This is a genomic window from Sorangium sp. So ce394, from assembly GCF_051474665.1.
In the GTDB taxonomy this organism is placed as follows: domain Bacteria; phylum Myxococcota_A; class Polyangia; order Polyangiales; family Polyangiaceae; genus Sorangium; species Sorangium cellulosum_D.
The window spans coordinates 115,343-230,685 of record NZ_CP150339.1 but is presented as its reverse complement, the minus strand read 5'-3'; the positions used below and the strand labels follow the sequence as shown (position 1 = coordinate 230,685).

Genomic DNA, 115,343 nt, shown 5'->3' with positions numbered 1-115,343 from the left:
CGCGCCCGGCTACGCCCACTGGTTCGGCAAGCCCGACGGCATGTCCTACGGCGAGCTCTTCGCCCAGCTCGCGCCGGTCCTGGACCAGGCGGGCGCCGGCCTGTGGATGCGCCAGATGGTGCTCGGGCCTGGCCGGGAGTTCTGCGTGCACGCGGGGGCCCCCGTGTCGCTGCCCGCTCCGTTCGACGCGCTCGTCCTCCCGCTCCGGCCGGCGTGGCCGGCGCTCGACGACGAGGACACCGAGCCGGCGCGCTGAGGCGCGCGCCCTCGCGGCGCCTCTCCGTTGCTCCGGACGCGACCCATGACCCCGGGCAACATCGTGGCATTGCTCGGCACCACGCTCGTGCTGGCCATCGTCCCGGGCCCCAGCGACATCGCGGTGGTCGCGAGGTCCGTCGCCTCCGGATTCACGAGCGCGCTCTTCATGATCGTCGGGATCGTCGCCACGTGCTGCTCCGCGGATAGCGCAGGTCTGGCCATGCAGGCCGGTGTCGCGCGACGCACCACAGACGCGCCGAGGCGGTGTCCTGCCGATTTGCCACCTCAGCCTGTACGCTGAGCCCTTGCTGCGGTATAGACTCGATATTTCGCCGGAGCGCGCCGTCGTCCTTTGTAGCGCACGACACGTCGAGCGCTGGTGAATCGTGGAACGAGGACCTGACATCGGTCCGCTGAGGGAGAACGAATGAACGGAGAGGTGGTTCATGGTGACGCGTCCACCTCCGACCTCGCCGCGGCGCGCCAGCAGATAGGCGCGCTGGAGAGCGCGCTGGCCGAGGCGCAGGCCGCGCTGGCAGCGGCGCGGGCGGCGCTGGACGAGGCGCGGGCGGGGTACCAGGGCCTGGTCGAGGTGCTGAACCAGTCGCCGGCGCCCACCGCCATGTGGCAGGGCGACGACTTCACGTATACCTTCGTGAACCCGGCCTACTGCGCCGCCCTGCCGGGCCGCGAGTTCCTGGGCAGGCCGCTCGTCGAGGTCGCGCCGGAGGCCAAGGAGCAGGGGCTCCTCGACCTCTTCAACCATGTCTATCGCACGGGCAATCCCTTCATCGCCAGCGAGCTCCCGGTGGCGGTCCGCGACCCAACGACCGGCCGCGACGAGCAACGTTGGTTCAACGTCGTGTACGCGCCTGTTCGCGACGGGGCGGGCGCGATCGTCGGGGTGTGCCATTTCAGCGTCGAGCTGACCGAGCAGGTGCGGGCGCGTCAGGCCGCCGAGGCCAGGGCCGCAGAGCTGCGGCGGAGCGCCGAGCTCATCGCGGCGCAGCAGGAGACGATCCGCGCCCTCGGCACGCCGCTCCTGCCCCTCGCGCCCGGCGTGCTCGCCATGCCCCTCGTCGGGCCCATCGACACCCGGCGCTCCGAGCAGATCATGGAAGGGCTACTCCACGGGGTCGCGAAGGAAGGCGCCTCCACGGTGATCCTGGACGTCACCGGCGTGGAGACGATCGACACGCAGGCGGCGAACGCGATGATCCGCGCCGCGCAGTCCGTGCGACTGCTCGGGGCCCGCGTGCTGATCACCGGGATTCAGCCGGCCATGGCCCAAGTCCTCGTGCAGCTCGGCATCGATCTGCGCGGCATCGCCACCTTCAGCACCCTGCGCTCCGGCATCGCGGCGGCCCTGGGCGCGAGGTAGCATCGCGACGCACAACCGTTCGATCTCGTTGGTTATTCTGCGTTCATCCCGCGCCGCCCGCGCTCCGGCAACCGTGGAGTCGTCGCGGCGCCGCGCCCGCCGGCGGGCGGGCCGGACGGCGTCCGCGTTCCGTGTACAATGCGCGCCATGAACCGCTTCCTCATGATCAGCCTGCTGACTCTGGCCGTCGCGTGTGCCCCCGAGCCTCGAGAATTCACGCCGGATGGCTCCTCTGCCACGAGCGCGGGGACCTCCGGCGGGGGTGGGAGCGGCGGGGTCGACCTGCCCGGCTGCGACGAGGGTGAGGTCTCCTGCTCCGGTCTCTGCGTGGATTTGCGCTCCGATCCGGAGCACTGCGGCGCTTGCGACCACTACTGCCTCGGAGAGGCGTGCGCGCAGGGGCGCTGCGAGCCGCTCCTCCTGGCGTCGGGCGGAACCGAGCCGGTGGACATCGCGGTCGACGACACCAACGCTTACTGGGCCGATGCCGTCGCTCGCACGGTGATGATGGTGCCGGCCGGCGGCGGCAATGCCTCCGTCTTCGTCTCGGGGGATCCCCCCTTCTCTCCCCGGAGCGTCGCGGTCCACGGCGGCACGGTCTACTTCTCGGACTCCGGCACAGAGATCATCATGAAGTCGTCGCTCGAGGGCGATCTCGAGATCCTCGCCGATGGGCAGACGTACCCCATGGGCATCGCGGCCGACGCCGCGAACGTCTACTGGACGAGCGCCGACCAGGGCACCGTCATGAAGGTGTCGGTCCAGGGCGGCGACGCCGTCGCGCTCGCGACAGCGCAGGAGTCGCCCCTCGGCGTCGCGGTGGACGCGACCCACGTCTACTGGGTGAACGAAGGGGGCACCGTGATGAAGGTGCCGATCGAGGGCGGCGACGTCGTCACGCTGGCAGAAGGGCAGGCGAAGCCCAAGGACATCGCCGTGGACGCCGCCTTCGTCTACTGGACCAACGACGGAGGCACCGTCATGAAGGCCACGCTCGATGGTGGCGGCCCCTTCGCGCTCGCGGAGGGGCAGCGCAACCCGCGGAAGCTCGCGATCGACGCCGAGAGCGTCTACTGGACGAACGATGACGGGACCGTGAAGAAGGTGCCTGTCGGAGGCGGCGACATCACGACGCTCGCGACAGGGCAAGATCATCCGCTCGGCATCGCGGTGGACGCCACGAGCGTCTACTGGACGAACAGCGCCGCCGGCACGGTGATGAAGCTCCCGAAATGAGCCCTCGCGGGCCGTCAGGAGCGTGCTCTTGCCGAGCCCGCTTGCCATGCGGGCCGTTCGGGCGCGACGATCCGGGTCTCCATGAAGCGAGCCGCCCTCCTGCTGCCGATCGCCCTCGTCGCCGCGTGCGCCGGCGCTCCGGCTCCCCAGCACGGCCCCGTCGCGCCGCTGCCTCCGGCGCCGCCCCCGGCGCGCGCCGCGCCCGCCCTCGCGGCGGCGCAGCCCGCGACCGCGCCGGAGGGGCTCTCCTCCGTGCTGCGGATCGCCGACCCGCAGCGGACCTGGAGCCACCTCACGCGGTTTCTGGCGAGCACGCCGCTCGGCCCGCTCCTGTGGAGCGCGGGCACGATGAGGCCCGAGATGCTGCTCGAGTACGCGCTGGGTCCCGCGCTCGCCGAGGTGGTCGATCTGGACAGGCCGATCGACGTCGCCTGGTTCGGCATCACGGAGACGGAGTCGCGCGTCGTGGTCTCCCTGCCGGTCGCGGAGCAGGAGGTGCTGCGGCTGCACGAGCGCTTCGTGCTCAAGGAGCACCGGGGCATCCTGCGCGTCGAGCGCGCGCGCGACGCCGACCCCGACGAGGAGACGCCGCCCCACACCTGCGCCTTCGAGCCCGGCGCGCGCAGGGGCAGCGCGCGCCTGCTCTGCGCCCAGGACGCGAAGGACATCGACGCGGCCGCGCGTTACCTCGTGGAGGTCGTCGGCCCGCAGCCGGTCGACGCCGACGCGCGGATCGAGGTGCTGGAGTGGGCGATCCGCGAGGTGATGAAGAGCGAGGACGGCGCCGATGACGACGGCCACACGGGGGCGCTGGGCCGGGAGCTCGGCGACGCGCTCATGCGCGACCTCGAGAGCATGAGCATCGACCTCCGGTGGGGCCACGCGGAGGTCGACGTCGGCGTCAGCCTGCGCTTCGCGAGCCGGCGCTCGCCGCTCACGCTGGCCCTCGCGCCGGCCGTGGCGCCGGACGCCGCCCCCCCGCCGGCCTTCCTGCGCCTGCCGAGCGACACGGCCGTCGCGTTCTACACCCAGGGCGCGTCGCGCGCGGAGCTCACCCCGCTGCGCGAGGCCCTCTTCCGGGCGGTGCGCGACGACTCGGTGGACGACGGCTACGACGCGGCGGTGCTCGATCGGTTGCTCCAGCGCTTCGACACGATGGTGCTCACGGGAGGCTCCTTGGTGATGGGCGCGGGCGGAGATCGCGCGGGGGCGGAGCGGGCGCTCGCGGCTTACCAGAGCGGCAAGGGCGCGGCGCGCTCGCAGAAGGCCGCGCGCCGCGCGCTGCAGCCGTGGATCTTGGTCGCGGTCGAGGAGCCGGCCCAGACCTGGATCCCGGGAGTGAAAGAGCTGCTGCTGCTCAGCGAGGAGCTGGACAAGCTCAAGGCGAGCGCGAAGGCAGCGGGGGGCGCAGGCGCGCCGGGCGCCGCGGGCGCGCCGGAGGCCCGCGCGAGCAAGGACGAGGACAAGGAGCGCACCACGTCCGTGATCGTCCGAGCGCCCGCCACGCTGCCCGCGGGGACGCTGCACGTCGAGCTGCGCTCCACGCCGCTCGCGAAGGGCGCTCCGCCCGCGCACGCCCCGCGCACGACGCACCTCTACGTCGTGCCCGCCGGCCAGCGGACGTGGTTCGGGATCGGCGATGAGGACGCCGCCGTGGTGGCCCGGCTGCGCGCCGCGACCGACCCGGGGCGCGACGAGCGCACGCTCGGCGCGGCGCCGGGCCTGGAGGCGCTGCGACAGCCCGGGGCGCTGGCCGGCGGGCTCTTCTCGCTGGCGGGCCTCACGTTGCTGGGGGCGACCGGCGACACGAAGGAGGCGCTGGATGAAGCCGCCGAGCAGCTCGCCGGGCTCGCGACGCTGCCGGCGCGCGGCGAGGTCGCGATCCCGGTCGCGGTCACCTCCGAGGTGCTCGGCTCCGGCGCGGCCCGCGTCACCGCCCGCGTGCGGCTGCCCATGGCCGCGATCCAGGACGCGATCGCGCTCGGCTCGCGCTGACGCCAGGCCGCCTCGGGCGAAGCCCGCGCAGCGCTCGCCGCGGGCTCACATCGACACGTTGATCGTCGGCGTCTGGTCGGTCGTCCAGCCGTCGGGGCTTGGGAAGTAGGTCGTCTCCTCGTCGCCGCCCCGGGTCGTGTGGATCTGGTACCGGCGATTCGTTCCGCAGTTGAAGAGCGCCCCATAGACGATCGATTTCGTCTCACCGGGGTCGACCTGCTCGGACGAGCTCTTCGCGAGCTTGTCCCACGTGCCGCCTCTCGCCTTCACCTTGCTCTCGTCCCAGTCGACCGCGAACGACTGGCTGCCGGAGTTGTGCACGCGCACCGTGATCTGGCACCCGGCCACGGCGTCTTTCGGCACGCTCGCGGCGACCGCGGCGGCGATGGGCAACACGGCGGCGGCGGCGATCAAGGTCCGGCGGATGAGCACACGTCGATCGAGCTTCATGGTGAGTCCTCCTCTGGTTGCGGCCGTCGATTCACCGCGACGGCGCGCTCGCGGGGGCAGGCTCAGCAACCGGCAGGCCAGGCGAGGGATCGCGCCGATCCCCGGAGATCGAGCCGTCTCGCGGCCGCGCGCCGCCTGCCTCGGAGGCGCCGAGACGCCCGCGCTCCGCACGGTCGGCTCGCCGATGCGCCCTCTCCGCGGATCTCTGCGGGTGACACACTGTCACAGGGGTGTCCGGTGACACCCTGTGACAGGAGACGCTACGCCCGCTTCGGCGGGATCGGGTACATCGCGGCGAGGTCGTCGTTCCGCCGGAACCCGAGCGCCTCCCGGTGCACGCGCAGCTCCCAGAGCGCCTGCGCGGCCACCTCCCGCTGCCGGTTGTAGGCGGCGATCATCGCCGCCCGCCCCCGCGCGTCGGCGCCCTGGCCGCGGGCGAGCTCATCGAGCGCCTTGCCCTGCAGCTCGAGCTCGAGCAGCGCGACGTTGATCTTGTCCTCGGACCTCCCGAGCGCCGAGGCCATCTCCCTGAGGATCTCGCCGGCGAGATCCGACGGGGCCGCCGCGGGCAGGCGCTGCCGGAGGCGGTCGAGGTACGGGCTTTTGTGCCCCTGGTCCTTGAGCTGATCGACGAGCTTCTTCCACGCGGGCTCGGACATGCCCCTTCAGCGTAGCAGCGCCCCGGGATCGCACCGCCTCGCCGCGGGCGCGCGGCGTCGCCGGGGCCGGCCGAGCTCGCCCGCGCCGTTGGCCGCGCGCGGCCCGGCGCGCCGCGCGGTCAGCCCCACCCCTCCAGCACGACCTTCCCCACGGTCTGCCCCGACTCCAGGCGCGCGTGCGCGGCGCGCAGGTTCGCCGCGTCGATCCGGCCGAGGTGCTCGCGGCGCGTCGAGCGGAGGCGCCCCGCGTCCACCCACGCCGCCACGCGCGTGAGGATCTCCCGCTGCGCGACCATGTCCGGGGTGCCGTGGAGCGACCGCGTGAACATCAGCTCCCACGAGAAGCTCGCGCTCTTCGACATCAGCTTGCCGAGGTCGACCGGCCCCGACGTCTCGACGATGCCGACGATGCGCCCGAGCGGCGCCACGACGTCCGCCATCGTGTCCCACCACGCCTCGGTGCTCTGCGTGTTGAAGATCAGCTCCACGCCCTTCATGCCCGCGGCCTCGAGCTGCGGGCGGAGCGGCGCGCGGTGGTCGACGAGGACGTCGGCGCCGAGGAGCGCCGCCCACGCCCGGCTCTCCTCGCGCGACGCGGTGGCGACCACGCGCAGCCCGGCGGCCTTCGCGAGCTGCACCACCATCGAGCCCACGCCGCCGGCGCCGCCGATGACGAGCACCGTGCGCCCGGCGTCGCGGCCGTCGGGCTCGACGCCGAGGCGCTCGAACAGCCCCTCCCACGCGGTCAGCGCGGTGAGCGGCAGCGCCGCCGCGTCGGCGAACCCGAGCGTCCGCGGCATCGGCCCGGCGATGCGCTCGTCGACGAGGTGCACCTCGGCGTTGCTGCCGGGCCGCGCGATGCTCCCCGCGTAGTACACGCGGTCCCCGGGGTGGAAGGCGGTGACCTCCGCGCCGACCGCCTCGACGACGCCGGCGGCGTCCCAGCCGAGCACGCGCGGCGCGTCCTCGACCCGGGGCTTCGGCGAGCGGACCTTCACGTCGACCGGGTTCACGGCGACCGCGCGCACCCGCACGCGCAGGTCGCGCGGCCCGGGCTCCGGCTCCGGAAGCTCGACGTCGAGCAGGCTCTCGGGGTGATCGATCGGGAGGTAACGGTGGAGTCCTACGGCGCGCATGGCTTCTCCTCGCGGGGACCGGCAGAGGTCCCCGTCACGCGTCGCAAGGTGCACCCGGCGGCCGCGGCGCACAATCGGCCCGCGGAGACGAAGATCTGTGAATGCAGTTCATCAATGACGCCGACGCGACGGCCGAGCTCACCCCGCGGCCGTCGCCGCGCCGTCGCCGCGCCGTCGCCGCGCCGTCGCCGCGCCGTCGGCGGCCGTCAGCGCGCCCGGAGCGCCTCGTCGAGATCGGTCCAGAGGTCGTCGAGCGACTCGAGGCCGATCGAGAGCCGGAGCAGGTTCGGGGGCGCCAGCGTCCGCGGGCCCTCCACGGTCGCCCGGTGCTCGATCAGGCTCTCGACGCCGCCGAGGGAGGTCGCGCGGAGAAAGACCTTCACGCGGCCGGCGACGCGGAGCGCGTCCTCGGCGCCGCCGCGCACGAGGATGGAGAGCATCGACCCGAACCCGCCCTGCATCTGCCGCGCTGCCGCCGCGTGACCGGGGTGGGACTCGAGCCCCGGGTACAGCACCCGCTCGACGCCGGCGTGGGCCGCGAGACGGCGGGCGAGCTCCAAGGCGGTGGCGCTCGCCCGGCCGACGCGCACGAAGAGCGTCCGCATGCCCCGCAGGAGGAGCCACGCCTCGAACGGGCCGGGGACCGCGCCCTGCACGTGGCGGAGGTGGCGGACGCGCTGCCACGCCTCGTCGTCGCGCGCGGCCACGAGCGCGCCCGCGAGGACGTCGCTGTGGCCGTTGAGCGCCTTGGTGGCGGCGTGCATCACGAGGTCGGCGCCGAGGGCGAGCGGCTGCGTGTGGACGGGCGTGGCGACGGTCGAGTCGACGGCGAGCCGCGCGCCGCGCGCGCGGGCGATCTCGGCCGCGGCCGCGATGTCGACGACGTCCCAGGTGGGGTTCGCGGGCGTCTCGATCCAGACGAGGGAGGTCGGGCCGCGGTGCACGGCGGCGCGGAGGGCGTCGAGGTCGGTCGCGTCGACGAGCTCGAGATCGACGTTCCACGTCGCGCACCACTCGGTCATCCAGAGGCGGAGGCCGTGGTACATCGCGCGCGAGGCGACGAGGCGCGCGCCGGGCCGCACGAGCGCCTGCACGGCCGTGGTCGCGGCGGCCATGCCCGACGCGAACAGGCGCGCGTCGGCGCCGCGCTCGAGGGCGGCGAGCAGCGCCTCGGGCGCGCGGTACGTCGGGTTGTCGTCGCGCGTGTACTCGTGGGCGGCGGGCAGGCGATAGCCCTCGTCGCGCGCGTACGTCGTGCTCGCGTGGAGCGGCGGCACGACCGCGCCGGTCGCGTCGTCGATGAAGTGGCGCGCCTGCGCGGCGAGCGTCTCGGGAGAGGTCATGGGGCCGAGGATAGCGCGGGCGCCGGCGCTCGCGCCCGCGCCGGTCGATGGCCTCGCGGCGCATCGCCGCGGCGGGCCATGGACTGCGAGGCGCTCCGACTCAGTCCACGCGCACGACCGCGACCTGCGCGATCTTCCCGGGAGGCTCGACGTCCACCGTGACGAAGTGTCGCCCGATGCCGTCGAGCCGCTCGGGGATCGCGCCGCCGCCGCCCGAGATGTACGCCGGGATCCCCGCGTTCTCGAACGCATAGAACGAATGGATGTGGCCGTAGAACGTGAGATCGACGCGCCCGTCCGCGAGCATCGTGAGCAGCTTGTTCGCCTCGGCGCGGCTCGCGAACGCGCCGTTGCGCGAGCCCACCGGGTCGAGGGGCGCGAGGTGCATCGTGACCACGTGCAAGCGCTCCCGCCCCTCGGCGAGCCAGCCGTCGAGCCACCCGTACGCGAGCGGATCGATCGTCGCGCTCGCCGAGTCGAGCATCGTGAACTGCACGCCCCGGAACGCGAAGCTGAAGTTCCCCCGGCCGAACCACTCGTGATACAGGTCGTCCCGCGTGCCGAGCTCGTGATTGCCGAGCGTCGCGTAGCACGGGAAACGCAGCGTCTTCATCTCGCGCTGGAACCGCTCGAGCTGCTCGGGCGAGCCGCGCGAGGTGAGATCGCCGCTGATGAGCGCGAAGCGGACCCCCTCCGCCTCGTTCATCTTCGCGTAGATGTCCTGAACGCTGTCGATCTTCTCCTGGACGTCGGCGAACACCGCGAACCGCCACGGCTCGAGCCGCGCCTCGTCCGGCGGGCGCAGCGAGAGCGCCGCCTCGGCGCCGGGCGGCAGGGAGAGGCGGAAGGTGCGCTGGGTCGGATGCGGCGCCTCGACGAGCTCCACGGGCACGCGCTCGTCGCCGACGCGGGCCGAGAGCTCGGCGTCGGCGAGCATGTTCTCGATCGTGATCGTCCACGGCCCGCCCGCCTCGTCGGTGAGCCGCACCGAGAGCGCGGGCGCGCTGGCCCAGAGCGAGAGCGCGCCCGGCTCGAGGCGGCGGATCGCCGCGAGCCCCTCGTCCACGGCGACGCGCGCCTGGCCCCGCGAGGCCTTCCCCACCTCCTGGTCGCGGCGCGCGCGGCCCTCGGCGACGTCGAGGCAAGAGAGGGTGAGCGGCGCGGTGAGGGCGAGCAGCGCGAGGAGAGCGTGTCTCGGGATCATGGCGAGTCTCCAGGGCGGAAGAGCAGCGACAGGCGCCCGACGTACGCGGACCCGGCCTCCACGTCGGCGAGCAGGCCCCAGCGCGGCGAGGCGTAGAGCCGGCCCTCGAGGCCGAGGTGGCCCGGGACGCCGCTGCCGAGGCCGGGGATCTTCGCGCCGCCGGCATACCCGTCGTGCCGGTGGTCGTAAACCACCTTGGCCTCGCCGCGCGGATATCCGGCGTGCCCGAGGTACATGCCGAAGGCGAAATGGGGAATCAAGAGTTCGTTCCCCTCGAGCGGGCGGCGGCCGTAGCGGTAGCCCTCGACCGCGATCCCCCACCCCATCTCCGCGAACGAGCCCCGGAGCGTGCGCCCGATGTGGGCGAGGTCGAGCCGGCCCTGGAGGGTAACCTCGCCGGTGGTGATCGAGAAGTCGTCGGAGGTGTAGCGATGATGGGTGATCGCGCCCTCGAGCTCGAGGAACGAGCCGTCGGCCGCGCGCGGGCTTTCCGGCGTGCGGGGGCCGAGGAAGCGGTACGCGGCCTCGGCGCGCAGGCGCGCATTGTCGTCGTTCAGGGAAAACCAGCCTGAGCCCGAGAGGCGGAGCGAGCTCAGGCGCAGATCCATGCCCGGCACGAGGAACGTGCGGTAGGCGAACGTGGGGTCGTACACGTAGGCCACGCCGAGCTGCGTCTCGACCCAGGGCAGCGACCGAGGAGGGCTGCCGGTGCCGCCCTCCGGGGCGAGCACGCCATAGAGGTCCGCGAGGAGGGAGATCCCGAACAGGCCTGCGCCCGTCACGGTGGTGAGCACGATGGGGGCGATGACGCGCCGTGAGGCCCCGGAGACCGCCGCGCCCGCGAGGCCGCCCACGGCGAGCCCGGCCCCTGCGCCCTCGAGCCCCAGGAGGATCCAGCCCGTGCGCGCCTCGCCCAGGAGGAAGTGCCCGGTGCCGTGCGCGACGACCCCGGGGACCACCGCGCCGGCCGCGGCGAGGGCGCGCCGCCCGGTGGAGACGTGTTCCCTCGCCGGCGCGGCGGCCGCAGGCGCTCCGCTCGGCGCGGCGGCCGCAGGCGCTCCGCTCGGCGCTGGCGTGGCTGGGGAGCCCGGCGCGCCCTTGCCCTCCCCGGCCTGGGCCGGCGCGGCGACGAGGAGGAGCAACAGGGCGAGGAGGTGGCCTGTCGTACGCGGGGTCCTCAGCATCGAGCTCTGCGCGGCGGAGGCCTACCGTGGCACGGTCGCTCGGACTTTGCACGCGTCGACAGCACCCCGGCCACGACGTCGCTCCTCGGCCAGGGTCGGCCGCGCGTCCTCAGGACCACGAGCACATCGGGCTGCTCGCGCCCGCGGAGCGGACGGCGGGGCATCACCGACTCTTCGCCGAGCACGACGCGCAGCGCCCGTATCGCATACGAGCCCTGCGTGCGCGGTTATAGATTCAAGTTGACAACCACGTCGTCCGCGCCTCCGGCGGACCGCTCACAGCGCCGGTGAGACCGGCGGCGCCGTGGCGAGGCGCGCGACCGAAATCGGGACCGGTTCAGCCGAGATCCGGGAACCAGCTCCCGTGGATCCCGAAGGGAACGCGCCTGGGCAGCGCGACGGTGGCGAGCGCGGGCGCCGCGAAGTCGGCCGCATCGAGCACGACGAGGTCGCTCGCGTTCCGTCTGCGATCGTAGACATAGCCGATGGCATAGCCGTCGTCCTCGTCGGAGCCCGTCGTCCTGGGGACGAAGACGCACTCGCCGGGGAAGCGATCGGGCCCGAAGTCATGGACCGTGGAGCGGCCGGTGGCGACATCGTACTTGCGGAGCGCAGTATGGGTCGGGATGCCGTTCACCAGGTTGCGGAGCTCGAGGGCGTACACGTACCGGTGCGCCGACCCCGTGCGGCGCTCGTCGATGCGCGGGAACTCGGCGTGCAGCGCGTCGAGCGCGGCCTCATGGACGACGCCCTCCTCGAGGTCCACGGTGTAGCGATGGAGCCGTGAGGGCGCGTCCAGCGTCGAGGCGCGCATGACGTCGAGCACGATCGTCCCGCCTTCCTCGTAGGCGTTGGCGGTGTGAACGACGCTGCAAGGCGCGATCGGGAACCAGCGCACCTGGTCGCCCCGGCCGTCGCGCGGCAGCACGCCGATGCGCGCGCCGTAGTCGTCGCTCCACTGGATCGGCACGGGAGTACGCCAGCCATGGAACAGCACGGGGAGATCGAGGAAGACCGCGTAACGTCGCGTGATCGCGAAGTCGTGCATGTAGGTGGGGCTCCCGACCTCGATCGGCTCCGATTGCACCAGCTCACCGGACGCATTCGCGCGGTAGTACGTGACGAACGGCGCCTGCAGGCCGTAGGCGAAGAACAGCAGCTCTCCGGTCGAGGGGCAGATCTTCGGATGCGCGGTCATGCCGCGGGTCAGGCCGCCCGCGAAGTCGAGCGCGCCGACGGTCGCGAGCTCGCGGGTGACGACGACCGGAGGCGCCGTCTCGACCAGGGCCAGCAGCCTTCCCGCGTGACGGACGATGTTCGTGTTCGACGTCGTGGGCGCGTCGATCCAGCGGTTCCGGTACCAGCGGGCCCGACCGTCCTCGATGCGAACCCCGTGCAACATGCCCTGGCCGAGAAACCAGGTGGGCGAGGGGCCGTTCCTCGGGTTGGGCCCATTGCGGACGTAGGTGCCCGCCAGCTCCGGCGGCAGCGTCCCCGTCACGTCGAGGTCGTGAACGGCGATCTCGTCGGGCACCGGGGCGAAGTTGCCGGTCAGGTGAAAGGGCAGGGTCTCGGGCGAACTGGGTCCAGTCATGCGCTCTCCTCGTCGTGGCCGTACCCGCTCCCCTCGGCCGGAGGACATCGCAATGGGACACCCGCGTTCGTCGCGCGTGCAGGGTGAAGGCTTCTTCTCGGCGGGATGGGCGCCCCTGCGCACCCGCGGACCACGGTAGCAGCCACGAGGCGGGGCGCAACCGGCGCTCGACGAGTCCCACGCACCAGGAGCCCGCGGCGGGATCCGGAAAGAGAGCTCAACGCAAAGGCGCAAAGGACACATTATGCCTTTTCGCCTCTTTGCGCTCTTGGCGTCTTGGCGTTGAACTCTCTATTCGCTCGCGCTCGGGAGGCCGATCCCTGGCGGGATGGCTGGCGCGCGGAACTAGGCCCCTCGCTGCCGCTCGAGCCGCTCCCGCATCACGTTCGGGATCCTCCCCGCCGCCTCGATCGCCCGCTCGAGCGCCGCCTTCGCCTGCTCGTGGAGGCCGCGCCGCGAGCGCGCCCGCGCGCGCGCCTCGATGACCTCGATCTGCTCCTGCCCCACCGAGTGGCGGGCCGACCGCTCCTCGAGCTCGTCCCACGCCTCGTCGCTCGCGTCCCGCGTCGCCAGGTCGATCATCGACCAGAGCACCTCTTCCGCGGGCGCCATCGCCGCGTCCTCGCGCCCCGCCGCCGCGGCCTTCGCCTGCTGCGCCCGGATCGCCTCGATGATCTCGCGCGCCCTGCTCTCCTCGCCGCGATGGAGGAGCAGCCTCGCCTGGAGGAGGTGCACCACCGCCCGCGCCTCGTCCCCGCGCTGCTGGCGCTCCAGCGCCACGGTCCGCTCCACGTGGGGCGTAGCCGCGTCCAGATCGCCCATCAGGTAAAGGTACTCGCCCAGGTTGAACTCGCTCACGAGCTCCAGCATCCCGAGGCCCAGCTGGCGCGCGATGGTGAGCAGGCGGCACAGGTCCGCGATCATCGCCGCGCTGTCCCCCTGGCAGGCCCTGAGCAGCGCCCGGCCGTTGATCGCCGGCCCGAGGTGCAGCAGATCGCCGCGCTCCTCGCACATGCGGATCGCCCGCTCCAGCGCCGCGCCCGCCTCGTCCAGCTTCCCCAGCCCCGGATAGATGAAGCCGAGGAGGAGCAAGGACACCACCAGCGTCTCGTATCCCTCGTCGCCCAGCCCTTCGGCCTGCGCCGCCGCGCGCTCGAACTGCTGCGCCGACTCCTCCTCCCGGCTATCGCGGTGGAGCGAGCGCGCCACCGCCATCGACAGGCGCGCCGCGAGCGCCGGCGGCAAATCGCCCGGAGCGAGCGCCCCCGCCTCCTCCACCCGCTGCTTCGACCGCCCGTAGTCATCCATCCAGTCGAGCGCCGTGGCCTCGTCGAGCAGGATCTCGACCTGCTCGGTCACGTCGCCCTCCTCGACCGCCATCGCGCGCGCGCGATCGAGATCCCCGAGCGCGTCGTGGTAGCGGCCCAGCCGGTAGCGCATGAGCCCGCGGCCCCGGTACGCCGCCCTCCGCCGCGCCCCGCGCTCCGGGGCCGGCTGCGCGAGCGCCCGGCTGTAGTAGAGCTCCGCCTCCACGTAGGCGTGGCGCGCCCGCGCCCGCTCGGCGAGCTCCAGGTAGACCTCCTCCGCGACCGTGGCGAGCCCCGCCTCGGCCGCGTGGTGCGCGATCTTGTGCCGCCGCTGGTCCCGGCCCTCGTGCGCCGCCTCGCGGTGGTGCTCGTACGCGGCCAGGTGGATCCGCCGCCGCTCGGCCTCGGCGACGTCCTGCGCGACGGCCTCCCGCACCATCGCGTGCCGGAAGCGCAGCCGGCCCTTCCGCTCGTCGACCAGCACGCCCGCCCTGAGCAGCCGCTCGGTCCCGACGCGCGCGTCGAGCGGGAACGCCGCGCCGTCGCCGCGGAGATCCAGCTGGCGCAGCACGCCCGCGATCTCGTCGATCGACACGTCGGCGCCCAGCAGCGAGACGAGCCGCGCGTGCGACCCGAGCGCCGGCCCGAGCGCCTCGATCTCCGCCTGCGCCAGCGGATCGAGCTCCGGCAAGGCAGGCAGGCTGTCGAGTTCGTCCGTCGCCAGGTACCACGCGTCGCCCCGCCGGTGCCGGCGCAGGATCCCCTCGCGCTTGAGCCCGTGCACGAGCTCCACGAGGATCAGCGGCACCCGCTGCGAGCGCTCGAGCAGGCGATCGATCGCCGGCTCCGGCACGTCCCGCGCGGGCAGGAGCAGCCGCCGGCACAGCGCCCGCGCGCTCTCGTCGTCCAGCGGCTCGAGCCGCAGCGCCTCGCGCCGGGCGGCGCGCTCGCCCCAGGAAGGGTTCGCCTCGGCGAACGCCGGGCGCCCCATCGCGCAGATCCACAGCGGCGTAGCCTCGTCCGCGAGCGCCGCGTACTCGAGCGCCGCGAGCGTCGCGTCGCGGGCGTAGTGCGCGTCGTCGAGGACGACGAGCACGGGCGCCGCGGCCGCGCTCCGGCGCAGGCACTCGCCCGCGGCCCGCACGCGCGCCGAGTGCAGCGCGCCCGGCGCGGCCCGGAGCGCCTCGAGCTCCGGGAAGATCTCGACGCCCGTCTGCTCGTCCACCCACCCGAGCGCCATCGCGAGCCCCGAGCAGAGCTCCTCGCCGACCGCGGGGCCGAGCCGCTCGGCGAGCGCCGCGCGGACGCCGCTCTCCGGGGGCTCCTCGGGCACGCCGAGCGCCTCGCGCACGAGCTCGTGGAGCGTCGCGTCCGAGGCGGCGCTCGTCGGCTCGTGCCCCCGGAGATCGATGATGTGGGCGTGCGGCAGGCGCTCCCGGAGCCGCCTGACGAGCTCGGCGAAGAGGCTGCTCTTGCCGTGGCCGGGCCCGCCCGTCAGGGAGACGACCGTGGGCTGCCGCAGGCGGAGCGCCTCCTCGGCGCTCAGCAGCAGCTGATCGAGGATGTCGCGGCGGCCGACGAACGCGTCGGGCCGCGTCGCCTCCCGCGACTGGTCCTCGATGCCCGGCGGCAGCTCGTCGGCCGCCGGGGCGTGAGGCGCCTCCGGGAGCGTGGCCGACGCCTCGGGCGTGAGGAACGGCCCGGTCGGCGCGGAGGCGGAGGGCCACCGCTCGGCGCGCGAGAAGAGCGGGCTCAGGAGACGCCGCGTCCCGTCCGCGCGCCCCTGGATCGACACCGGCGCGAGATCGATGAGCACCCGCGCGCACACCCCGCGCCGCAGCAGCTCGTCGGCCGCGCGCCGCGCGCGGCGGGCAGGGCTGGCCGCGCCCTCCTGGGCGAAGACGCCCACGTAACGCGCGCCCGAGGCGTGCGCGAGCTCGCCGCCGAGCGCCCGGAGCCGGCGCTGCACGGCGACGCGATCGGACGCGCTCTCGAAGAACAGGAGCCCCATCACGCGGCGCTCGATGCCGGCCACGGAGCGCGGCGCCTCGCGCTCGCCCGCCGTGCGCTCGTCCCGGAGCGCGCGCTCCAGCGCCACGCGGAGCTCGGTCGCGCTCGCGAACCGCTCGCTCCGTTCCTTCGCCAGGCAGCGGTGCACCACCTCCTCGACCGCCCGCGGCACGGCCGCGCTGGCCGACAGGCGCGGCGGCCTGCGGCTCCGGTGGTCCTCCAGCACCGCCGCGCGCGGCCCCCAGAACGGGGGCCGGCCCGCGAAGAGCTCGTAGAGGATGACGCCCATCGCGTAGATGTCGGCGCGCGCGTCGAGGTCGGCCCACCCGGCGGACTGCTCCGGCGCCATGTACTCGGCCGTGCCGACGGCCAGGTCCTCGCCCTGCCCGTCGTAGCGCCGCCCCACGACGCGGGCGATGCCGAAGTCGATGAGGGTCGCCTTGTGCTGATCGACGAGGATGTTCTCGGGCTTGAGGTCGCAGTGCACGTAGCCGCGCGCGTGCACGGCCTCGAGGGTCGCGAGGGTCGCGAGCCCGAGCCGGGCGGCCTCCTCGAGCTGCGGCGCGGGGCGCGCCGCGAGCCGGACGGCGAGCGTGGGCGCGGCGATGTGCTCGATCACCGCGTAGGGCGAGCCGTCGTCCAGCGCCCCCCACGCGTGCACGGCCGGCACGTGGGGGGCACCGACGGACGAGAGCGCCTCGATTTCAGCCCGGAGGCGCTGGGCCGCGTCGCGCCGGTCCGCGCGCGCCAGCTTGATGGCCACGCGCGGACCGCCCCCCTCGGGCTCGGCCTCGACGACGAGGCCGAAGCCGCCCTGCCCCAGCGTCCTCCGGGTCCAGTAGCCGGGGAAGCGAGGCAAGGAGACGGGGACGACCTCCGTGATGTCCGGAGGGATGCTCGACTGGCCGGACGGCGGCCGCTCGGACGGCGCGCACTCGGGGCACGCGCCCTGGTTCCGGTGCCCGCAAGCCGGACAGCGCCGCGCTTCGTGGGGCGGGCGTTCCGGCTCCTGGCCTCGCAGGGCTTCCGAGCGCATTCACGCTCCTAGGGGGCGGGCGGCAAGAACGTGGTCATCACGACGTCCGTGCGCTCCCATGGCGAGACCGAAGGATTCTTGAGACATCCCCTGTAGAAGCCGCTCGTGTAGTCCGTCCCGTTGCACACCGTATCGCAGGATCCCACGATCTGCATGGCACCACACTGCTGAACGGTTGTGGCCCCGGTCACCGGGTCGACGTTGATGTGACCTGCCGCACATTCGCGTTGCAATTGGCGCGCGCGCGCGACGCCTCCTGGTGAGTAGCAGGCCCGCAGGTAGGGCGCCTCCATCGTGGAGAGCACGTTGCCCCAGAACGCGCCCTCCCTCACCGGAAAGGCCGCGCGCTCCTCCGGCGTCGAGTTCATCTCGTTGTTGCGCAGGGAGATCCTCACCGAGACACCGTACCAGTTCATCCGCGCGGCGAGGCAGGCCGTGATCTGGCCCTGAACATAGGTGTTGTTGGAGGTGGGGGTGCCGAGGGGGGTGGTCGTCCACCAGGCCGCGTACCCGAGCTCGCCGCGGTAGACCTCCGGGTGGACGACCCCGTTGGCGTCGGTCCATGAGAACGAGAACGTCTGGTCGGGGCGCAGCGCACAGCTCACGACGTAGCGCAGGAGCTCCCTCGACAGGGCGCCGCCCGCCCCCGGATTCTTTATGGCTGACAGCGCGTTCGGGCTCAGCGCGTTCGGGCTCAGCGCGTTCGGGCTCAGCGCGTTCGGGCTCAGCGCGTTCGGGCTCAACGCGTTCGGGCTCAACGCGTTCGGGAGTTGGCCGTTGTCCGCCTCGAGCGCGCTCTCGGCTTCGTCGAGCAGCGCGTCCGCTTCAGCATCGAGCTCGGCGCCGATGCAGGCGGTGGTGACCAGAGGTACGACGAGGAGTGCTGCGAGACGCGTACAGTAAAGTTCCATGACGGTCTCTCCCTTTCATCGCTGAGTTTTTGAAACGAGGTCGAGCTATGGGAAAGTTTAAGTTACCATTTGGAAACGCTCCTGTATATGCCTTGATAAAACTTCATAAAAACTCTCACCCGATCAAAAAACTATCGCTCAGCTGAACTCGCGCCACTCACGCGATCCACTCGGCGCACGCGGCGCACGCAACACGCGCGCAGGTGGTAAGATATCGACGCACCACGCGAAGAGGCGACATGACCGACGAAGATGACGAGACCAGGACGTTGTTGTATGCTGAAAGGCTTATCGCGCACAGCGAGCTCCCGCCGGGCACGATCGCCGGTGAGTACGTCCTCGAGGAGTTCATCGCCAAGGGCGGCTGCGGGGCCGTGTTTTCGGCGCGGCACCTCCACACGGGGAAGCGCGCCGCTGTCAAGGTGCTGAACGAGGCAGTGGCCCACTCCACCCGCGTGCTCGACCGGTTCGCGCGCGAGATCGAGGCCCTGCGCAGGATTTCCCACCCGAACATCGTCGAGATCTACGAGGTCGGCGAGATCGACGATCACCGGCCCTTCTACGCGATGGAGCACCTCGAGGGCCAGACGCTCGACGCGCTCATCAAGGCCGAGAAGCGGCTCGGGCTCCGCGACGTGCTGGAGCTGATGGAGCCGGTATGCGCCGCGCTCGGGGCGGCGCACGCTGCAGGGATCATCCACCGGGATGTCAAGGCGAGCAACATCTTCATCGGCTCGGGCCAGCCGCGCACCGTGAAGCTGCTCGACTTCGGCATCGCCAAGATGATGGCCCCCGAGGAGAGCTCGACCTGGCTCACCACCGCCGGACGTATGCCCGGGACGCCATCGATCATGGCGCCTGAGCAGATCCTGGGCGGCCCCATCGATGCGCGGGTCGATATCTATGCGCTCGGGGTACTTCTCCATCGCATGCTGGTAGGTAGATTACCATTCCACACAACCGACACGGACGAGATGGTGCGAAAACACCTGGAGGAGACGCCGCTGCCCCCGAGCGTGCGGGTCCCGCTGCCTCCCGAGCTCGACGCGGTGGTGCTGCGGTGCATGGAGAAGATGCGTGAGCGGCGTTACAGCTCGGTCGAAGAGCTGATGAGCGCGCTCCGGGACGCCATCGGCGGGCCGGCATCGGTCTCGCCGGGCGGCCCTGATCCGACGCACTCGGCGGTGGCGGTTTACCTGGAGGTGCGGACGCGCGGCGGCGCCGACGAGCTCGACGAGGCGCTGGCCGCCGATATCGGGCAGGTGCTCGACCTCGCGGAGGCGCGGCTCTCGCGCGCGGGCTTCATCCTGGCGTCGCTCACCAGCAACGAGGTGCTCGGGGTGCGCCTCCTCCCGGCCACCGCGGCCGAGGAGCGGCGGGCGCGGCGGATGGCGCTCGACGCCGCCGCGTCGCTCCACGAGGCGCTGGCCCAGCGCCCCGACGCGGACCCGCGCGTGCACGTCAACGTGTGCGTCCACGCGGACGAGGTGCAGGCGCGCCCCGGGCCGCCGCCCGAGATCACGGGGGGCGCGCTGATGAACGCTGGTCAGTGGGCGCCGGCGGACGAGGTGCACGGCGTGTTCGCGACGCCGAGCGCGACCGCGGGCATGACGAGCAACGACCCGGCGGAGCCCACGCCCGTACGATGACCGCGCGATGACCCGCGATGACCGCGCCGCGCTTGCGTCCCCGTCCCGGTCCTCTGTACCTCTCCATCGGAGGAGGATCCCATGACAAAGGCCGCTGTTCTCCAGTTCTTCCCCGACTGGATCCACGCGCAGCAGGGCGAGATCGAGCGCCGAGGAGCGCTCAGGATCGAATACGACATGAGCCGCCTATCGCGCTGCTTCACGACCTGGCGCGGCGCCAAGATCGGCGACATCGTCGCCTACGTCCGCTTCCACCCCCGCGGCGAGATCGTGCAGGGGAGCGTCGTCGAGGAGGTGCGGGCCGAGGGGAGGCCGCCCGGGCCGGTGGTCGCGCACCGGGCCGCGCCGCTGGAGCTCGCGGTGCCCGACGACGCCACGGGCGTGGAGCTGTGGTTTCACCATTTCTCCCAGACCAGCCGTCGCTGCGACGCGTGGGACAGCCGCTTCGGGGAGAACTACTGGTTCGACGTCGGCGGCCCGCCGCCGCGGAGCCCGGCGCAGCCGGTCGTCTACCGCGCGGGGGCGCAGGCGCGGGCCGACATCGCGAACGTGCAGACCGCCCAGGTCTCGAAGATCAACGCGTTCCCGAGGCCCGCCGACGGGCCGAGCGTCGGGAAGGACATCCAGACGAACCTCAACCTCGTCGCGTGGGTCAGCCACACGGCCTGGGGCGCCAACGCGTGGATCGATGTCCACGTGTTCGACGGCGGCGACGCGCTCATCCACGCCGAGACGTTCCCGCTGGCCTATGCCGGGTTCGGCCCGGTCCAGCAGTATATCTTCACGGGCAAGATCTTCCAGGGATCCACGGCGACGCCAGGGTCGGTGTCCCCGCGGCCGGACGCGCGCAAGGTGCAGTTTCGCTTGTACTATGAAGTCGACGGCCAGGTGTTCACCGATGCCATCCTGCACCAGGCGGAGCTCCCCGAAGACGCGCTGATCTGAGAGGCGCCCTGCGCGCGCGCAGCGAGCGCTACGCGCCACGGCGCAGGCCGCCGTGGGGCCCTCCCGCGCCTCGATGAGGGGCCCTCTGGCTCCTCGAACGCCCCCCGGGCGCGCCGCTCCTTCGAGGGCCCGCGCGCCCCGCACGTCCGCGCCGCGGCGCGCCGCTCGCCGCCTCGCCGCGGGGGAGCGCCCCATGGTAAGAGAGCGCTCCCATGGCGAGCCGCTTCTACGTCACGACGCCCATCTATTACATCAACGACGTCCCGCACCTCGGCACCGCCTACACGACGATCGCCGCGGACGTGCTGTGCCGCTACCACCGGATGCGCGGCCACGAGAGCCGCATGCTCACCGGCACGGACGAGCACGGCCTCAAGATCCAGCGCGCCGCCGAGGCGCGCGGCCTCGCGCCGGGCGTCCACGCCGACGAGATCTCCGCGGCCTTCCGCGCCACGTGGCCCAAGCTCGGCTGCGCTCCGGACGACTTCATCCGCACGAGCGAGCCTCGCCACAAGAAGGCCGTGCAGGAGCTGTGGCGCCGCATCCAGGCGCGCGGGGACATCTACCTCGGCCACTACGAGGGGCTCTACTGCGTCGGGTGCGAGGCCTATTATACCGAGAAGGACCTGAAGCAGCCCGGCAACGTCTGCCCGCTGCACCACCGGCCCGTCGAGAGCGTCAAGGAAGAGAGCTACTTCTTCCGCCTCTCCAAGTATGGAGACGCGCTGCTCGACTACTACCGGCAGAACCCCACCTTCGTGCAGCCGGCGAGCCGCCTGAACGAGGTGACGAGCTTCGTGCGCGAGGGGCTCCAGGATCTGTCGGTCTCCCGCACCACGTTCCAGTGGGGCATCCCCGTCCCCGGCGACCCGAAGCACGTCATGTACGTGTGGTTCGACGCGCTGGCGAACTACCTCACCGCGCTCAAGGAGCCCGAGGACAACACGCGCTTCTGGCCGGCCGACGTGCACCTCGTCGGCAAGGACATCCTCCGCTTCCACGCCGTCTACTGGCCCGCGTTCCTGCTCTCGGCCGGCTACGGCGAGGCCGAGCTGCCGCGCCAGGTGTTCGCCCACGGGTTCCTCACCTACAGCGGCCAGAAGATGTCGAAGACGCTCCGCAACACCATCAGCCCCGTCGAGGTGGCGGAGGCCCTCTCCGAGGCGGCGGCGGCGGCCCTCCCCGGCGGCGCGGGCGCCGCGGCCGGCGCGCCGCCGGTCGGGGTGGACGTGGTGCGCTATTGCCTCATGCGCGCGATCTCGTTCGGTCAGGACGGCGATTTCAGCATCCAGGACCTCCTGGCCCGGTACGGCTCGGAGCTCGGCAACGCGCTCGGCAACCTGCTGAACCGGGTGCTCCCGTTCGCCGACGAGGTCCCCGAGAAGGGGGAGCTCGGCCCGCTCGAGGAGGAGCTCCTCGCCGCGCAGCAGCAGGCCTCGGCCGCCGCGGCGGCGGCGTTCGACGCGCACCAGCCGACGCGCGCGCTCGACGCGATCTGGACGGTGATCGCGGCGGCGAACCTCTACATCGACAAGGCCGCTCCGTGGGTGGCCAAGAAGACCGATCCGCGGCGCCTCGGGACGATCGTCGCGACCCTGGTCGAGCAGCTCGGCGCGATCAGCGTGATGATCTCGCCCGTGATGCCGGTGGTGGCGGCCAGGATGCGCGATCAGCTCGGGCTACGGCCGCTCGCGCCCGAGCCGGGCAACGACCAGTGGCCGCTGCTCCCCGCCGCGAGAGCGCCCGGCGAGAAGCTCCGCAAGGGCTCGCCGATCTTCCCGCGCCTCGAGAAGGAGAAAGAGGCCGAGCTGCTCGCCCGGTTCGCCCCGCCGCCGGCGGACGCCGAGGCGACAAAGGCCGCGCCCGGGGCCAAGGCCGCGCCCGAGGCGAAGGCGACGCCGGAGGCGAAGGCCGCGCCCGAGGCGAACGGCGGCGCCGGGGCCGCTGCCCAGCCGGCGCGCCAGGGCAAGGGCCCCGTGCCGTTCGACGACTTCGCCCGGCTGGACCTCCGGATCGGCGTGGTCGCGAGCGCCGAGCGCGTGAAGAAGAAGGACCGATTGCTCGATCTGCGGGTCGATACCGGCGACGGCGCGCCCCGGCGCATCATCTCGGGCATCGCCGCGAGCTACGCCCCGGAAGAGCTGGTCGGAAAGCGGGTCGTCGTGCTCTGCAACCTGCCGCCGCGCGACTTCGGCAAAGGGCTCGTGTCCGAGGGCATGCTCCTCACCGCCGAGGTCGACGGGCGAGTATGCACCATCACGGTCGAGGACGCGGCGCCGGGCACGCCGGTGCTCTGAAGCCACGATCCAATTTGTGACATTTACTGCATTACCGGCACACGGCAAACGCCCCGGCGCCACCGCCGCGGCGTTCCGACCAGCCCGCACCCGTCCGTTCCAAACAGATACCCCCGGCGCGCTGTGCCGTGTTATGGGTCTTTTCCGATGATTCCCAGTCGGCTCGTCGAGATCGGCTCGCCGGGATCGCCGTTGGGGAGGGAGACGGAGGGTTCGATGCGCTTCCTTGGTGGCCTGACGAGGTCTCGTGGGCGGATGTCGAGGACGGCGGCCCTGCTCGCCTGCACAGGGCTCCTGGGGGGCTGCGACGACGGGAGTCCGCAGAAGAACGATGTCGCGCCGCCGGCGGAGCAGGCCAAGAACGGCCAGGCCAAGGTCGATGAGGGCAAGGCCTATCCGGCGAAGGGCGACACCATCAAGATCGGCGTGATCGCCACGATGACGGGCCCGCTGGCCTCGCTCGGCGAGGAGGCGATGCGGGGGGTCGACCTGGCGTTCGACGAGCTCGGCGGCGCGATCCCCGGCAAGAAGATCGTCCTCGTGAAGGAGAGCTCGGACGCGACCCCGAACGTCGCCCGGGACGCCGCCCGCAAGCTCATCGAGCAGGAGAAGGTCGACTTCATCGTGGGCCCGCTGTCGGGGGACGAGGGGCTCGCCGTCCGCGATCTCGCGAAGAGCCACCCGGAGCGGGTGTTCGTCAACGGCAGCGCCGCGGCGCAGGACATCACGCTCCGCGACCAGGCGCCGAACTTCTATCGGTTCTCGCCCGACGGCGCGCAGTGGATGACCGGCGTCGGGAGCTACGCCTTCAAGGAGAAGGGCTACAAGCGGGTCGCGACCCTCGCCGAGGATTACTCGTACCCGTACACCCTGGTGGGCGGGTTCATGGCCGAGTTCTGCCACGTGGGCGGGCGCGTGCCGAAGAAGCTGTGGGTGCCGCTCGGGACCAAGGACTATAGCTCCGTGATCTCGTCGCTGCCGAAGGACATCGACGCCATCTACGTGGCGCTCGGCGGCGCCGACGCCCTGACGTTCCTCAAGCAATACAAGCAGTTCGGCGGGAAGGCGCCGCTCATCGGCGGCTCGAGCACGGTCGACCAGATGGTCCTCGACTCGAAGGGGGACATCGCCGAGCACCTCGTCGGGACCATCTCCGGGGTGCCGATCGCGGACGACAACCCGAGCGAGGGGTGGCAGGCGTTCGTGAAGGCGTACCGGGCCAAGTTCCCCGACGCCTACAAGTTCCCCTCGGGCACCCTCCACTCGTATTACACGAACATGAAGGCGGCCCTGCTCGCCCTGAAGCAGGCCGGCGGCGACCTCTCGAACGGCCAGCAGAAGCTCAAGGACGCGCTGGGCAAGCTCGAGTTCGAGGCGCCGAGCGGCAAGGTGAAGCTCGACAAGAACCGCAACGCCATCTCCGACTCGTACCTGACCGTGGTCGAGAAGAAGGCGGACGGGACGCTCTTCAAGCGCCTGCTCCAGGTCGTCCCCGAGGTGAACCAGACCATGAAGCTGCCCGAGGACGAGTTCCTCAAGCTGGGCTCGTTCAACCGCGACAATCCCAGCTGCCCGTGACGCGGGCGCCGCTCCGCCGCGCGGTGGGGCGCCGAAGCGCGCCGCGGCGGCGGGCGGACCGGACGCCAGGCAGATGACCCAGCTCATCCTCGTCACGCTGAACGGGCTGACCCGCGGCGCGCTCATTTTCCTCGTCGCGAGCGGGTTCACGCTCGTCTTCGGCGTGATGCGGCTCGTCAACCTCGCCCACGGCGCGCTCTGCCTGATCGGCGCTTACGCCGCCCACTCCATCCTCGAGGCGACCGGGAGCTGGGCGCTCGCGGTGCTCCTCGCGCCGCTCGTCACGGTCGTCGCGGGGCTCGCCCTCGAGCGGACGCTCCTCCGGCCGACGAAGGGCTCGGACATGCGCCAGGCGCTCGTGACGATCGGCGCCGGGATCGTCATCGCCGATCAGCTCCTCGCGCAGTACGGCGGTCACACCGTCGACGTGACCCCGCCGCCCGCGATCGACGGCAGCATCAGCGTCGCCGGCGTCGTCTACCCGACCCTCCGGCTCGCCACGATGGGCGCCGCGGTCCTCGTCGGGGTCGCGCTCTGGCTCGTGATCCAGCGGACGCGGCTCGGGCGCCTCGTCCGCGCCGGGATCGACGACCGGGACATGGTCGCCGCGCTCGGCATCGACGTCGACGCCGTCCTCCTGGTCGTCTTCGCGCTCGGGGCCTTCCTGGCGGGGCTCGCGGGCGCGATCGGCGGCACCAACCTCTCGATCTCCCCCGGCGACGACGGGAGCTACCTCCTCTCCTCGCTCGTCGTCGTGATCGTCGGCGGGCTCGGGAGCATCGGCGGCGCGGCGCTGGGCGCGCTCCTCGTGGGGCTCATCGAGCAGGTCGGCCTCGCGTACTTCCCGACGTACTCGGTGATCGTCACCTACCTCTTGATGATCGCCGTCCTCGCCTTCCGCCCCCAGGGGCTCCTCGGGAGGTCCGGGTGACGGCCGAGGAGCCCAGGAGCGCCGCCGGCCCGAGCGGCCCCGCGGCGCTCGCGATCCTCGCGCTGCTCGCGGCGTGCCCGCTGCTGCTGCCCGACTTCTTCGTGGTGCAGATCGGGGCGCAATCGCTGTTCCTCGGGACGGTCGCGCTCAGCGTGGTGTTCCTGTCGCGGTTCGCCGGGATGTTCTCCCTGGCGCAGATCGCGATCTACGGGGTGAGCGGCTACACGGTCGCGATCCTCACCGCGACGCACCGGCTGCCGTGGTACGCCGGGGTGATCGCGGCGCTCGCGATCGCGAGCGCGGTGGCGTTCGTGTTCGGGCTCGTCGCCTGCCGGACGCAGGGCATCTATTTCTTCATGATCACGCTCGCCCAGGCGATGCTGCTCTACCGGTTCGTCGACCAGGATCACGCCCTCGCCAACGGCCACACGGGCATCAACGGCGTGCGGGCGCCGTCGTTCGGCGCGATCTCGCTGTCGAGCCCGGGCGCGTTCTACGGCGTGAGCCTCGCCGCGGCCGCGGCGATGTACTGGCTCGTGCGCCGCGTCGTCCGGACGCCGTTCGGCCTGACGCTCCAGGGGATCCGCGACAACCCGCGCCGGATGCGGACGCTCGGCTTCAACGTCGCCGCGTACCGGGTGGCCGCGTTCACCCTGGCCGGCTTCGTGGCGGCGGTCGCGGGCGTGCTCGGGGTCTGGTACAACGGCTCGATTTCTCCCGGGGCGATCGACATGTCCCGGACCGAGGCCATGGTGGTGATCGCGGTCGCCGGCGGCCTCGCGCACCTGGAGGGCGCGTACCTCGGAGCGCTGTTGTTCACGCTGGTCACCAACTTCGCCAGCTCGTACACGGACCGCTTCAACACGCTCATCGGGCTGATCTTCCTCGGGGTCACCCTGTTCCTCCCCGAGGGGCTGGCGGGCGTCGCGCGTCGGGCCGCGCGCCCCCTCGGGCGGCTCCTCCGCCCCGTCGATGCCCGACTTCTCCGGCGAGGGGGCCGCCGTGATCGCGGGCCGTGATCGCGCGCCGGCGCTGGAGGTCTTGGGGCTCGGGCGTCTCTTCGGGGGATTCCACGCGCTGCGGGGCGTCTCGCTCCGCGTCGAGCGCGGCGAGCGCCGCGCGATCCTGGGGCCCAACGGGGCCGGGAAGACGACGCTGTTCAACCTCCTCTCCGGGGAGCTCGAGCCCACCGAGGGCGCGATCCTGCTGTTCGGCGAGGACGTCACGCGGCTCTCCCCGCACGAGCGGGCGCGCCGGGGGCTCGGCCGGACGTACCAGACGGCCCACCTGTTCGCCGAGCTGACCGTGCGCGAGCACCTCTTCCTGGCCGCGCGCGGGAGCGGCCAGCGCCGGACGAGCCTCTTCGCGGCGCTGGCCGAGCGGCCCGACTGGGCGCGCGCCGACGCGATGGCGGAGCGGGTCGGGCTGAGCGCGGAGCGCGGCACGCCCGCGGCGGCGCTCTCGCACGGCCAGCAGCGGCAGCTCGAGATCGGGATGGCGCTCGCCGGCGGGCCGCGGCAGCTGCTCCTCGACGAGCCGGCCGCCGGCCTCTCCCCAGGGGAGCGGGGCCGGCTCCTGGATCTGCTGTCGGAGCTCGAGCCGGACATGACGGTCCTGCTCATCGAGCACGACATGGATATCGCGCTCGAGTTCGCGAGCGTGGTGACGATCCTGCACCAGGGGCAGACGGTCGTGACGGGGAGCCCGGAGGAGATCCAGGCGAGCGAGGAGGTGCACGCGCTCTACCTCGGAGTGGTCCATGGGTGACCTCGGAGCGGTCCATGGGTGACGCGCTCCTCTCGATCTCGGGGCTGCACGCGTATCACGGGCAGGCGCACGTGCTCACGGGGGTGGATCTCGAGATCGGCCCGGAGCCGCTCTCGCTCGTGGGCCGCAACGGGATGGGGAAGACGACGCTCTGCAACACGCTGATGGGGCTCGTCCCGCGCGCGGAGGGGCAGGTGCGGTTCGGCGGGGTGGAGATCCTCGGGGAGAGGCCGGATCGGATCGCGAACCTCGGGATCGGGTATGTGCCGCAGGGGCGGCGGATCTTCCCGTCGCTCACGGTGGAGGAGCACCTCCAGATGATGGCGGAGCGCGGCGGCGAGCCGGGCGCGGGCTGGACGCGCGAGCGCGTCCACGCGCTGTTTCCGCGGCTCCTCGACCGCCGGCGCGTCCTCGCCGGCGCGCTCTCCGGGGGAGAGCAGCAGGCGCTCGCCATCGCGCGGGCGCTGATGATCGGGCCGCGCTTCCTTATTTTGGACGAGATCTCGGAGGGGCTGGCGCCGCTCGTGGTGGAGCAGCTCGTCGAGGCGCTGCGATCGCTGTCGCAGGAGGGCATCGGGATGCTCGTGGTGGAGCAGCGGCTCGCCGTGGCGGCGGCGCTCTCGCGCCGGCTCGCGGTCATGGTCGGCGGGCGGATCGCGCTCGAGACGACGTCGGCCGCGATGATGGCGAGCGCGGAGGATCAGCAGCGGTACCTCGGGGTGAAGGGCCGTCGAGGGCAGAGGGCGCGGTGAGGGGCTGAAGGCAGGGCGCGCGGCTTCGTAAGAGGTTTTACATATCCAGCCGATGACGTCGCCACCGGCGGATGCCGGTCTCTGCAGCCGCCGGCAGCCTCCGGCGTGGCCACCGCCGCAATCGTGCTTTTCGCGGCGGCGGGCCGGGGACACCCGGGGAGGCCGGTCCGCGCGCCGGGGGACATGCTAGCCTCGCTCGATGCGTAGTCGCCTTGCATCGAGGAGGCGGTGAGCATCTCGTTGCGGGGACGCGAGGCCGTGGCCCTGGCCATGGCGGTCGCGGCGCACCTCGCGATCCTCGCGGCGCCGACGCCCGAGCGGCCCCCCGAGGTCCCGGCCGGGCCGCAGGCGGCCGTCGACGGCATCGACATCGAGCTCGAGCCGCCGGCGCCGCGGGGCGCCGCGGCGGCGCCGGCCGGAGGCGAGGCGGTCGCGAGCGCGCCGGAAGAGGCCGGCGAGGTCGGCAAGGCCGCTCCGGCCGAGAAGACGCCGGCGCAGGCGCCGGGCGCCGCGGCCGCCAAGGTCGCCTCGACCGAGCGCGCGAGGGCGGTGCCGGCCGCGCCCGCCGCCGCGCCGAAGGAGGCGCCGGAGGCCGCGGCGCCCGCCGCCGAGGCCGCCGCGCCTGGGGCTGAGCCGCCCGGGCCCGTGGCCGAGTCGCCGGCGGCCGCCGAGGCGCCCGGACCCGTGGCTGAGGCGCCGGGCCCTCCGGCGGCGGCGCCGCCCGGCGGCGAGTACGGCGGCCCGCCCCCGGCGGCGGGCGGGGGCGTCGCGCTCGCGCCCGGGATCGGGACGCCCCTCTGGAGCGTGCCGGGCCTCCTCCCCGGCCCCGACGCGCCGCGCGCGGCGCCGACGGCCGCCCCGCGCGCCCAGCCCCTGGATCCGGCGATCGCGGGCAAGGTGCTGAACGAGACGCTGCACAGCAAGGACAAGAGCGTGGGGATCAGCGTCCCGGCCGCGGGCGTGGTGGCGAGCACCCTGGCGGACACGGTGCGCGCCTCGGCCGCGCCGCTCGACGCGCGCGCGACGTTCGAGGTGAAGCTGGCCGCCGACGGCCAGGTCCTCGGCGTCCGGCTGGTGAGCGCGACGGCCGGAGACGGCCCCACGTGGGATCGCATCGTGGACGCGGCCAAGGGCGCGCTCGCGGGGAGCGCGCTGCAGATGGGGCCCGACCGGCAGCCGGTGACGGTGACGGTCAAGGTCCAGTCCAAGGTGCAGTATCCGTCCGGCAGCAAGAAGAAGCCCACGCCGGAGCTCGTGTGCGCCGAGGAGGTGCTCGAGCAGCTCCAGCAAGCGGTGGAGAACCCGAACATGATCGGCGACCGGCGCGGCCTGGGCGGCGGGGCGGCGGCGGCGGCCGACATGGATGAGGAAGAGAGAAAGCGGCTCTTCTGCATCCCTATCGGGCTCCGCGTGAAGGGGGATCTGTCGGATGTCGGGGCGCACAGGATCAACGTGGTCTCGGCGTCGTTCGCGGTGAAGCGCGAGGGCGAGCGCGCGCTGCCGCACGAGGACATCCTGCCGATCGACACGCGCGTGCCGTGGGCGCCCAAGGATCCGAAGAAGATGAAGCCGCCGCCGAAGCCGAAGAAGAAGTGGAAGAAGAAGAAGCAGCAGCAGCCTTGAGGCTTCGCGTCGAACGAGACCGCCTGCGTGGCACCCGCTACCAGCTCCATCGCTGACGAAGGAGGCGATGGCGACGAGAGCGGCGTGGGCCGATCGGGGGGGCCCCGCGGATGCCGGCCAGGGAGGCCGGCGCGTTCGTTACGACGCCCGCGTCGGCTTCCGCGGGGCCGGCGACTTACGCCCCTTCCGCTCCGGGCCGCGCGAGCGATTCCCGGCGATCGAACGGCGCGCCGCCCGGGCCGGTTCCGGCGCGAACACCTCGCTCATGGAGGCGGCCGTTACGGCGCGGGCGATCCATCGATCGAGCTCCGCTGGGACGGTGCAGGCCTCGATGTGAGCGCGCTCCTCCGCCGTCAGCGACAGGCCGCGCGCGTCGAGCACGGCGAGCAGGGCCTCCTGCTTGCCCTCGACCTTGCCCTCGGCTCTCCCGCGCTTTTCAAAGAAGAGCCGGAAACGCCGAGACGCTTGGGTTTCAGGGACTTTGCTCGGATCCATGGCCAGCTCCTTGAGCGAGGCGACCATGGCGTCGCTCAGCACGGCCAGGATCGCACGTGCCTGCGCGTCTCGCAACGGCTCGTCGGTGAGCCCCTGCTCGGTGACCTCCAGGGCGCGCACCACGATCCTGCGCGCAGCGGGCCCATGGCGGTGGTGCACGGCCCAGGCGGCGAAGAGCGCCAGCTCCGGATGCGCCGGATCGAGCAGCGCCTCGACGCGCCGACCCGAAAGGAGCAGCACCCGCGGCGTCAGCTCGAAACGCGTGCCGAGCTCGCCCCGAAAGCGCGCGGCCCGCTTCGCCCAGGAGGCCACGCGGCGGCTGGCCGTGATCACGATCACCTCGCCCATCGCCTTCTCCTGATGGACGAGCACGCTGACCGCCAGCGGCCAGCTCCTCCGCTTGCGCTCATCGATGGAGTTCTGGATCTCGACCATCACCCAGCCTAGCCCCCGCGAGCGCAGCAGCAGGTCCGGACGAACCTCGATGGCCCTGGTGAAACGCACGGTGGCATCGGTCGCCTCGGCCGGCGTGCCGAACGAGCTACCGGTGAGCCGCCGGAAGAGGTCGGCGAGCAGCGCTGGACGGTCCCGCAGCGCGACGATGAGCACCTCGTGCGGTGTTCCCGGCATCCGCTCCTCTCTACTCGCCGCGAGCAGCGTTGGCGAGGCATCCGATCGCGAAATCGATGCTCGTCTGAGGGGGCCGTCCACCGTCGGGAGCATTCGTGAGAGCCTTTCTTGCTATTGCTGACCAAAGAGGTCTCACGCACGTAATGAGGTGCGGAAGGCGCCAAGAGCTACTTGCAAGAAGAGCGGAGAGCGGCCGCGTTGGCCTGCCGCGAACCCAACGTGGGTGTGCCGGGAGGGGCCCGCGAGCGCCTCGGGCCCGGCGCCCCTGGCGGCCGCCACCCCATCGGCCGCCTCCGCCACCCCTGGCTGCCCGTACGTCCCTGAAATTGCGTGCGTCCCGGCCTGGCACGCCGTTCAACGCGAGGATGCCTTGAGGGCGGCGAGAGCGGACGTGTACTCGGCCATCGCCGCCGAGATCGTCGCGGCTTGCCGCTCGAGCGACGACGCACGGTGGTGCGCCTCGCGCTGCCGCGAGAGCGCTTCGCGCGCGACATCATCATTGCCCGCCAGGACCGCGAGCTCCGCGCGTCGCTCCCACTCACCGGCGTTCGCGGCATGCTGTGCAGCCTCTCGCGCCAGCGCCGCGCCGTACTGCTCAAGGGATTCCAGGCGGCGTTCCACCTCGTCGAACCGGCGAGCTCCCTCATCCCCGGCGCTCGGCTGATCCTTCCGACGTCGCAACCTCGAGAAGACGCGGGCGAACCAAGAAGGCGCGGTTTCCCGTGCCCGCGCGGGGCCGAGCCGAGCAGCGGCGGCCGCAGCATCATCCATGCGCTTCAGCTCGCGTTCGATTCGCTCGGCGAGCTCGGCGAACTTCTCACCTTGGGAAGCCATCTCGACCCAGCAGCCTCGAGTCCCCCGCAAACGCCGGGCGCGTCACCCGCCCGGGCCGCGGAGCCCCGCCTCGGTGACGGCCCGCTCCACGCGGTCGGGCGACCACGCGCCGGCGTGGCGCGTGAAGAGCGTTCGCCCCTTGAACGCGCGGCCCGCGAGCGCCGCGGGCATGTCGGGCCAGCGCGCGACGAAGCTCCCCCTCGGCGCCCCCTTGCGCGCCGCGACCCAGGGAGGGGCCCCGCCCTCGATCGTGAACCAGTCGATCACCCGTTCCACGTCCTGGGCCGCCTCGAGCCGCCCGATGAGCTTCGTGCTCGTGTTGCCGAACACGTTGTAATCCACCGAGCGAGGGCTCTGGGTGCAGAGCAAACAACCGACGCCGTATTTCCGGCCCTGGGTGAAGAGCCGGATGAGCGGCTGCTTGGCGGGCGGCTTGCTGCCGCCGGCCGGGATCCAGTCGCGCGCCTCGTCGATGTAAAAGAGCAGGTTCACGCCGCCGGAGGTCGCGTCCACGGTCGTGATCATCCACCGGTACAGCTCCGTCGCGAGGGCCGCGAGGAAGAAGTGCTTCTCGTCGTCGTTGCTGAGCGCGTTCAGGTAAACGATGTTGAGCGGGACGCGCCCCGGCCTCGAGGGCCGGAGCAGCTCGGTGAAGTCGAGGCGCGTCCCCCCCGAGAACAGCCGCGCGGACGGGCCCTGCACAAAGGTGTTGAGCCGGCGCGCGAGCCGCTCGCGCTCGGACTTGCGGATCAGGCTGTCCACCTCGTCGATGCCCAGGTCCTCGGGGGCGGTGACGGCGGCCACGATGTCCCTCAGCCGGACCGGCGCCGCGCGCGGCAGGCGCTGCAGCACCTGGAAGAGGAACGTGCGCTGCGACTCCTCCTCGCCGCCGCACGCGCACAGGCTGACGAGGTTGGCCGCCACCGCCACGAGCAATCCCTCCTCCTCCTCGGCGCGGAGCGCGGGGTTCGCGATGTGCGACAGCTCGCTCGCGCTCGGGAGCCTCAGGGGGTCGAGGCAGAGCCGCTGGCCGTGCGAGGACCCCGGGGTGAGGATGCGCGGCTCCATGCGCTCCTGGAGCTCCTCCCACGCGCGGAGCAGCGCCGGCGGCACGTCGGGGCGCGGGCGCGCTTCCATCATCTGGACGAGATCGCCCTGCGGGTCGATCGCGAGGACGGGGACGCCGGCCCGCAGCGCCTCCTCCGCGATGATCTTGGCCATCCACGTCTTGCCGCTGCCCGCCGCGCCGACCACCGAGACGTGCGTCCGCAGCACCGCGGGATCCATGCATACGGGCGAGCCGCCGTCGTCGAATCCGAGGAGCATGCCGGCGACGTCCGCGGTCCGCGCCGCCGGCGGCCCTGCTCCCGCGTCGAGCGCCGTGGGCGTCGAGCGCTCACCGCTCGGCGGCGCCTTCCCACGGCTCGGCGGCGCCTCCGCCGGCGTCGAGCGCGCGCCGCCCGGCGGGGCCTCCGCCGGCGCCTTTTTCCCTCGGCCCGGCGCCGGCCTCGGGCGCTCGCCGGCCGGCTTCACGACCGCCAGCGCTGCTTCCAGCTCGGGGTCGTCCTCCACCATCGGCTCGTCTGCCAGCGGCTCTCCGGCCGCCGGCGCGCCCGCCGCGACGCGCGCGCCCTCGTCCGGCGCCTCGCCGCGCGTCGCCTCGAGCGCCGCCCAGCGCCGGTCCCACGCGCCCCTGTCCTTGTGGCCGAGCTCCGCGACGCAGGCCCCGGAGCGCTCGTGCTTGCAGCCGTCGCAGTAGGTGCGGTCGCCCGGCGGCGAGAGCCCCCCGGCGCCGAGCGCGTGGTCGGACCAGGCCACCATGCTGGCGATGAGCTCGTGGATCTTGCCGCGCTTCGCCTCGACCTCCTCCCAGCGCGCCTCCCGCACGCTGCGGGTCGGGTGGAGGTAGAACACCGCCACGTCCGGCTTCGTGCCGTGCTGGTGGTGGTGCATCAGCGCGTACGTGAAGACCTGGAACAGATCGCTGTTGGGAGAGGTCGCCGGCGTGAGCTTGTAGTCGACGATGCGGTGCTTCCCGAGCCGCGGATCGAAGTACACGTAGTCGATCGCCCCGGTCACGTGGACGTGGACGTCCTCCCCCACGTGGAACGTCACGTCGACCCGCTTGCGCGAGTCCCCGAACAGCTGGCGCCTGAGCTCCGCGGCGGGCAGGCCCGCCGCCCTTGCGTGCACCGCGAGGCGCGCGAGCTCGTCCATGTAGACCTGGACCGCGGCGATGAAGCCCAGCCGCAGCGGCACCGGGCGCGCCGCGAAGGCGTCCAGGTCGATGCAGCTCGCGTTGAACCAGCGCATCAGCGCCTGCTGGAGGCCGGCGGCGTCGCGGGCGCCCTCGAGCGCGGCCAGCACCTCGTCCGAGCTCGCGGCGGCGGCGTTGAAGCGCTCCACCGCGGTGTGGAACAGCGCGCCGCAGCCGGGCGCCTCCCCGCCCTTGCGCCAGATGCGGCTCACCACCTTCCGCCCGTCCTGCCGCTCGGCCGTGGCGCGCGCGTCGAACCAGTGGAGCCTCGGGCACGTCGCCGCGACGCGGAGCTGGGTCACGTTGACGTGGACGAGCCTCATTTCCTGCCCCGGAGCTGGACGAAGAGGTCGTCGTCGGTGGCCGTCGCGTGGACGAGCCCCTCGTCGTGGAGCGCCTGCGCCGTCTTCTTGATGTGCGACCAGACCTCCGGGAAGCGCTTCTCCGGGACCTTCTTCCGGCTCGCGAAGATCTGCGCGAGCTCCCTGGCCATCAGGCCGAGGCGCCACGACAGCTCGGCCATGACGTGCTCGCGCGTCTGCTGCGGATCCCACGGCGGGGGCGGCACCGAGTCCGTGCCTCCCTTGACGATCTCCTCGGTGAGCAGCTCGCGCAGCAGCGGGTGCGCGAGCAGCAGGCTCTGGCGCTGGAAGGACGCGATCACCTCGTCCTCGGTCACCTTGCGGTACTGCCCGCGCGGGTGCTCGATCTCGAGGTCCTGGCTCTTCGCGGCGCCGAGGAGCCCCACCAGCGAGTCGAGCTCCGCGTGCCCGGCGAAGTCGAGGTGGAGGTGGAGGAAGCGCTGGCGGCCCAGCTTGCCGAGCGCGTCGTACGCGGCCTTGCCGGCGCCGCCGAGCCGCAGCGGCCGGCGCTCCTCGTCGGTGACCAGGATGCGCTTGTCCGTGTGCTTCGTGTCCTCGGCCATGCGCTGGAGCGGCGTCCGCGCGCCGTGCCCGCTCGGCGCGCAGAGGAACGTCACGCCCGTGGTCACGATCACGCCGTCGGCGCGCCTCTCCTTGGCGAGGAGGTGATACGCCGGGGCCTTGCCCCGCTTCTTCGCGGTGAGGTGCTCGATGCCGAGGAGCGTCGCGTTGGCCTTGCCGGCGCACCTGGAGAGCAGGCGGTGCGTCAGGCTCGCGAGGTTGTCCTCGTCGGGCGGCAGCGACGCTTGCTGCAGCCGGCGGCGGTTCTTGCCCTCCTCGAGCTTCTTTCTCACCTCGACGTCGATGACGTCCTCGAGCTTCGCCGCGTGCGGCTTCGGGTCGGCGCCGGGGCCGGGCCACTCCTTGAGCCAGCGCTTGCCGCCGACGGTCGCGAGCCGGTCCTGCTGCGCTTCCCAGCGGTCGCGCGCCCAGAGGATCGCGTCGCGCGGCCGGAGCTCCTGCACGCCGTCGAGGCGCCGCTCGAGCCACTCGCTGCCGAGCGGGAAGAGCCGATCGCGCTTGCGGGCGGCGATGACCTCCTCGATCTCCTTCTCCTCGAAGCCGGAGAGCGCGGCGTCGAGCCGCCCCGCGAGGATGGCGCGGGCCTCCTCGGGCGAGATCATGTGCAGCTCGAGGATCCGCTCGGCGATCCGGTCCCACGCGGCGGCCGGGATCACCTCGCCGGTGCGCAGGGAGAGCATGGACTGCTTCACGCCGGAGACGATCACGACGAGGTGCTTGGCCCGGTCGAGCAGCGCGTGGGCGTACGACATCAGGGCGCGCACGGCGTCCGGATCGAGGTTGTCGACCTGGTCGAGGCAGAGCACGAGCGGGAGCTCGGCGAGCGCGCACAGGTGGGAGAGGACGTGGAGGACGCGCTCCACCGCGGCGTCGTCCGGGAGGGAGAGGCCGTCCTCGCCGGCGGCCTGATCGAGCAGGCGCGTCTGGTCGAGCAGGCGCGCCTCGTCGGGCCCGAGCGTCTCGCCGGAGAGCCAGAGCACGGCGGCCTGGGCGCGCTTCTCGGCGCTCGGGTCGCCGAGGCTCGCGTGCGACGTCCCGGTGAGGAACGCGTTGAGCACGGGGATGACGGCGTTCTGGGGGTCGATCTTGGCGCCGAGGCGGGCGAGCGCCTCTTTGCGCGCCTCGATCTCCTTGGGGCCGGTCATCATCTTGCGGCCCTTGAACGCGCCGGTCCGGATGAGGGCGCGGTTGAGGATGGTGTAGAGGCGCGACTGCGTGTAGTCGCTCCCGCGGTGGCCCGCGAGGTCGCTGACGGTCGCGTTGAGCACGTACCGGAGCATCCGCTCGGGCGAGGCGAGGATGTTGTGCAGGTAGACGACGGTGGCTTTGTCTTCGCCGGCCCACTGGAAGAGGCGCGCGAGCAGGTGGCTCTTGCCGACGCCGGGCGCGCCGATGAGCAGGGCGCCGATGCTTGTCGGCTCCTTGGCGGCGTCCTGCACGACGCGCGTGAGCTTGGTGAAGGCGTTCTTGTGGATCGACTCGACCGTGGCCTCGCCGCCCCCGACGTCGGTGATGCGGTGGCTGCGGAACGGGTTGGTGCCTCGGAGCGCCTGGAGGAAGCGCTCGAACGTGGGCTCCTCGGCGCTCATGCGTCGTGCCTCCGCGCGACGTAGACGAGCAGGTTGCCGGCTTCGAGGATGCCGGCCTCGCGCTCGGCCTCGGCCATCTGGTGGTGGCGGCCGTCGGAGGGATCGAGCGAGTAGCGGCGCTGGCGCCGGAGGGCGGCGAGCTCGGCGTCGAAGGTGGCGCGCGGGACGTCGGGGAGCGCGGCGCGGAGGGCGCGGAGGGTGACGTAGTTGTTGCCGCCGGCGTGGCGGTCGAGGGCGGTGAAGGCGGCGTCGAAGCGGTCGGCGAAGGGGGCGGGGGCGCCGGCAAGGGAGGCGGCGGGGGCGCCGGCAAGGGAGGCGGCGGGGGCGCCGGCAAGGGAGGCGGCGGGGGCGCCGTTGGAGGGGGCGTCGGTGGCCGGCTCGGCGGGAGCGTTGAGGGCCGCCGGGCGAGTGCCGTCGGGGGCGCTGGGGCGGGGACCGGCGTCGGTCGGGGCCGTGATCGCGGCGGCATGCGCCGGCGCGCCCGCGGACGGAAGGACGGCGTCGGCGAGGAAGAAGAACAGCGGCTTCTTGCCGGTCAAGGCGCCGATGGTCCGGGGAATCCGGCGCTCGGCGAGGCGCTGATCGAGCGCCGCCTTGAACGCGCGGCCCAGGGCAGGCAGGAGGCCCTTGGGGAGCTGCACCAGATCGACCGCCGGCGCATCGGGCTTGCGCGCCGACTGGAGCTGCACCTCCAGGAGCCGGTCGGACTGCGCGACCGTCTGGAGATCTTCCTTGAGCAGCACGAGCGTGGTGCCGGGCGGCGGCTTCTTCTTGCCTCCCGCGGCGCGGGAGAGAAGCACGCGCCCCTTCGCTTCCTTGGAGCTCAGCGCCTTGCTCGTCACCGCGGGCGTGTCACCGGTCAGCTCCGCGAGCCGCTCGAGCGTCGGCGGATACGACGCACCGCCGAGCTGCCGCTGCGACTCGAGGACGCCGAGGAGCCTCGGCACCGGCGAGGGCGGCGCATCCTTCTTGCGCCCCGTGCTCTTCTGCCTCGCAGGCGCCTTCTCCTTCGTCGCGGCGGCCTTTCGGGGCGCGGCAGCCTTCTTCGGCTTCTCGGCGCTGCTCTTCCTGGCTGCCGTGGACTTCGTGGTCGTCGCCCGCGCGCGCGGGCTCGATGCGCTGTTCGTGTTCGTGGCCCACCTCCCGAGCGTCCGAGATTACCCGGGCGTCCAGCCATGGGAAGAGGCTCCGCGCCGCGGCGCGGCGGCGGAAGGCGAGCGTCTCGCGGGTCACGGGCTCGGGAGGATCCGATCAGTCTCCAGCGGCGAGGAAGACGACGCGGCTTACGACTCGCGGGTGGTCATCTCGGCTCGGACGTCCTCCCAGGGGAGACCGACGGGGCCTCGCGCTCGAGGCGGTCCAGGCGGCGGTCGAGCTCAGCACGAAGCTCGGAGCTCAGCGGAAGGTCGTCCGAGGAAAGGCTTCGCCAAAGGTCATCGCTCAGCTCGAGCTTCTCATCGGCGGTGAGCTTGGACAGATCGAGCGTGGGCTTGTCCATGGGTGGATCCTGCACCAGCGGGGCCGGAATGCCAGCACACGCGAGCCTGGCCGGGGCGTCGAGGGCCCCCGCCGCAACGCGGGCGAGGCTTGCACCAGAGCGCTGGCGGGAAGTGCTGGCCAGGGATCGTGGGGTCGGAGGAAGGCCTCTCCAGCGCAGAGACGGGTGCCGCCCATCTTTTGCTAGAGGCACGTCCACTGGGAGACGGGTGCCACGCATCTTTTGTGGGAGGCACGTCCACCGCGGAGATGCGTTCCACCCGTCTTTTGTTGGAGGCACGTCCACCGGGAGACGGGTGCCACCCATCTCCCGCGTGGACGAGCCAGGTCACCCGGATGGGTTCACGGCGTCCCGCCCGCCTGGGGCGGGGGCGCCGGGACGGCTTCGGGCTTCCTGGCGGGGGCTCTTCGACGGGTCCTCGCAAGATCGTCGACCATCTCGACGTAGGGCGCCAGCAGGAACGCGGCGAGCGCCTCGCTCCCCGGGATCTCCGGATCGGCGTGGCTCTCGATCTTCTGGATCAGGCTCCGCAGCGCATCTCGGGCGGCGCTCCACTGCGGCCGGCCATCGGTCGGCGTTCCCTCCTTGGCGAGGACCACGTTCGTGAAGCCGTACGCCTCGCCGAAGCGCGCGTGGGCGGCGACGAGCTGCCGGTGATGCCGGATCCCGCCGAACCCCTCGATCACCGCCTGCGCGCGCTCCTCCTCCAGCATCTTCATCCGCTGCACCATCGCGGCCCACTGGACCCGGGGCCGGCGCGTGATGAAGCGGAGCCCCTCGGGCGCCGGGAAGAGCTGCGCGTAGAGCCAGCGCGCCTCGGACGGCGCCGGCGTCTGCCCATCGTCGGAGAGCCCGGCGGCGCCCGCGTTCCACTGCTCGAACGCGCGCCATCGGTCGTCGCTGTCGGTGTTCGCCGCGCTCCGCTCCTCCTCGCTCGCCGCCGAATGGCGCTGATCGGCCTGCGCGCTCGCCCGCAGGTCGCGGAACCCCTGGAGCTCCGTCGCGGCCGCGTCGAAGCGCCTCCACGGCCTGTCGATGTGCGGCGGCAGCGCCGCGAGGGGCTCCAGCCCCTTGGGCAGCGGCGCGTCCGCCTCCCTGCGCTTGCCGCCCCTGGGCCGGAGCACCGCCGCGATACGCGCGCTCATCTGATCGCGGAGACCGATCACGTCATCCGCGACGAGATCCGGGGGGAGGGCCATGGTTGAAAACGTCGGCGATTCACTCACGGGGTAAACCTCCTGTGATGTCATATGGTTCTGGCCTGCCGCGGTGGCGGCATGCCGTGGTTTCGTTGCGGCGTGGCCCACAGCAACAGATATGCCGACGCGAGACATGCTGATGTCTTGGCGCATCGGGTGAGGACGGCGAGGAGGGGAGCGCAACGCTCTGCCATGGACCGCAACGGGTTGCGCCGTTGCGCAAGGCTCCCGCCGGTGAGCAGCCATGGGAACCGGCATAGAATTGTGCCGCCACGTCAGAAGCAGTGGATGGGCACGCGCGGCTACCTGTCATTGCATACAGCACACCCATACTCGTGCTGGTATACCCAATGGACGGGGCAGAGCGCCAACTGCTTTGGACGGCCGCCCAACGACCAGACCGTCGCATCCGACCCACATCCGTACCCCAGCCGGTCCCAGCCCGCCTTCGCCTTCGCCGCCTCATTCACCTGGAGGATGAGCTCGCGCTCGCGGATGAAGGTGCTCGGGGACCAGGGCAGCTCGCTGACGTCGAACCCCACGACCCGAGCCCGAACACCCCCTTGGTCGTGCGAGGCGAACTACGCGGCGAACTCGCGCTCCCGCTCAGTCTCGGCCAGCGCCGACGCGGCCAGGGAGAGCACGGAGATGAAGCCCGTTGCTCATGTGGATGCACCTGAGGTCGGGACCGGCTTCGTACGTTATGATGTTCGCCATACCTCCCCCTCCGCGGGCCTAACGCCATGGGGCGCTGCCGCGAGGGGACGACCGAGCCACAGGGGAGGGAAGCCGGTAGTCGGGCAGCAGCCCATCGCTGGACCGCTACGGCTCAATGATATCGTCCCGCAGCCCCACCGCTCGGTAACGATCAAATCGCTGCTCCCCTCTCGCATCACAACTCCACGGCAAAGGCATCGTGTCACGCAACGAGCCCTTAAACCTTGCATCTTCGTCTTTAGCAATAATGATCGCGAAGCAGAGGCGCTCGAGAAGCTCGAGCGTCTCTGGCTCGGCCCGAGGTTGCGGAGACTCCAACAAACAGCGAAGGAGCTCCTTTCTAGGCACGGCGTGGTCGTGCCTGAGGCCAGTGGGCCGACGGCCGTTGCTGGTCCACAGATCCTTCGCGGCCCGAGTGTGTCTTTGATGTTCAAAGCTATACTTTAACTTGTCGCGCCCGGCGTCGCCAGAGTCGTCGATGCCATCTGCCGTCCAGCACCAGAGCAACGAGTCGATCAGAAACCTCGCGGTGCGCCGCGACGGATGCGCCGCGTCCCGCGCGATGCGGACCAGTCGGCAGATCTCGGCCGCAATGAACTCCTTGTGCACGGCACTCAGCGGTCTGTACTTCATGCCGCGAGCTCGTCGCCCGCGTGCGACCGATTTGTCTTGAATGTTTCCGGCGTCGACTTGGACGATGATGATGGTGTTCGGGGACTCCACGATGATCTGCAGCGACTGGCCGGCGTGCAAGCCGAGCGCGTCATGCAGACGACGAAGGCCTCCTACTCCGTGCCCGGCGTTGAGGCGGCCGATGAACGAGAGTCCGGGCGCGCCATCGACGAGCACAGTGACGGGCCCAGGCGTCATCGCGCCTACACGGACGATCTCAGGGCCGAGGTACAGTGCGCCAGAATTCACGTACGCGGGTGTAATCCTGATTTCGTGCATGACAGTCATAGCCTGCCTCCCTGTCGGTCCAACGGTCGGCTCACCCGTGGGCAACGGAGGGGCGCCGTCAGGCGTCGCTCAATTGAGCGTCGGCCGCGGTCCTCTCGACGTCATCAGCCCCGTCGGCCGCTGACCGCCGCCCCCGCGTGGAGCGCCTTGAACTCCCCGCCCCGTCGCGCTGCCCCCACCCATCGTGGGAAGGTAGCGTATCCGACGCCTACCCCGTCCTGTCAAGGCGACCAACGCGGGAGCGTGCGGGATTCACGCCGGACGAATGCGCGAGCGGGCCCTCGATGCCTTACCGTTCCGCCGAAAAGGTGGCCGAGCAGCGGCTCGGCCGAGCAGCGGCTGGGTTATTCCAGTTGCCGCGGCTTGCCCAGTCCTCCACCACGCGGAGCAGCATCCACAGGCGCAGCAAAGCATGCGTCGCCTCTGAGTCCAGCGTGGATGGCCGGGCTGGTGAGATGCGGACAGCGGCGAATGGCTGTCAAGTGCCGGCGGGATGCTTGCGAGGCCGGCCGCGCTTGATCTCGGGCATCTCCGCAGGCCGGAGGAGCACCCCAGGCGACACGTCGAGCGCGTTCGCGAGCCGGACGAGCGCACCTAGGCTCACGCTCTGCCGCATGCCCTCGATGTCCTGCAGCGTCCGGAGGTCGAGCTCTGCGGCCTCCGCAAGGCCCTCCTGGGTCATGCCGCGTTTCTGGCGTAGGCGCCGAAGGTTCGCGGCGATGTAGACCAGAACGGCTTCCAGGGTGAGCGTCCGCACCTGGTCGCCGTACACCCTTGCCCGGTTCAGAATAACGCGGCCCTGCCGTGGTTTTCCTTGACGCTTCCGGCCGGCAGCCCGTAGGGTCGCTGGACTACGAATAGTGCCGCCCGCGGGTGCTGGTAACACCCCGGGCGGCGTGGCCGAACCCCGCTCGAACGAGGTCCGACATGCGAACAGTACGTTCACGCCCTGAACAGGGCCAAGAGATCGATCCGCCCTCCCGCCGCCGCGTCCGCTCCGGCGCTCCACGCCCGCTCCGGCCATGGCCTGGCAGCCGCCGGTCTACCGCCGCGCATCCCGCCGTCTACTTGGACGACGCCGCGATCCTCGATCAAACCCCCTTCATCCGCCGCACCCTCCGCGCCCGCGGCGTTCTCCCCGCCGATCTCGACGACCTCACCCAGGACACCGTCCTCGGCGCCTGGCGCAGCATGCGCGCCGGCCGTTTCCGCCCCTCCCCTTCCGCGGCTCCCGCCGACGCCCTCCGCGCCTGGCTCGCCGGGGTCGCCGCGCGACAGGCATCGCACTACCGCGACAAAGCCTACCGCCGTCACGAGGCGCCCCCGCTCGATCCTCACCGCCTCTCCACGCTCGCCGCCCCCTCTCCAGAGGCCCGCCTCGTCGCGCGCGGCCTCCTGCGCGCCTTCCACCGTCTCCGCCCCGAGCTGCGCGAGATCCTGGCGCTCGCCGCCGCCGGCGTTACGTCGCACGAGATCGCCGCCTCCCTCTCGCTCCCCCGCCCCACGGTCGCCACCCGCCTCCGCCTCGCGCGCCGCCTCTTCGCCCGCGCCCTCACCCGCTCCCGGAGGTGGCCGCGATGAGCCGCGCCGCGCAGCGCGCCTCCACGACCGCGCTCGCCGACATCCCCGCGGCCCTCGCGCCGCCGCCCATCGACACCGCCACGGAGGCGCCATGAGCGACGCGGTCGACAGCCTCCCCACCGCCGTCCCGCTCGTCGACGTGCTCACCGCCCCGGAGGCCACGCTCGTCGACCTGGTGCTCGGCATCCCCGGCGCCGCCTCGCGCGTGCTCGGCCTGCACGGCCTGCTCGAGCTCGGGCGCCTCTCGCCCCACGCCATCACGCAGCGCACCGAGCTCGGCCTCCACGACGCCCAGCGCCTGCTCGCCGCCCTCGAGCTCGGCCGTCGCGTCCACGCCGCGCGCTCCCGCCGCCCGCGGCGCCTGCGCTCGCCGCGCGACATCGCCCGCTTCTTCGAGCCCACGCTCGCACCGCTCGTCCACGAGGAGCTCTGGATGGCCGCGCTCGACGTCCACCGCGGTGTGCGCGGCGTCCGCATGCTCTCGCGCGGCGGCCTCACCGCCACCGTCGTCCAGCAGACCGACGTGCTGCGCGCCGCGCTCGAGATGGCCGCCACCTCGTTCGTGCTCTGCCACAACCATCCGAGCGGCGACCCCAAGCCCACCGACGAGGACGTCGACCTGACCAACGCCGTCGAGCACGCCGCGCACCTCATCGGCGTACCCCTCGCCGATCACGTCATCGTCACGCCCGCCCGCCGCTTCTCCTCCGTGCTCCGTCGCTGACACCGGCCCGGACCTGCCGCCGGTCCTGCGCGACGCCAACCGAGGTCGACCGCCGCCGCCGTTGCGAAGATCTCCTTACCGATAGCAAAGTCACTGCATCACGATAACTGACGTCCACGGCATCGGTGGGTCGCACATAGCCCCGCAGTCGCGGTACCTGGCCCCGGCCTGGCATACCGCTCACTCCTTCCAGACCGCCGTAATTCTCACGCAACCGACACGATTCCCAGACAATTGGCTCCTCATGTCGGCAATCGGTTGCCGTTCGATGTTTCGATGCAGTGCAGCTCGATTGTTCACAGTGCGACGCGACGGCGCCTCCATTCTCATCTTCTCGTCGATTCGAGATGGCACATGACGCGATGATGGATTAGCATCGTCCCCCGATGCACAACCGCTCTGACCAGTTCGCGAAGAACATGCTGCGCGACGGGTTGAGCCTCGTCTCGGCGGCGGAGACCGAGGTCGAGGTCCTGGCGGCGACCCAGAAGATCGATGTCTACAGCGTGCCTGATCCAGCGCGCAACGCCGAGCGCGCCAGGATGGGCCTGCTCGGCGAGCTCGCCGCGGAGCCAAGCCTGTTCGAGCCGTTCCACGGTACGCCGAGCCTCCGTCAGGTCCGGCGGTGCCTGCGCAAGCAGCTCACGTGGCATCACGAGCTCGAACGCCGCGCCCGCGCCGCTGCCGGCGCCGTCGCGCCGGACGAGGACGCCGACGCGCCGCCGCAGCCGCCGGTGGCGTTCCCTGCGCTGGTCGTCATCAGCCCGGGGCGACCCGAGACCGTGCTTGACGCCTACCGCTGCGAGCGGGCGCAACCAGGCGTCTACCACGCCGTGCCCGGCCTCGTGACGCGGGTGGTGGTGCTTGCGGAGCTGCCCCGGACGCGCGCGACGCTGATGCTCCGGCTGCTCGGCTCAGGCCGCGTCCTGCGCGAGGCGCTGGCCGATCTAGCGGCGCTGCCGGACGAGGCCTGGGAGAAGAGCATCGCCACACCGCTGCTGGTACACTTCCGGCTCGGAACCAAGGAGCCGATCGACGAGGAGGACGAGGTGAGCGCAGAAATCCGGGCGTGGGTCGAGGAGTACGAGCGGAAGCTTCGGGCCGAGGAGGCGGCGAGAGCCGTGCTGACAGCGCTCCGGGTCCGCGGCATCGTTGTGCCGGACGTCGCGCGGGAGCGCATCCTGGCCGAGAAGGATCCGGAGACGCTGGAACGGTGGCTTGAGCGGGCCGTCGTCGCCGCGTCGCTCGCCGAGGTGCTCAACGGGCTGAGCTGAGCGACGCTGCTGCGGCTGCTCGCCGCCCTCGAGCTCGGCCGTCGCGTCCACGCCGCGCGCTCCCGCCGCCCGAGGCGCCTGCGCTCGCCGCGCGACATCGCCCGCTTCTTCGAGCCCACGCTCGCACCGCTCGTCCACGAGGAGCTCTGGATGGCCGCGCTCGACGTCCACCACGGCGTGCGCGGCGTCCGCATGCTCTCGCGCGGCGGCCTCACCGCCACCGTCGTCCAGCAGACCGACGTGCTGCGCGCCGCGCTCGAGATGGCCGCCACCTCGTTCGTGCTCTGCCACAACCATCCGAGCGGCGACCCCAAGCCCACCGACGAGGACGTCGACCTGACCAACGCCGTCGAGCACGCCGCGCACCTCGTCGGCGTACCCCTCGCCGATCACGTCATCGTCACGCCCGCCCGCCGCTTCTCCTCTGTGCTCCGCCGCTGACACCGCTCCGGCGCTGCCGCCGGTTCTGCGCGACACCACCCAAGGTCGGCCGCCGCCGTTGCGGATACCTTCTTACCGCTGGCAATGCCACCCCATCACGGTAGTTGATGTCCATGGCAGCGGTCGGTCGCACATACCCCTGCAGTCTCGCTGCCTTGCCCTCGGTCTGGAGACTCGCTCGTCCCCCACGCAGCCAATAAACAGCGATCGATAACGATTTCCACACGACTGGCTCCCCATGCCGGTAAGCGTTCTGCGTTCGATGCGCACGGCGCGACGATGCCTCAAACCGCCTCTTCTCGTCGATTCGATGATGGCGCGTGATGCGATGATGGATTAGGGTCGTTCCCCGATGCACAACCGCTCTGACCAGTTCGCGAAGAGCTTGCTGCGCGACGGGCTCAGCCTCGTCTCGGCGGCGGAGACCGAGGTCGAGGTCCTGGCGGCGACCCAGAAGATCGACGTCTTCAGCGTGCCTGATCCAGCGCGCGACGCCGAGCGCGCCCGGATGGGCTTGCTCGGAGAGCTCGCGGCGGAGCCGAGCCTGTTCGAGCCGTTCCACGGCACGCCGAGCCTCCGTCAGGTCCGGCGGTGTCTGCGCAAGCAGCTCACGTGGCATCACGAGCTCGAACGCCGCGCCCGCGCCGCTGCCGGCGCCGTCGTGCCGGACGAGGACGCCGACGCGCCGACGCAGCCTCCGGTGGCGTTCCCTGCGCTGGTCGTCATCAGCCCGGGCCGCCCGGCGACCGTGCTTGACGCCTACCGCTGCGAGCCGGCGCAACCAGGCGTCTACCACGCCGTGCCCGGCCTCGTGACGCGGGTGGTGGTGCTCGCGGAGCTGCCCCGGACGCGCGCGACGCTGATGCTCCGGCTGCTCGGCTCAGGCCGCGTCCTGCGCGAGGCGCTGGCCGATCTCGCGGCGCTGCCGGACGAGGCCTGGGAGAAGAGCATCGTCACGCCGCTGCTGATACACTTCCGGCTCGGAACCGAGGAGCCGGCGATCGACGAGGAGGACGAGGTGAGCGCAGAAATCCGGGCGTGGGTCAAAGAGTACGAGCAGAAGCTTCGGGCCGAGGCGCGAACGGAAGGCCACAGGGAAGGCCGCAACGAAGGCCTTAACGAAGGGCGCAACGAAGGCCGCAACGAAGGGCGTGCCGAGGAGGCGGCGCGTGCCGTTCTGACCGCGCTCCGGGTTCGCGGCATCGCTGTACCGGACGTCGCGCGGGAGTGCATCCTGGCCGAGAAGGATCCGGAGGCGCTGGAACGGTGGCTTGAACGAGCCATCGTCGCCGCGTCGCTCGCCGAGGTGCTCGACGGGCTGAGCTGAGCCCTGCCGGCCTACGCCGTCGCGGCCGTGCCGAAGCGCCTCCGCGCCTGTCGACGTGGCGGCATCATGGACTGGCCGCGTGCGCCCCCGCCGCGCGCCCTCCGGCGCGCCTCCCCGGCTCGAAGCGGACCGGCAGGCGCGCCGGGCCGTGCACGATGAGCGCCTTGCGCGGCTCCCACGGCTCCTTGCTCGCCAGCTCCAGGCCCCTCAGCCGCGTGAGGAGATCCGGCAGCGCGATCCGGGCCTCCAGGCGCGCCAGCGACGCCCCGATGCAGAAGTGGATGCCGTGCCCGAACCCGACGTGCGGGTTGGGATCGCGCGCGACGTCGAACCGGCCAGGGTCGCGAAATTGCTGAGGATCTCGGTTCGCGGAGCCGATCACGGGCAGCACCAGCTTCCCGGCCGGGATCGTCTGGCCATGCACCTCGATCGCGCGCCTCGTCTCGCGGAACACCATCTGGAGCGGCGAGCGATGGCGCAGGACCTCCTCGATCGCAGCGGGCACGAGATCGGGCGCCGCCCGGACGCGCGCCAGCTCCGACGGGCTCTCGAGCAAGCACAGGATCGCGTTGTCGATCAGGTTCGTGGTCGTCTCGGTGCCCGCCGCGAGGAGGAACTGGAAGAAGTTCAGGAGCTCGTCCTCGTTCAGCCGCTCGCCGTCCACCTCGGCCTCGACGAGGCGGGTCAAGAGGTCGTCCTCCGGCGCCCTCCGGCGCGCGTCGAGCAGGTCCGCGACATAGGCCTTCATCTCCTCCTTGACCGCGGCGTGCTCGCTCACGACCCTGGCCGCCTCCTCGCCCCCCGAGAGGGTGTGGCTGAGGTTCACGATCGCCTCACTCCAGCGCATGAAGCGCGCCCGGTCCTCGGCGGGAATGCCGATCATCTCGGCGATCACCATCGTGGGCAGCGGACCCGCATAGTCCGCCGCGAGGTCCATCGTCCCGTGCTCGATCCGCTGGTCCAGGAGCTCGCGCGACAGCTCCCGGATGCGCGGCTCGAGGCCCGCGATGGATCGCGGCGTGAAGGCCCGCTGCACGATCCCGCGGAGCTTCGTGTGGCGCGGCGGGTCGGAGAAGACGATCCACTCCGGGGCCTTGCCGGTCGGGGGCGTCACGGCGGAGCTGAACGCGTCGTGATCGGTCAGCGCCCGCTTCACACCCTCGTAATCGAAGATCATCCAGAGATCGAACGGGGCGATGTGGAGCGCGGGAGAGCTGCTCCGCATCTGCTCGTACAAGGGGTAGGGATCGCGCCGTATCTCGTCCGGAAACAAGTTCATCGCCAGGACCTCCGTCGTGTAGCGCCGCCGGGAGCTGCCGCCCGCGGAGAGACGATGCTAGGGGATGGCGCGAGGGGATGGCGCGCTCGAAGACGCGTCGCCCGCGTCCTCGAGGCCCGGCGCAGCCCGGCCGCCGACCCGCGCCCCGCCGCGCCGGAGAGGGTGTCCCCGGCGCACCTACCGGGCGCTGTTCGTCCGCGACGTCGGGGCTGCCGCCTGTGCTTCTGTCGACTTGCTGGGCTATTTGCGCTCGTAGAAGGTGAGGCTCACCCCACCCGCCGCCCCGCCGGGGTCGGAGCTCACGTACGACTTCGTGTTGAGGATCGCGTAAGGGCCGTCCGCGCGCGTCTCGAAGACCGGCACGAGCGCGCCGAACGGTCCACAGTTCCTCACCACGATGACCTCGCCGTCACTCGACGACAGCGCGTACCTGGCGTCCAGGACCGTGCTCGCTCCGATGAGCTGGTAGTCCGCGCCTCCGGGGAGCACCGAGCCCGAGAGGCCGCTGAGCAGCATGCCACCGGTGACGGTGCCCCCGGTGATGGGAATGATGTTGCGCGTGCCGCGCTTGCTCGCGCCGACGGAGAGGGAAGAGCCGAGCGTGACGGACTCGGTGAACACGCTCGAGCCCCTCGCGCCGGTCGCCGTCGAGCACTCCCACGATTGATGGGGGACACCCTCGGGATCCTTGAGCTGGATCTTCGGCTCTGCGGCGGCCACCTTGGAGATGTCATAGACGTCGAGCTGGAGCGTGCCCGCCTCGGCGTCGACGACGCGCGTGCCCGCGAACTTCCCGGTGTTGAGCCACGCGAGCGAGCTCGACTGCGCCACCTCGAAGTCCGGGACGACCCGGACCACCGAATCGCCGGCGGCGGCGACTCCGCAGCTCCGCAGATAGATGAGGGTGCCGTCGCTCGCCCTCAGGATGTTGATCTCCTCGAGCTCGACGGATCCGTTCGACAGCGTGAGCTCGAGGTCCATGCCGCCCGTGAGGAACGTGGCCTGGATCTTGTCGCCCTCGAGCGTGCCGCCCTTCACGTCGAGGAGGCGGCGGCGCCCGAACTGGGTGGTCCCGACATCGTGGATCTCGCCGAGCTGGAGCGTCGCCCGAAAGACGAGCTCGCCGCGCGTGGGGAGCGGAATGCCGCCGGGCATACCGCAGGTCCACGAAGGATCGGGGACGATCGTCGCCTCGTCGCCGCCGCCGCCGCCGCCGCCGCCGCCGCCGCCGTTGCCGACCATCCCGCCGGTGCCGCCGCTGCTAGCGGTCTCCATGGCTCCACCGGTCCCGGCGACTCCGCCGCCCGCGCCGCCCGCGCCGGCGCCGTCACCGGTGCCCGTCGTTCCACCAGGACCGCTCGGCGCCGCCCCGCCAGAGCCGCTGCTCGTCGTTCCTGCGCTGCCATCCTCGCTGGACGAACCACACCCGCCAGAGCAGATGCCAAGGACTCCAATCAGCAAGAGCTTTATCGAATCATTCCCGATCTTCATCATCGGATCCACCTATCCAGGCAAGGGCATGTCATCCGGGCGAGCGCTGGTTCAGAACTGCGAAAAGAAGCGCCAGATCGACTCACCGGAATTGCTCGGCATGGCATGGCCGCCGCTGAACTCACACCAGACGACGGGGTAGCCCGCGTCGCAGCCCTCGTAGCTGACGCAGGGGCTCGGATCGACCGGCGTGGTCTGCGAACCGCAGCCGTTTCGCTCGAGGAAGACATCGCGAGCGGTCCGACCATTGTCGAGGGGAACCACGTTGTCGGCGTCGCCGTGGGCGCCCCACATGGCCACAGGGCGGTCGCCGTCGTCGCAGCCGCTGTAGAGCGCGCCGGACATGGGGGCGATGGCGCGGAAGACGTCGCCCATCGCGCAGCCGATCGCGTAGGACATCATGCCGCCGTAGCTGAACCCCGTCGAAAAGATCCGGCTCTCGTCGATGCAGAGCTCGCCGCGGAGACGGTCGAGCATGGCGCGGAGGAACGCGATGTCGCGGCCCCCCGTGTTCGCCCAGCCCTGGTCGATGCCCTCGGGCGAGACGAAGATCGCCGAGCCGGCGGCGCGGCTCTGGAGGCCGTAGTAGCCGCCGCCGAACCCGGTCGCGACCTGCTCGGCCGAGCCGCCGCGGGGATGCCAGGCGAAGATCAGCCGGTAAGCACGGGTCGCATCGTAGCCGTCCGGTACGGCGAGGATGTACTCGCGCGTCGTGCCCCCGACATCGATGCTGAAGCGGCCGCTCGCCGGCGCCGTCGCGCTGCCGCAACCGGCGCTCTGCGTATCGCCCCCGGAGCCGGCGCCCGTGCCGCCCGCGCCAGCTTCCCCCGAGTCCGGGCGCCCGCCGCTGCCGCCAACCCCCGCCGACGAGCCGACCGTCGCCGACGAGCCGACCGTCGCCGACGAGCCGACCGTCGCCGACGAGCCACCCGTGCCGGAGCCGCTCGCGCCAGGCCCGGTGAACCCTCCAGCGCTGCCGCCGCCGTCGGTCGTCCCATCTCCTTGGCTGGTGGAGCAGGCCAGCGCCGCGAGCGCGACGAGCCCTGGAGCGATCGCGCCCCAATTTCGAAGCGTTTCCATTCGCCCTCGCCTCCCTGTCCCGAGATCACCGTCCGTCGCCGCGTCACCCGGTGCGGGTGACCGCAACGACGTCGTACCCGAGCGCTCTGGCGCGAGGCATAGGCATACTCGCCTATGCCCCGATGCGGAACGTCACGCCGACACGGGTGGACTGGACGATCCGCGCGAGCGTCGCCCTCGAACGCGCACCGCCCAGCGCGCGACGCCGATCTCTCCCGCGTGTCGCCCCCTCACCCGGTCCACGCCGCCAGACCTCGTCGCGCTCCACGCGCGGGGCGCGCTCGACCACCAGCCTGGCAAACACGGTCGGGTGCGGGACGCGGTCGAGGCGCACCGGCCGCCAGGGGAACACGGAGCGCGATCCGCAGGCCCGGGTGGCGCAGCGCCGAGGCCGCGAGCACGGTAGAGCCCGCCAGTCCGAACCGGAGCGACCCCCAAAAGCCTTGCCAGCCGGCGATGAATGCGCCGAAGATGCTCGTGAACGCTAGGAGCAGCGCGCCGCGCCCCGCGTGGAACAGCGCATAGCGCCGGTGCACGGCGTGAGCGGAGCTTGCCGAGGCGTGGCTCGTCGGGAGGCGCCGTGGGGCGCTCCGCCGGCTGGCGAGATGGGTGCGGCTCCACGAACGCGGCGTAGCACGGCGGCCGCCGCGACCGTGAGAAAAGCACGCCAGGGCCGGCGCGCCGCCCCCCTCGAGCCCGCCACGCCGCCAAGCATCGGTGCCAGTGCGGGCGACAGCGCGACCGGATGACGGCGTGGCTGCACGGCGCCCCCCGATGCGCGTGGGCCGCAGCGCTGATGTCTGTAGACCTCTATCGCCCCGCCGCCGAGCCGCCATGAGGCCCAGAGTCGCCAGAGCTCGCCGGCGCCGCGCGCGCGGAGAGTCGCCAGAGCTCGCCGGCGCCGCGCGCGCGGAGAGGCGTGCACAACGCTTGCATAGGCCCGGCAGCGACATCGCTGCGAAGCCCGGGTCGCAGCAGGAGCCGACCTGTCGAGGCCGATGCGAATTCGGCCGGCCGGGCATCGAAAAGTCCACCGATGACGGCCGGCGGAGAATATAAGACGGCCCGGGATTCGAGGCAGCTGGCCGCTCCTCCACGTCGAGGACGCGGTGTTTCCCCCAACGTGCCTGCGCGCCGGTGCAGTCGACGGCCGCTCGCCCCACGCCCCCATAGGTGATCCTGCGCATGAGAGTCCATTTCCCCCCTCGATGGATCTGCGGCGCCGCCGCCCTAGCGGCGGCGGCGTGGGCCGCGCCAGCGTCCGCTCAGGAGGCGGGACCGGCGCGCGGCCTCGCGCTCGACCGCTTCAACCCAGCGCCAGCGGGCGACCGGATGTTCAGCGTGGCGTCGCCGTACGCGGCCTCGCCGCGCCAGGACGGCAGCCCCACGCTCCACCTCGCCCTGCTCGGCGACTACGCCCACAACCCGCTCGTGCTCACGCGCGTGGGCACCGAAGACCACCTCGGCGCCATCGTGGGGCACCAGCTGTTCCTGCACCTGAACGGCTCGCTGTCGCTCTGGGACCGGCTGCACATCAACGTCGACGTGCCGCTCGCCGTGCTGCAGGAGGGCGATAGCCCGGCGGCCGAGGGGCTCTCGTTCGCCTCGCCGAGCGGCGCGCAGCTCGGCGATCTCCGGGTCGGGCTGCGCCTGCGCCTGCTCGGCGACTACTTCGACCCGTTCCAGCTCGCCGTCGGCGGCTACGTCTGGTTCCCGACCGGCGGCGGCGAAGGCTCGTTCGTGGGCGAGGACTCGGTGCGCGGCATGCCGCAGCTCATCGCCGGCGGCCGGATCCCGGGCTTCGTCTGGTCGGCCGCGGCCGGCGTCGATCTGCGCCCGGCGCAGACGTTCGCGCAGGTGCGGCAGGGCCTGATGTTCAACGGCGGCGCGGGCGTCGGCCTGCTGCTGCTGCCCGAGGAGCAGCTCCAGATCGGGCCCGAGGTGACGGTGTCGACCGTGCTGGAGGAGCCGGAGGCGCGCAACACGAACGTCGAGGCGCTGCTCGGCCTGCGCTACCGCTTCGCGCCGGCGGTCCGCGACTTCGAGATCGGCGTCGCGGCCGGCCCCGGCTTCACGTCGGGCATCGGCACCCCGGACTTCCGCGCGGTCGCGATGCTCGCGTACTCGCCCGAGGTCCGGCGCGAGGACCCCGATCGCGACAAGGACGGCATCGTCAACGAGAAGGACGCCTGCCCGGACGTGCCCGGCGTCGGCGACCCCGATCCCAAGAAGAACGGCTGCCCGCCGTCGGATCGCGACGAGGACGGCATCCTCGACCGCGTCGACGCGTGCCCGGACACGGCCGGCATCGCGAACGACGACCCGAAGAAGCACGGCTGCCCGCCGCCCGGGGACCGCGACAAGGACGGCATCACCGACGACGTCGACGCGTGCCCGGACCAGGCCGGCCCGAGCAACGAGGACCCGAAGAAGCACGGCTGCCCGCCGCCGCCCGACAAGGACGGCGACGGCGTGATCGACGCGGAGGACGCCTGCCCCGATATCCCCGGGCTCCGCACCTCGGATCCGGCGACGAACGGCTGCCCCGGCGATCGCGACGGCGACACGGTGCGCGACGACAAGGACGCCTGCCCCGACGAGAAGGGCAAGCCCGACCCGGATCCGGCGAAGAACGGCTGCCCCGTGGCGGTGCGCGTCACCGAGCAGGAGATCGTCATCCTGCAGCAGGTGCAGTTCGACACCGGCAAGGCGACGATCAAGAAGGCGAGCGACGAGCTCCTCGACGAGGTCGCGGGTGTGCTGAAGGAGCACCCGGAGATCACCAAGATCGAGGTGCAGGGGCACACAGACCCGCGCGGCGGACGCGCGTACAATATCCGGCTCAGCCAGGCGAGGGCCGAGTCGGTCACGAAGGCGCTGGTCCAGCGCGGCATCGAGGCCGAGCGGCTCGCGTCGAAGGGCTACGGGCCTGACGTCCCGATCGCGGAGAACGACACCGAAGAGGGACGCCAGAAGAACCGCCGCGTGCAGTTCAAGATCCTCGAGAAGAAGCCGAAGCAGCAGCAGGAGGCGCCGTGAAGAGACGTTACGTCATAGGTGGTCTTGTCGGGCTCGCCGTGGTGGCCGGGCAGGGCGGCGCAGCGCACGCCGATCCCGAGCTGCGCGTGCAGGTCGATCAGCGGGGCGACTTCCTCCTGATCGGCAACACGCTCGGCTACGAGTGCGGCGGCGACGGCATCGAGCCGCCCGTGCTGGGCGACGTCGGCCCGTGCGGGAGCAACACCGGCGACAGCGCGCCCGATATCTTCTGGCGCGCCGACTCGCCCGCGGAGGGCGGTGCGGAGGCGAGCAGCAGCATCACCGCCGCCCAGGCGCGCACCACGGCGGTGCTCCAGGTGCCGGCCGGCGCGACGGTCACCCACGCGTACCTGTACTGGTCCGCGCACCTCGGGCCCGTCGCGGGCGCCGGGACCGCGGACGAGGCCATCACCCTGGAGCGGCCCGGCGCGAGCGGCTTCTCCGAGGAGGTGACGGCCGATGGCAGCGTCGAGAAGGTCAGCTCGAATCGCCTCTACTACCAGTCGGTCGCGGACATCACCTCGATCGTGCAGGCGCACGGGTCCGGCGCGTACCGGGTGAGCGGCGTCAACACCGCGAGCTTCACGAACAACCTCTTCGACAACCACTTCGCCGGGTGGTGGCTGGTCGTGTTCTACGAGCTCGCCTCCGAGCCGCCGCGCAACCTCGCGCTCTTCGACGGGCTCGACACGGTGGCCAGCGGGACGAACACGACCGCCACCTTGTCGGGGTTCGTGGTGCCGAACGCGGGCTATGACGCGAAGATCGGCATGGTCACGTTCGAGGGGGACCAGTCCATCCCCGGAGACGCGTTCCTCTTCAACGGGGTGGCGCTCGCCAACGATCAGAACCCCGTCGACAACTTCTTCAATGGCACGCGGTCCTACTTCGGCATGCCGGTGTCGAACGACGGGGACCTGCCGCAACTCGCCGGGACCGCGGGGACGATGGCCGGCATGGACATCGACGTCTTCAACATCAGGGATATGGTGACCCCGGGCCTGACCTCGGCGCCCATCGTGGCGTCGAGCACCATGGACCTGTACTTCCTCGCCGGCTTCGTCACGTCGATCTCGACCTTCAAGCCGGACTTCACGTCCTCCACGAAGTTGGCCGTCGACGTGAACGGCGGGCTGCTGCTCCCGGGCGACCTGATCCAGTACACGATCCAGGTCGTCAACACCGGCAACGACGCGTCGGTCAACACCGTGCTGACCGATCCGCTGCCCGCGGGCGTGACGTACGTGCCGGGGTCGCTCTCGGTCACGGCGGGCGCCAACATGGGCGCGAAGACGGACGCGACCGGCGACGACCAGGGCGAGTACGACGCCGCGGCGCGCACAGTCCGCGTGCGGCTCGGCACCGGCGCGAACGCGACGGTGGGGGGCTCGCTCCCCGCCGCCACCGGGTCGTCGACGGTCACCTTCCAGGTGAGGGTCGACGCCGGCGCCTCGGGCCTCATCCGCAACCAGGCGATCGTCAGCGCGGCCGGGCAGCAGGGCGCGCCGGCCGAGGAGACGCCGACCGACGGCAACGGGCCGACCGACGGCGTGCCGCCGACCGAGAGCGTCGTCGACGAGTGCGAGACGAACGCGCAGTGCGCCGCGCCGACGCCGTACTGCGAGACGACGGGGACGCCCAACACGTGCGTCGAGTGCCTCACCGACGCCAACTGCGGGCCGCTCACCCCGACGTGCGATGAGGGCAACACCTGCATCTGCGAGCCCACGGGCGCCGAGGTCTGCGGCGACTCGATCGACAACGACTGCGACGGCGTGTTCAACAACGGCTGCGACTCGGACAACGACGGGATCGAGGATCCCGACGAGCTCGAGGGCGGCACCGACCCGAACGACGCCGACAGCGACGACGACGGCGTGCCCGACGGGCAGGAGCCGCGCTGGAACGAGGACACCGACGGCGACGGCCTCATCAACGCGCTCGACCCGGACAGCGACAACGACGGGCTGTTCGACGGCACCGAGCTCGGCCTGCCCTGCGACAACCCGGCCACCAACGCGGCCGCGGGCCACTGCCGCGCCGACGGGGACGAGGGGGCGACCAAGACCGACCCGCTCGACGCCGACAGCGACGACGGCGGCGTGTCCGACGGGAACGAGGACGTCGACCTCGACGGCGTCATCGACGAGGGCGAGACCGATCCGAACAGCGGCGAGGACGACGCGACCCCGCCGGTGGACTCCGACGGCGACGGGCTGAGCGACGCGCTGGAGGAGACGATCGGGACCGATCCGAACGACGCCGACAGCGACGACGACGGCGTGATCGACGGCGACGAGCCGAACTTCAGCGACGACACGGACGGCGACGGCCTCATCAACGCGCTCGACGTCGACAGCGACAACGACGGGCTGTTCGACGGCACCGAGCTCGGGCTGGGCTGCGACAACCCGGCCACCAACACGGAAGCGGGCCACTGCATCGCCGACGCGGACGAGGGGGCGACCAAGACCTCGCCGCTCGACGCGGACACCGACGACGGCGGCGTGACCGACGGCAACGAGGACATCGACCGCAACGGCGTGATCGACGCGGATGAGACCGACCCGAACGACGGCGGCGACGACCTGCCGATGGTCGACACCGACGGCGACGGGCTGAGCGACGCGCTCGAGACCGAGATCGGCACCGACCCGAACGACGCGGACAGCGACGACGACGGCGTGATCGACGGCGACGAGCCGAACTTCCGCGACGATCACGACGGCGACGGGCTCATCAACGCGCTCGACCCCGACAGCGACGGCGACGGGCTGTTCGACGGCACCGAGCTCGGCCTGCCCTGCGGCCTCGAGGCCACCGATCCCGAGGCGGAGAGCTGCATCGCGGACGCCGACCCGGAGACGAAGACGCACCCGCTCGATCGGGACACGGACGACGGCGGCGTGGCCGACGGCGTGGAGGACGCGAACCACAACGGCGCCATCGACGAGGGCGAGACCGATCCGAACAACGGCGACGACGACGCCGTGGCGGACGATCGCGACGGCGACGGGCTGCCCGACGCGGTGGAGGAGATGATCGGGAGCGATCCGGACGACGCCGACAGCGACGACGACGGCGTGCCCGACGGGCAGGAGCCGCGCCCCGGTGAGGACACCGACGGCGACGGGCTCATCAACGCGCTCGACGTGGACAGCGACAACGACGGGCTGTTCGACGGCACCGAGCTCGGGCTGGGCTGCGACCACGAGGGCACGAACGCGGACGCGGGGCACTGCCGCCCTGACGCGGACAACGGCGCGACGAAGACCGACCCGCTCGACGCGGACACGGACGACGGCGGCGTGCCCGACGGCCAGGAGGACGTGAACCTCAACGGCGCCATCGACGAGGGCGAGACCGATCCCAACAACGGCGACGACGACGGCATGCCGGCGGACACCGACGGCGACGGGCTGAGCGACGCGCTCGAGGAGGAGATCGGCACCGATCCGAACGACGCGGACAGCGACGACGACGGCGTGCTCGACGGCGACGAGCCGAACTTCAGCGACGACCACGACGGCGACGGGCTGATCAACGCGCTCGACCCCGACAGCGACAACGACGGGCTGTTCGACGGCACCGAGCTCGGTCGCGACTGCGCCGACGCGGCGACCGACCCGGAAGCGGGGACCTGCATCCCGGACGCCGACCCGACGACGACCACGAACCCGCTCGACGCGGACACGGACGACGGCGGGGTGAAGGACGGCGACGAGGACGCGAACCACAACGGCGCCATCGACGCGGGCGAGACGGATCCCAACGACGGGGACGACGATCAGACCGACGCGTGCAGGCAGGACAGCGACTGCGGCGGCCCGACGAGCGGGTCGATCTGCGTGGATCATGCCTGCGTGGACGGCTGCCGCGGCGCCGACGGCAACAGCTGCCCGTCCGGCGAGGTGTGCAGCTCGACCGACAGCGCGCCGGGCACCTGCGGACCCGCCGAGGCGAACGATCCGACCGGCATCTTCGCCGAGGGCAACGGCCTCTGCACCGCGCGGCCCGGCCCCGCGGGCAACGCCCGGAGCGCGGGAGCGCTCCTGCCCATGCTCGCCGCCCTCGCCGGCCTCGCCCTGCGCCGGCGCCGCACGGGCCGCTAGCGAACGCGAGAGGGCCCCGCCGCCGCGCGGGGCCCTCTCATGTAGTTTTCTTGCCCACCTGTAGCGCTCCTCCGTAGCGTACCGCGCCGAGGAGAACCACCATGGAGATGCTGCTCGCCAGCGAGCGCCGCGTCACGCGCCGCGCTGCGATCGTGGAGTGCCATGCCGTGCGCGAGCGGGGCTTCCGGCTGCTCGGGACCCGGGCGATCGACCTGTCCGTCGACGGCATGCTCGTGCTGACGAGCGCCCGCGCGCTCACGGGCGAGCCGGTGATCGTCTCGTTCCGGCTCCCGGACACGGACGTCTGGATCGACGCGACGGCGACGATCGCGCGCACCCTGCACGGCCGGCGCGAGGGCGACCCGGGCCGCGCCGTGGGCCTGCGCTTCGACCCGCTCGACGGCGCGTCGAGCCGTCGCCTCCGCGCGGCGCTCGAGCGCTTCCCGCCGACCTACCCCTACCGCGCGCAGCGCGTCGACTACGCGGCGACGGCCGCGATGATCGCGCTCAGCTGATCGGCGCGCAGGCGAGCGGGCCGACATCGCCCCTCGCGAGACGGCCGCCTGCGCGCGGCGACATCGCCCCTCGCGTCGACAGGCGCCTCGCACGCCCGTTCGCCACACAACCTGTCTTCCTGCGCCCACGACGGCCGGCGCGAGCGTTCACCACACAAATTCGCGGCAGGAACGATAAGCCATCTTTGGCGTGAACGCGCGCGAGCATTGACTCGCTGGAGACCACAGCTACCCTGGTCATCGCGCAACAGGCGAGCATCCGCACACCGCCGCGCGAGCCTCACGGCCGCGCGGCGCAGCAACGGAGTCGACCATGCAAACGTTCCTTCGATTCGCGCGAGCGATCGCGGCGGCGGCGCTGCTCTGCGCCGTCGCCGCCCCGGCCGAGGCGCAGGTGCTGGGGCCGGCGCCCGAGGGCTGCACCGACGAGGTCCTCCCGAGCGGCGCGCGCATCCGCCTCTGCATTCCCCGTCGCGGATGGAACGGCGACCTCCTCGTGTGGGCGCACGGGTATGTCTCCCCTCTCCAGCCCCTCGACTTCTACAGCTTCTCGTTCCCCGAGGGGTTCAACCCGCAGGAGGCCGCGCTGAGCCGCGGTTTCGCCTTCGCAACGACGAGCTATCGGCGAAACGGGCTCGCGATCCTCCCGGGGGTCGAGGACGTCCGGCAGCTCGTCGCGGCGTTCCGCGCGAGGGCGGCTCCGGCGCACACGTACCTGTTCGGCGTCTCCGAAGGCGGCCTCGTCACGACGCTCTCGCTCGAGCGGTATCCGGAGCTGTACAGCGGCGGGCTGGCCATGTGCGGGCCCATCGGCAGCTTCCGGGAGCAGCTCAACTACTTCGGCGATTTTCGGGCCCTCTTCGATACCTTCTTTCCCGGCGTGCTCCCCGGCAGCGCCATCCAGATTCCCCCGGAGGTGATCGCCGGCTGGTTCACCGTCTACCTGCCCAAGGTGCAGGCCGCCATCGCCGCGAACCCGAGCGCGGCCAGGCAGCTCGTCCGCACCGCGAAGGCGGCCTTCGACCCCGACGACCCGGAGACCATCGCGACGACCATCGTGAGCGTGCTCCAGTTCAACATCTTCGCCACGAACGACGCGGTCGAGCAGCTCGGGGGAAACCCCTACGACAACCGCGGGCGCCTCTACTTCGGCTCGCACGACGATCTCTTGCTCAACCTGCGGGTCGAGCGCTTCGCCGCCTCGGCGCGCGCGCTCCGGAGCGTCGCCGAGCACGAGACCACCGGCGATGTGTCGCTCCCGCTGGTGACGCTCCACACCACCCTGGACCCGATCGTCCCCTACTGGCACGAGCCGCTCTACCTGCTCAAGGTCGACACCTCGGACCGCGGCGTCGTGGTCCCTCTCCCGGTCCACCGCTATGGCCACTGCGCTCTGACCAACGAAGAGATCCTGGGCTCTCTGAAGCTCCTCCTCGCCCTCGGCCGCTGAGCGCGCGCCCCGCCCGGCCAGAGCGCGCGGCGCTCATCCCTGCATCCATGCAGCCACACCTGGCCCGGAGCGCGGCGGCCAATCGGCGGAGCCGCAACCGTGGCGGTGTGGAATTTGACCGAGATCGGAGGTACCTCTCGGCGGCCGCCGGCAAAGCCGCCGCGCGCGCATCGAAAGGAGCTCGAGCGATGATCACGGTCTCCGGGCCGAACGCCGATCAGATCCAGTACTGGAACGAGGTCGGCGGGCCGAAGTGGGTGGCCCTCCACGACGTCATCTCGGCGCAGATCCGGCCGCTCGGCGCCCTCGCCATGGATCGCGCCGGGATCGCCGCGGGCGAGCGCGTCCTCGACGTCGGCTGCGGCATCGGCGACACGACGCTCGAGCTAGTCCGTCGTGTCGGCCCCTCGGGCGCCGTGCTCGGCGTGGACGTCTCGGCGCCGATGCTGGACAGGGCGCGCGCGGCGGCGCAGGCAGCGGGCGCCGCGAACGTGGCCTTCGAGAACGCGGACGCGCAGACCGCGGCGCTGCCCGGTCCGTTCGATGTCCTCTACTCGCGCTTCGGGGTGATGTTCTTCGCCGACCCCGCGGCGGCCTTCGCGAACCTCCGGAAGGCGCTGCGGCGCGGCGCGCGGCTCGCGTTCGTCTGCTGGCGACCGCTCCAGGAGAACCCCTGGCTGTTGGTGCCGACCCTGACCGTGGGCCGGCACCTCCCGCTGCCGCAGCCCGATCCGCACGCGCCCGGCCCGTTCGCGCTCGCCGACGCGGCGCGCGTCGTCGACGTCCTCTCGCGCGCGGGGTTCGTCCGGGTGCATTGCGAGCCGATCGACCAGGAGCTCTCGGTCGCAGGCGGGAGATCGCTCGACGAGACCGTCGATTTCCTCCTGAAGATGGGTCCGGCGTCCGCCGCGCTGCGCGAGGCGAACGCCGCGCCGGAGCTCGTCGATCGCGTGCGCGCCGACCTGCGCGAGGCCATCGCGCCCCACGCGGGCCCCGAGGGCGTGCGCATGGGGAGCGCCGTGTGGGTCGTGACGGCAGCCGCGGAGTGACGGAGCGGCGAGGCGGACATTCCCCTCCTTGCTTCCAAGATCCTGTTTTGAGTTGGCTATCTCGCTGCCGGGGCCGGCGGGCACATCAGCGGGAGGCCCGGCGCGATGCTACGGTGCGGGCGCCGTACGATGCGCCTTCGCCCCCGCCCCGGCCCGGGGTCTCCGCTCCTCGCCGCGATCGCGCTCGCTGCTTCGCTCCTCTCCTGCGCTCCCGCGCCGGCGGGCGGCGGCGCCGCCCTCCCGTCGCCGCGCGATCCTGCGGCGCCGGTGAGCGCGCTCCCGGGCGCCTCCCGCGTCGACTTTCAGCTGCCGCGCCGCGGCCTACCCGCCTTCTACAGCCTCCCGTGGCCGAGCGAGCTCCTGCGGCGGGAGGACGGCTCTCTGTCGTGGAGCAGCTTCCCCGGCGCCGATAAGGCGCTCATCGCCACGTACATCGCGGCGGTCGAGGCCGAGGGCAGCGGCTTCTCGGTGGCGCCGTCGATCTACTTCCACTTCTCGTCCGAGCCGGACACTCGCCGTCTCCCGGATCGGCCGGCCGACACGATGTCGCTCCGATCCCCCGTGTTCCTCATCGACGTGGACCCGCGGAGCCCCGAGCGCGGCGCGCTCGTCCCGCTCGAGCTGCGGTATCATCGCGCGCCGCTCCGCTTCATCCCGGCGGGCACGCTCGCCGCGAAGCCGGCGCCCGGGCTCGTGCTCCGGCCGGACACGCTCTATCTGGCCGTGGTCCGGCGCGATCTCGGCGATCCGAGCGGGCAGCCGCTCGGCACCACGCTCGATCTCGAGCGGACGAAATGGACAGGCCCGCTCCGCGACGCGAGCGAGGAGCGCGCCCGCGCGCTGCACGCCGCGCCCCTCGACGACCTCGCTTCGCGCGGCGTCGCGCGGGGCGAGATCGCCGCGGTGGCGCTCTTCCGCACGGGCGCGCCGCACGCCCTCTCCGAGCGGCTCTTCGACGCGGCGACGCGCCTCCCGCCCCAGCTCGCCCCCAGGATCGTGAGCGCGGCATGGCAGACCGATCGGCGGGGTTCGCCGGGCCACCGCTCCTATGGGACGATCGCCGGGACCTACTGCACGCCGAACTTTCAATCGCAGATCGCGAACGCCCCCTTCCTGTCGGCGGGCGGCGCCCTCGCGCGGGGCGGCGGGGGAGCGCCGCGCGTGGTCGAGATCCCGCCGGGATCGCGCTATCGCACCGACGCGTGCGGCGGCCTCATCCGCGCTCGCTATGTGCTGACCGTGCCGAGGACGCGGCCGCCGGCCGGCGGCTTTCCGCTGCTGGTCACGGCTCACGGCACCGGCGGCGACGCGACGACCTTCCTCGGCGAGGACAACTTCGCGGGATGGGCGGCCCGCCAGGGGATCGCCGCCGTCTCCACCGATCAGCCGCTGCACGGCGGCGCCAACGTGCTGGGCGCGCGCCCGGGCAGCCGCGACGCCGGGGTCCTCGCCCTGGCGGGCATCCCCGCGGGCCTCTTCCGCGGCCAGAAGCTCGGGGCGGCGCTCGCCTTCTACAACCCCGTGAACCCGGCGGCGACGCGCGACAACCTGCGCCAGGCCGGCATCGACGCGAGCCTGCTCGCGCGGGTGATCGCCGACACGGACTTCTCCAGGGCGACGCGGCCGGGCGGCGGCCCCCTCCTGCCTCCGCTGCCCGGCCGGCCGGCGCCCCGCTTCGACAAGGGCCGTATCCTCCTCGCCGGCCACTCGCAAGGGAGCCAGTCCGCGGCGGCGCAGGCGGCGCTCGATCCCCTGTTTCGCGGCGTCCTCCTTTCGGGGTGCGGCGGCGACGCGCGCCTCGGCATCCTCCGGCGCGGCGATCTGCCGTTCATGCCGTTCCTCGAGGCCGCGCTGGAGCTCCGCAAGGGCGAGCTGACCGAGTTTCACCCGTTCATGACGCTCGTGCAGACCCTCGTCGACCCCGTCGATCCGCAGAGCTACGCGCGCCTGTATCGCGAGCCCCTGCCCGGCCGGAGGCCCCAGAACGTGCTCCATGTCGGCGGGCTCCCCGACACGTACACGCCGCCGGAGACGGCCGTGGCGCTGGCGATCGCGCTGGGCGCGACGCCGCTCCGCCCGGTCCGCGCGGACGCGGGGGCGCTCCCGTTCCTCCGCGCCGCGCAGACGAGGGGCCTGCTCCGCGGCAACATCGCGGGCGGGCAGGCCACCGCGGCCTTCGTGCAGGTGGCCGCGACGCGCGGGGAGGACGGCCATTTCGCGCTCTTCTACGAGCGCGACGCCGCGCGCCTCGCCATGCAGTTCCTGCGCAGCGCGGCCGCGAGCGCCGGCGGGCCCGCCGAGGTCAGCGCCGCGCCGGGGCGCTGAGCGCGCCGCGCCGGGCGCGACGTCGCGCGGCCTCGGGCTCAGGCGACGTCGGGGAGCTCGACGTCGGCCGCCGGGAACTCGGCCCGGAAGCCGGAGAGCCGGACGGCGAACACGACCCGCCCGGCGTCGATGGGCGGCATGCGCGCCGGGTCGACGCGCGCGTCGAGCAGGCGCGCGCGGCGGACGCGCCCGGCCGCGGTCGGCGTGCAGAAGTAATCGCGCCCGTCGCGGTGGTGCACGAGCCCGCGGAGGCGCGCGGGCACGAGCGCGCTCGAGGCGGGCAGGCTCGGGCCCGCGGCCGCGAAGCGCACGTCGGCGAAGACGTCGCCCCCCTGCGACGCCCGGAGCCGCTCGGCGCCGTCGGCCTCGCGCGCGAGATCGAAATCGGCGCGCTCCTTCGGGATACCCCAGTTGACCTGGCCGCTCACCACGCTCTCCCACGAGCTGACGTAGATCTTGCTGATCGACCAGCGCAGGCCGCGGCGCGTGCGGTAGCGCCCGGGGATGAACAGGAGCTCGCGATAAGGCCCCACGTTCGAGGACGTGTAGTCGAGCGCCATGAGCAGGCTGTAGCGCCCGTCGAAGCGCGGGCGGAGCGCCTCCGGGATGAAGCACCGCTCCCGGAGCAGGCGCTCCGGGAGCTCGAGCATCGCGATGTAGGCGTCGCCGGTCAGCGTCCACGGCGCCGGAGCACTCTTGACATCAGGAGGATGGCTTCCGGCGCTCTGACCCATTCCAGATCTCCGTGGACTCGATGGAACGAGGCGACACTCTATCACGGTCGAGCAGCGTCGGCGGTGCCGCTACCCGAGCAGGTCGATGCCTCCCGGGGGCCGCGGGGCGACGGCGAGCTCGGACCGCTCGAGGTGGGCGAGGACGGCGAGGACCGCCGCCTCGTCCCAGGCGTCGCCGATGATCTGCAGGCCGATGGGCAGGCGCTCGGCGTCGATGCCGACGGGCGCGGTGCCGGCGGGGAGGCCGGTGAGGTTGGCGAGGAAGGCGAAGCGGCACACCCCGTCCAGGGCCGCGGGATCGAGGAAGGCGCGCCCCTCCTCGGCCTCCTGGTAGCGGGGCGCGGTGATCGCGGTCGTCGGGAGCGCGAGCACGTCGACGCCGGCGAGGGCCCGCGCCACCTCGCGCCGCATCCCCGCGCGGAGCCGCGCGGCGTCGCGCCGCTCGCGCTCGGTGACGCCCGAGAGCACGCTGAAGGTGACGCGCAGGTCCTCGCTGATGAGGTCGCGCTGCTCCCGAAAGGCGCGCTGGTGGGCCTCGAGCGACTCGGGGCCGATGACGAGGTAGCCGATCTGCGCCGCGTAGCGGGCGATCGGGATCTGCACGTCCACGAGGACGGCCCCCTCGCGCTCGAGCGCGCGCAGCGCGCCCCGGCACGCGCTCGCGATCGGGACGCTGGCGTCGCGCCACTCCGCCTCGTCCACGCCGATGCGCAGGCCGCGCACGCCGGCGCCGAGGAGCGCGCCGAAGCCGCCGGGCGGCGGCGGGGGCGCCCACGCGGTGAGGTCGTCGTCGGGGTCGGGCTCGCTCGCGACGGCGTCGAGGAAGAGGGCGAGGTCGGCCGCGCTGCAGGCGATCGGGCCGGCGTGGGCGACCGAGCCCTTGAAGCCGTCGCCGGCGCGGCTCACGCGGCCGAAGGTGGGCTTGAGGCCGAAGACGCCGTTCAGCGCGGCGGGCGTCCGGATCGAGCCGCCGCCGTCGCCGCCGGCCGCGAGCGGCGCGAGCCCGAGCGCGACGCCCACGGCGGAGCCGGTGGAGGAGCCGCCGGCCGCGCGCTCGCTGTGGTGCGGGTTGTGGGGCATGCGCTGGTGGACGTTGTTGCCGAGCGGCGACATCCCCCACTCGGTCAGCACCGTCTTGCAGAGGAGCACGGCGCCCGCCTGGCGGAGCCGGGCGACGACGGCGGCGTCGCGCGGCGCGGGCGCGAGCGGGCCGCAGCGCGAGCCGAGCGTGGTCGCGAGGCCCTCGACGTCGAACTCGTCCTTGACGAGGAAGGGCACGCCGTCGAGCGGGCCGCGCGCCCGGCGGGCGGCGTGGCGCGCGGCCGCCGCGTCGGCGTCGCGGAGCGCCGCCTCGCGCGCGGCGGCGACGGCGATGTTCATGCACGGGCGCTGCGCGGCGAGCGCGTCGATCTCGGACAGGGCGCGCTCGACCACGCGGCGCGGGTCGGCGGCGCCCTGGCGGTAGGCCGCCGCGTAGGCGAGCGAGGTCCTGGGCCAGTCGCGGCGCGGGAGCGCGCCGAGCGCGGCGTCGCCCCAGCGCCGCGGCGCCGCGGCCTGGATCGGCCGGGCCTGCGCGGGGATCTCGTCGCGCCACGCTTCCGGGAGCGACGCGAGGCGGTCGATGCCCAGGGTGCGCTTCAGCACCTTCCGGAGCGCGGCGGACGATCCGGGCGCCTCGGCCGCGAGGCGCGCTGCGGTGAGCGCGCGGCCCGTGAGTCGGGGTACCTTCATGCGGCGCAGCTTACTCGACGGACCCCGTCGTGCGGCGGGCCGCGATCGCGGTGCGCGTCGAGATCGCGCCGTGGGCGGCGGGGCGGGGGTGCGGCGGCGGGGGTGCGGCGGCGGGCTGGTTCGGCGGTGCTCGTGGCGGCACGTGCACCCAGGTGCGAGGGGGACGTCGTGGGCGCCGGCCGTCCGGCAGGTCCGAGATGTCTGAGGTCATCCCCCGAAGCATCCTGCGACCGCCAGCACGTCCGAAACGCTGGGCACGCGGCGGGACATCCGCTGAATGCCGCACTCCTCCACGAGCCATACGGCATCCCCGTCCACGAAGACCTGCGCAGCGGCGTCGGAGAGGTCTTCGCGGAGATTGAGCCCGGGCGGCAACACCTCCTCCGATTGGCACGTGGCCTCCGACGCATAGCCGTTCTCGAGGAGGTAGATCTGACGTTCGAACCATCGATCGACGCTCGTGCCCACCAGGCGCACTTGCACGTCGTCGTCGTCTGGCTCCTGCCACGAGGCCCACACCCCGCCCGTCTCGTCCACGTAGATGCCCGTGCGCACAGATGTGTTCTCGATCCAGCCGACGAACCAGGCTCCGTTGTACGGGTGAACCGGCGCAGACCAGATGCCGGACGCGGTCCGTTCACGAATCACGCTCGCCGCCCACGGGGCGAGGATCGAAATCCCCCGCTGCCCGCGGAACCCGCCCACGAGCTCGTCCACGGCGAGCACCGCGTTCGTGAGCGCCTCCGATGCCCGGAATCTCTCGAGCTGGGCGCGTAGGCCATCCTGCTCCCGCAAACCCGGCTGCCACTCGCCGCACGAGCTGACCCGCGCGAACCGATCGGGGTGGCGCGGCGCCGTGGCGATGCACCCCCCGGGCTTCATCTGGAACTGCGTCTCGAAAGCGCCCTGGAGCACCCCGCGAACCCAGCAGCCGCCCTCCGCCGCGTGAAGCGCGAACGCCTCCGGGAAGTATCGGTCCATGGAGTCCAACGACCCGAGCGGCGCTCCGGGCTGTGGAGGGCCGGCGATCGGGCCGTAGGAGTACCTCGCTGGCGCGGGCGAGAGCCCGGGCGGCAGAGGGTGTGCGAGCAACGCCCGGAGCCGCTCGGTCGTCGCGCACGCCACGGTCAAGGTGTCGGCCAGCAGCAGGACGATCGCGCCGTCGAACCAGAGCAGCTGCTCCGAGGGCCCGATCGCGCGAGCCACGCGCGGCGGCCCCAGCGCCCCTTCGACCCACCCGGTCAGGAGCGCGGCCTGCGCTCCGTGGTTGTGACGCTGGCGGAGGACGAGCCCTTCGCCGACCAGCCGCGCTGCCTCGCGGAGGGCGGCAGGATCGTCGGCAGGCAGCGGAGGTCGCGGCTCGAACGGGTTTCCGGAGCGCGGAATGCGCACCACCGCCCCCTTGAGCGGTGCAAGCGAGCCCAGCGGCCCCAGATCCTCGAGCCCCGGGGCGCTCGGCAGATCGTCGCGCATTGCGATGCTCATGGGCGGGGTCCCCGTCCTCCCCCGGAGGCGCCGCAGCCCAGGATGAAGACACCGGGGCTCATTCCAGGGATCGCAGGGAGGCCGGGGACCGGAGCTGTGCGCGCCATGAGGCGATGGTCGCGGAACGAGCCGCGGTGTCAACGGCCGCCGCGAGGAGCGATGAACTCCCTCCGAAACAGCTTCTCGGAGGCGGAACGGCAGCTCCGTTCGTGCCGGTCCTGCTACGCTCACGCCCGTGGTCGCGAAGTCCACGCCAGTCGACGTCTTCATCTCGTACGCGCCCACCGACGCCCGCCACCGGGACGAGCTCGAGAGGCGCCTCGCCGTCCTGCAGCGCCATGGGACAATTCGCCCGTGGCACCAGGGGCACGTCGGAGCGGGCGAGGACAAGGTCCGGCAGACCGTCGGCCGGCTGGAGGCCGCCGAGATCATCGTGCTCCTCATCAGCGTCGATTACCTCGCCGCCGACCTGTACTGGAACGAGATGGAGCAGGCGCTCTCGCGTCACGACGCCGCGAACGCTCAGGTGATCCCCGTCCTGGTCGAAGCATGCGACTGGGATCTCGCGCCGTTCGGCAGGCTGAAGCCGCTGCCGAGCGACGGACGACCGGTGACGAGCTGGCCGAACCAGAGCGAGGCGTGGGCCGACGTGGCGCGCGGCATTCGGCTTGCGGTGGAGGAGCGCGCAGACGCTCGACACCGAGAGACAGCAGCTCGTGACGGCCGTGCTGGCGTCCAGCGTGGAGCTGCTGGAGGACCCGGCGCGGGCTCTCTGGCCACGTCTCGGGGTCTTCTCGGGGAGCTTCGAGGCGACCGCCGCCGCGCGCGTGGGCGGGCTGGACGAAGGCGCCGCCGTCGACCTCACGAGCGAGCTCGTCAGGCGGAGCCTCCTGGAGTGGGACGAGGCGACAGCGCGCTACCGGATGCACGACCTCGCCCGCGAGTACGCGCGATCGCGCCTCGACGCCGGGGATCGCGGGGCGGTGGAGGCGCGCTTCGCCGAGCATTTCCTCCTCGTCCTCAGGGAGGCGGACAGCCTGTACGAGCGAGGTGGAGAGTCGATGATGCGCGGCCTCGCCCTGTTCGAACGCGAATGGGGCAACGTCAACGCGGCGCAGGAGTGGGCTTCGAGCCGTGCCGCACAGGACGATGCGTCTGCGAGGCTCTGCGCCGAGCTTCCGCTCGCAGGCAGGCGCTGCCTGGCTCTCCGGCAGCTGCCTGCAGAGCGGATCCGCTGGCATACGGCGGGCGCCGAAGCGGCCCGACGACTCGGGCTACGCGCGGAGGAAGCCTATCACCTCGGCCTGCTCGGAAGCGCCTATGTCGAGATCGGCGACCTGCGAAGGACCATTGCGCTGAGCGAGCAGGCGCTCTCGATCCTGGTGCAGATCGGGGATCGACGCGGTGACGGCGAGATGCTCTGCAACCTGGGCAACGCGTTCGCGCGCCTGGGCGAGGCGCGCGAGGCGATCCGGCTGCACTGGCGAGCGCTGAGGATCTTCGTCGATATCGGCGACCGGAGGGGAGAAGCCAGCGCGCTGAGCAGCCTCGGGGGCGCCCACGCGGCGCTCGACGACACGCAGCCTGCTATCTCGTTTTACGAGCGGCAGCTGGCCGTCACCCGGGAGCTCGGCGACCGCCGCGGCGAGGGCAACGCGCTCTCGGGCCTCGGCAGCATGTACGTGTTGCGCGGCGAGCTCGACGAGGCTGTCGCGCTGTGCGAGCGAGCGCTGCGCGTGTTCCGAGCGCTCGGCGACCGCTCGGGCGAGGCGGAGGCGCTCGGCATCCTGGGGAACGCCCATGCCGGCCTCGGGGATCCCCTGCTGGCCATCGAGCATTACGACCGACAGATGGCGATCGCCTGTGAGATCGGCGATCGGGAGGCGGAGGCTGCGTCGAGCTGGAACATGGGGATCGTGTATGAGGCGCTGGGCAACATCCCTCGAGCCGTCGGTGCAATGCGCAATTACGTGGAGTATCTCCGGTCGATCGGCCACACGGCCCTGCAGCAGCATGAGGCTCACTTGAATCGTCTTCGCGCGAGGTTGGGCCGCAGCGTCCGGTGAGGGGACGCGGTCGCCGCAGCGTGAGGACGCGAGCGGGAGGCGCGTGGTCTGCGTGAAGCCGCCATCCGCGTCGCGCGTCCACACGTTCGCGCTGCGCGCTCGGCGCGTGCCCTCGCCTCGCCGTCTCCAGGTGCGTACCCCGCGGATCGCTCCCTGGCACGGCGCGCGCATACCCGACCCCCGTAACCGCGACGGGGGGGGACCACGCGGAGGAGACCCATGAGCCAGAGACCATCCGATTCATCCATCCAGGTGAAGCCGCTCGCAGGGCACATCGGCGCCGAGATCCACGGCGTCGACATCTCCAGGCCGCTGCCTGACGAGTCCGTGGCGGCCATCCGCGCGGCGCTGCTGAAGTGGAAGGTCGTCTTCTTCCGGGACCAGCCGCTCGGCCACGCCGAGCAGATCGCCTTCGCCGCTCGCTTCGGCGAGGTGACCTACGCGCACCCGCACGAGGACGAGCCGTTCGACGAGCACCCGGAGATCCTCGCCATCGACACCCGCCGCTACGATCGCCGCTACGGCAAGCGCTTCAGCTATGAGAACCGCTGGCACACCGACGTCACCGCGGCCGTGAACCCGCCGGCGGCGTCGATCCTGCGGGCGCACATCCTGCCGCCCTACGGCGGCGACACGACCTGGACCAACCTCGTGGCGGCCTACGAGGGGCTGTCCGCGCCGCTGCGCGCGCTCGTCGACGGCCTGCGCGCCGAGCACCGCTTCGGGCTGAGGTTCGCCCCGCAGGACCAGGACAGCCCGTACCTGCGCAAGGTGCGGGAGAACCCGCTCATCTCGATCCACCCCGTGGTGCGCGTCCACCCCGAGACCGGCGAGCGCGCGCTGTTCGTCAGCCCCGGGTTCACCAGCCACATCGTCGGCCTGTCGCCGCGCGAGAGCAGCGCGATCCTCGACCTGCTCTTCGAGCAGATCAGCCGCCCGGCGTACACCGTGCGGTTCCGGTGGGAGCCGGGCAGCGTCGCGTTCTGGGACAACCGGGCCACCGCGCACCTCGGCCCGCAGGACCTGGGGCACCTCGACGTCGAGCGCGTGCTCTACCGCGTGACGCTGACCGGGGACATCCCGGTCGGGGTCGACGGGGTGCGCTCCGAGATCGTGGCCGGCGAGCCGTTCGGCACGCGGCCCCCGAGCAAGCTGAAGCCCGTCCGAAAGGAGAAGGCGCCCGAGGCGGAGGTGCAGGCGTGACCGCCGCGAGCACGGGCGTCGAGAGGACGTCGTTCCGGGGTCCCCACGGGCCGGTCGAGGCGGTGCAGGTCCGCCCGTCGTCGGCCGGGCGCGCGCCGGCGCCGGCGGTGCTGATCCTCCACGAGGGGCTGGGGCTCACCGCCCACACGGTCGAGCTGGCGAGGCGCTTCGCGCAGGAGGGTTACCTCGCGTTCGCGCCGAACCTGTACTCGCACGACGCGGTTCACCGGACCTTCACCGAGGCGGAGGTGGCCCGCGGCGTCGGGCTGCTGCGCGCTCCGGACCGCGACGAGGTGGTCGCGCGGCTGCCGGCGGACGAGCAGGAGCGGCTGAAGGCGGTGTTCGCCTGGTTCAGCGACCGCGATACGTCGACGTACCTGCCTGACGCCAGGGCGGCGGCGGCGCACCTGGCCGGGCGGTTCGACGTGCGCCCGGGGGGCATCGCGGCGGTCGGCTTTTCGCTGGGCGGAGGGCTGGTGGGACAGCTCGCGGTTGCGGGCGTGGAGCTCGCGGCGGGCGCGGTCTTCTACGGGCAGGCGCCGCCGCTGGACCAGGTGACGAGCGTGCGCTTTCCGCTGCAAGTGCATTATGCGGAGGAGGATCCGGCGATCACGCCGAAGGCGCGCGCGGTGCAGGAGGCGTTCCGGGCTGCGGGGCGGGAGCTGATCTCGTTCGTGTATCCGGGGACGCGGCACGGGTTCTTCAACGAGACGCGGCCGGCGTACCACGCCGATGCGGCGCAGCTCTCGTGGCGGCGCACGCGGGAGTTCTTCGCCGAGCGTATCGGCGGCGGCGTCACCGCGCAGCTGCGGCCGTATGCGGTCGCCGGCGAGGGCGTCCGGGCAGCGGGGTAGCTGCACAGGAGCGCGGCCGCGGGGGTATGCCGCCTCGGACGTAAGGCGGCGGTCGCGGTTAGCTAGCTACCTCAGCTACCTCAACCTGGGTAGCTACCTCAACCTGGGTCGGCTACCTCAACCTGGGTCGGCTACCTCAACCTGGGTCGGCTACCTCAACCTGGGTCGGCTACCTCAACCTGCGGCTACCTCAACCTGGGTCGGCTACCTCAACCTGGGTCGGCTACCTCAACCTGGGTCGGCTACCTCAACCTCGGCTACCTCAACCTGGGTCGGCTACCTCCCGTCGCTCCTCAACCCGGGTCGGTCGCTGCTCCTCAACCCGGGTCGGCCGCTCCTCAACCTCGGTCGGTCACCTCAACCTGGGTCGGTCACCTCGTCTCACCTCAACCTGGGTCGGTCACCTCAACCTGGGTCGGTCACCTCAACCTGGGTCGGTCGCTCCCACCTCTGGCACGGCCGCTGCTCAGGCCCAGGCCATGACCGCCTCCACGCCCATCGCCGAGAGCAACGCTCCGAGCCCCATCCGCACCGACGACGCCGGCCTCATCGCCGGCGCCGTCACCGTCCCCGCGCCGGCCGGCGACCTCCCCGGCTACCGCGCCCACCCCGCCTCCGGCGGGCCGTTCCCGCTGGTGCTCGTCATCCAGGAAATCTTCGGCGTCCACGAGCACATCCGCGACGTCGTCCGCCGCTTCGCGAAGCGCGGCTACTACGCCCTCGCCCCGGATCTGTTCGTCCGCCAGGGCGACCCGAGCCGCCTCAGCACCATCGACGAGCTCCGGGCGCTGGCCGGCCGCGTGCCCGACCAGCAGGTGCTCGCCGACCTCGACGCCAGCATCGCCTTCGCCCGCGCCTCCGGCCAGGCCGACGCCACCAAGGCCGCCGCGGTGGGCTTCTGCTGGGGCGGGCGCATCACGTGGCTCTACGCCGCGCACAACCCCGCGCTCAAGGCAGCGGTCGCCTGGTACGGACGCCTCACCGGCGACCGGACCGAGGCGCAGCCGAAGCACCCGATCGACGTGGTGAGCGCGCTGCAAGTCCCCGTCCTTGGCCTCTATGCCGGCCAGGACCAGGGCATTCCCCTGTCGACGGTCACCGAGCTGCAGCAAGCGCTCCGTGCGGCCCCCAAAGCCGGCGGCGCGCCCGGCGCCGCGCGCTCCGACATCCACGTCTACCCCGACGCCCCGCACGCCTTCTACGCCGACTACCGGCCGAGCTACCGTCCCGACGCCGCCGCCGACGGCTGGGAGCGCCAGCTCGACTGGCTGACCCGACACGGCGTCGCCTGACCGCGCGCCAGACGCGACCGCGCCTCGGCGCCCGCTGCTGCCCCGGCACCACGCTGCACCTCCGCTGTTCCTCCGCACGCACCCGAGCTCCCTCGCTCCAACGCCCCCGCGCCCGGCGCGCCGCCGATCGGCTACCCTGACGCCGTGCGCGCGAAGATCCGAGACACCGAGATCTACTTCGACGTCGAGGGAATGGGCCTCGTCCCCGACGGCCCCGAGATGCGCGAACGGCCGGTGATGTTCGTCGTGCACGGCGGGCCGGGCGCCGATCACTCCTCGCACAAGGGCGGGATGACCCCGCTCTCCGACCGGGCGCAGCTCGTCTACTTCGATCACCGCGGCCAGGGGCGCTCGGCGCGCGGCCCGAAGGAGACATATACCCTCGAGAACAACGTCGAGGACATGGAGGCGCTTCGCCAGCACCTCGGCCTCGATCGCATCGTGGTGATGGGCACCTCCTATGGCGGCATGGTGGCCATGGCCTATGCGCTCCGGTACCAGCAGCACATCTCGCATCTCATCCTCGTGGCCACGGCGGCCAGCCACCGCCTCATCGACCGATCGAAACAGATCGTGGCGAGCCGCGGCACCGACCAGCAGAGAGACGCATGCGAGCGCCTCTGGGCCGGCAAGCTCGAGAGCGACGAGCAGTTCGCCGAGTTCCTCCGGATCATGGGGCCGCTCTACTCGACCACGTTCGACCCGCCGAAGGCGGCCGAGGCCAGCGCGCGCGCCATCTACAACGTCGAGGCGTGGAACGTGGCCCTGGAGCGGTTCATGCGGACATTCGACTTCACGCCGCGCCTCCCCGAGATCAAGGTCCCTACCCTCGTCATCGCCGGCCGGCACGACTGGATCTGCCCGCCCGATCTGTCGGAGGAGATCGCGCGCCTCATCCCGGGCGCCGATCTACGTATCTTCGAGCGCAGCGGCCACTCGGTGCGCGCCGACGAGCCGCGGGCGCTGCTCGACGCCATCGCCGGCTTCCTGGTCTACAGGCGGTAGCACGGTCGATGACGCCGAGCGCGGCGCGCGCTACTGGATCCCAGCCTTCTTCATCGCCGCGGGCATCCGCTGCATGATGACCGACCCGACCTTCTTTCCCACCTCCCCGCTGATCTCGGGGAGGAGCTTCGCGGCCTTCTTGCCGACCGGCGTGCCGTAGAACTTGATGAGCTCCTTCAGCTCATCGGCGGTGAACTTCCCCGCGTAGATGTCGACATTCCACTGGACCAGCTCGTCGTACGGCAGGACCTCGGCGACGACCGCCTTCAGCTTGCCGGTGTCCTTGGCCGAGATCCTCGCGCCCGCTTGCTGCATCGACGCCCCCATGTTGGTCATCAGCTGATCGATGAGGGCGTTGTAGACCTCCCTCGGCATGACGAGGTGCGTGAGCTCCAGGGCGAGCTTCTTCTCGGCCTCACCGGCGTGGGCGTCGCCGAGCGACACGAGGGAGAACAGGGTCACGAAGGCGAGCGAGACGATCCAGGAACGCGACGCGTGCTTTCTCATGATCCATGTCTATCACGGACGCGCCGCGGTCCGCGTCGCCCCGGCGAGCCCGCCGCCTCCCGTCGCTCGAGCCGCCGGGGCGCGCCCGTGGTGCGGGCGCGCGCGAGCCGCGCGGGCGGCCCACGCTCCCCGTCATACGATCGTCACCTCGTCCCCCACCCGCAAGGCGCCGGACTTCGTCTCGTGGATGTAGTTCTGACCGAAGTTCACGTCGCCGGGCTTCTGCGGATCGCGCCGGTACGTGGCGAGCGTGCGGAGCGGCTCCGGGCCGCGCTCCGCGGTGCGCTGATCGGTGGTGGTGACGACGCATCGGGCGCACGGGCCGCCGGCGCGGAGCACGAGCTCGCCAATGCGGACGCGGCCCCACCGATCCTCGTCGAAGGCGGCGCAGCCGCTCACGACGAGGCTGGGACGGAAGCGATCCATCGGCAACGCCGCGGCGCCCCGGTCCTGGAGGTGAGCGTTCAGGTCGGCGAGGGAGGCCTCCGAGATCACCAGCAACGGGAACTCGTCGGCGAACGACACCACATCTTCCGGGCGCGCCACCGAATCCTTGAGGACGGGCCGCCGGAACGCCTCGCCGGCCCGGACGAGCCGCGCCGGGTGATCGAGGAAGTCGCTGAGCCACGCGGCGACCTCGTCGCCGCAGTCCTCGGCCAGGAGGCCGGTGCTGCTCCAGACCTCGACGGTGAGCAGGCGCGCGCCTTGCGCCGACTGCGACGCGCGCGGCACGGAGATCGGCGAGCGGCCGGCGGCGCCGAGCGTGAGCTCGCCCTCGGAGAGCTGCGTCTCGATGAGCGCCATGCGCGGCAGCGGGCGCTGGGTGAGGGGCTTGCCCTCGGGGTCGATGATCATGAACCGCCGGTCGCCGACGAGGCCGAGCTCATCGACGGCCGCCGCGTCGAGCGCGAGGCCACGGCAGCCTTTGACGGGATAGATGTGGATGGCGGAGAGGCGCATTCAGGACGTATAACACTCCTCGGCTCCGCCGAGGGCTCGGGCGTCGCGCGCCCCCGCGCCGGCGGGCGACGCCCTCCTCCGACGGCGTCGTCGCTCGGCCGGCGCAGCCTCGACGGCGCTGTCATGGGCCCCCTCCGCGGCGACCGCGCGTCGGGAGCGGCTCCCGCCGCCGCTCCCCCTCACGCCACGCCGCCGTCCTCCGGGATCCCGAGCACCTGCCGCAGGTCCATCCCCACGATGATCTCGGCGTTCTGCCGCACCCAGTCGACGAGCGCCGGGCGCAGGGCGCGCGCGATCTCTTCCTTGACGAGCCCTTCGACGGCGCTGGGCCCGAGGTGCTTCGGGTCGAACGCGACGCCGCCGCCCGCGGCCAGGGCGCCGAACAGACGCACGAGCGACTCGACGCCCGCGGCCTGACCGGCCGCGCCGAGCGGCTCGACCCGCTCGACGGCGATCTCCCCGCCGCGGCTCACGACGAAGCGGCGGAGGTCGGCCTGCTCGACGCCGCGCTTGAGCAGCACCGCCGAGGAGCAGTCGACCTCGATGCGCTGCACGCGCGGCGCCGTCTCGATCTCCTGCCGGGTGCCCTCGACGTCGACGCTGGCCGCGATGGTGGCGCCCGCCGGGATGCGGAACCCGTCCGAGCCCACCGCGCCCGCGAGCGCCTCGCGCAGCGTCAGCCGCGCGGACACGCGGGCGCCGCGGACGGCGGGGCCGCCGCCGTCGGACTCCAGGTTCAGGAGCACCTGACGCACGGTCACGACGAGATCGGGATCGCTCGTCGGGTCGTACGGGGGTATGGCCATGGGCGTCGAGGTGACGAGTCCGCGCATGAAGGCGCGGGCCTCGTCCTCGGCCGAGTCCTTCCCGACCCGGACGAGCCCTCCCGTGTAGAACACGTTGGGCGTCATGGCGCCTGTGCGGAGGTCGTACTCGACTTGCTGCAACCCCATGTCGCCGAGCGGCGGCGGCAGGTCGATGACGAGGTAGGGCTCGAAGGCGACGCGCAGGAGCGTCGGCGCGAGCGTCAAGCGCAGCGCCGTGGCGCTTGAGGTGGCGAGCGCGGCTATCCCGGTGCGCTTCAGGACGGTGCGCGCGGGGAGGTCGAACGAGATCGAGACCAACTCGAGATCGAGCCACGGGGGCAGGAAGCGCCAGGCCATTCAGGGAGGGTACACCCATCTCGCCCCTGGGAGGGCGGCCTATTGACCTGCCGCCCGGGGCGCGCCCATCATGCCACCCATGAAGCCAGAGGAATTCCTGGGCGAGCTCGACCGCAGGGTGGGAGAGCGCCTCGCCCGCATCGGGGCCGCGGCCGGCGCGGCGGAGCCAGGGAGCGGGATCGGCGTCCCGGAGCTGCTCGCGACCGCGCTCAAGAAGGAGCTCGAGGCGACCGAGGAGGCTGCGCTCTGGCTCACCACCGAGACGGACGTCGAGGTGAAGCTCGCCCTCGCCCGCCAGTGCGGCGATGAGGCGAGGCACTACCGTCTCATCGCCGAGCGCCTCCGCGCGCTCGGCGTCGATCCGGCGTCGATCCCGGCCAGGTTCGGGCCGCCCACGCCGATGTTCGGGTACCTGAAGGGGCTCGGCTCGACGGTCGAGCGCGTCGCAGCGGGCCAGTTCACGCGCGAGGCGCTCGCCAAGGTGCACAACCAAGCCTTCATCGAGTACTGCGAGTCGCAGGGGGACGCCGAGACAGCGCGCCTCTACCGCGACGTCATCCAGCCCGACGAGGGTCATCACCACGAGATGGGCCGGCGGCTCCTGGCGCGCCTCGCGACCACCGAGGAGGCCCAGGCGCTCGCGCGCGCCGCCGCGATGCGCACGCTCGAGATCGCCGAGGAGCTCCAGGAGATCGCGCGCATCAAGATGGGGATCTGCCGCGCGCCCGGGTGCTAGCGGCCCAGCCCGCGACGCGGCTCTGGCGGATAACCCGCGGGCTCTCGCCGCCCGCGGCGAACTCGCGAACGCGAGGGTGCGCTAACGCTCTCTCGGCCGACTCCTGGACGTCGTTCGAACGGCGCCGCGTCAGCCATCGCGCGGAGCGGGCGACCAGGGCGGGCGCGGCCGTTCGGTCGCGCTCGCATGCGCCCCCCCTGGGCGTCCGAGCCGTTCGCGCGGCGCGTTCGGGACAAGAGGGCTCGCGCGCGTCGGTCGCTGCTCCGAGGCCTATATGCGGGATGGCCCGACGTGCGAAGATCGCTCAATCCATTCAACCTCTGGATACCAAGGTTGCCTCGTTGTCGCGAGATATCCTCGAGGCGAAGAGCGGCCCAGTTGACCGAGGGGGATTGTCATGAGCAGGTTTCCGGGGGACAGATCGTTCCGGGAGGTGGCTCGGTTCACCCAGGATTGTGGTTCGATCTGCACCCATGCAAGCCAGTACTGCCTCGAGATGGGGGGCGGGCACGCCGACGCCACGCACGTGCGGCTGCTCCAGGACTGCGCTGACATCTGCGAAGCGGCCTCGAAGCTCCTCCTGCGCAGCTCGCCGCAGCGCGCCCAGATCACGAGCGTGTGCGCGAGCCTCTGCGACCTGTGCGCGGCGAGCTGCGACAAGTTCGCCGGCGACACGCAGATGAAGACGTGCGCGGACGAGTGCCGCCGCTGCGCCGCTGCGTGCCGGCAGATCTGAGGCGACGGGGCGTCGGATCGCTCTGACCGCGCGGGTCGCGCCTTCCGGCGCATGCGCGCTCGCGCGATGCACTGTCGGGAACAGCAGGGCGGCCAGCGGATACCATCGACTTTTTTGGTGCTGCACCTGAATTGACTTACGGCTCTGATCACCGGAGCGCTTCGACGAAACAGGCTGTTGGATGCTCTTTTCGCCCTGGCGGTCTTTCCCTTGAGACGAGCAGCGTTATCGCTTCCTGGCCTCCCTGCGGCCCCTGTCGTTCCTCATCGCCCCATCCCTTGAGCACGCGGCCTCTGCGCGCGGCGGCCGGGTCGCGCTCGCGGTCGCGCGCGGTCCGACCGCGGAGCGCGACGCATGTGGCGGCGGCCCTCGGCTGCCGTGATATCCTCGCGCGCATGCGTTATCGAAGGGCGACGGGGGCGGCCGGGGTCGCACTCCTGTGCGTCGGGTGCGGCGCGGACGCGCCCGAGGTTCGGGTGCGCGCGGTGCGCGACCTGGGCGCGCTGACGTTCGAGCCATCGATTCGAGGGCGGGACGGCGGGTACAGCGCGCGGTGGGGTGATCGCTCGGTGTGGGTGTTCGGCGATACGACCCTGGAGGCTCCGGGGGCCGACGGCTCGCTCTGGAGATCGAGCACCTTCTGCTCAACCGACGACCTGGACGCGTCGGACGGGCTCTCGTCGCTGAGCGAGCCGCTCGACGCGGCCGGCGCGCCTGGGGAGTTCCTGCCGTTCACGGCGGAGGAGCTCGAGTTCAACGCCGCGCACTTTGGCCCTCAGGCGGAGGAGACGTGCAAGGAGGACTGCGAGGCGCGCTACGCGCTGTGGCCGGGGCCGATCGTCGTCGATGAGGCGACGGGCCGCGCGCTGGTCTTCTACAGCAAGCTGATTGGGCGTGCCGGGGGGTTCAACATCGACGCGCTGGGCTCGTCCATCGCGGTTTGGGAGGGCCTCGACGCGCCGATCGTGCGTCCGGCGGCGCGCCCGGGCGCCGCGGATCCCACGCTGATCTTCGGCGCGGACGAGCCGTCGTTCACGGCGGCGGCGCTCGTCCGCGAGGGGCTGCTCTACGCGTATGCCTGCGCGTGCTCGGGGCTCACGTGCCCGTGCCTCATCGCGCGCGTGCCGCTCGCGCAGGCGACGGAGCGCGGGGCGTGGCGGTTCTTCTCGGACGGCAGCTGGGTGGGGGATCATGACGAGGCGGAGCCGGTCATGGCGGGAGCGCCGATGATGTCGGTGCACTGGAACGAGCACGCCGGCAGGTACGTCGCGATCTACAGTGAGCCGATGTCGTCGGAGATCTCCGTGCGGACGGCCCCGGCGCCGGAGGGCCCGTGGTCGGACAGTGAGGTGGCGTTCACCGCGGAGGCGCCCTCAACCCCGGAGGCATGGCCGTACGCTGGCCTGGGGCACGCGGAGCTCGCTCAGGAAGGAGGCCGGGTGGAGTACGTGACCTATTTTCGGGAGACGGGTTTCTTGGAAGGAGAGCTCCGACTCGTGGAGCTAGAGCTCGAGTGAGGGACCGGACGACCTAGCGGACGACCTCACCCGGGTTGACTGACCGGACGACCTGACCCGGGTTGACCGCGGCCGACCTGACCCCGGTTGACCGGGACGACCTAACCCGGCTTGACCGAGACGACCTAACCCGGGTTAGCCGAGAAGACGACCTGGCCCCGGTTGCCCGACAAGACGACCTAACCCAGGCTGACCGGGCCGCCACCCGGGAAACCTGAGACGATCCGGCCCTGGTTGACGGCCAGCAGCGAACCCGACCCGGGTTGGCCGAGCGCCACCCCATCCGCGCCACTCCACGCGCGTCGGGCTGCTCCCCGGTTGGCGGAGCGGCCCAATCCGGGTCGATCTGGCGATTGGACCCAGCCACCCATAGGTACGCTCCTGTTCGGTCAAGCCGATCCTGCAACAACCTGCGTCTTGAGTCGCCTCGCTCCGCCATCTTGAGACGCACGTGCCCTCCGGCGACGTGTCGCCCCCGGTGGCCTCTCCGACCGACTCACCGTGCGCCGCCGGCGCAGCAACTACACCGTGAGCACGGCGTCCGTCACGGCGACCCCGTGAAACGCGCGCATCCACCACGTCCCCGCGGGGAATACGGCGCTGCGCACCCCGCTGCGCCACCGTTCGAGCGCCGCGCGGTACGACGCACGAAACGCGCGCACGGCGGCAGCAGCGATTCGCCATGCATCACCCTGCTCGCGGCCGACCGCAAACGTCGGACTGCAGCCGCGCAGCGGCTCGAAGCTCGTGGCACGCTCGTAGGGGGACACCCGGCTGGCGCCCTCCGCGCCAAGGACGTGTTGCCCTCGCCGCCCCACCTCCTCACGGGCCTGCGCTTCCTGTCGCTCCAGCTCAGCGGCGACCTCGCCGCGAAAGCCGTCGCCGCCATCCTGTTCGATGACAGGCGGCAGCGCGAGCGCGAGCGTTACTTCTTCTGGCCACTGCGGATTTTTCGCATCGAGATATGCCGCGGGTCGCGTCGCGCGCAGCACGCCGCAGCCGAGCTCGTTCACATCCACCTTGGCGCCCGGCCACTCGCGCGCATGTCGGACCAGGCCGGCGGCCACAGGATTCGCGAGCACGTAGGCGATCTTCTCCACCACCGCCGTCCGCGTCAGCAGCCGCACCACGCTCGTAGCTTCGTGGTCCCACACTGGCCCTTCCCACGTGCGGAGCACCTTGGTCCCGAGCGCGACGATGCGATGGAAGAATTGCAAAAAACGCGGCAGGACGCCCATCGTATCGGTCACGACGAGGTGCAGGTGCGACGACATCGCGCAGAGCGCGTGGACCTCGATGCCGAAGCGGCGCGTCGAGACGGTGAGGGTGTAGACCAAGAGCTGGGTGATGGCAGCGTCAGGGCGGAAGAGCAGATGCCTGCGCAGGACGCGACGGGTGATGAGGTAGGTGGCGCCTGCGGCAATTTCGCGGGGCTGGCTCATGGCTGGCGTGCAATGGCAAACGCCGTGCCGGCTGGTGGGGTGAATGATTTCAAGGCATTGGCTCGCTCCTTGGGGTGGCGCCGCCAGGGGCGCCAGGTGGTCCGCCACCTGGATAGTCCTTGAATCCACCTCAACCTGAATCCACCCCAACCTGGGTCCGGTCGCCCAACCTGGGTCCGGTCGCGCGCGAACCTGGGTCCGGTCGCGCGAACCTGGGTCCGGTCTCAACCTGGGTCCGGTCTCAACCTGGGTCCGGTCGCGCGAACCTGGGTCCGGTCTCAACCTGGGTCCGGTCGCGGTTCTTCTCAAACCGGCCATCAGGTAACCTCCCCCTGTGGCGACCAGCGACAGGAGCCGAGCCGAGTACCAGAAGCGGGTCAACCGCGTCATCGACTACATCCAGGCCCACCCCGGCGAGGAGCTCTCCCTCGAGACGTTGGCCGCGGTGGCGGCGTTCTCGCCGTTTCACTTCCACCGCGTCTTCAAGTCCATGACCGGCGAGAACCTCCGCGAGTTCATCCAGCGGACACGCCTCGAGACCGCGGCCAGCCATCTCACGTTGCGGCCGCGCGCCGACGTCCTCGAGATCGCGCTCGAGAACGGCTTCAGCTCGGCCAGCGCCTTCGCCCGCGCGTTCAAGGAGCGCTTCGGCATGAGCGCCTCCGCCTGGCGCAACGGCGGCGCCGCGGCCGCGCGCAAGGCGCGGCAAGCGGATCGCAAGCCGGGTGAAGTCGATCGCAACCCCGGCAAAGCAGCGGCGTGCGCGGTCGCCCAGGATGACGCCTCGTCGGGCACGGACGCCCGCCAAGACGAGGAGAAGATCATGAACGTCACCGTGAAGACGCTGCCGAGCTACCACGTGGCCTACGTCAGGAGCGTCGGCCCCTACGGCCCCGGAAGGAGCGTCGCCGAGGCCTGGCAGCGCCTCGTCCGCTGGGCGAGCGCGCGCGATCTGTGGACCCCGGACCGCATCTGCCTCGGCATCGCGCACGACAACCCCAAGGTCACCGACCCGTCCAAGTGCCGCCACGACGCCTCGATCGTGATCCCGGACGGCTTCAAGGCGGACGGCGAGGTCAACGTGACCGACATCGCCGGCGGGAAGTACGCCGCGAGCCTGTTCGTCGACGAGGCGAGCACGATCGGCGCCGCGTGGGACCGGCTCTTCGCCGAGTGGCTCCCGCAGAGCGGCTATCAGCCTGACCACCGGCCCTGCTTCGAGCTCTACCAGGGCGAGTTCCACGATCCCAAGACCAACACCTACCGCTGCGAGCTCTGCCTGCCGGTGCGCCCGCTCTAGCTGTGCTCGCCCGACGCCCGGCGCTCCCTGGCCGGACCTCTGCGCCGCGCCACGCGCGCCGGGCGCGGGCGCCGCCGCCCCTGCCCGGTCGGGGCCCGCCCTCCCCTCCGCGCACCCATAACCGCCCGATTTTGCTCATTTTTTACCCGGCACCCGCCCCGGCTGCATTTGACAGCGCGAAACGCGTGCACTACGAGCCGACATGGCATTCATCTACGATGAGCCGAGCAGGACCTTTGGCGAGTACCTGCTCGTCCCGAATCTGACGACGAAGGACTGCGTCCCTGCGAACGTCGACCTCACGGCCCCCGTCGTCCGGTTCAAGGCCGATCGGGGCGCGGGGCCGCCGGACCCGAAGCTCGCGCCGCTCACGATCAACGTGCCCATCACCAGCGCGATGATGCAGTCGGTCTCGGGCGCCGAGCTCGCGATCGCGCTCGCGCGCTGCGGCGGCCTGTCGTTCGTGTACGGCTCGCAGGGCATCGAGGAGGAAGCCGCCATGGTGCGGCGCGTGAAGAACTACAAGGCCGGGTTCGTCGTGAGCGACTCGAACCTGCGCCCCGAGGCCACGCTGGGCGACGTCCTCGCGCTGACCGATCGCACGGGCCACTCCACCATCGCCATCACCGAGGACGGCACCCCCACGGGTCGGTTCGTCGGCATCATCACGAGCCGCGACTACCGGCTCGGCAAGACGCCGCTCAGCACGCCGGTGCGCGAGATCATGACGCCGTTCAAGTCGATCCACTGCGGCAAGGTCGGCATCGATCTCCAGGAGGCGAACGAGCTCATCTGGCGCCACAAGCTCAACACCCTCCCGGTCATCGACGAGCGGCAGCACCTGCAATACCTGGTGTTTCGGAAGGACTACGAGTCGCACCAGGCGCACCCGCTCGAGAACGTCGACCACGAGAAGCGGCTGATCGTCGGGGCCGGCATCAACTCGCGCGATTACCGGGACCGCGTGCCGGCGCTGGTGGAGGCGGGCGCCGACGTGCTCTGCATCGACTCGTCGGACGGCTACTCCGAGTGGCAGCGCGACACCATCGCCTTCGTGAAGTCGCAGGGCAAGCCGATCTACATCGGCGCCGGCAACGTCGTCGATCGCGAGGGGTTCCTCTACCTCGTCGAGTCCGGCGCCGACTTCGTCAAGGTCGGCATCGGCGGCGGCTCGATCTGCATCACGCGCGAGCAGAAGGGGATCGGCCGGGGCCAGGCGTCGGCCGTGATCGAGGTGGCCAAGGCGCGCGACGAGTACTTCCAGCGCACCGGCGTCTACGTGCCGATCTGCTCCGACGGCGGCATCAGCCAGGACTACCACATCACGATCGCGCTCGCGATGGGCGCCGACTTCGTGATGATGGGCCGCTACTTCGCGCGCTTCGACGAGGCGCCCGGGCGCAAGGTCCGCGTGAACAACCAGTTCATGAAGGAGTACTGGGGCGAAGGGAGCAACCGCGCGCGCAACTGGCAACGCTACGATCACGGCGACTCCAGCAAGAAGAAGGACCAGCTGGAGTTCGAGGAGGGGGTCGACAGCTACGTTCCCTATGCCGGCAAGCTCAAGGACAACCTCGACGTCACGCTCGCCAAGGTGCGCTCGACGATGTGCAACTGCGGCGCCATCTCGCTGCGCGACCTGTACATGCGCGCGCGCCTGACCGTCGCCTCGGCGGTCAGCATCCACGAGGGCGGCGTCCACGACGTGATGCTGAAGGACACGCGCAGCAGCCCGCGCGAGGCCTGACCTCCGGAACGTCGCGGAGCCCGGCGGCGCTCGGCGGACGAGCTGTGCCCCCGCGGCCGGGCCGCGGCGACGCTCGCCGCGCGCTGCGATCTCGCTACGCCCGGAGGAGCGCCCGCGTCCGCTGCTCCGCGCGGCGCCCCTCGGCCGTAAGGCGCTCGATGAAGCGCTCGATGATGGGATTGCGTCGGAAGTTCTCGCGCATCATCAGCTCGACGGGCAGCGGCTCGACCTCCTCGGCGACCTCGACGTCCAGCCGCGAGCGCGCGACCTCGGTCAGCGCGAGCGCCGGCGCGAGGCCGACGCCGAGCCCACCCGAGACGTACGAGACGAGGAGCGACACGCTCGACACGTCGATCGTCGAGATCGGCCGGATCCGCTCGCGATCCAGGTAGGCGTCGAGCAGCCGCCGCCCCACGCTGCCGGGCGCCAGCCGGAGCAGCGGCTCGTGCCGGAGCCGCTCGCGCAGCGCCGGCGCCTTGCCCTTGAGCCGCGGCCCCACCCAGAGGAACGGCTGCACGAACAGCGGCTGCTTCACGAGATCGCCGCCCGCCGAGGACGCCGACGCGAGGCCCAGGTCCACCTCCCCGCGCTCGACCCACCGCGCGGCGTCGATCGAGTTCGCCGTCGTGATCGCGAACCGCACCGGCGCGCGCTGCTCGAGCATCTGGCGGATGACCGGCACGAGCAGCCCCTTGCCGAGGTAGTCGCTCGCCGCGAGGCGCAGCGTCGTCGACGGCTCCCCCGCCAGCTCCGAGAGCAGCTCGAACACCCCTTCCGCCTGATCGAACAGGCGCGTGATCGCGCCGAGCGCCGCCTCGCCGGCCGGGCTGAGCCGCACGCCGCGCCCGTCGCGCTCGAACAGCGCCACCCCGAAGTGCTCCTCCACCCGGCGCACCTGCTGGCTGATCGCCGACGGCGTCTTGTGCAGCCGCCGCGCCGCCTCGGCGACCGAGCCCGAGCGGGCCACCAGGAGGACATCCTCGAGCGCGGGGAGGAGCGACGCATCCATGTAGCGTTACTTAACCCATCGTGAAAAAAGTTTCATTCGACTTAATGCTCGCGGGCCCGCATAGTCATACCGCCGCCCGACGCCGGACCGCCGGATCGGGGGCGCGCCGGCCGCCTCCCTGGAGCCAGCTGGCGCGCCCCGGCGCTCGGGCCGGTCCGCTTCGCACGCCGTCCCCTTCAGCCGCGTTCAGTTGCACCGCGAGAGGCCATCATGGGTAAGAGTCTCTATGACAAGGTTTGGGACCTCCACAAAGTCCGCACGTTGCCGAACGGCGAGGATCAGCTCTTCATCGGCCTTCACCTGATCCACGAGGTGACGAGCCCGCAGGCGTTCGGGATGCTCCGCGATCTCGGCCTGCGCGTGCGCATGCCCGATCGGACGTTCGCGACGCTCGACCACATCGTCCCCACCGACAACCGCAAGCGGCCGTTCAAGGACTCGCTGGCCGAGGGGATGGTCGACGCGCTCAAGAAGGCGTGCACCGAGCAGGGGGTCACCTTCTTCGATCTCGAGTCCGGGCGGCAGGGCATCGTGCACATCATCGGCCCCGAGCTCGGCCTGACCCAGCCTGGCATGACGATCGCGTGCGGCGACTCGCACACGTCGACGCACGGCGCGTTCGGCGCGATCGCGTTCGGGATCGGGACGACGCAGGTGCGCGACGTCCTCGCCACGCAGACGCTGAGCCTCCAGCGGCTCAAGGTCCGGCGCATCCAGGTCGAGGGCAAGCTCGGCCCGGGCGTCTACGCGAAGGACATCATCCTCGAGATCATCCGCCGGCTCGGCGTGTCGGGCGGCACGGGCTACGCGTACGAGTACGGCGGCTCGACCATCGAGGGGTTCTCGATGGAGGAGCGGATGACCCTGTGCAACATGTCGATCGAGGGCGGCGCCCGGGTCGGGTACGTCAACCCGGACCAGACGACGTTCGATTACATCAAGGGTCGTCCGTACGCCCCGAAGGGCGAGGCGTGGGAGGAGGCGCTCGAGTACTGGCGCTCGATCGCGTCGGACGAGGACGCGCGGTACGACGACGTCGTGCGGATCGACGCGAGCGCGATCGCGCCGACGGTGACGTGGGGCATCACGCCGGGCCAGGCGATCTCGGTGAAGGAGAAGGTGCCGGCGGCCGAGGACGTGGCGAACGAGTCCGAGCGGGCGCTGATCCGCGAGGCGCTCGAGTACATGCGGCTCGAGGGGGGCAAGCCGATCGAGGGGACGAAGATCAACGTGGCGTTCATCGGCAGCTGCACGAACGGCCGCCTCTCGGATTTCCGGGAGGTGGCGCAGCGCCTGAAGGGGCACAAGGTCGCGCCGCACGTGCGCGCGCTGGCGGTCCCGGGATCGATGGATGTGGCGCGGGCGGCCGAGGCCGAGGGGCTGGATCGGATCTTCCGCGAGGCGGGCTTCGAGTGGCGCGAGCCGGGCTGCTCGATGTGCCTGGCGATGAACCCGGACAAGCTCATCGGCGATGAGCTGTGCGCGTCCTCGTCGAACCGCAATTTCAAGGGCAGGCAGGGGAGCCCCACGGGCCGCACCGTGCTCATGAGCCCGGTGATGGTGGCCGCCGCCGCGGTCCGCGGCGAGATCGCGGATGCTCGTGACGTGTTCGGAATCTGACGACGCTCGCACCCGAGGGAGATTTCCATGGCACTCGACTTGATCCAAACCGTCACCGGTCGCGCCGTTCATGTTCCGGGGGACGACATCGATACGGACCGCATCATCCCGGCGCGCTTCCTCAAGTGCGTCACCTTCGACGGCATCGGCGAGCACCTCTTCCGGGACGTGCGCTTCGACGAGCGCGGCGAGAAGCGGGAGCACCCGCTGAACGACCCGCGGTTCGCGGGGGCCACGATCCTGATCGCCGACCGCAACTTCGGCTGCGGGTCGTCGCGCGAGCACGCGCCGCAGTCGATCGCCAAGGCGGGGTTCAAGGCGGTCGTCGCTGAGAGCTTCGCCGAGATCTTCTTCGGCAACTCGACGACGCTGGGCATCCCCTGCGTGTCGGTGAGCCGCGAGCACCGCGCCGCGCTCGCGGCGCGCGTGAACGCCGATCCGTCGACGCTCGTCACGGTGGACCTGCAGGAGCAGGTCGTGCGGGCGGGGGGCGATCTCGCGGTGCCGTTCACCATCAAGCCGGGGGCGCGCGAGTCGCTGCTCCGGGGCACGTGGGATCCGATCGCGCAGCTGCTCGAGGGCGCCGAGGAGGTCCAGAAGGTGGCGGCACGGCTGCCGTACGTGCAGCGCGCCGCCGCGCAGTAGCCCGCGCTCGACCGGCGCCGCCGCGCTGGCGGCTCGCCGGCAAAGCACCTCAAGCTGAAAGCAGGTCGAGCACCTCAACCTGCGGGCACCTCAACCCGAGCACCTCAACCTGGGTCGAGCACCTCAACCTCGAGCACCTCAACCTCGAGCACCTCAACCTGGGTCGGGTCGCTGGGCCAGGTTGCCGCCAAGCACCTCAACCTGGGTCGGGTCGCTGGGCCAGGTTGCCGCCGAGCACCTCAACCTGGGTCGGGTCGCTCCAGGGTCCGGGCACCTCAACCTGGGTCGGGCACCTCACAGGTCGCCGCCGCAACCTGGGTCGGGTCGCCGGGGTCGCCGCAACCTGGGTCGGGTCGCCTCGCCGGGTCGCCGCCGCAACCTGGGTCGGGTCGCTCCGCAGAATGCCCGCCGGCGCATCTGGCCCAACATGGCACGCTTCCAGCTCCGTCCGTCACACTGTGGCCCTACCACGCTCGGCGTTGACACACAGGCCAGCCCACCCCTCTCGCAACCCCAGAACTCCCCGCCTCACGCCGCGCTCCGGCCGGCTGGAAGGTGTCGCCGAGCAGCCGAACCGGCGTGGCATGTCCAGTGCTCTATCTCCCCTCGAGCTCTCGGACTGGCGCTGAGGAGCCGCGGAGCAGCAGCGCTCCGCATGCCGCAGCGCAGCGCCATCGTTCCTTGATCGCGTGTCTCTCACAGGCGCGCAGGACGGAGTATCCCCATGCGATTCGCATTCTTCTCTTCTCTTATCTTGCGTTCGTCGACCGCTCGCTCCTCGCTCCAGGGGCTCGTCGCGCTCTCTGCGCTGGTGGTGCTCACCGGCGCAAAGGGGCAGGGCTGTGGCTCCGCGGACGTGCCAACGACGCCGCCCGAGCCCGACTGTGGGCCTGGCTTCCACTGGGAGACGGTCTGTTCCCCGTGCGAGATCGGCGATGTGTGCGAAGACCAGTGTGTGCCCGATAAAGTCTGTCCTCCTGGATGGAGCCAGCAGACCTTTTGCGGCGCCGGCAGCACCAGCATCACCACCTCCGCGGGCCAGGGCGGCATGGACGGCGGCGTCGCCATGCCGATGCCTCCTGATGAGTGCTGGACCGACTGCGTGCCGCCGCAGCCGCTCTGCCCGCCCGGCACCATCGAGCAGACCGCGTGCAGCGGCGGCGTCACCCCCACGACTGCCACCGTCGGCTCCGGCGGCTGGACCGGCAGCAGCGTCGGTGTCGGCGGCGCTGGCGGCATGGACGGCGGCGTCGCCATGCCGATGCCTCCCGATGAGTGCTGGACCGACTGCGTGCCCGTCGAGCCCTACTGCCCGCCGGGCACGCAGGCGCAGACCGTCTGCGGTGGCACCACCGTCGCCGTCAGCAGCAGCGTCGGCGTCGGCGGCTCCGGCGGCTATACTGGCGCTGGCGACGCTGGCGCCTGGGAGGGCACCGGCGGGTCCGGCGGGGTCACAACCCCGCCGGACCCCGGCGATTGCAGGACCGACTGCGTGCCCGTGGAGCCCTACTGCCCGCCGGGCACGCAAGCGCAGGAGATCTGCTACGACGGCATCCCCGAGACGACCGTCAGCGCCGGCACGGGTTACGGCAGCGGCGGCGCCTGGGGCGGCTGCTTCATCGAGTGCGTGCCCGCGGAGCCCCACTGCCCGCCGGACACCATCCCGCAGACCGTCTGCGAGGACAGCTTCCCCGGCACGAGCGGCAGCAGCGGCACCGGCTACGGCGGCGGCGCCAGCCCGTACCCCGGTGGCGGCTGCCGGACCGAGTGCATCCCGGTGGAGCCCTACTGCCCGCCGGGCACCCTCGAGCAGAAGGTCTGCTCCGGCGCAGGCAGCACCGGCACCGGCATGGACGATGCCGCGTACCCCGGCGAGTGCTGGACCACGTGCGTGGAGGGCTCCATCTGCCCCCCCGAGGCGATCAAGCGGACCATCTGCGAGGAGCCGGCCGGCGGCGGCTCACCCCCGGTCTGCCGGACCGAGTGTGTCCTGATGCTGCCGTGACGCGGCGGGCGCGAGCGCTCCCTCGCGGCCACGGGAGGTGTCGGCAACGCGCCAACGTCGCCCGCACCCTGGAGCATCATCGCTCCGATGAAGAAAAGCGCCAAAAACGCCGTGGGAGATTCCACCCCTGCGACGCTTTTGGCGCATCAGCGGTCCGAGCGGGCGCCGCGGCGGCCTGGCGCGGCCGCGCCCTCTTGGAATGACGCCGGCCGGTACGATTTCGCGAAGGGCAACCAGGCCCGACCGCATCCAGGGGAGCAGGAGGCGGCTCCATGACCCTGGCCCACCCAGAAGCATCTTTCTGCCCGGCCTTTCGACGGCCCCTGGCCCTGGTGCTCCTCTCGTGCGCGGCGCTGCCGCTCGCGGGGTGCCCCCTCCAGACCGCCTCCATCGGCCGTCGCAACGAGGATGCCTCGCACGTCGAGACGCCCGATCCATCGGACCAGGAGATCGGCAGCGAGACGCCGAACGTCGGCGGCGGTCCGCCCGAGGACGACGACGGCGGCGGCGGCAGCGCCGGTGCCGACGCCTTCATCGACGACGGCGACGGCGGCACCGCCTCGGCCAAACCGCCTCCCCGCGACGCGAGCCTCTGCACGGCGAGCTTCCCCATGACCGTGCGCGACTTCTCCGAAAAACATCAAGATTTCGGCCCTTCTCAGACCACCGGCGGGAAGAAATTCGAGCCCGAGACCGAGCTCCAGAACGGCAAGCCGGTCGTCGCGAACCCGCCCGAGCAAGGCGCCAGCGCGGGCGACAGCTTCGACGAGTGGTTCCAGGACGATCCGGCCGTCAACAAGACGCTCCACCAGCTCATCCACCTCGATATCCGGAACGGCCGCGGACAGCTGGGCAACCGGAGCTTCTATTACGTCGATGGCCGCGGCTTCGGCAACGAGGGTTACGCGCACAACTTCGGCTTCACCGTCGAGTTCGAGGTGCCGTTCATCTACGCGCAGGGGAGCTCGTTCTCCTACGAATCGAGCGACGACGTCTGGATATCCGTCGACGACACGATCGTGGCCGAGCACTCCGTGAGCGACGGGGTGAACGGGGGAATCGTCCGTCTGGACGCGTGGGCCGATGCGCTCCACCTGAAGCCCGGGTCGTCCCACAAGCTCAAGGTCTTCTACGCCGAGCGAAACTTCGTGGCCTCGGTCTTCCTGCTGGAGACCGCGCTCAACATCGAGTGCGTCGAAGCCATCGATTGAGCCGCCCGCGGCGCGGAGGGGCGCGTCTCCGGGTCAGCCCGCTGGTCGGTCGGGGCGCGGCGCCTTTGCGTACCTGAGCTCGAAGGCCCACGCCGGGAACACCGTGGCCGCGAGGCCCGCGCCGAGCCCGTAGAGGATCTCGTCGACCGGCACGCCGAGGAGCGTCCGACCCGGCAGCAGCACGCTGGGCCGCCAGGTGCGCTCGAACACGCCGGGCACGAGCGCCCCGAAGGCGAGGCACAGGCCGAGGTAGAGGGCCGCCGACAGGAGAGCTCCGAGCAGGCCTGGCACGAGCAGATCGCGGCGCGCTCCGACGAGCGCCGCGGTGACCGCGATCATCGCCGCCACCGCGGCGTAGAGGACGGGCACCCCGGCCGCGAGGAGCGCCCCGGCCGTCGCGAGCGCGAGCGCGACCCCCGCCGCCGCCCGCAACCACGGTCGCGCCGCCGCCCGCAACCCCGCCGCCGCCCGCAACCCCGGTCGGGCCTGCGCCGCCGCCAACCCCGGTCGGGTCCGCGCCGCCGCCGCCAACCCCGGTCGGGCCTGCGCCGCCGCCGCCAACCCAGGTCGGGTCCGCGCCGCCGCCAACCCCGGTCGGGTCCGCCACGGCGCGCCCGGCGCGGCGCAAGGCACCAGCGCGCGGCGGAACGCCACGGCGTACGCGGTGGAGGAGAACGCGCTGAGCCCGACGATGAACAGCACGTCCTCGACGCCGAACCCGACCCGATCGGCCAGGTCGAACAGGAACTTGGGCGTCCAGTACGTCGGATAGAACAGCCGCTCGGTCGCCGCGAACGGCAGCGAGGCGACCGCCGCGCGCTTCATCAGCGAGCGCAGATCCGGGCGCGCCACCCAGATGGCGATCCCCGGCAGGAGAAAGAGGAGCGAGAGCAGCAGGAACTCGTGGGTCACCGCCCCGCCCTCCTCCTCAGCGCGCGGCGAGCGCGACGGCGGTTGCGGCCAACAGCGACAGCGTCGCCGCCCCCGCGGCCGCGACCCGGACCAGGAGCAGGCGCGAGCCCGGCGGCGCCGGGCGGGCCAGCAGCACGACGAGCGTAGCCGCCGCCGGCACGAGCAGGCCCGGCGCCGGCCGCAGGCCCACCGCGCCCAGGCCGATCGGCGCGAGCAGCAGCGAGAGCCCGTTCAGGAGCGCCACGCACAGCGCGGCCCGCTCCCCGCCCACGCGCACGGCCAGCGTCCGCTTCTCGCTCTCCCGATCCGACGGCTCGTCGGGGAGCGCGGTGGCGATCGCGCAGCCGAGGTGGCTCGGCAGCAAGCACGCGAGCAGCGCGAACGGGAACCGCCCGAGGTCGCCCCCCTGCGCCAGATACCCATAGAGCGGCAGCACCACGCCGACCCCGACCATCTGGAGCAGCGCCCCGCCCCCGCGGTACGAGAGGCGGAGCGGCGGGTAGCTGTAGGCCCAGAGGAGCACGAGCGCCGCGATCGCGAGGAGCACGAGGAGCGGCGCGCCGACCGCCGCGGCGAGCGCCGCCGAGACGGCCACGAGCGCCGCGGCGCAGGCCACGGCCGCGGCGCCGAGCGCGCGGGGCGAGAGGCGCCGCTCCACCAGCACGCGCGAGCCGCCCGAGAACGGCGTGGCGGTCCGGTTGAGGCGGTCGGTCTCCTGATCCGCGACGTCGTTCGCGTAGACGATGAAGAGCTGGTCGAGGAGGCCGAACAGCTGGACCGCCGCGAGCGTCCCGAGGTCGAGCGGGCGGCCCGCCGCCCGCGCGCCGAGCAGCTGCCCGAGCAGCAGCGGGAGCGCGATGGTCGGCTGCGAGGCGAGCCGCGACGCCGCGAGCCAGGCCCGGAGCGCCCCCGGCCGGGCGCTCATCGCCCGCCGCCCCGCGACAGGCCGAGGCGCTCGGCCAGCTTGGCGCGCAGGTCGGTGAACGGCAGGTCCCAGCGGCGCTCGCCGTCGAAGCGCCACGCCTTGAGCGGGAGCAGGTCCACCTGGGCGAGCAGGTAATGGAGCTGCGACTCCTCGCGCGGCTCACGGATGAAGCTGAACGGGTTGCGGTACTCCCGGCCGTTCAGCTGCGAGTACTTGCGATCATTGCTGGCCACGAGCTCGACGAGCGCCTTCTGCCGGCCGTCGAGGTAGTCGAAGAACGCGAGATCGAACGGCCCGACGCCGGCCCGCTCGTCCGGCTTGCGCGTCACCCAGCGGGCCCAGTCGTAGCCGTAGAGGAAGTCGTGCGCGTAGCGGAAGCGCAGCTTCGACTTGTTGCCGAAGCCCACGCAGAGCGACACCACGCGGCACGCGAAGTCGCCGATCGCGGGCGCGCTCCCGGCCTGCCACAGGCAGCACGCCAGGTAATCGAGGTCCCAGAAGATGTTGTCGGGGAAGTTGTCGACGATCGCGCGGATCACCTCGCCGAGCCCGCGGGCGAACGCCTGCGCGCGCTCGGCGTCCTCGCTGCCGCCCACGATCTGCTCGACCAGCGCGACCGGGGCGGGCGCGCTCGGCCGACCGGGCGCGACCGAGGCACGCGCGCCGAGCAGCGGCGTGAGCTGCGCGAGCTCGTCGCGCGCTTCGGCGGGGATCGCGCACGCGACGGGGGCGCCGGTCACCTCGGCCTCCCGCCGGCGCACAGCCCGGCGGCGAGCACGCCCGCCGACAGGACGATCGTCCCCCACCAGATCGCGCGGTGCAGCTCGAGCTTGTAGGCCGCCTGCGCGGCGAAGGCGTTCGTCACCGCGCCCGCGCTCTTCCCGACGAGCCGCGCCCGGAAGTAGAGCGCGACGGCCGCCGCCGGCGCGACCGACCCGATCGGCGGGGCGCCCGCGGCGAGGAGCGGCGCCGCGAGCCAGAGGAGCGGGCCGAGGCCGGCGAGGGCCTCCGTGGCCCGACGCGTGATCGCGTTGCCGAACAGCGCGGTCACGGTGCGCTTTCCGCCGGCGCGATCGCTCTGCTCGTCGGAGAGCCCGCTGGCCAGGGCGCTCGCCAGCGCGAGCGCGAGCAGGCCCGGCAGGAGCGCCGCGAGCCGCGCCGGTGCCCACGCGCCGCACTGGGCATACGCGTGCATCACGGGGAGCACGCCGCCCACGCCGATCATCTCCAGGAGCTCGCCGCCGCCGCGGTAGTTCAGCCGGAGCGGCGGCAGCGTGTACGCGGCGAAGACGAGCAGGCCGAGCGCGGCCAGGGGGAGCAGCAGCGGGCGATCGAGCGCGTCGCCGGCCCCCCAGGCGACGAGCAGCGCGGCGGCGCCGGCGCCGAGGCCGGCGAGGAGCAGGGCACGCGCCGGGAGGATGCCGTCCGGGATGGTCTTCGGCGAGCAGCCCTCCGGGAACATGCGCCGCTTGAGGGCGTCGACCTCACGATCGCCCCAGTCGTTCAGGAGCACGACGAACGCGACGTCCGCGACCATCCACAGCGCGCCGAAGGCGAGCGCGCCCGCCGACAGCCGGCCCGCGACGGCCGCCCCCACGGCCTGCCCGCATACGGCCGGGACGAGCACCTTGGGCCAGCTCGCGGGCTTGAGCGCGTACCACCACCGCGCTCCAGGGCTCATCGACTCGACGCGCATGGCTCAGGTCTTTCTGCTGCTAGCACAAGAACATGCGCGCTCATGGGCCGCACGAGATCGCCCGGGCTCGGCACCCTCGCCGCTCGGGCGCGCCGGGGCAACGCCGCGGCGTGTCGGCCGCGCACCGTGCGGCGTTTCCTTCCACGCCGATCTGAGCCACCTTATGCCCCGGCGGCCTCGCCGCACGACCTCGCGCGGCGGCGGCGCGGAGGCGGGAAGACACGAAGAAAGCCCAATGATTTTTATGCTTTCCCGCTTTCATGGGCGACCTCTCCGGTCCGAGGGCGGCGCCGCCGCGCGGCGCGTCGTCTCCCCCTCGCCCCGCCCCTCCCCGGGCCCGGCCGGCGCGCCCCGCCGGCGCGGCCCCGGCGAGCGCCCGGATCCCCGGCGGGGGCGCCCATGAGCGCCGACGCGGCCCGGGCGCGCGGCGCGCGGGAGCTCGCGGACGAGCCCGCCCGCCGCCGCATCCGCGAGGACCTCCGGACGACGCTCGTCGTCGAGGCGGCCGCGGGCACCGGCAAGACGACCGCGCTCGTGTCGCGGATCGTCGCCGTGCTGCGGAAGGCGCCCGAGGAGGGCGGCGGGACGCTCGATCGCATCGTCGCGGTGACCTTCACGGAGAAGGCGGCCGGCGAGATGAAGCTGCGCCTCCGCGCCGAGATCGAGCGGGCGCGCGGCGACGCGGCGTCCGGCCCGGCGGAGCGCGCGCGGCTCGACGAGGCGCTCGCGCACCTCGAGGCGGCGCGCATCGGCACCATCCACTCGTTCTGCGCCGACCTCCTGCGCGAGTGGCCGGTCGAGGCGCGCGTCGACCCGCTGTTCCAGGTCGCCGCCGCGGACCAGGCCGAGGCGCTCTTCGACCAGGCCTTCGACGCCTGGTTCCAGCGCACCCTGAACGACCCGCCCGAGGGCGTGCGCCGGATCCTCCGCCGGCGCCCGCGCGACGGCGCGCAGGGCCCGCGCGACCTGCTCCGGAGCGCGGCGTGGCGGCTCGCCGAGCACCGCGACTTCACGCGCCCCTGGCGCCGCGATCCGTTCGATCGCGAGCGCGCCATCGACGAGCTCCTCGACCGCCTCGCGGCGCTCGCGGACCTCGGCGCCGAGGCCGACCGGGAGGGCGACTACCTCGCGCAGAGCCTCCGGAACATCGACCGGTACCTCGCGGAGCTCCGCCGCCGCGAGGAGGTCACGGGCGGGCGCGATCACGACGGGCTCGAGGCCGAGCTCGGCGAGCTCGCGCGCTGGAAGGAGTGGCGCTGGAAGGGCTCGGGCAAGGCGTTCGGCGCGGACCTCTCGCGCGCCGAGGTGCTCGCGCAGCGCGACCGGGTGAAGGTCGAGCTCGACGCCGTGCTCACGGCCGCGAGCGCCGACCTCGCGGCCTGCCTCTCGCGCGAGCTCCGGCCTCCGATCGAGGCGTACGACGCGCTCAAGGCGCGCGCGGGCAAGCTCGACTTCCTCGACCTGCTCCTCTGCGCCCGGAACCTCCTCCGCTCGAGCCGCGCCGTGCGCGAGGAGCTGAACCTCCGCTTCTCGCACCTCTTCGTCGACGAGTTCCAGGACACCGACCCGCTCCAGGCGGAGATCCTGCTCCTGCTCGCGGCGGACGACCCGGCCGAGACCGACTGGATGCGGGCGCGCCCGGTTCCCGGCAAGCTCTTCGTCGTCGGCGATCCGAAGCAGTCGATCTACCGCTTCCGCCGGGCCGAGGTCGCGCTCTACGAGGCGACGAAGGCCCGGCTCGTCGCGTGCGGCGCGAGCGTGCTGTACCTGTCGACGAGCTTCCGCAGCGCCCCGTCGATCCAGGAGGCCGTCAACGCGGCGTTCGCGCCGCTGATGCAGGGGGGATCGGGCGAGGGCGCGGCGAGCCAGGCGCGGTACGTCGCGCTCGAGCCGTTCCGGGACGACCCCGTCGGGCAGCCGACGGTGATCGCGCTGCCGGTGCCGCGGCCTTACGGCGACTTCGGGAAGATCTCCGATTTCCGGGTGCGGCAGTCGATCCCGGACGCGGTGGGCGCCTTCGTCCACCACCTCATCCACGGCGGCCGGGGCGCCGCGGGCGGGCGGCGGTGGACGGTGACCGAGCGCGAGCGCCCGGGCCAGCGGGTGCCGCTCGAGGCGCGGCACATCTGCCTCTTGTTCAAGCGGTTCCAGACGTTCGGCGAGGACGCGACCCGCGCCTACGTGCGGGCGCTCGAGGCGCGGCGGATCCCGCACGTGCTCGTGGGCGGGCGGTCGTTCCACGATCGCGAGGAGGTGATGGCGGTGCGGAGCGCGCTGCTCGCGATCGAGTGGCCGGACGACGAGCTCAGCGTCTACGCGACGCTGCGCGGGCCGCTGTTCGCGCTGACGGACGACGTGCTCCTCCTCTACCGCGACCGGTTCCATCGCCTGCACCCGCTGGCTCGACCCGACGAGGCGGCGCTCGATCTCGCGGTCGAGGGTGGATCGCGGCCGCTGTCGGAGGTCGCGGAGGCGCTCGCGGTGCTCGGGCGGCTGCACCGCGAGCGCAACCGGCGGCCGATCGCGGACACGATCGGCGGGCTGCTCGACGAGACGCGCGCGCACGCTGGCATCGCGATCTGGCCGACGGGGGAGCAGGCGCTCGCGAACGTGCTGCGGGTGATGGATCTCGGGCGGCGGTTCGAGGCGGGCGGCGCGACGTCGTTCCGGGCGTTCGTGGAGCGGCTCGAGGCGGACGCGGAGCGGGGGGAGGTCGCGGAGGCGCCGGTCGTCGAGGAGGGGACGGAGGGGGTGCGGATCATGACGGTGCACCGGGCCAAGGGGCTCGAGTTCCCGGTGGTGATCCTGGCGGATCCGGCGTCGCCGGCGGTGCACCAGCACCCGTCGCGTCACGTGGATCCGGAGCTCGGGCTGTGGGCGGAGCCGCTCGCGGGCTGCGTGCCCGCGGAGCTCGTCGAGCGCCGCGACGAGGTGCTGCGGCGCGATCGCGAGGAGGCGGTGCGGCTCGCGTACGTGGCGGCGACGCGGGCGCGCGAGCTGCTCGTGGTGCCGGCGGTGGGCGACGCGCGCCCGGGGGACGGCTCGAGCGACGGCTGGCTGGACGTGCTGCACCCGGTGCTCTACCCGGCGCCGCGCGACCGGCGCAGCGCGCGGCGCTGCGAGGACCTCGGCTGCCCGCCGTTCGGGACCGACACGGTGCTGGAGCGCCCGGCGCGGTGCGAGGCCGACGAGCGCGACGCGGTGGCGCCCGGGGAGCACGCGCCGATGGCGGGGTCGCACCACGTGGTGTGGTGGGATCCGAGCACGCTCGACCTGGATCGCGAGCCGGAGGCGGGGCTCCGGCAGCAGCGGATCCTGCAGGCGGACGCGAGCGGGGCCGGCGCGGGCGCGACGGCGATGGGCGCGGACGCAACGGCGGGCGCGGGCGCGACGGCAGGCGCAGGCGCGGCGCCGGGCGCGGGCGCGACGGCGGGGGAGATCGGGCAGCGCGGGTACGAGGTGTGGCTGGAGGCGCGGCAGCGGGCGATCCGGGACGGCGCGGTGGCGGCGATCCGCGTGAAAACGGCGACGCAGATCAGCCACGAGGCGGCGGCGGAAGCGGCGGAAGCGGCGGCAGCGGCGGCGGCCGGCGCGGCGGGGCCGGTCCAGCAGCGGAGCGGCGCGGCCGGCGCGCCGCGCGCGGACGCGCTGCCGGTGATCTCGTTCGAGCAGACCGCGATCGCGCGCGAGGGCCGGCCCTACGGCAAGCGGTTCGGGACGCTGGTGCACGCCGTGCTCGCCGAGGTCGATCTCCGGGCGGGCGAGGACGAGGTGAGGACGGTGGCCGCGGCGCAGGCGCGGCTCCTCGGGGCGCCGGCCGAGGAGGTCGACGCGGCGGTCGCGGCGGCGCTCGCGGCGCTCGAGCACCCGCTGCTCCGGCGCGCGGCGGAGAGCGCGGCGCGCGGCGCGTGCGAGCGGGAGACGCCGCTGCTGCTGCGGCTCGAGGACGGGACGATCGCCGAGGGCGTGGTCGATCTCTCGTTCCGGGAGAGCGTGGGCGACGTGGGCGTCTGGACCGTGGTCGATTTCAAGACCGGCTCGGACGCGGGCACGGCGCACGCGGCCCAGGAGGCGCAGGTGCGGCTTTACGTGCAGGCGATCGCCGAGGCGACGGGTGAGCGGGCGAGAGGGGTGGTGCTCCGGGTGTGAGGGGACGCCGCGGGTGGCGCATCGCGGGAAGGCCGTGGGTGGTACGATGGGCGGCATGGGTTGATGCGGCTCTACCCGCGAGGCCTGCGAAAGCTTTCCGCGGATCACGGCGGGGCGCTCGCACGGGATTGGTGCTCAACTTCGTATCAAGGTCGCAGACGCGCTGCGATATGCGCGCTCGATGAATCTCATCCACCGCGATCGCAGCCTCGAGGACATCCTGTTGACCGACGTACACGAACCCGTCATTGCGGGCTGGAGCCTCGGTCAGCTCATCCATCCGCATTCGAAGATGCTGGATGCTCATGCACGCGCTGGAGCCGGGGGCCTCACCTCCACGCGCCCTGAGCACGCGCTCCGGGCGCGGCTGCGCTAGGATGGCGCCATGCTCGACCGATGGCGGCAATTCCGTACCAACGCAGGGAAGTGGGGTGTGGTGCGCACCGTCGTGGCGCTCGCCCTCGCGCTCACGGGCGCCGCGATACTCACCGCGTACGCGCAGTCCTACTGGCCCACCGTGCCCGGCGTGGCGCTCGGGTTCGTGATCCCGTACCTGGCCCGGGACGCGCTCGTCGAGCATGCGCAGAAAGTGCGGCAATTTCAGTCGTATTCCATGATCGGCATCGGGCTGATCGCCGCGGTGGGGCGCGACGTCTTCAAGGAGGTCGGGCCCATCGGGCTCGCGGTGGCGCTCGCCTTCGCCGCGGCTCAGGTGGGCACGTACTTCTGGCTGCTCTCGGATCCCCGGATCTCGATCGTTCGCAGCTGAGGCGCTCACCGGGGTTGCCCCGGGGACGTCGAGGCGCGCGCTCGGCGGCGACACGTCGGAGGAGCCATCGCGCGCAGTGGGCGGAGCGGGAGCCATCGCGGCCCCTCGGCAGAGCGACGTCGAGAAGCGGCGATGTCCGCGAGGAGGCGATCGTTCCTGGTACGATGCGCGCCGGCGCGGAGGCCGGCATGGGGACGAGCGACGAGGGCGGGAAGAAGCTGGGGGTCATCGGTGCCGCCATTGCGGCCATCGGGATGATGGTGGCGCGCGGCGCCGACGACTGTGGGCGCCTTGGGCTCAAGGGCCTCGGGGCGGCGGAGCATGCCGCGCCAGCGGCCGCGGGGGATGCGCTGCTCGGCGCGGGCAAGGCGGCGGCCCTCGGCGACGACGCGCTGCTCGGCGCGGGCAAGGCGGCGGCCCTCGGCGATCCTGCGCGCGCCGCGGCGCACGCGGGCGATGGCGCTCACGCGCCGAAGGTGCTCGAGGTGCAGCCCGGCAGCGCCACCGACGACGTGGCCGGGAAGCTTGCAGAGCAGGGGCTGGGGCTGGGGGTGGAGATGCTCCCTGGCGCAACCGACGAGCAGGAAGCGGACGAGCCTGCGCGGGAGGCGGCCGCCGCTCCCGACGTGCAGGGAGCGCGGCCGGCGCCGATGCCGCCCGGCGCCGGCAGCGCCGATGCGGGCGCTGGCGCCACGGGCGCGCCGGCGCCCCGGACCGTGGAGCGCCGGTCCCCCGCGAAGTGATGCAGCGCGCGTACGTCAGCCTGTTCGGTCGATGTCGGGCGGGGCGTCGAACAGGCTGCCGCCCACATCCTCTACACCTGACAGGACGGATGACGGTCAGCGGCGCGGCGCCGTAAGATACAGCGGCTTCCCGTGGTCCATGCCCCTATGAACGCACCTGCCCTGCGCCTCTGCCCGCTGCTGCTCCTCGTGATGGGCTGCGCCACCGGCGAGCCGGCCCCCGCGGCTCCCTCTCGCGCGGCGGCCGACAACCCCTGCGCGCCAGGTGGAACGCCGCGGCCGCCCCGCCGGAACATCGTGGCCACGACGGTCACGCCGAGCGGACAGGTCATCGACTGGATCCCGATCGAATCCCAGACCCCCGACGGCAAGATCGCGTCCCCTCCCCCACCGCCGACGAGCCCGGGCGCCGCCGCACCGGCGCCCCCGAGCGGCGCCGCGCCGGCGCCATCCCCGGTGGAGACCGGGGTCGAGCTCGGGCCGAGAGGTCCGGCCGGCACGGTGCCGGTGCTGCGCCCGCGACAGCCGCAGTGCGATTGCCTGCCTGGCTACGTCCAGCAAGCCGATGGCTCGTGCGCGGAGCTCGCCACGCACTGCTCGGGAGAGGGAGCGATGGCATCCAGCAAATCGTTCACCGTCTGCTGTCCGGAGCTCGCGCGCATTCCCCTGATGGAGCGCATCGATGGCAAGTGCGTGACCATGGGGCTCGGCGCGCACCTCTGCACGAAGTGCGGCGACGGCGCCTGCGGCGCGGGGGAGAACGACTGCAACTGTCCGAGCGACTGCCACGCTGCCAGTCCGAGCCCTGCCAGCGGCCCCGACGGACGCCTCCAGGGACGCCCCGCGGAGGCGTCCACCCCGGCAGCCGCGGTGGCATCATCCGGCCCATGAGCACCCTCCTTGCCGAGATCGAGCGGTTCTACGACGCCGTCCCTCGCCGTCGTGCCGACGCCGAGGACCACGGACCGCTGACCCTCTTCATTCGCCGCGGCGACGGCTGGCCCTACTATGCCCGCCCCGCCCTCGGCGTTCGCGGCGCCGTGTCGGCCGAGGATGTGGCCGCGGTGCGCGCGCGTCAGCGGCAGCTCTCGATCCCGGAGGCGTTCGAGTGGGTGCTGGAGACGACCCCCGGGCTCGACGCGGCCGCCGAGGCGGCGGGCCTGCACGTCCGCCGCTGCCCGCTGCTCGTGCTCCGCGGCGAGCCCGTCCCGGCCGCCTTGCCCGAGGACATCGCGCTCTCGATCGTCGCCGCGCACGATCCGGATCTCGCCGCCGTGCAGGCCGTCGCGCACGTCGCCTTCGGCGCGCTCAGCACCGCGGCGGGCCCTGCTGGCCCGGCCGAGCGCGACGCCGCCGCAGCGACGCTCCCGGCCGGACTCGCGGCGGCCTGGCACGCGTCGCTGATCGAGGGAACGATGGTGCACGCCGCTGCCCGGGGCCGCGGCGGCGCGCTCACCGGGCCGCTCTGCGTGGGCAGCTACCAGCACGCGCTGGACGTCGCCGAGATCGTGGGCGTCGGGACGCTGCCTGCGGCTCGGCGCCGGGGCCTCGCCGCCGCCGTCACCGCGGTCCTGGCCCGGCACGCCCTGGACGCCGGGATGCGCACCGTGTTCCTGTCTGCGCAGAACGACGATGTCGCGCGCGTCTACGAACGGGTCGGATTCCGGCGCGTCGCCACCGCGTGCATCGCCGAGCCGCCCGAGCAGGCGGAGCGCGTCGAGGAACTCGCCCCGTGACCGGTGCGAGGCCGGCGAGATCGGCCCACCGAGTCATCGACGGCAAGAGGGGTCAGCCGGAGACGGCGTGATAGTCCGGCCCCTCTTCCCCGCGCAGGATCTCGGTCTGAACGACCGAAGCGTCCCGCAGGTGCGCCACCGCTCCGAGCTCGCCGTCGCGACGGTACGCCGAGAAGGCGTGTTCGTCGGGAAAGGTGACGATGTGAATCTCCTTCAGGCTCAGCCCAGCGCTGTCGGGCGCCGTCACCACGGTTCGCTCGATCGCGCCGCCGTACCGGGCCATCACGGCCGCGGCCTTCCTCTCATACGCGCGGAATGCGTCGAGCGCCTCGCATCGCACCGTGAGGATCACAACCAGCGTCACCGGCACGTCGCCTCATCCACGCCACGCCGCCGCAGAAGCACAAAAAAAAGAGCGCCCATTCGACGGTGGGGGGGGATACCGTCACGGGCGCTCTGCCTCCAGGTTTAGCAGGATGCGGACCAAGCGATGCACCCTGGTTTTCCGCGCATTTTCCTTAAGGGGACTGCGTACCCCTTTCGATCCTGAAACCGACGCGTGCAATCCTGACATCCTCCGGTCGCTGCTGGCGACGGGGGCGGTGCGGCGCCACACGTGACGCCGGCGCCCGCCGACCGAAGCGAGACGCTCGACGCCGGCGGGCCCCGCCGCCAGCTCGGGCGGAGGACGTCGTCGCGCGCATCACACCTTGAAGCCGAGGCGACCACGTCGCTTGAGGCGGCGGGGCCACGTTGCTTGGGCCGCCGGAACCACGTTGCTTGGCGCCGCGGGGACCACGGTCGTCGCCGCGCCAGGGAGCGCGGCCGCCGCACGCGGAGCGGCCGCTCGACTCCGTCCGACGGAGCGCGCCGCGCCGGCATGCGCGCATCGTTGACATCGCCGCCAGGATTGCTCCAATGCGAGCGCCCGCTCCGCGCTGATCCAACGAGGAGGCATTCGATGCGGCACTTTCTGACCACGATGGACTATACCCGCGCCGAGATCGAGGGCCTCCTCGAGCGCGCGCAGCGCTTCAAGCGCCGGCCGATCGAGCCGCGCCTCAAGGATCGCACCATCGCGCTCGTGTTCTTCAACCCCTCGCTGCGGACGCGCACCTCCTTCGACGTCGGCATCCGGGAGCTCGGCGGACACGCCGTGGTCCTGGAGCCCGGCCGGGGCGCATGGCCCATCGAGTTCGAGGAAGGCGCCGTGATGGACGGCGAGCCGGAGGAGCACATCCAGGAGGTCGCTCGCGTGCTCTCGCGCTACGCCGACCTCATCGGCGTGCGCGCGTTCCCCAAGTTCCAGCGCTGGGAGGAGGATCGCCAGGACAAGGTGCTCCAGGGGTTCGCCCGCCACGCGACCGTGCCGGTGGTGAACCTCGAGACCATCACCCACCCTTGCCAGGAGCTCGCCCTCGCGCTCGCCATGAAGGAGCGCCTCGGCCGCCTCGACGGCAAGAAGTTCGTGCTCACCTGGACGTACCACCCGCGCCCGCTCAACACCGCGGTCGCCAACTCGGCGGTCCTCATCGCCTCCAAGCTCGGCATGGACGTCACCCTCCTCTGCCCCACCGAGGAGTACCACCTCGACGAGCGCTACCTCGACGCCGCCAGGAAGAGCGCGGCCGACAACGGGCGGAAGCTCTCGATCACCTACGACATCGAGTCTGCCTACCGGGGCGCGCACGTCGTCTACGCGAAGAGCTGGGGCGCGATTCCCTACTTCGGGCGCTGGGAGCAGGAGAAGCCCATCCGCGACCGGCACAAGCACTTCATCGTCGACGAGCAGAAGATGGCGCTCACCGCGGGTGGGCTCTTCTCCCACTGCCTGCCGGTCCGGCGCAACGTGAAGGTCACGGACGCGGTGATCGACTCGCCGGCCTCCATGGTCATCGACGAGGCCGAGAATCGGTTGCATGTTCAGAAGGCCGTGATGGACGTGCTGGCCAACGGGTGGTGACCGCGATGGGCTCGACACAAGACGTCATCGTCCGCCTGCTCAGGAACCTCGGCAGCCGCAAGGAGGTCGAGCAGTACCTGAAGCAGTACGCGGCCGTCGATCAGCAGAAGTTCGCCGTCATCAAGGTCGGCGGCGCCATCCTCGACGAGGACCTGGAGGCGCTCGCGACCTCGCTCGTGTTCCTGAACCAGGTCGGCCTGTATCCCATCGTGATCCACGGCGCCGGGCCGCAGCTCGATCGGGCGCTCGCCGAGGCGGGCATCCAGACCGAGCGCGTCAACGGGCTGCGCGTCACGACGCCCCGGGTCCTGGAGATCGCTCGCCGCGTCTTCCTGCGCGAGAACCTGCGGCTCGTCGAGGCGCTCGAGGAGATGGGCACGCGCACGCGGCCGATCACCGCGGGCGTCTTCGAGGCGTCGCTGATGGACGAGGGCCGCCTCGGGCTGGTCGGCAGGGTGGAGCGCGTCCACGTCGACGCGGTGAGGTCCAGCCTGCGCGCGGGGCACCTGCCGATCCTCGCCTGCCTCGGCGAGACGCCGGGCGGGCAGATCGTCAACATCAACGCCGACGTGGCCGCGCGCGAGCTCGCGCTCGCGACGCAGCCGTTCAAGATGATCTTCCTGACGAGCGCGGGCGGCCTCCTCGACGAGCACGGGCGCATCATCTCGGCCATCAACCTCGAGGAGGACTACGCGGGGCTCATCGCCCAGCCCTGGTTGACCGGGGGCATGCGGCTCAAGCTGCAGGAGATCAAGCTCCTGCTCGACGGGCTGCCGCCGACCTCCTCGGTGTCGATCACGGCGCCGGATCACCTGGCGAAGGAGCTGTTCACGCACACGGGCTCTGGCACGCTCGTCCGACGCGGCGAGCGCATCGTGCGGCACGACACGCTCGACGGCATCGATCGCGGCCGGCTGCGCGATCTGCTCGAGGCGTGCTTCCAGCGGAAGCTCGACGAGCACTACTTCGACAAGAAGCCGTTCTACCGCATCTACCTGTCCGACTCGTACCGGGCGACGGCGATCCTCACGCTCGACTCGGGCGACAAGGCGCCGTTGACTCCGTACCTCGACAAGTTCGCGGTGACCACGGAGGCGCAGGGCGTGGGGATCGGCGGCTCGCTCTGGACGCGGATGAAGAACGAGAACCCGAAGCTGTTCTGGCGCGCCCGGAACGGCAACGAGATCAACCCCTGGTATTTCCAGCAGGCCGAGGGCAGCTACCGCAACGAGAACTGGACGGTGTTCTGGTACGGCCTGTCCAGCTTCGACGACATCCGCGCCTGCATCGATCACGCGCTGTCGCTGCCGGCAACCCTGCGCCAGCACGGCACGGTCGAGCTCTGACCCCGCGCCGCCGAGCCCGGCGCGCCCGCCGCGCCTCGCCCGGGTCGCGCCTCGGTCCGGGCTCACAGCGGGTCGTCGTCGCCGTCGGCGTCCGCCCGCGCGAGGGGCGCGCGCTCCCGGTCGGCCCCGGCGTCCGGCGGGAGCGACGCCGGCGGCGGGGCGCTCGTCCGCTTCTCGGCGGTGCGCGCCTTCGGCGCTCGCCGCGGCGAGCGCTTCGGCTTCGCGGACGCGGAGGACGCCTCCGGAGGGCGCGGCTTCTTGAGCGCCCGGGGCGGCAGGAGCTCCGAGTCGACAGCGACCTTCTTCGCCATGAAGATCGCGGCGTCGAGCCGGTAAAAGCTGCGCTTCCGGTAGAACTTGAGGGCGCCGATGTTGTTCTCGGCCACCTCCAGCACGAGGTGGGTGCAGCCGTGGATGCGCGCGAGGTGCTCGAGCTGCTCGAGCATGAAGGCGCCGACGCCGCGACCCTGGTAATCGGGGTGGACCGCGAGCTCCTCGACGAAGAGCGGGCGCATGTCGTGCTTCGTGAAGTACCGCTCGTTCATCCAGTTGTCGGTCCCGGTGATCTCGAACGCGCACTCCGCGTAGCCGACGATCTCCTGCCCATCGCCCTGGCGGACCTCGAAGAGGAGCTGCTCGACGCCCTCCTCTTCGTAGACCTCCAGGAACCGCTTCTTCGAGCGAGGACGCTGGTACTCGACCGTTTCCCGGTTCACGTCGCGGAACACCTTTTTGAGAAATTCCCAAACTCGGTTCAGGTCGCGGCGGTGGATCCGGCGGACGTAGATGAGGCTCTCCTCCCCGGCGCCGGGGGAGCTCGACTCGGCCTTGGTCATTGTCGCGCCCAGTCTACAGGACGAACGCGGAGCGGGCACACCGCGGCGAACACGATGCTCGCTCCTCCGGGGAGCGCGGGGCTGGTGAGGGCGTGAGCGCGAGTACGGAGGATGGGAAGGCGCACACCTCAGGCAGGCATCACGCCATCGAGGGCGCTCGTCTCAGACGTCGACCAACGTCAGGCCCGCAGCGGCAGCACGCCCCAGGCGGCACAAATGGATCGCGGGGTGGTGGGGCCCCACCGAGCTCCGCTCGGTGGGGCGGCGGGGGCGCGTGCCCCCGCCGTGAGACTGCGGCGCGTGCCCCCGCCGTGAGACTGCGGCGCGTGCCCCCGCCGTGTAACCGCGGGACTACGCCGCGGTGTGCGGGCCGATCTGCTGGAGGCGCGCGTTGATCACGTCCCAGTTCAGGCCGGAGAGCACGTTGGCCACGTAGTCCGCCTTCTTGGTCTGGTAGTCCGCGAAGTACGCGTGCTCCCAGGCGTCGATCGCGACCATGATATGCGTGTTCGCGAACAGGCCGACATCGTGCTCGGTCCGGATGAGGTTGTTGAAGAGCTTCTTCTCCTGGTAGTCGTACACGAGCACCGTCCAGCCGTGCGCGCTCAGGAGCGCCGCCTTGGCGTCCGCCAGCCAGTTGTCGAAGCTGCCGAAGGAGGCCTCGATGAGCTGCTTCGACTGGGCGCTCGGCTGCGTCGAGCCGTTGCCGATGTTCTCGAAGTACAGCTCGTGCAGCACCGTGCCGTTGAACGCGACAGGCTCGCGGCGCTTGAGCTCGCTGTACGCGTTGTACGAGTAGTTCGGCGCGCTGCGATCCGCCTTACCGAGCTGCTCCCAGATCTCGTTGAGCTTCTTCACGTAGCCCTGGTACAGCGTGAAATGCGCCTTGAGCTGCAAATCACTCAAGCCCTTGGCGTTGCCGCCGAGGAGATGATCGAAGTTCTTCGGTTCGCGGGCCATGGTGCCTCCTAACGAGTGCCGCGAGCAACGCGTGCCGCGGGGTCAGGGCGCCGCTCTACCGCTGCCGCACTCCGGTAGCAACCCTGGCGTGCGAGGCTCCACGGCGCGACCTCACGGCGCAAGCGGACCTGCCCCGGACCCGACCGCCCTTGCAGGAAACTCCGTACAGGCGCGCGAGGCGCACCGTGAATGCGCGTCGGAACCACGGCGACCAGGCCCGCGCCGCCACGCGCACAGCGCCTCCCTCGAGCGGGCCCGATGGCCCGCCTCGCCGGGAAAAACCTCGTGAAACGTTGAACGCCGCGGGCATTTCGGTCGATACTCCGGGGGCTTGCTGTTCCTTCGCGCAAGGAGGCGACCTCGTTCATGCCGGCTCGTACACAGGGGACCCATCCGACGGCCGCGCTCGCGGCGGCGCTGTGCCTGCTCGGGGCAGCGGCTCAGGCCGAAGCGCAGGAGCCCGCGAGACCCGAGGGCTTCGCGCTCGACAGGTTCCAGCCCGCGCCGGCCGGCGACCGGATGTTCGGTGTCCAGTCCGCCTACGCAGCAGGAGACGCGTCGCCCCACATCATGATCCTCGGCGACTACGCCCAGGACCCGCTCGTGTTGCGGAGGCTCCGAGGGAACGAGGATATCGGCGACGGCAAGGTCGTCGGCAGCCAGCTCCTGCTCCACCTGAGCGCCTCGCTCTCGCTCTGGGAGCGCCTCACGGTGAACGTCGATCTGCCGCTCGCGTTCCAGTCCGGCGACGGCGGGGTCGCCTCGGGGGCCGTGCTCCCGCAGCCGGCCACGAGCGCGCTCGGGGACCTCCGGCTCGGCGCGCGCGCGACCCTCTTCGGCGACTACTTCGATCCGTTCCAGATCGCCCTCGGCGGCTACGTGTGGCTGCCGACCGGCGACCCCGAGGCGTACTCCGGCGACGGCGACGTGCGCGGCAGCCCGCAGCTCATCCTCGGCGGCCACCTGGATCGCGCGGTGTGGTCGCTCGCCGCGGGGCCTGAGTTCCGGTCGACCCGGCAGTTCGCCAACGTCGAGCAGGGGATGATGGTGCACTGGGGCGCCGGCGTCGGCCTGCTGCTCGACGACGAGCGGCGGCTGCAGATCGGGCCGGAGATCACCGGCTCGATCACGATCTCCGACGTCCAGCCGCGCACGACCAACCTGGAGGCCCTGCTCGGCGGGCGCTACCGCTTCGCCAGCGACTTCGAGGCCGGGCTCGGCGTGGGCCCCGGCCTCACCGCCGGCGTCGGCACGCCCTCGTTCCGCGCGGTGGCCATGGTCGCCTACTCGCCCGAGGTGAAGCCGCCCGTGAAGGACCGGGACGGCGACGGCATCCCCGACGACGCCGACGCGTGCCCGGACGTCGCCGGCGTGGGGAGCACGGACCGCGCAAAGAACGGGTGTCCGCCGCCCAAGGACGCGGATCGCGACGGCATCCTCGACGCGGTCGACGCCTGCCCCGCCGTGGCCGGCGTCGCCTCGCCGGACCCGAAGAAGAACGGCTGCCCGCCGCCCGGGGACCGCGACAAGGACGGCATCACCGACGACGTCGACGCGTGCCCGGACCAGGCCGGCCCGAGCAACGAGGACCCGAAGCAGCACGGCTGCCCGCCGCCGCCCGATCGCGACAGCGACAAGATCCCCGATCCGTCGGACGCGTGCCCGGATCTGCCCGGCATCGCCACGACCGACCCCGCCACGAACGGCTGCCCGGGCGACACCGACGGCGACGGCATCCGCGACGATCAGGACGCCTGCCCGAACGAGAAGGGCAAGCCGAACGAGGATCCGAAGCAGCACGGGTGCCCGGCCTCGGTCCGGGTGACCGAGACCGAGATCGTCATCCTGCAGCAGGTGCAGTTCGACACCGGCAAGGCGACCATCCGGCCGGTCAGCCACGAGCTGCTCGAGGAGGTCGCCGGCGTGCTCAAGGACCATCCGGAGATCCTCAAGATCGAGGTCCAGGGCCACACGGACGACCGCGGAGCGCGCCAGTTCAACACGAAGCTGAGCCAGGCGCGCGCGGAGTCGGTGCTGATGGCGCTCGTCGAGCGCGGCATCGCGCCCGAGCGCATGCAGGCGAAGGGCTACGGCCCCGACGTCCCGATCGCGGACAACAAGACCGAGGCGGGGCGCCAGAAGAACCGGCGCGTCCAGTTCAACATCATCGAGAAGGCAAAGAAGCAGCCATAGGGCTGGAGGCGTCGATGGCAAAGCGATTGGCAATCACGGGGCTGACCGGCGCCGCGCTGCTCGGGGCGCTCTCGGGGACCGCGGGCGCGGATCCGGTGCGCCGGGTCCAGGTGGCGCAGCGCGGCGACTTCGTGCTCATCGGCAACACGCTCGCGCACGAGTGCGGGCCGTCCGAGGTCGCGCCCATGGTGGGCTCGGTCGCCGCGAACTGCGGCGTGGAGGGGACGCTCGTGGACACGGCGCCCGACGTCTACTGGCGGGCCGACAGCCCGCTCGCGGGGCAGGCCGAGGCGAGCCCCACGGTAGCCCCCTCGGCGGCCCGAACCACCGCGGTCCTCAACCTCCCCACGGGCGCGCGGGTGACCCATGCCTATCTCTACTGGGCGGCGAGCCGCGCATCGGGCTCGGCCGATCTCGCCGTGACCCTGGATCGGCCCGGCACCTTCAGCAGCAACGTGACCGGCACGCTCTCCGGCGAGGTGTCCTCCAGCGACATCCACGCCCAGGCGGTGGCCGACGTCACCGAGATCGTGCGGGCGCGCGGCGCGGGCGCCTACCGCCTGGGCGGCATCTCCAACGCGATCGCCCTCAACGACGTGAACAAGTCGTTCGTGTTCGCCGGCTGGTGGATGGTCGTGCTCTACGAGCTGACCACCGCGCCCGCCCGCAACCTCGCCATCTTCGACGGGCTCGACATGGTGTTCGACGGCGAGGCGGTGGAGTGGACGATCTCGGGGTTCGTCGTCCCCTCGGGCGCGGGCCTCGCGAAGCTCGGCGTCATCGGCTACGACGGCGACAGCACGACCGGCGACGGCATCGAGTGGAACGGGACCGGGCTCTTCGACGCGGTGAACCCGGTGAACGACTTCTTCAACAGCTCCCGGTCGTTCCTCGGCGCGCCGGCGTCGGCGGCGGGCGATCTGCCGCGGCTCACCGGCGGGCCGCTGAGCATGAGCGGCATCGACATCGACGTGGTCCAGGTCCCGTCCAACTTGCTCAGGCCGGGCGACACGTCGGCGGAGGTCGGGGCGGTGGTCCTGGGCAACGACAGCTACCTGCTCGGCGGCCTCATCACGTCGGTGCCGACGCGCCTGCCGGATCTTACCAGGTCGACAAAGTCGGTCCTGGACCTCAACGGCGGCGGCGTCGCGCCGGGCGACACGCTCGAATACACGATCATCGTCGCGAACACCGGGGACGACAGCGCCGCGAACGTCGTGCTGAGCGATCCGCTGCCGCCCGGGGTCACCTACGTGCCGGGCTCGCTCGAGATCACCGCGGGCCCGAACATGGGCGGCGTGACCGACGCGGCCGGCGACGACGAGGGCGAGTACATCGCCGGCACGAGGACGGTCCGCATCCGGCTCGGCAGCGACGCCAGCGCGGCCCAGGGCGGGTCGCTCGGCGTCGACGAGACCACGACGGTGCGGTTCCGCGTCACCATCGACCCGGGCACGAACGGCGAGATCGCGAACCAGGCGACCGTCGCGGCGCAGAGCCCGGCGGGCGGATCTTCGCAGAACTACCCGACGGACGGCAACGGCACGGACCAGCCGGGCGCGCCGCCGACGTCGATCCTCGTCGACAGCGACAGCGACGGGCTGAGCGACGGCGACGAGATCGCCGCTGGCACGGACCCGAACGACGCCGACACCGACGACGACGGGATCAGCGACGGCGACGAGGAGCTCTGGGATCGCGACACCGACGGCGACGGGCTCGTCAACGCGCGCGACGTCGACAGCGACAACGACGGCCTGTTCGACGGGACCGAGTTGGGGCTGACGGACTGCGACGGCCCGGGGACGGACGCGCTCGCGAGGCACTGCGTGCCCGACGGCGACGCCGGGGCGACGACGACCGATCCGCTGGACGCCGACACCGACAACGGCGGCGCGCTCGACGGCTCCGAGGACGCGAACCTGAACGGCGTGCTCGACGAGGGCGAGACGGACCCCACGACGGGGCACGGCGCGGACGACAGGCAGGTCGCCGACACCGACGGCGACGGGCTCGGCGACGCCCTCGAGGGGCATATCGGCACCGATCCGAACGACGCCGACTCGGACGACGACGGCGTGCGCGATGGGCATGAGCCGAACCCGACGGATGATCACGACGGCGACGGGCTCGTCAACGCGCTCGACATCGACAGCGACAACGACGGCCTCTTCGACGGGACCGAGCTCGGCCTCGGCTGCGACGGTCCGGGCACCGACGCGACGGAGGGCAACTGCACCCCCGACGGCGACGCGGGCGCCACGAAGACGTCGCCGCTCGACGCGGACACCGATCGCGGCGGCGTGACCGACGGCTCCGAGGACGCGAACCTGAACGGCGCGGTCGACGCGGGCGAGACCGCTCCTCAGGCCGGCCACGGGGACGACGATGGGCAGAACACCGACAGCGACGACGACGGGCTGAGCGACGATCTCGAGGAGACGCTGGGCACCGATCCGAGCGACGCCGACTCCGACGACGACGGGGTGCGCGACGGGCTCGAGCCGAACCCGGCGGACGACACCGACGGCGACGGGCTCATCAACGCGCTCGACGTCGACAGCGACAACGACGGCCTCTTCGACGGGACCGAGCTCGGCCTCGACTGCGACGGCGCCGGCACGGACGCGCCGTCGCGGCGCTGCACCCCGGACGCGGACGCCGGCGCCACGAAGACGTCGCCGCTCGACGCGGACACGGACGACGGCGGCGTGAGCGATGGCTCCGAGGACGCGAACCTGAACGGGGTCGCGGACAACGGCGAGAGCAACCCGACCCGCGGGCACGGCGACGACGACAGCGAAAACGACGACAGCGACGACGACGGGCTGAGCGACGATCTCGAGGAGACGCTGGGTACGGATCCTGGCGACGCGGACTCGGACGACGACGGCGTGCAGGACGGGCAGGAGCCGAACCCATCGGACGACACGGACGGCGACCGGCTGATCAACGTGCGCGACGTGGACAGCGACGACGACGGGCTCTTCGACGGCACGGAGCTCGGCCTCGCCTGCGACGGCCTCGGCACCGACGCGGAGGCTGGGCACTGCACGGCGGACGCCGACGGCGGGGCGACGAGGACGTCGGCGGTGCGCCGTGACAGCGATCGGGGTGGCGCGAGCGACGGCTCCGAGGACGCGAACCTGAACGGCGCGATCGAGGCCGGCGAGACCGACCCGACCGCGGGCCACGGCGACGACGACGACCAGAACGTCGACAGCGACGGCGATGGGCTGGGCGACGACCTCGAGGCGTACCTCGGATCGGATCCGGGAGATCGCGACAGCGACGACGACGGTCTGTTCGACGGCGACGAGCCGAACCCCAGCGACGACGGCGACGGCGACGGGCAGCCGGGCGTCCTGGATGCGGACAGCGACGGCGATGGGCTCTTCGACGGCACCGAGGCGGGGAAGGACTGCGCGGACGAAGACACCGCCAGCGACGCCGGGACGTGTACGCCGGACGCCGATGGCGGGGCCTCGACGACGAGCGTCGTGGACCCCGACACCGATCGGGGCGGCGCGAGCGACGGCGAGGAGGACCAGAACCACAACGGCATGGTCGACGAGGGGAGCGACGAGACCGATCCGAACGACGCCGGGGATGACCGCGGCGACCGTGACGGCGACGGCCTCTCGAACGCCGAGGAGACGGCGCTCGGCACCGATCCGGACGACGCGGACAGCGACGACGACGGGGTGATCGACGGCGAGGAGCGCGAGCCCGGCGCCGACACGGACGACGACGGGAAGATCAACGCGCTCGATCCCGACAGCGACGGGGACGGGCTCTTTGATGGGACCGAGCTGGGCAAGGACTGCTCGCACGCGGACACCGAGGCCGACGCGGCGACCTGCGTGCCTGACGGCGACAACGGGGACACGACGACGGATCCGACGAAGGCCGACACCGACGGCGGCGGCGCCACCGACGGCGAGGAGGACGAGGATCACGACGGCGTGGTCGACGTGGGCGAGCGCGATCCGAACGATCCTGCGGACGACCGGCCCATGACGTGCGAGCAGGACAGCGATTGCGACGCCGGCATGGTGTGCGATGAGGCGACGAAGCAGTGCGTCCCGGGTTGCCGCAACGAGGACGACAGCATCGGTCCGTGCCCCACGGCGCCGCCCGGCGACGGGATCGTGGTGCAGGGCGGCGGCTGCGCCTGCACGGCGGGCGCGGACGATCACGGCAGCCCCTCGGTGCCGTGGGCCTTGCTCGCGGTCGGCACCTGCGCCGCGGCGCTGCACCGGCGCCGTCGGCGCGGATGAGCCCCTCCACGACGGCGCCCCCGCCCGGAGCAGGTGGAGCGGATCCGACCCAGCGGGTCCGACCCAGGTTGCGGCGGCCAGCGGCCAGCCGGCCTGACGCGGGCGGCCAGCAGCTGGCCTGACCCAGGTGGCCTACCCGGCTCAGGTTGCGGCCGCCGACCCGACCGAGGTTGCGGCTGCCCGCTGCCGCCGACCGACCCAGGTTGCGGCTGCCCGCCCCCGACCCGACCCGACCGAGGTTGCGGCTGCCCGCTCCCGACCCGACCCGACCGAGGTTGCGGCTGCCCGCTCCCGACCCGACCCGACCGAGGTTGCGGCTGCCCGCTCCCGACCCGACCCGACCGAGGTTGGACCCGACCCGACCGAGGTTGCGGCTGCCCGCCGGCGCCGCCCGACCCGACCCAGGTTGCGGCTGCTCGCCCCGACCCGACCCAGGTTGCGGCTGCCCGCCCCGACCCGACCCAGGTTGCGGCTGCCCCGCCCCCCCGCCCCCGACCCGCCCCCGACCCGCCCCAGGTTGCACCGCCCCCAACCCGACCCAGGTTGCGGCCGCCCCGCCCCGCCCCACCCCGCGGACCCGACCCACGTTGCGCTGGATCCGCGGGCTGCCGACGGGCCAGCAGGTCCGATCGCCACCTCTCCGCCCGGGTCGCATGCGCCGCGGGTTGCCATCTGCCGTCCGTGGCTTAACGATATTTCCTCACGGGAGAGTCCATCTTGCTCCGACCTTCTGATTCCGTCGTCCGCGCCATCACGATCGATGGCGCTTTTCGCGTCATCACGGCGCTGACCACCGACACCGTGCGCGGAGCCATCGCGGTGCAATCGGCCACCGGCTCGACCGCGCAGCGGCTGGGGGAGCTGATCACCGGCGCCATCCTCGTGCGCGAGGCGATGGCGCCGAACCTGCGCGTCCAGGCGATCGTCAAGGGCGCGACCGGCCACGGGACCCTCGTGGCCGACTCGCACCCGGACGGCACGAGCCGCGGCCTGGTCAACCTGGGCAAGGGCGCCGCCGAGAAGAGCGCGGTGGAGATCGGCGAAGGATCGCTGCTGCAGGTCATGCGCACGCTGCCGAACGGCATGCTCCACCAAGGCGTCGTCGAGGTCCCGGCCGAGGGCGGCATCTCCGGCGGCCTGATGACGTACATGCAGGAGTCGGAGCAGGTCGTCTCGATGATCGCGGTGGCCACGCTGATCGGCGAGGACGGCGTCGGCGCCTCCGGCGGATATCTGGTGCAGCTGCTCCCGGAGGTCGAGCGCGGCCCGCTCATGGTGATGACCGAGCGGCTCAAGGATTTCGAGCGCCTCGACGACGTGCTCGCGCATGAGGGCGCCTCGGCGGACGTGCTGCTCGAGGAGCTGCTCTACGGCATGCCGTTCTCGCGGCTCGACGACTCACCGCTCAGCTTCAGCTGTCGCTGCAGCGAGCTCCGGGTCATGACCACGCTGGCGAGCCTGCCGCGGACCGACATCGAGGAGATGGTCGAAGACGGGAAGGTCCTCGACATCCGCTGCGACTACTGCGGCAAGGACTACCAGGTGTCGCCGTCGCAGCTCCGCTCGCTGTTGACGACGAGCTGATCGCCGCCCATGGCGCGCGTCCGGCGCGCCGGGCCGCGCGAGGTCACGCTGGCTGGTCGGGCGAGAGGCCGCGGTGCACGAAGGCGATGACCCGCTCGATCTCGGCCTCGTCGTCCCACGCCGCGTCGGGCGCGATGAACACGCGGTGGAGGATGTACCCCGCGAACGTCGAGGCGATGCAGCGGAGGACGAGGGCGGGCGGCCAGCCGACGATCTGCCCCTCGCGCTGGAAGTGCTCGATCTGGGCGATCCCCTTCGCGAGGAACGGCGCGTACACCCGGCTGGCGATGCCGATCCGCAGCTCGGCGTCGAACGGCAGCTCCTGCGCGAGGATGCGCACGAGCTGCGGGTGCGCGCGCACGAACGCGGTGCGCTCGGCGAGGAGCGCCCGCAGGAAAGCCTCGAAGGTCGGGTACGTCGCGTTGAAGAGCGGGTCCATCGAGCGCGCCAGCGCGGGCCCCACGAGCTGCTCCATGGCGGGACCGATCACCCCGAGGAGGAGATCCCTCTTGGTGGGGAAGTACTTGAAGATCGTCGCCTCTGCGACCCCTGCGCGCCGGGCGATGTCCCTGGTCGCGGTCCCGCGGAAGCCATGCTCTGCGAAGGCAGCCACCGCGGCCTCGACGATCTTTCTTTGCGCCTCGGTCAAGGTGTCGTTCGAGCGCGGTCGTCGGCTCATCGGCGTTCCCTCGGCTCATCTCTAGTACCGCCCGGCCGCGATCCCGACGGATTTCGGCCGCCGCCGCGGGACGGACCGCGCGCGGCGCCCGCCGTCGCGCGCGAGGCGCTGCGCGCTCCAGCGGCGCGCGCCTCGTCGCGTCCCCCTGGCGCCCGGCGCGCCGCGAGCGGCCGACGCGCTAGGCGGCTTCGGCCCTATGCGTGAAGAGCCGGCCGAGGGCCTGCGGGAGCGCGCCCTCGTCGAGCGGGTCGCTGCGCACGCCGACGTAGCCGTCCGGCCTGACGAGGACGGCGGCCGAGGACGCGACGCCGTACGCGGCGTGGGCGTGCCCGTCGGGATCTGCGAAGCCTCCGCCTTCGAGCGCGCCGATGACGAGGACCTTGAGGTCTGGCCTGCCGAGCTGCGCTGCAAGCTTTCGGGCGTGCTCGCGCGCCCCTCCGTCCGCCTGCGGGCCGGTGAAGAACAGCAGCGTGAACTCGGCGTCGCGCATCAGGTCGAAGAGGTGGACGTGCTCTCCCGCCGCGCTGCGGACCACGGCGTCCGGCGCGCGATCCCCCGCGCGGGGCCCGTGCTCCGGCGGGTTCCCGATCTGCACCGACAGCGGGCTCTTCCGGTAACGGATCTTGAGCTGCGAGAGGAATCCCAGGATCCGGCGCTGCACGGCGGAGATGCCGAGGGCGCGGGACGCGAGGCGCGGCGCGATCGCGCGCAGGGTCCGGCCCACCGGACCGTGTCCGGCCATGAGGCCGAAGAGGCGGTCAGTGAAGTCGATCAGCTTGCGCGCCACGGGGAGCCGCTCCACCTCGTAGGTGTCCAGCAGCCACGCGGGCATCCGGCCCTGCTCGACGGCCGCGAGCTTCCACGCCAGGTTGTAGGCGTCCTGGATCCCGGTGTTCATGCCCTGCCCGCCGGCCGGGCTGTGGATATGCGCCGCGTCGCCGGCGAGGAACACGCGTCCTTTGCGCAGCCGCGCGGCCACGCGGTGGTGGAGCCGGTAGCGCGAGAGGACGATCGACTGCTGGACCTTGAAGGGTACCGGGATCATCTCGCGCATGGCGGCCTCGAACTCCTCGAGCGAGACCTGCGCGCCGTGCATCGGCGGAGGTTCGGGCCGGATGAGGATGACCCGGAACCGGTGGCTGCCGGGCACGGGAAACGCTGCGGCGACGCCCCGACGCGAGGGGCTGATGTAGATGTCGCCGTCGGGCAGCGGCCAGTCGACGATGAGGTCGCCGAGCATGCAGTGATCGTCGTAGGTATCGCCCTCGAAGGCGATGTCGGCGCCCTTGCGGACAGCGCTGCGCGCGCCGTCGCAGCCGAGCAGCCATCTGGCGCGCACCTCTTCGCTGCTCCCGTCGGCTCGGCGGAGCGAGCACGCGACGCCGGCGCTGTCCTGCGTGTAGGAGGCGAGCTCGATGCCGCGCTCGAGCGTCACGCCCAGCCCGGAGAGTCGGGAAGCCAGGACGCGCTCGGTATCGAACTGCTGGAGGATGAAGATGCCCGGGATCGGCGTGGACAGCTCCGGGAAGTCGAAGATCGGCAGCCGGG

88 protein-coding genes and 1 pseudogene (2 of these 89 running past the window's edge) are annotated in these 115,343 nt (G+C 72.2%); 51 read left to right on the top strand and 38 right to left on the bottom strand.

What is annotated here, in order from left to right:
• The 5 genes from WMF33_RS00850 to WMF33_RS00830 form a co-directional block, all read left to right on the top strand.
• A protein-coding gene (locus tag WMF33_RS00850) for a hypothetical protein (protein ID WP_437335346.1) crosses the window boundary here: on the top strand, positions 1-256 show its 3' portion. The gene continues 332 nt to the left of window position 1, outside the view; the window shows 256 of its 588 coding nt (coding positions 333-588); the start codon falls outside the window, past its left edge; the stop codon is at positions 254-256.
• 45 nt (positions 257-301) lie between these two features.
• On the top strand, positions 302-559 hold the full coding sequence (locus tag WMF33_RS00845; RefSeq protein WP_437335345.1) for a hypothetical protein: 258 nt from the start codon (positions 302-304) through the stop codon (positions 557-559).
• Positions 560-685: 126 nt separating this feature from the next.
• Positions 686-1,639, top strand: coding sequence for an STAS domain-containing protein (locus tag WMF33_RS00840; RefSeq protein ID WP_437335344.1), 954 nt, complete (start codon positions 686-688; stop codon positions 1,637-1,639).
• Positions 1,640-1,786: 147 nt separating this feature from the next.
• Positions 1,787-2,875, top strand: a complete 1,089-nt coding sequence (locus WMF33_RS00835; protein ID WP_437335343.1) for a hypothetical protein — start codon at positions 1,787-1,789, stop codon at positions 2,873-2,875.
• Positions 2,876-2,956: 81 nt separating this feature from the next.
• The gene (locus WMF33_RS00830; protein ID WP_437335342.1) at positions 2,957-4,870 is read left to right on the top strand and encodes a hypothetical protein; all 1,914 of its coding nucleotides are present in this window, start codon (positions 2,957-2,959) and stop codon (positions 4,868-4,870) included.
• A gap of 45 nt (positions 4,871-4,915) precedes the next feature.
• Here WMF33_RS00830 and WMF33_RS00825 read toward each other — a convergent pair whose 3' ends face one another.
• The 9 genes from WMF33_RS00825 to WMF33_RS00785 all read right to left on the bottom strand — a co-directional run bounded on the left by WMF33_RS00825 (position 4,916) and on the right by WMF33_RS00785 (position 17,704).
• Positions 4,916-5,320, bottom strand: coding sequence for a hypothetical protein (locus tag WMF33_RS00825; RefSeq protein WP_437335341.1), 405 nt, complete (start codon positions 5,318-5,320; stop codon positions 4,916-4,918).
• 260 nt (positions 5,321-5,580) lie between these two features.
• Positions 5,581-5,979: a hypothetical protein gene (locus WMF33_RS00820; RefSeq protein WP_437335340.1), complete on the bottom strand. Its 399-nt coding sequence runs from the start codon at positions 5,977-5,979 to the stop codon at positions 5,581-5,583.
• A gap of 119 nt (positions 5,980-6,098) precedes the next feature.
• Positions 6,099-7,115 (bottom strand): zinc-binding alcohol dehydrogenase family protein, encoded by a 1,017-nt coding sequence (locus tag WMF33_RS00815; protein ID WP_437335339.1) that lies wholly within the window; start codon positions 7,113-7,115, stop codon positions 6,099-6,101.
• A 206-nt stretch (positions 7,116-7,321) separates the two neighbouring features.
• Positions 7,322-8,458 (bottom strand): trans-sulfuration enzyme family protein, encoded by a 1,137-nt coding sequence (locus tag WMF33_RS00810; RefSeq protein ID WP_437335338.1) that lies wholly within the window; start codon positions 8,456-8,458, stop codon positions 7,322-7,324.
• A 100-nt stretch (positions 8,459-8,558) separates the two neighbouring features.
• A complete protein-coding gene (locus tag WMF33_RS00805; RefSeq protein ID WP_437335337.1) occupies positions 8,559-9,662 on the bottom strand; it encodes a metallophosphoesterase family protein in 1,104 nt (367 codons plus the stop codon).
• Positions 9,659-10,846, bottom strand: coding sequence for a hypothetical protein (locus WMF33_RS00800; RefSeq protein WP_437335336.1), 1,188 nt, complete (start codon positions 10,844-10,846; stop codon positions 9,659-9,661). Before WMF33_RS00800 ends, WMF33_RS00805 begins: the two co-directional genes overlap by 4 nt.
• A gap of 337 nt (positions 10,847-11,183) precedes the next feature.
• A complete protein-coding gene (locus tag WMF33_RS00795; RefSeq protein WP_437335335.1) occupies positions 11,184-12,440 on the bottom strand; it encodes a carotenoid oxygenase family protein in 1,257 nt (418 codons plus the stop codon).
• A gap of 345 nt (positions 12,441-12,785) precedes the next feature.
• Positions 12,786-16,793, bottom strand: coding sequence for a serine/threonine-protein kinase (locus tag WMF33_RS00790; protein ID WP_437335334.1), 4,008 nt, complete (start codon positions 16,791-16,793; stop codon positions 12,786-12,788).
• An 8-nt stretch (positions 16,794-16,801) separates the two neighbouring features.
• On the bottom strand, positions 16,802-17,704 hold the full coding sequence (locus WMF33_RS00785) for a hypothetical protein (protein ID WP_437335333.1): 903 nt from the start codon (positions 17,702-17,704) through the stop codon (positions 16,802-16,804).
• Between the two features lie 239 nt (positions 17,705-17,943).
• Here WMF33_RS00785 and WMF33_RS00780 point away from each other — a divergent pair, with 239 nt between their 5' ends.
• The 9 genes from WMF33_RS00780 (at position 17,944) to WMF33_RS00740 (ending at position 29,246) form a co-directional block, all read left to right on the top strand.
• A complete protein-coding gene (locus WMF33_RS00780) occupies positions 17,944-19,353 on the top strand; it encodes a serine/threonine protein kinase (protein WP_437335332.1) in 1,410 nt (469 codons plus the stop codon).
• An 81-nt stretch (positions 19,354-19,434) separates the two neighbouring features.
• Positions 19,435-20,298 carry a DUF6209 family protein gene (locus WMF33_RS00775; protein ID WP_437335331.1) on the top strand — a complete coding sequence of 288 codons (864 nt, stop codon included), beginning with the start codon at positions 19,435-19,437 and terminating at the stop codon, positions 20,296-20,298.
• 212 nt (positions 20,299-20,510) lie between these two features.
• Positions 20,511-22,595: a methionine--tRNA ligase gene (gene metG / locus WMF33_RS00770; RefSeq protein ID WP_437335330.1), complete on the top strand. Its 2,085-nt coding sequence runs from the start codon at positions 20,511-20,513 to the stop codon at positions 22,593-22,595.
• Positions 22,596-22,850: 255 nt separating this feature from the next.
• Positions 22,851-24,173, top strand: a complete 1,323-nt coding sequence (locus WMF33_RS00765) for an ABC transporter substrate-binding protein (protein WP_437335329.1) — start codon at positions 22,851-22,853, stop codon at positions 24,171-24,173.
• A gap of 73 nt (positions 24,174-24,246) precedes the next feature.
• Complete coding sequence (locus tag WMF33_RS00760) at positions 24,247-25,104, top strand: branched-chain amino acid ABC transporter permease (protein WP_437335328.1); 858 nt, start codon at positions 24,247-24,249, stop codon at positions 25,102-25,104.
• Positions 25,101-26,123: a branched-chain amino acid ABC transporter permease gene (locus WMF33_RS00755; RefSeq protein ID WP_437335327.1), complete on the top strand. Its 1,023-nt coding sequence runs from the start codon at positions 25,101-25,103 to the stop codon at positions 26,121-26,123. The genes WMF33_RS00760 and WMF33_RS00755 overlap by 4 nt, the downstream gene beginning before the upstream one ends.
• Positions 26,107-26,871: an ABC transporter ATP-binding protein gene (locus WMF33_RS00750; RefSeq protein WP_437335326.1), complete on the top strand. Its 765-nt coding sequence runs from the start codon at positions 26,107-26,109 to the stop codon at positions 26,869-26,871. Before WMF33_RS00755 ends, WMF33_RS00750 begins: the two co-directional genes overlap by 17 nt.
• Positions 26,872-26,885: 14 nt before the next feature.
• Positions 26,886-27,623, top strand: a complete 738-nt coding sequence (locus tag WMF33_RS00745; protein WP_437335325.1) for an ABC transporter ATP-binding protein — start codon at positions 26,886-26,888, stop codon at positions 27,621-27,623.
• A gap of 228 nt (positions 27,624-27,851) precedes the next feature.
• Entirely contained in the window at positions 27,852-29,246 is a 1,395-nt protein-coding gene (locus WMF33_RS00740; protein ID WP_437335324.1) for a hypothetical protein, read from the top strand.
• A 138-nt stretch (positions 29,247-29,384) separates the two neighbouring features.
• Here WMF33_RS00740 and WMF33_RS00735 read toward each other — a convergent pair whose 3' ends face one another.
• From WMF33_RS00735 to WMF33_RS00695, 9 genes are all read right to left on the bottom strand, one after another.
• Positions 29,385-30,464, bottom strand: coding sequence for a hypothetical protein (locus WMF33_RS00735; protein ID WP_437335323.1), 1,080 nt, complete (start codon positions 30,462-30,464; stop codon positions 29,385-29,387).
• A gap of 261 nt (positions 30,465-30,725) precedes the next feature.
• Positions 30,726-31,205 carry a PspA/IM30 family protein gene (locus WMF33_RS00730; protein ID WP_437335322.1) on the bottom strand — a complete coding sequence of 160 codons (480 nt, stop codon included), beginning with the start codon at positions 31,203-31,205 and terminating at the stop codon, positions 30,726-30,728.
• Positions 31,206-31,247: 42 nt separating this feature from the next.
• Positions 31,248-33,785, bottom strand: a complete 2,538-nt coding sequence (locus WMF33_RS00725) for a helicase HerA-like domain-containing protein (RefSeq protein ID WP_437335321.1) — start codon at positions 33,783-33,785, stop codon at positions 31,248-31,250.
• On the bottom strand, positions 33,782-35,995 hold the full coding sequence (locus WMF33_RS00720; RefSeq protein ID WP_437335320.1) for an ATP-binding protein: 2,214 nt from the start codon (positions 35,993-35,995) through the stop codon (positions 33,782-33,784). The genes WMF33_RS00725 and WMF33_RS00720 overlap by 4 nt, the downstream gene beginning before the upstream one ends.
• On the bottom strand, positions 35,992-36,942 hold the full coding sequence (locus WMF33_RS00715) for a hypothetical protein (RefSeq protein ID WP_437335319.1): 951 nt from the start codon (positions 36,940-36,942) through the stop codon (positions 35,992-35,994). The genes WMF33_RS00720 and WMF33_RS00715 overlap by 4 nt, the downstream gene beginning before the upstream one ends.
• 353 nt (positions 36,943-37,295) lie before the next feature.
• A complete protein-coding gene (locus WMF33_RS00710; protein ID WP_437335318.1) occupies positions 37,296-37,493 on the bottom strand; it encodes an addiction module protein in 198 nt (65 codons plus the stop codon).
• A gap of 341 nt (positions 37,494-37,834) precedes the next feature.
• The gene (locus WMF33_RS00705; protein WP_437335317.1) at positions 37,835-38,692 is read right to left on the bottom strand and encodes a hypothetical protein; all 858 of its coding nucleotides are present in this window, start codon (positions 38,690-38,692) and stop codon (positions 37,835-37,837) included.
• 822 nt (positions 38,693-39,514) lie between these two features.
• Positions 39,515-40,369, bottom strand: coding sequence for a hypothetical protein (locus WMF33_RS00700; RefSeq protein ID WP_437335316.1), 855 nt, complete (start codon positions 40,367-40,369; stop codon positions 39,515-39,517).
• 478 nt (positions 40,370-40,847) lie between these two features.
• On the bottom strand, positions 40,848-41,126 hold the full coding sequence (locus WMF33_RS00695; RefSeq protein WP_437335315.1) for a helix-turn-helix domain-containing protein: 279 nt from the start codon (positions 41,124-41,126) through the stop codon (positions 40,848-40,850).
• 311 nt (positions 41,127-41,437) lie between these two features.
• Between WMF33_RS00695 and WMF33_RS00690 the strand changes: the two genes are divergently transcribed.
• The 5 genes from WMF33_RS00690 (at position 41,438) to WMF33_RS00670 (ending at position 45,716) form a co-directional block, all read left to right on the top strand.
• Positions 41,438-41,950 carry a sigma-70 family RNA polymerase sigma factor gene (locus WMF33_RS00690; RefSeq protein WP_437335314.1) on the top strand — a complete coding sequence of 171 codons (513 nt, stop codon included), beginning with the start codon at positions 41,438-41,440 and terminating at the stop codon, positions 41,948-41,950.
• Positions 41,951-42,041: 91 nt separating this feature from the next.
• Entirely contained in the window at positions 42,042-42,674 is a 633-nt protein-coding gene (locus WMF33_RS00685) for a JAB domain-containing protein (protein WP_437335313.1), read from the top strand.
• Positions 42,675-43,060: 386 nt separating this feature from the next.
• The gene (locus tag WMF33_RS00680) at positions 43,061-43,948 is read left to right on the top strand and encodes a hypothetical protein (protein WP_437335312.1); all 888 of its coding nucleotides are present in this window, start codon (positions 43,061-43,063) and stop codon (positions 43,946-43,948) included.
• Between the two features lie 6 nt (positions 43,949-43,954).
• Positions 43,955-44,389: a JAB domain-containing protein gene (locus tag WMF33_RS00675; protein ID WP_437339595.1), complete on the top strand. Its 435-nt coding sequence runs from the start codon at positions 43,955-43,957 to the stop codon at positions 44,387-44,389.
• 352 nt (positions 44,390-44,741) lie between these two features.
• Positions 44,742-45,716, top strand: a complete 975-nt coding sequence (locus tag WMF33_RS00670) for a hypothetical protein (RefSeq protein WP_437335311.1) — start codon at positions 44,742-44,744, stop codon at positions 45,714-45,716.
• Positions 45,717-45,780: 64 nt separating this feature from the next.
• Here WMF33_RS00670 and WMF33_RS00665 read toward each other — a convergent pair whose 3' ends face one another.
• The 3 genes from WMF33_RS00665 to WMF33_RS00655 all read right to left on the bottom strand — a co-directional run bounded on the left by WMF33_RS00665 (position 45,781) and on the right by WMF33_RS00655 (position 49,566).
• Complete coding sequence (locus tag WMF33_RS00665) at positions 45,781-46,995, bottom strand: cytochrome P450 (RefSeq protein WP_437335310.1); 1,215 nt, start codon at positions 46,993-46,995, stop codon at positions 45,781-45,783.
• 240 nt (positions 46,996-47,235) lie between these two features.
• Positions 47,236-48,270, bottom strand: coding sequence for a DUF3237 domain-containing protein (locus tag WMF33_RS00660; protein WP_437335309.1), 1,035 nt, complete (start codon positions 48,268-48,270; stop codon positions 47,236-47,238).
• A gap of 267 nt (positions 48,271-48,537) precedes the next feature.
• Positions 48,538-49,566 (bottom strand): alpha/beta hydrolase family esterase, encoded by a 1,029-nt coding sequence (locus tag WMF33_RS00655; protein ID WP_437335308.1) that lies wholly within the window; start codon positions 49,564-49,566, stop codon positions 48,538-48,540.
• Positions 49,567-50,751: 1,185 nt separating this feature from the next.
• Between WMF33_RS00655 and WMF33_RS00650 the strand changes: the two genes are divergently transcribed.
• The 6 genes from WMF33_RS00650 to WMF33_RS00625 all read left to right on the top strand — a co-directional run bounded on the left by WMF33_RS00650 (position 50,752) and on the right by WMF33_RS00625 (position 62,056).
• Positions 50,752-52,605, top strand: a complete 1,854-nt coding sequence (locus WMF33_RS00650) for an OmpA family protein (protein ID WP_437335307.1) — start codon at positions 50,752-50,754, stop codon at positions 52,603-52,605.
• Positions 52,602-56,717 carry a DUF3344 domain-containing protein gene (locus tag WMF33_RS00645; RefSeq protein WP_437335306.1) on the top strand — a complete coding sequence of 1,372 codons (4,116 nt, stop codon included), beginning with the start codon at positions 52,602-52,604 and terminating at the stop codon, positions 56,715-56,717. Before WMF33_RS00650 ends, WMF33_RS00645 begins: the two co-directional genes overlap by 4 nt.
• 101 nt (positions 56,718-56,818) lie before the next feature.
• Complete coding sequence (locus WMF33_RS00640) at positions 56,819-57,232, top strand: PilZ domain-containing protein (RefSeq protein WP_437335305.1); 414 nt, start codon at positions 56,819-56,821, stop codon at positions 57,230-57,232.
• A 313-nt stretch (positions 57,233-57,545) separates the two neighbouring features.
• Positions 57,546-58,682, top strand: coding sequence for a serine aminopeptidase domain-containing protein (locus WMF33_RS00635; RefSeq protein WP_437335304.1), 1,137 nt, complete (start codon positions 57,546-57,548; stop codon positions 58,680-58,682).
• A 188-nt stretch (positions 58,683-58,870) separates the two neighbouring features.
• Positions 58,871-59,731: a class I SAM-dependent methyltransferase gene (locus tag WMF33_RS00630; RefSeq protein ID WP_437335303.1), complete on the top strand. Its 861-nt coding sequence runs from the start codon at positions 58,871-58,873 to the stop codon at positions 59,729-59,731.
• A gap of 129 nt (positions 59,732-59,860) precedes the next feature.
• The gene (locus tag WMF33_RS00625; protein WP_437335302.1) at positions 59,861-62,056 is read left to right on the top strand and encodes a hypothetical protein; all 2,196 of its coding nucleotides are present in this window, start codon (positions 59,861-59,863) and stop codon (positions 62,054-62,056) included.
• Between the two features lie 38 nt (positions 62,057-62,094).
• On the opposite strand, the gene WMF33_RS00620 is transcribed toward WMF33_RS00625, so the two are convergent.
• From WMF33_RS00620 to WMF33_RS00610, 3 genes are all read right to left on the bottom strand, one after another.
• Positions 62,095-62,790: an acetoacetate decarboxylase family protein gene (locus WMF33_RS00620; protein ID WP_437335301.1), complete on the bottom strand. Its 696-nt coding sequence runs from the start codon at positions 62,788-62,790 to the stop codon at positions 62,095-62,097.
• A 69-nt stretch (positions 62,791-62,859) separates the two neighbouring features.
• Positions 62,860-64,521, bottom strand: a complete 1,662-nt coding sequence (locus WMF33_RS00615) for an amidase (RefSeq protein ID WP_437335300.1) — start codon at positions 64,519-64,521, stop codon at positions 62,860-62,862.
• Positions 64,522-64,728: 207 nt separating this feature from the next.
• Positions 64,729-66,006 carry a hypothetical protein gene (locus WMF33_RS00610; RefSeq protein WP_437335299.1) on the bottom strand — a complete coding sequence of 426 codons (1,278 nt, stop codon included), beginning with the start codon at positions 66,004-66,006 and terminating at the stop codon, positions 64,729-64,731.
• A 235-nt stretch (positions 66,007-66,241) separates the two neighbouring features.
• On the opposite strand from WMF33_RS00610, the pseudogene WMF33_RS00605 reads away from it, so the two are divergent.
• The 6 genes and pseudogenes from WMF33_RS00605 to WMF33_RS00580 all read left to right on the top strand — a co-directional run.
• A pseudogene (locus WMF33_RS00605) lies at positions 66,242-66,571 on the top strand (toll/interleukin-1 receptor domain-containing protein); the annotation flags it as partial.
• A gap of 418 nt (positions 66,572-66,989) precedes the next feature.
• Positions 66,990-68,072: a tetratricopeptide repeat protein gene (locus WMF33_RS00600; protein ID WP_437335298.1), complete on the top strand. Its 1,083-nt coding sequence runs from the start codon at positions 66,990-66,992 to the stop codon at positions 68,070-68,072.
• Between the two features lie 219 nt (positions 68,073-68,291).
• Entirely contained in the window at positions 68,292-69,275 is a 984-nt protein-coding gene (locus WMF33_RS00595) for a TauD/TfdA dioxygenase family protein (RefSeq protein ID WP_437335297.1), read from the top strand.
• Positions 69,272-70,129: a dienelactone hydrolase family protein gene (locus tag WMF33_RS00590; protein WP_437335296.1), complete on the top strand. Its 858-nt coding sequence runs from the start codon at positions 69,272-69,274 to the stop codon at positions 70,127-70,129. The genes WMF33_RS00595 and WMF33_RS00590 overlap by 4 nt, the downstream gene beginning before the upstream one ends.
• A gap of 479 nt (positions 70,130-70,608) precedes the next feature.
• The gene (locus WMF33_RS00585; protein ID WP_437335295.1) at positions 70,609-71,421 is read left to right on the top strand and encodes a dienelactone hydrolase family protein; all 813 of its coding nucleotides are present in this window, start codon (positions 70,609-70,611) and stop codon (positions 71,419-71,421) included.
• A 144-nt stretch (positions 71,422-71,565) separates the two neighbouring features.
• A complete protein-coding gene (locus WMF33_RS00580) occupies positions 71,566-72,426 on the top strand; it encodes an alpha/beta fold hydrolase (RefSeq protein ID WP_437335294.1) in 861 nt (286 codons plus the stop codon).
• 30 nt (positions 72,427-72,456) lie between these two features.
• On the opposite strand, the gene WMF33_RS00575 is transcribed toward WMF33_RS00580, so the two are convergent.
• The 3 genes from WMF33_RS00575 to WMF33_RS00565 all read right to left on the bottom strand — a co-directional run bounded on the left by WMF33_RS00575 (position 72,457) and on the right by WMF33_RS00565 (position 75,056).
• Positions 72,457-72,933, bottom strand: a complete 477-nt coding sequence (locus tag WMF33_RS00575) for a DUF2059 domain-containing protein (protein WP_437335293.1) — start codon at positions 72,931-72,933, stop codon at positions 72,457-72,459.
• Positions 72,934-73,065: 132 nt separating this feature from the next.
• A complete protein-coding gene (locus tag WMF33_RS00570; RefSeq protein WP_437335292.1) occupies positions 73,066-73,893 on the bottom strand; it encodes an MOSC domain-containing protein in 828 nt (275 codons plus the stop codon).
• Positions 73,894-74,072: 179 nt separating this feature from the next.
• On the bottom strand, positions 74,073-75,056 hold the full coding sequence (locus tag WMF33_RS00565; protein WP_437335291.1) for a hypothetical protein: 984 nt from the start codon (positions 75,054-75,056) through the stop codon (positions 74,073-74,075).
• Positions 75,057-75,135: 79 nt separating this feature from the next.
• On the opposite strand from WMF33_RS00565, the gene WMF33_RS00560 reads away from it, so the two are divergent.
• From WMF33_RS00560 to WMF33_RS00550, 3 genes are all read left to right on the top strand, one after another.
• Complete coding sequence (locus WMF33_RS00560; RefSeq protein WP_020464819.1) at positions 75,136-75,792, top strand: ferritin-like domain-containing protein; 657 nt, start codon at positions 75,136-75,138, stop codon at positions 75,790-75,792.
• Positions 75,793-76,189: 397 nt separating this feature from the next.
• Positions 76,190-76,528, top strand: a complete 339-nt coding sequence (locus tag WMF33_RS00555; RefSeq protein ID WP_061625178.1) for a four-helix bundle copper-binding protein — start codon at positions 76,190-76,192, stop codon at positions 76,526-76,528.
• Positions 76,529-76,923: 395 nt separating this feature from the next.
• Entirely contained in the window at positions 76,924-78,045 is a 1,122-nt protein-coding gene (locus tag WMF33_RS00550) for a DUF4185 domain-containing protein (RefSeq protein ID WP_437335290.1), read from the top strand.
• 521 nt (positions 78,046-78,566) lie between these two features.
• Here WMF33_RS00550 and WMF33_RS00545 read toward each other — a convergent pair.
• Positions 78,567-79,487: a transposase gene (locus WMF33_RS00545; protein WP_437335289.1), complete on the bottom strand. Its 921-nt coding sequence runs from the start codon at positions 79,485-79,487 to the stop codon at positions 78,567-78,569.
• A gap of 334 nt (positions 79,488-79,821) precedes the next feature.
• On the opposite strand from WMF33_RS00545, the gene WMF33_RS00540 reads away from it, so the two are divergent.
• Together WMF33_RS00540 and WMF33_RS00535 are read left to right on the top strand one after the other, a co-directional pair.
• Complete coding sequence (locus WMF33_RS00540; RefSeq protein ID WP_437335288.1) at positions 79,822-80,787, top strand: AraC family transcriptional regulator; 966 nt, start codon at positions 79,822-79,824, stop codon at positions 80,785-80,787.
• Between the two features lie 202 nt (positions 80,788-80,989).
• Entirely contained in the window at positions 80,990-82,534 is a 1,545-nt protein-coding gene (locus WMF33_RS00535) for an IMP dehydrogenase (RefSeq protein WP_437335287.1), read from the top strand.
• Positions 82,535-82,628: 94 nt separating this feature from the next.
• Here the strand turns inward: WMF33_RS00535 and WMF33_RS00530 are convergent, their stop codons facing one another.
• Positions 82,629-83,543: a LysR family transcriptional regulator gene (locus tag WMF33_RS00530; RefSeq protein ID WP_437335286.1), complete on the bottom strand. Its 915-nt coding sequence runs from the start codon at positions 83,541-83,543 to the stop codon at positions 82,629-82,631.
• A 210-nt stretch (positions 83,544-83,753) separates the two neighbouring features.
• On the opposite strand from WMF33_RS00530, the gene leuC reads away from it, so the two are divergent.
• The 4 genes from leuC (at position 83,754) to WMF33_RS00510 (ending at position 89,024) form a co-directional block, all read left to right on the top strand.
• Positions 83,754-85,163: a 3-isopropylmalate dehydratase large subunit gene (leuC, locus tag WMF33_RS00525; protein ID WP_061628751.1), complete on the top strand. Its 1,410-nt coding sequence runs from the start codon at positions 83,754-83,756 to the stop codon at positions 85,161-85,163.
• A 27-nt stretch (positions 85,164-85,190) separates the two neighbouring features.
• A complete protein-coding gene (gene leuD / locus WMF33_RS00520; RefSeq protein ID WP_020464811.1) occupies positions 85,191-85,808 on the top strand; it encodes a 3-isopropylmalate dehydratase small subunit in 618 nt (205 codons plus the stop codon).
• A 724-nt stretch (positions 85,809-86,532) separates the two neighbouring features.
• Positions 86,533-87,813 carry a hypothetical protein gene (locus tag WMF33_RS00515; protein WP_437335285.1) on the top strand — a complete coding sequence of 427 codons (1,281 nt, stop codon included), beginning with the start codon at positions 86,533-86,535 and terminating at the stop codon, positions 87,811-87,813.
• Between the two features lie 272 nt (positions 87,814-88,085).
• Positions 88,086-89,024: a fibro-slime domain-containing protein gene (locus tag WMF33_RS00510; protein WP_437335284.1), complete on the top strand. Its 939-nt coding sequence runs from the start codon at positions 88,086-88,088 to the stop codon at positions 89,022-89,024.
• A gap of 33 nt (positions 89,025-89,057) precedes the next feature.
• Here the strand turns inward: WMF33_RS00510 and WMF33_RS00505 are convergent, their stop codons facing one another.
• From WMF33_RS00505 to WMF33_RS00490, 4 genes are read right to left on the bottom strand one after another with little or no spacing between them, the layout of a single operon-like run.
• Positions 89,058-89,936: a lycopene cyclase domain-containing protein gene (locus tag WMF33_RS00505; protein WP_437335283.1), complete on the bottom strand. Its 879-nt coding sequence runs from the start codon at positions 89,934-89,936 to the stop codon at positions 89,058-89,060.
• Between the two features lie 16 nt (positions 89,937-89,952).
• On the bottom strand, positions 89,953-90,861 hold the full coding sequence (locus tag WMF33_RS00500; RefSeq protein ID WP_437335282.1) for a prenyltransferase: 909 nt from the start codon (positions 90,859-90,861) through the stop codon (positions 89,953-89,955).
• Positions 90,858-91,601, bottom strand: coding sequence for a ferrochelatase (locus WMF33_RS00495; protein WP_437335281.1), 744 nt, complete (start codon positions 91,599-91,601; stop codon positions 90,858-90,860). The genes WMF33_RS00500 and WMF33_RS00495 overlap by 4 nt, the downstream gene beginning before the upstream one ends.
• The gene (locus WMF33_RS00490; protein ID WP_437335280.1) at positions 91,598-92,557 is read right to left on the bottom strand and encodes a UbiA family prenyltransferase; all 960 of its coding nucleotides are present in this window, start codon (positions 92,555-92,557) and stop codon (positions 91,598-91,600) included. The genes WMF33_RS00495 and WMF33_RS00490 overlap by 4 nt, the downstream gene beginning before the upstream one ends.
• 399 nt (positions 92,558-92,956) lie before the next feature.
• Here WMF33_RS00490 and WMF33_RS00485 point away from each other — a divergent pair, with 399 nt between their 5' ends.
• From WMF33_RS00485 to WMF33_RS00460, 6 genes are all read left to right on the top strand, one after another.
• A complete protein-coding gene (locus WMF33_RS00485) occupies positions 92,957-96,706 on the top strand; it encodes a UvrD-helicase domain-containing protein (protein WP_437335279.1) in 3,750 nt (1,249 codons plus the stop codon).
• Between the two features lie 181 nt (positions 96,707-96,887).
• On the top strand, positions 96,888-97,082 hold the full coding sequence (locus tag WMF33_RS00480; RefSeq protein ID WP_437335278.1) for a hypothetical protein: 195 nt from the start codon (positions 96,888-96,890) through the stop codon (positions 97,080-97,082).
• Positions 97,083-97,091: 9 nt separating this feature from the next.
• Positions 97,092-97,475, top strand: coding sequence for a hypothetical protein (locus tag WMF33_RS00475; RefSeq protein WP_437335277.1), 384 nt, complete (start codon positions 97,092-97,094; stop codon positions 97,473-97,475).
• Between the two features lie 164 nt (positions 97,476-97,639).
• On the top strand, positions 97,640-98,218 hold the full coding sequence (locus WMF33_RS00470; RefSeq protein WP_437335276.1) for a hypothetical protein: 579 nt from the start codon (positions 97,640-97,642) through the stop codon (positions 98,216-98,218).
• Positions 98,219-98,365: 147 nt separating this feature from the next.
• Positions 98,366-99,109: a hypothetical protein gene (locus WMF33_RS00465; protein ID WP_437335275.1), complete on the top strand. Its 744-nt coding sequence runs from the start codon at positions 98,366-98,368 to the stop codon at positions 99,107-99,109.
• A complete protein-coding gene (locus tag WMF33_RS00460; protein WP_437335274.1) occupies positions 99,106-99,954 on the top strand; it encodes a GNAT family N-acetyltransferase in 849 nt (282 codons plus the stop codon). Before WMF33_RS00465 ends, WMF33_RS00460 begins: the two co-directional genes overlap by 4 nt.
• Before the next feature lie 52 nt (positions 99,955-100,006).
• On the opposite strand, the gene WMF33_RS00455 is transcribed toward WMF33_RS00460, so the two are convergent.
• Positions 100,007-100,324 (bottom strand): hypothetical protein, encoded by a 318-nt coding sequence (locus WMF33_RS00455; protein ID WP_020464800.1) that lies wholly within the window; start codon positions 100,322-100,324, stop codon positions 100,007-100,009.
• Between the two features lie 591 nt (positions 100,325-100,915).
• On the opposite strand from WMF33_RS00455, the gene WMF33_RS00450 reads away from it, so the two are divergent.
• Together WMF33_RS00450 and WMF33_RS00445 are read left to right on the top strand one after the other, a co-directional pair.
• The gene (locus WMF33_RS00450; RefSeq protein WP_437335273.1) at positions 100,916-101,917 is read left to right on the top strand and encodes an N-acetylornithine carbamoyltransferase; all 1,002 of its coding nucleotides are present in this window, start codon (positions 100,916-100,918) and stop codon (positions 101,915-101,917) included.
• Positions 101,918-101,922: 5 nt separating this feature from the next.
• Positions 101,923-103,263 (top strand): acetylglutamate kinase, encoded by a 1,341-nt coding sequence (locus WMF33_RS00445; protein ID WP_437335272.1) that lies wholly within the window; start codon positions 101,923-101,925, stop codon positions 103,261-103,263.
• 62 nt (positions 103,264-103,325) lie between these two features.
• On the opposite strand, the gene WMF33_RS00440 is transcribed toward WMF33_RS00445, so the two are convergent.
• Together WMF33_RS00440 and WMF33_RS00435 are read right to left on the bottom strand one after the other, a co-directional pair.
• A complete protein-coding gene (locus tag WMF33_RS00440) occupies positions 103,326-104,099 on the bottom strand; it encodes a GNAT family N-acetyltransferase (RefSeq protein WP_437335271.1) in 774 nt (257 codons plus the stop codon).
• 351 nt (positions 104,100-104,450) lie between these two features.
• A complete protein-coding gene (locus tag WMF33_RS00435) occupies positions 104,451-105,059 on the bottom strand; it encodes a superoxide dismutase (protein ID WP_061626602.1) in 609 nt (202 codons plus the stop codon).
• A 366-nt stretch (positions 105,060-105,425) separates the two neighbouring features.
• Here WMF33_RS00435 and WMF33_RS00430 point away from each other — a divergent pair, with 366 nt between their 5' ends.
• The 3 genes from WMF33_RS00430 to WMF33_RS00420 all read left to right on the top strand — a co-directional run bounded on the left by WMF33_RS00430 (position 105,426) and on the right by WMF33_RS00420 (position 113,116).
• The gene (locus WMF33_RS00430) at positions 105,426-107,252 is read left to right on the top strand and encodes an OmpA family protein (protein ID WP_437335270.1); all 1,827 of its coding nucleotides are present in this window, start codon (positions 105,426-105,428) and stop codon (positions 107,250-107,252) included.
• 14 nt (positions 107,253-107,266) lie between these two features.
• Positions 107,267-111,532: a hypothetical protein gene (locus WMF33_RS00425; RefSeq protein WP_437335269.1), complete on the top strand. Its 4,266-nt coding sequence runs from the start codon at positions 107,267-107,269 to the stop codon at positions 111,530-111,532.
• Positions 111,533-112,249: 717 nt separating this feature from the next.
• Entirely contained in the window at positions 112,250-113,116 is an 867-nt protein-coding gene (locus WMF33_RS00420; protein ID WP_061629864.1) for an Hsp33 family molecular chaperone HslO, read from the top strand.
• 43 nt (positions 113,117-113,159) lie between these two features.
• On the opposite strand, the gene WMF33_RS00415 is transcribed toward WMF33_RS00420, so the two are convergent.
• Positions 113,160-113,795, bottom strand: coding sequence for a TetR/AcrR family transcriptional regulator (locus WMF33_RS00415; RefSeq protein ID WP_437335268.1), 636 nt, complete (start codon positions 113,793-113,795; stop codon positions 113,160-113,162).
• A gap of 178 nt (positions 113,796-113,973) precedes the next feature.
• Positions 113,974-115,343, bottom strand: the 3' portion of a protein-coding gene (locus WMF33_RS00410) for an FAD-dependent monooxygenase (protein ID WP_437335267.1). It continues 256 nt past the right edge of the window; 1,370 of the gene's 1,626 nt are visible here — the last part of the coding sequence; its start codon lies off the right edge, out of view; its stop codon occupies positions 113,974-113,976.

What these genes read in the sequence shown, in the direction of transcription:
- WMF33_RS00845 (WP_437335345.1), top strand. Translation starts at nt 302, where the DNA reads ATGACCCCGGGCAACATCGTGGCATTGCTCGGCACCACGCTCGTGCTG.
- WMF33_RS00840 (WP_437335344.1), top strand. Translation starts at nt 686, where the DNA reads ATGAACGGAGAGGTGGTTCATGGTGACGCGTCCACCTCCGACCTCGCC.
- WMF33_RS00835 (WP_437335343.1), top strand. Translation starts at nt 1,787, where the DNA reads ATGAACCGCTTCCTCATGATCAGCCTGCTGACTCTGGCCGTCGCGTGT.
- WMF33_RS00830 (WP_437335342.1), top strand. Translation starts at nt 2,957, where the DNA reads ATGAAGCGAGCCGCCCTCCTGCTGCCGATCGCCCTCGTCGCCGCGTGC.
- WMF33_RS00825 (WP_437335341.1), bottom strand. Translation starts at nt 5,320, where the DNA reads ATGAAGCTCGATCGACGTGTGCTCATCCGCCGGACCTTGATCGCCGCC.
- WMF33_RS00820 (WP_437335340.1), bottom strand. Translation starts at nt 5,979, where the DNA reads ATGTCCGAGCCCGCGTGGAAGAAGCTCGTCGATCAGCTCAAGGACCAG.
- WMF33_RS00815 (WP_437335339.1), bottom strand. Translation starts at nt 7,115, where the DNA reads ATGCGCGCCGTAGGACTCCACCGTTACCTCCCGATCGATCACCCCGAG.
- WMF33_RS00810 (WP_437335338.1), bottom strand. Translation starts at nt 8,458, where the DNA reads ATGACCTCTCCCGAGACGCTCGCCGCGCAGGCGCGCCACTTCATCGAC.
- WMF33_RS00805 (WP_437335337.1), bottom strand. Translation starts at nt 9,662, where the DNA reads ATGATCCCGAGACACGCTCTCCTCGCGCTGCTCGCCCTCACCGCGCCG.
- WMF33_RS00800 (WP_437335336.1), bottom strand. Translation starts at nt 10,846, where the DNA reads ATGCTGAGGACCCCGCGTACGACAGGCCACCTCCTCGCCCTGTTGCTC.
- WMF33_RS00795 (WP_437335335.1), bottom strand. Translation starts at nt 12,440, where the DNA reads ATGACTGGACCCAGTTCGCCCGAGACCCTGCCCTTTCACCTGACCGGC.
- WMF33_RS00790 (WP_437335334.1), bottom strand. Translation starts at nt 16,793, where the DNA reads ATGCGCTCGGAAGCCCTGCGAGGCCAGGAGCCGGAACGCCCGCCCCAC.
- WMF33_RS00785 (WP_437335333.1), bottom strand. Translation starts at nt 17,704, where the DNA reads ATGGAACTTTACTGTACGCGTCTCGCAGCACTCCTCGTCGTACCTCTG.
- WMF33_RS00780 (WP_437335332.1), top strand. Translation starts at nt 17,944, where the DNA reads ATGACCGACGAAGATGACGAGACCAGGACGTTGTTGTATGCTGAAAGG.
- WMF33_RS00775 (WP_437335331.1), top strand. Translation starts at nt 19,435, where the DNA reads ATGACAAAGGCCGCTGTTCTCCAGTTCTTCCCCGACTGGATCCACGCG.
- metG (WP_437335330.1), top strand. Translation starts at nt 20,511, where the DNA reads ATGGCGAGCCGCTTCTACGTCACGACGCCCATCTATTACATCAACGAC.
- WMF33_RS00765 (WP_437335329.1), top strand. Translation starts at nt 22,851, where the DNA reads ATGTCGAGGACGGCGGCCCTGCTCGCCTGCACAGGGCTCCTGGGGGGC.
- WMF33_RS00760 (WP_437335328.1), top strand. Translation starts at nt 24,247, where the DNA reads ATGACCCAGCTCATCCTCGTCACGCTGAACGGGCTGACCCGCGGCGCG.
- WMF33_RS00745 (WP_437335325.1), top strand. Translation starts at nt 26,886, where the DNA reads ATGGGTGACGCGCTCCTCTCGATCTCGGGGCTGCACGCGTATCACGGG.
- WMF33_RS00735 (WP_437335323.1), bottom strand. Translation starts at nt 30,464, where the DNA reads ATGCTCCCGACGGTGGACGGCCCCCTCAGACGAGCATCGATTTCGCGA.
- WMF33_RS00730 (WP_437335322.1), bottom strand. Translation starts at nt 31,205, where the DNA reads ATGGCTTCCCAAGGTGAGAAGTTCGCCGAGCTCGCCGAGCGAATCGAA.
- WMF33_RS00725 (WP_437335321.1), bottom strand. Translation starts at nt 33,785, where the DNA reads ATGAGGCTCGTCCACGTCAACGTGACCCAGCTCCGCGTCGCGGCGACG.
- WMF33_RS00720 (WP_437335320.1), bottom strand. Translation starts at nt 35,995, where the DNA reads ATGAGCGCCGAGGAGCCCACGTTCGAGCGCTTCCTCCAGGCGCTCCGA.
- WMF33_RS00710 (WP_437335318.1), bottom strand. Translation starts at nt 37,493, where the DNA reads ATGGACAAGCCCACGCTCGATCTGTCCAAGCTCACCGCCGATGAGAAG.
- WMF33_RS00705 (WP_437335317.1), bottom strand. Translation starts at nt 38,692, where the DNA reads ATGGCCCTCCCCCCGGATCTCGTCGCGGATGACGTGATCGGTCTCCGC.
- WMF33_RS00700 (WP_437335316.1), bottom strand. Translation starts at nt 40,369, where the DNA reads ATGACTGTCATGCACGAAATCAGGATTACACCCGCGTACGTGAATTCT.
- WMF33_RS00685 (WP_437335313.1), top strand. Translation starts at nt 42,042, where the DNA reads ATGAGCGACGCGGTCGACAGCCTCCCCACCGCCGTCCCGCTCGTCGAC.
- WMF33_RS00680 (WP_437335312.1), top strand. Translation starts at nt 43,061, where the DNA reads ATGCACAACCGCTCTGACCAGTTCGCGAAGAACATGCTGCGCGACGGG.
- WMF33_RS00670 (WP_437335311.1), top strand. Translation starts at nt 44,742, where the DNA reads ATGCACAACCGCTCTGACCAGTTCGCGAAGAGCTTGCTGCGCGACGGG.
- WMF33_RS00665 (WP_437335310.1), bottom strand. Translation starts at nt 46,995, where the DNA reads ATGAACTTGTTTCCGGACGAGATACGGCGCGATCCCTACCCCTTGTAC.
- WMF33_RS00660 (WP_437335309.1), bottom strand. Translation starts at nt 48,270, where the DNA reads ATGGAGACCGCTAGCAGCGGCGGCACCGGCGGGATGGTCGGCAACGGC.
- WMF33_RS00655 (WP_437335308.1), bottom strand. Translation starts at nt 49,566, where the DNA reads ATGGAAACGCTTCGAAATTGGGGCGCGATCGCTCCAGGGCTCGTCGCG.
- WMF33_RS00650 (WP_437335307.1), top strand. Translation starts at nt 50,752, where the DNA reads ATGAGAGTCCATTTCCCCCCTCGATGGATCTGCGGCGCCGCCGCCCTA.
- WMF33_RS00640 (WP_437335305.1), top strand. Translation starts at nt 56,819, where the DNA reads ATGGAGATGCTGCTCGCCAGCGAGCGCCGCGTCACGCGCCGCGCTGCG.
- WMF33_RS00635 (WP_437335304.1), top strand. Translation starts at nt 57,546, where the DNA reads ATGCAAACGTTCCTTCGATTCGCGCGAGCGATCGCGGCGGCGGCGCTG.
- WMF33_RS00630 (WP_437335303.1), top strand. Translation starts at nt 58,871, where the DNA reads ATGATCACGGTCTCCGGGCCGAACGCCGATCAGATCCAGTACTGGAAC.
- WMF33_RS00625 (WP_437335302.1), top strand. Translation starts at nt 59,861, where the DNA reads ATGCGCCTTCGCCCCCGCCCCGGCCCGGGGTCTCCGCTCCTCGCCGCG.
- WMF33_RS00620 (WP_437335301.1), bottom strand. Translation starts at nt 62,790, where the DNA reads ATGGGTCAGAGCGCCGGAAGCCATCCTCCTGATGTCAAGAGTGCTCCG.
- WMF33_RS00615 (WP_437335300.1), bottom strand. Translation starts at nt 64,521, where the DNA reads ATGAAGGTACCCCGACTCACGGGCCGCGCGCTCACCGCAGCGCGCCTC.
- WMF33_RS00610 (WP_437335299.1), bottom strand. Translation starts at nt 66,006, where the DNA reads ATGAGCATCGCAATGCGCGACGATCTGCCGAGCGCCCCGGGGCTCGAG.
- WMF33_RS00595 (WP_437335297.1), top strand. Translation starts at nt 68,292, where the DNA reads ATGAGCCAGAGACCATCCGATTCATCCATCCAGGTGAAGCCGCTCGCA.
- WMF33_RS00585 (WP_437335295.1), top strand. Translation starts at nt 70,609, where the DNA reads ATGACCGCCTCCACGCCCATCGCCGAGAGCAACGCTCCGAGCCCCATC.
- WMF33_RS00575 (WP_437335293.1), bottom strand. Translation starts at nt 72,933, where the DNA reads ATGAGAAAGCACGCGTCGCGTTCCTGGATCGTCTCGCTCGCCTTCGTG.
- WMF33_RS00570 (WP_437335292.1), bottom strand. Translation starts at nt 73,893, where the DNA reads ATGCGCCTCTCCGCCATCCACATCTATCCCGTCAAAGGCTGCCGTGGC.
- WMF33_RS00565 (WP_437335291.1), bottom strand. Translation starts at nt 75,056, where the DNA reads ATGGCCTGGCGCTTCCTGCCCCCGTGGCTCGATCTCGAGTTGGTCTCG.
- WMF33_RS00560 (WP_020464819.1), top strand. Translation starts at nt 75,136, where the DNA reads ATGAAGCCAGAGGAATTCCTGGGCGAGCTCGACCGCAGGGTGGGAGAG.
- WMF33_RS00555 (WP_061625178.1), top strand. Translation starts at nt 76,190, where the DNA reads ATGAGCAGGTTTCCGGGGGACAGATCGTTCCGGGAGGTGGCTCGGTTC.
- WMF33_RS00550 (WP_437335290.1), top strand. Translation starts at nt 76,924, where the DNA reads ATGCGTTATCGAAGGGCGACGGGGGCGGCCGGGGTCGCACTCCTGTGC.
- WMF33_RS00545 (WP_437335289.1), bottom strand. Translation starts at nt 79,487, where the DNA reads ATGAGCCAGCCCCGCGAAATTGCCGCAGGCGCCACCTACCTCATCACC.
- WMF33_RS00535 (WP_437335287.1), top strand. Translation starts at nt 80,990, where the DNA reads ATGGCATTCATCTACGATGAGCCGAGCAGGACCTTTGGCGAGTACCTG.
- WMF33_RS00530 (WP_437335286.1), bottom strand. Translation starts at nt 83,543, where the DNA reads ATGGATGCGTCGCTCCTCCCCGCGCTCGAGGATGTCCTCCTGGTGGCC.
- leuC (WP_061628751.1), top strand. Translation starts at nt 83,754, where the DNA reads ATGGGTAAGAGTCTCTATGACAAGGTTTGGGACCTCCACAAAGTCCGC.
- leuD (WP_020464811.1), top strand. Translation starts at nt 85,191, where the DNA reads ATGGCACTCGACTTGATCCAAACCGTCACCGGTCGCGCCGTTCATGTT.
- WMF33_RS00515 (WP_437335285.1), top strand. Translation starts at nt 86,533, where the DNA reads ATGCGATTCGCATTCTTCTCTTCTCTTATCTTGCGTTCGTCGACCGCT.
- WMF33_RS00510 (WP_437335284.1), top strand. Translation starts at nt 88,086, where the DNA reads ATGACCCTGGCCCACCCAGAAGCATCTTTCTGCCCGGCCTTTCGACGG.
- WMF33_RS00500 (WP_437335282.1), bottom strand. Translation starts at nt 90,861, where the DNA reads ATGAGCGCCCGGCCGGGGGCGCTCCGGGCCTGGCTCGCGGCGTCGCGG.
- WMF33_RS00490 (WP_437335280.1), bottom strand. Translation starts at nt 92,557, where the DNA reads ATGCGCGTCGAGTCGATGAGCCCTGGAGCGCGGTGGTGGTACGCGCTC.
- WMF33_RS00485 (WP_437335279.1), top strand. Translation starts at nt 92,957, where the DNA reads ATGAGCGCCGACGCGGCCCGGGCGCGCGGCGCGCGGGAGCTCGCGGAC.
- WMF33_RS00480 (WP_437335278.1), top strand. Translation starts at nt 96,888, where the DNA reads ATGAATCTCATCCACCGCGATCGCAGCCTCGAGGACATCCTGTTGACC.
- WMF33_RS00475 (WP_437335277.1), top strand. Translation starts at nt 97,092, where the DNA reads ATGCTCGACCGATGGCGGCAATTCCGTACCAACGCAGGGAAGTGGGGT.
- WMF33_RS00470 (WP_437335276.1), top strand. Translation starts at nt 97,640, where the DNA reads ATGCGCGCCGGCGCGGAGGCCGGCATGGGGACGAGCGACGAGGGCGGG.
- WMF33_RS00465 (WP_437335275.1), top strand. Translation starts at nt 98,366, where the DNA reads ATGAACGCACCTGCCCTGCGCCTCTGCCCGCTGCTGCTCCTCGTGATG.
- WMF33_RS00460 (WP_437335274.1), top strand. Translation starts at nt 99,106, where the DNA reads ATGAGCACCCTCCTTGCCGAGATCGAGCGGTTCTACGACGCCGTCCCT.
- WMF33_RS00450 (WP_437335273.1), top strand. Translation starts at nt 100,916, where the DNA reads ATGCGGCACTTTCTGACCACGATGGACTATACCCGCGCCGAGATCGAG.
- WMF33_RS00445 (WP_437335272.1), top strand. Translation starts at nt 101,923, where the DNA reads ATGGGCTCGACACAAGACGTCATCGTCCGCCTGCTCAGGAACCTCGGC.
- WMF33_RS00440 (WP_437335271.1), bottom strand. Translation starts at nt 104,099, where the DNA reads ATGACCAAGGCCGAGTCGAGCTCCCCCGGCGCCGGGGAGGAGAGCCTC.
- WMF33_RS00435 (WP_061626602.1), bottom strand. Translation starts at nt 105,059, where the DNA reads ATGGCCCGCGAACCGAAGAACTTCGATCATCTCCTCGGCGGCAACGCC.
- WMF33_RS00430 (WP_437335270.1), top strand. Translation starts at nt 105,426, where the DNA reads ATGCCGGCTCGTACACAGGGGACCCATCCGACGGCCGCGCTCGCGGCG.
- WMF33_RS00425 (WP_437335269.1), top strand. Translation starts at nt 107,267, where the DNA reads ATGGCAAAGCGATTGGCAATCACGGGGCTGACCGGCGCCGCGCTGCTC.
- WMF33_RS00415 (WP_437335268.1), bottom strand. Translation starts at nt 113,795, where the DNA reads ATGAGCCGACGACCGCGCTCGAACGACACCTTGACCGAGGCGCAAAGA.